General features: G+C 66.8%; 120 protein-coding genes and 4 pseudogenes (2 of these 124 cut by a window edge). 78 read left to right on the top strand and 46 right to left on the bottom strand.

From position 1 onward, the window contains the following. Both ppk2 and B133_RS0120555 read left to right on the top strand, forming a co-directional pair. Positions 1-538 carry the 3' portion of a polyphosphate kinase 2 gene (ppk2, locus tag B133_RS0120550; RefSeq protein ID WP_018603716.1) on the top strand. Its footprint begins 332 nt before the window's first position, so only the last 538 of its 870 coding nucleotides appear in the window; its start codon lies beyond the left edge, outside the window; it ends in the stop codon at positions 536-538. Between the two features lie 46 nt (positions 539-584). Then, positions 585-1,439: a hypothetical protein gene (locus B133_RS0120555; RefSeq protein WP_018603718.1), complete on the top strand. Its 855-nt coding sequence runs from the start codon at positions 585-587 to the stop codon at positions 1,437-1,439. A gap of 10 nt (positions 1,440-1,449) precedes the next feature. Here B133_RS0120555 and B133_RS0120560 read toward each other — a convergent pair whose 3' ends face one another. The 5 genes and pseudogenes from B133_RS0120560 to B133_RS0120575 form a co-directional block, all read right to left on the bottom strand. Continuing rightward, positions 1,450-1,857 (bottom strand): DUF1622 domain-containing protein, encoded by a 408-nt coding sequence (locus B133_RS0120560; protein ID WP_018603720.1) that lies wholly within the window; start codon positions 1,855-1,857, stop codon positions 1,450-1,452. Between the two features lie 200 nt (positions 1,858-2,057). Next, positions 2,058-2,223 (bottom strand): annotated as a pseudogene (locus B133_RS24525) (enoyl-CoA hydratase); the annotation flags it as partial. Next, positions 2,221-2,313 (bottom strand): annotated as a pseudogene (locus B133_RS25405) (enoyl-CoA hydratase); the annotation flags it as partial. The pseudogenes B133_RS24525 and B133_RS25405, both read right to left, overlap by 3 nt. Before the next feature lie 4 nt (positions 2,314-2,317). Continuing rightward, positions 2,318-2,518 carry a hypothetical protein gene (locus tag B133_RS0120570; protein WP_026256688.1) on the bottom strand — a complete coding sequence of 67 codons (201 nt, stop codon included), beginning with the start codon at positions 2,516-2,518 and terminating at the stop codon, positions 2,318-2,320. Positions 2,519-2,527: 9 nt separating this feature from the next. Beyond that, a complete protein-coding gene (locus B133_RS0120575) occupies positions 2,528-4,522 on the bottom strand; it encodes a prolyl oligopeptidase family protein (RefSeq protein WP_018603724.1) in 1,995 nt (664 codons plus the stop codon). Positions 4,523-4,584: 62 nt separating this feature from the next. On the opposite strand from B133_RS0120575, the gene adh reads away from it, so the two are divergent. From adh to B133_RS0120595, 4 genes are read left to right on the top strand one after another with little or no spacing between them, the layout of a single operon-like run. After that, positions 4,585-6,108, top strand: a complete 1,524-nt coding sequence (gene adh / locus B133_RS0120580; protein ID WP_018603725.1) for an aldehyde dehydrogenase — start codon at positions 4,585-4,587, stop codon at positions 6,106-6,108. 2 nt (positions 6,109-6,110) lie between these two features. Beyond that, entirely contained in the window at positions 6,111-6,584 is a 474-nt protein-coding gene (locus B133_RS0120585) for a DUF779 domain-containing protein (protein WP_026256689.1), read from the top strand. A gap of 54 nt (positions 6,585-6,638) precedes the next feature. Next, positions 6,639-8,039: a dihydrolipoyl dehydrogenase gene (gene lpdA / locus B133_RS0120590; protein ID WP_026256690.1), complete on the top strand. Its 1,401-nt coding sequence runs from the start codon at positions 6,639-6,641 to the stop codon at positions 8,037-8,039. After that, on the top strand, positions 8,036-8,305 hold the full coding sequence (locus B133_RS0120595; protein ID WP_018603728.1) for a hypothetical protein: 270 nt from the start codon (positions 8,036-8,038) through the stop codon (positions 8,303-8,305). The genes lpdA and B133_RS0120595 overlap by 4 nt, the downstream gene beginning before the upstream one ends. 7 nt (positions 8,306-8,312) lie before the next feature. Here the strand turns inward: B133_RS0120595 and B133_RS0120600 are convergent, their stop codons facing one another. Together B133_RS0120600 and ramB are read right to left on the bottom strand one after the other, a co-directional pair. Then, a complete protein-coding gene (locus B133_RS0120600) occupies positions 8,313-8,864 on the bottom strand; it encodes a carboxymuconolactone decarboxylase family protein (protein WP_018603729.1) in 552 nt (183 codons plus the stop codon). A gap of 63 nt (positions 8,865-8,927) precedes the next feature. Then, a complete protein-coding gene (gene ramB / locus B133_RS0120605) occupies positions 8,928-10,343 on the bottom strand; it encodes an acetate metabolism transcriptional regulator RamB (protein WP_018603731.1) in 1,416 nt (471 codons plus the stop codon). A 117-nt stretch (positions 10,344-10,460) separates the two neighbouring features. Here ramB and B133_RS0120610 point away from each other — a divergent pair, with 117 nt between their 5' ends. The 4 genes from B133_RS0120610 (at position 10,461) to B133_RS0120625 (ending at position 14,812) form a co-directional block, all read left to right on the top strand. Continuing rightward, the gene (locus tag B133_RS0120610) at positions 10,461-11,282 is read left to right on the top strand and encodes an acyl-[acyl-carrier-protein] thioesterase (protein ID WP_018603732.1); all 822 of its coding nucleotides are present in this window, start codon (positions 10,461-10,463) and stop codon (positions 11,280-11,282) included. A 257-nt stretch (positions 11,283-11,539) separates the two neighbouring features. Beyond that, entirely contained in the window at positions 11,540-12,826 is a 1,287-nt protein-coding gene (gene aceA / locus B133_RS0120615) for an isocitrate lyase (protein WP_018603736.1), read from the top strand. 105 nt (positions 12,827-12,931) lie between these two features. Further along, a complete protein-coding gene (locus tag B133_RS0120620; RefSeq protein WP_026256691.1) occupies positions 12,932-13,792 on the top strand; it encodes a 3-hydroxybutyryl-CoA dehydrogenase in 861 nt (286 codons plus the stop codon). Positions 13,793-13,936: 144 nt separating this feature from the next. Next, a complete protein-coding gene (locus tag B133_RS0120625; protein ID WP_018603740.1) occupies positions 13,937-14,812 on the top strand; it encodes a cyclopropane mycolic acid synthase family methyltransferase in 876 nt (291 codons plus the stop codon). A gap of 162 nt (positions 14,813-14,974) precedes the next feature. On the opposite strand, the gene B133_RS0120630 is transcribed toward B133_RS0120625, so the two are convergent. Beyond that, a complete protein-coding gene (locus B133_RS0120630) occupies positions 14,975-15,853 on the bottom strand; it encodes a polyphosphate kinase 2 family protein (protein WP_018603741.1) in 879 nt (292 codons plus the stop codon). A gap of 17 nt (positions 15,854-15,870) precedes the next feature. Further along, positions 15,871-16,563 (bottom strand): TetR/AcrR family transcriptional regulator, encoded by a 693-nt coding sequence (locus tag B133_RS0120635; protein ID WP_026256692.1) that lies wholly within the window; start codon positions 16,561-16,563, stop codon positions 15,871-15,873. Positions 16,564-16,654: 91 nt separating this feature from the next. On the opposite strand from B133_RS0120635, the gene B133_RS0120640 reads away from it, so the two are divergent. From B133_RS0120640 to deoC, 6 genes are all read left to right on the top strand, one after another. Next, entirely contained in the window at positions 16,655-18,004 is a 1,350-nt protein-coding gene (locus tag B133_RS0120640; protein WP_198291018.1) for a DUF445 domain-containing protein, read from the top strand. Between the two features lie 88 nt (positions 18,005-18,092). Further along, a complete protein-coding gene (locus B133_RS0120645) occupies positions 18,093-18,557 on the top strand; it encodes a helix-turn-helix domain-containing protein (protein WP_018603744.1) in 465 nt (154 codons plus the stop codon). Positions 18,558-18,570: 13 nt separating this feature from the next. Then, complete coding sequence (locus tag B133_RS0120650; RefSeq protein WP_018603746.1) at positions 18,571-19,206, top strand: hypothetical protein; 636 nt, start codon at positions 18,571-18,573, stop codon at positions 19,204-19,206. 63 nt (positions 19,207-19,269) lie between these two features. Further along, on the top strand, positions 19,270-19,554 hold the full coding sequence (locus B133_RS0120655) for a DUF2516 family protein (RefSeq protein WP_018603748.1): 285 nt from the start codon (positions 19,270-19,272) through the stop codon (positions 19,552-19,554). Between the two features lie 4 nt (positions 19,555-19,558). Then, entirely contained in the window at positions 19,559-19,987 is a 429-nt protein-coding gene (locus B133_RS0120660; protein WP_026256694.1) for a DUF2599 domain-containing protein, read from the top strand. Beyond that, entirely contained in the window at positions 19,987-20,664 is a 678-nt protein-coding gene (gene deoC / locus B133_RS23080; protein ID WP_018603752.1) for a deoxyribose-phosphate aldolase, read from the top strand. The genes B133_RS0120660 and deoC overlap by 1 nt, the downstream gene beginning before the upstream one ends. A 9-nt stretch (positions 20,665-20,673) precedes the next feature. Here the strand turns inward: deoC and B133_RS0120675 are convergent, their stop codons facing one another. The 4 genes from B133_RS0120675 to B133_RS0120690 are packed head-to-tail and all read right to left on the bottom strand — an operon-like array spanning position 20,674 to position 23,709. Next, entirely contained in the window at positions 20,674-21,561 is an 888-nt protein-coding gene (locus B133_RS0120675; protein ID WP_018603754.1) for a DUF2993 domain-containing protein, read from the bottom strand. Beyond that, positions 21,558-22,373 (bottom strand): carbon-nitrogen hydrolase family protein, encoded by an 816-nt coding sequence (locus tag B133_RS0120680; protein WP_018603756.1) that lies wholly within the window; start codon positions 22,371-22,373, stop codon positions 21,558-21,560. The genes B133_RS0120675 and B133_RS0120680 overlap by 4 nt, the downstream gene beginning before the upstream one ends. A 5-nt stretch (positions 22,374-22,378) precedes the next feature. Then, the gene (locus B133_RS0120685) at positions 22,379-23,179 is read right to left on the bottom strand and encodes a class I SAM-dependent methyltransferase (RefSeq protein WP_018603758.1); all 801 of its coding nucleotides are present in this window, start codon (positions 23,177-23,179) and stop codon (positions 22,379-22,381) included. A gap of 23 nt (positions 23,180-23,202) precedes the next feature. After that, on the bottom strand, positions 23,203-23,709 hold the full coding sequence (locus B133_RS0120690) for a DUF2505 domain-containing protein (RefSeq protein WP_018603761.1): 507 nt from the start codon (positions 23,707-23,709) through the stop codon (positions 23,203-23,205). A gap of 26 nt (positions 23,710-23,735) precedes the next feature. Between B133_RS0120690 and B133_RS0120695 the strand changes: the two genes are divergently transcribed. Both B133_RS0120695 and B133_RS0120700 read left to right on the top strand, forming a co-directional pair. Then, positions 23,736-24,800: a UDP-N-acetylmuramate dehydrogenase gene (locus B133_RS0120695; RefSeq protein ID WP_018603763.1), complete on the top strand. Its 1,065-nt coding sequence runs from the start codon at positions 23,736-23,738 to the stop codon at positions 24,798-24,800. A gap of 45 nt (positions 24,801-24,845) precedes the next feature. Continuing rightward, positions 24,846-26,132, top strand: a complete 1,287-nt coding sequence (locus B133_RS0120700; RefSeq protein ID WP_198291098.1) for an Ig-like domain-containing protein — start codon at positions 24,846-24,848, stop codon at positions 26,130-26,132. Here B133_RS0120700 and B133_RS0120705 read toward each other — a convergent pair whose 3' ends face one another. Next, entirely contained in the window at positions 26,133-26,882 is a 750-nt protein-coding gene (locus B133_RS0120705; protein WP_018603767.1) for an SDR family NAD(P)-dependent oxidoreductase, read from the bottom strand. It abuts the gene before it with no gap. Positions 26,883-27,154: 272 nt separating this feature from the next. Between B133_RS0120705 and B133_RS0120710 the strand changes: the two genes are divergently transcribed. From B133_RS0120710 to regX, 6 genes are all read left to right on the top strand, one after another. Further along, a complete protein-coding gene (locus B133_RS0120710; protein WP_198291099.1) occupies positions 27,155-28,405 on the top strand; it encodes an ROK family protein in 1,251 nt (416 codons plus the stop codon). An 18-nt stretch (positions 28,406-28,423) separates the two neighbouring features. Beyond that, positions 28,424-29,761: a D-inositol-3-phosphate glycosyltransferase gene (mshA, locus tag B133_RS0120715; RefSeq protein WP_051088072.1), complete on the top strand. Its 1,338-nt coding sequence runs from the start codon at positions 28,424-28,426 to the stop codon at positions 29,759-29,761. Then, the gene (locus B133_RS0120720; RefSeq protein ID WP_018603773.1) at positions 29,758-30,267 is read left to right on the top strand and encodes a YbjN domain-containing protein; all 510 of its coding nucleotides are present in this window, start codon (positions 29,758-29,760) and stop codon (positions 30,265-30,267) included. Before mshA ends, B133_RS0120720 begins: the two co-directional genes overlap by 4 nt. Before the next feature lie 4 nt (positions 30,268-30,271). Next, positions 30,272-31,024 carry a phosphoglyceromutase gene (locus B133_RS0120725; RefSeq protein ID WP_018603775.1) on the top strand — a complete coding sequence of 251 codons (753 nt, stop codon included), beginning with the start codon at positions 30,272-30,274 and terminating at the stop codon, positions 31,022-31,024. Positions 31,025-31,156: 132 nt separating this feature from the next. Further along, positions 31,157-32,344 (top strand): cell wall metabolism sensor histidine kinase WalK, encoded by a 1,188-nt coding sequence (locus B133_RS0120730; RefSeq protein WP_026256697.1) that lies wholly within the window; start codon positions 31,157-31,159, stop codon positions 32,342-32,344. A gap of 17 nt (positions 32,345-32,361) precedes the next feature. Beyond that, a complete protein-coding gene (gene regX / locus B133_RS0120735; RefSeq protein WP_018603779.1) occupies positions 32,362-33,048 on the top strand; it encodes a two-component sensory transduction protein RegX in 687 nt (228 codons plus the stop codon). A 9-nt stretch (positions 33,049-33,057) separates the two neighbouring features. Here regX and B133_RS0120740 read toward each other — a convergent pair whose 3' ends face one another. Further along, positions 33,058-33,834 carry a hypothetical protein gene (locus B133_RS0120740; RefSeq protein WP_018603781.1) on the bottom strand — a complete coding sequence of 259 codons (777 nt, stop codon included), beginning with the start codon at positions 33,832-33,834 and terminating at the stop codon, positions 33,058-33,060. 103 nt (positions 33,835-33,937) lie between these two features. On the opposite strand from B133_RS0120740, the gene B133_RS0120745 reads away from it, so the two are divergent. The 8 genes from B133_RS0120745 to B133_RS0120775 all read left to right on the top strand — a co-directional run bounded on the left by B133_RS0120745 (position 33,938) and on the right by B133_RS0120775 (position 40,522). Continuing rightward, positions 33,938-34,918, top strand: coding sequence for a Ppx/GppA phosphatase family protein (locus B133_RS0120745; protein ID WP_026256698.1), 981 nt, complete (start codon positions 33,938-33,940; stop codon positions 34,916-34,918). 21 nt (positions 34,919-34,939) lie between these two features. Beyond that, a complete protein-coding gene (locus B133_RS0120750; RefSeq protein ID WP_018603785.1) occupies positions 34,940-35,944 on the top strand; it encodes an FUSC family protein in 1,005 nt (334 codons plus the stop codon). A gap of 22 nt (positions 35,945-35,966) precedes the next feature. Continuing rightward, complete coding sequence (locus B133_RS0120755) at positions 35,967-36,812, top strand: sugar phosphate isomerase/epimerase (RefSeq protein WP_018603787.1); 846 nt, start codon at positions 35,967-35,969, stop codon at positions 36,810-36,812. 43 nt (positions 36,813-36,855) lie between these two features. Next, on the top strand, positions 36,856-37,713 hold the full coding sequence (gene proC / locus B133_RS0120760) for a pyrroline-5-carboxylate reductase (protein ID WP_085974313.1): 858 nt from the start codon (positions 36,856-36,858) through the stop codon (positions 37,711-37,713). A gap of 138 nt (positions 37,714-37,851) precedes the next feature. Beyond that, positions 37,852-38,082, top strand: coding sequence for a cell division/environmental response transcriptional regulator (locus tag B133_RS0120765; RefSeq protein ID WP_026256699.1), 231 nt, complete (start codon positions 37,852-37,854; stop codon positions 38,080-38,082). 89 nt (positions 38,083-38,171) lie between these two features. Continuing rightward, complete coding sequence (locus tag B133_RS23930) at positions 38,172-38,273, top strand: 30S ribosomal protein bS22 (protein WP_003402602.1); 102 nt, start codon at positions 38,172-38,174, stop codon at positions 38,271-38,273. 29 nt (positions 38,274-38,302) lie between these two features. Beyond that, positions 38,303-39,418, top strand: a complete 1,116-nt coding sequence (locus B133_RS0120770; protein WP_026256700.1) for an SDR family oxidoreductase — start codon at positions 38,303-38,305, stop codon at positions 39,416-39,418. 30 nt (positions 39,419-39,448) lie between these two features. Further along, on the top strand, positions 39,449-40,522 hold the full coding sequence (locus B133_RS0120775; RefSeq protein ID WP_369751502.1) for a lysophospholipid acyltransferase family protein: 1,074 nt from the start codon (positions 39,449-39,451) through the stop codon (positions 40,520-40,522). Between the two features lie 88 nt (positions 40,523-40,610). On the opposite strand, the gene B133_RS0120780 is transcribed toward B133_RS0120775, so the two are convergent. Continuing rightward, positions 40,611-41,141 (bottom strand): MaoC family dehydratase N-terminal domain-containing protein, encoded by a 531-nt coding sequence (locus tag B133_RS0120780; protein WP_018603795.1) that lies wholly within the window; start codon positions 41,139-41,141, stop codon positions 40,611-40,613. A gap of 72 nt (positions 41,142-41,213) precedes the next feature. Then, a complete protein-coding gene (locus tag B133_RS0120785; RefSeq protein WP_018603796.1) occupies positions 41,214-42,116 on the bottom strand; it encodes an HAD family phosphatase in 903 nt (300 codons plus the stop codon). Between the two features lie 38 nt (positions 42,117-42,154). Between B133_RS0120785 and B133_RS0120790 the strand changes: the two genes are divergently transcribed. The 8 genes from B133_RS0120790 to B133_RS0120825 all read left to right on the top strand — a co-directional run bounded on the left by B133_RS0120790 (position 42,155) and on the right by B133_RS0120825 (position 48,645). Further along, a complete protein-coding gene (locus B133_RS0120790; RefSeq protein WP_018603797.1) occupies positions 42,155-42,439 on the top strand; it encodes a glutaredoxin family protein in 285 nt (94 codons plus the stop codon). Positions 42,440-42,541: 102 nt separating this feature from the next. Next, positions 42,542-43,897 carry a glutamyl-tRNA reductase gene (locus tag B133_RS0120795; protein ID WP_018603798.1) on the top strand — a complete coding sequence of 452 codons (1,356 nt, stop codon included), beginning with the start codon at positions 42,542-42,544 and terminating at the stop codon, positions 43,895-43,897. A gap of 24 nt (positions 43,898-43,921) precedes the next feature. Continuing rightward, complete coding sequence (gene hemC / locus B133_RS0120800; RefSeq protein WP_198291100.1) at positions 43,922-44,854, top strand: hydroxymethylbilane synthase; 933 nt, start codon at positions 43,922-43,924, stop codon at positions 44,852-44,854. Next, the gene (locus tag B133_RS0120805) at positions 44,851-46,530 is read left to right on the top strand and encodes a bifunctional uroporphyrinogen-III C-methyltransferase/uroporphyrinogen-III synthase (RefSeq protein WP_018603800.1); all 1,680 of its coding nucleotides are present in this window, start codon (positions 44,851-44,853) and stop codon (positions 46,528-46,530) included. Before hemC ends, B133_RS0120805 begins: the two co-directional genes overlap by 4 nt. Before the next feature lie 14 nt (positions 46,531-46,544). Continuing rightward, entirely contained in the window at positions 46,545-47,525 is a 981-nt protein-coding gene (gene hemB / locus B133_RS0120810) for a porphobilinogen synthase (protein ID WP_026256703.1), read from the top strand. A 16-nt stretch (positions 47,526-47,541) separates the two neighbouring features. Further along, positions 47,542-47,952, top strand: coding sequence for a hypothetical protein (locus tag B133_RS0120815; RefSeq protein WP_018603802.1), 411 nt, complete (start codon positions 47,542-47,544; stop codon positions 47,950-47,952). Continuing rightward, positions 47,921-48,418, top strand: a complete 498-nt coding sequence (locus B133_RS0120820; RefSeq protein WP_026256704.1) for a hypothetical protein — start codon at positions 47,921-47,923, stop codon at positions 48,416-48,418. The genes B133_RS0120815 and B133_RS0120820 overlap by 32 nt, the downstream gene beginning before the upstream one ends. Next, positions 48,415-48,645, top strand: coding sequence for a hypothetical protein (locus B133_RS0120825; protein WP_018603804.1), 231 nt, complete (start codon positions 48,415-48,417; stop codon positions 48,643-48,645). Before B133_RS0120820 ends, B133_RS0120825 begins: the two co-directional genes overlap by 4 nt. Here B133_RS0120825 and B133_RS0120830 read toward each other — a convergent pair. From B133_RS0120830 to B133_RS0120865, 8 genes are all read right to left on the bottom strand, one after another. Next, positions 48,642-51,473: an FAD-dependent oxidoreductase gene (locus tag B133_RS0120830; RefSeq protein WP_018603805.1), complete on the bottom strand. Its 2,832-nt coding sequence runs from the start codon at positions 51,471-51,473 to the stop codon at positions 48,642-48,644. The two genes, B133_RS0120825 and B133_RS0120830, sit on opposite strands and share 4 nt — an antisense overlap. After that, a complete protein-coding gene (locus tag B133_RS0120835) occupies positions 51,470-51,874 on the bottom strand; it encodes a hypothetical protein (RefSeq protein ID WP_018603806.1) in 405 nt (134 codons plus the stop codon). The genes B133_RS0120830 and B133_RS0120835 overlap by 4 nt, the downstream gene beginning before the upstream one ends. Next, positions 51,867-52,877, bottom strand: a complete 1,011-nt coding sequence (locus B133_RS0120840; protein WP_018603807.1) for a hypothetical protein — start codon at positions 52,875-52,877, stop codon at positions 51,867-51,869. The genes B133_RS0120835 and B133_RS0120840 overlap by 8 nt, the downstream gene beginning before the upstream one ends. Continuing rightward, positions 52,874-53,158 carry a hypothetical protein gene (locus B133_RS0120845; protein ID WP_018603808.1) on the bottom strand — a complete coding sequence of 95 codons (285 nt, stop codon included), beginning with the start codon at positions 53,156-53,158 and terminating at the stop codon, positions 52,874-52,876. Before B133_RS0120845 ends, B133_RS0120840 begins: the two co-directional genes overlap by 4 nt. Beyond that, positions 53,155-53,616 carry a hypothetical protein gene (locus B133_RS0120850; protein WP_018603809.1) on the bottom strand — a complete coding sequence of 154 codons (462 nt, stop codon included), beginning with the start codon at positions 53,614-53,616 and terminating at the stop codon, positions 53,155-53,157. The genes B133_RS0120845 and B133_RS0120850 overlap by 4 nt, the downstream gene beginning before the upstream one ends. After that, positions 53,613-54,785, bottom strand: coding sequence for a polyprenyl synthetase family protein (locus B133_RS0120855; RefSeq protein ID WP_018603810.1), 1,173 nt, complete (start codon positions 54,783-54,785; stop codon positions 53,613-53,615). Before B133_RS0120855 ends, B133_RS0120850 begins: the two co-directional genes overlap by 4 nt. Positions 54,786-54,792: 7 nt before the next feature. After that, on the bottom strand, positions 54,793-55,536 hold the full coding sequence (locus tag B133_RS0120860) for a hypothetical protein (protein ID WP_018603811.1): 744 nt from the start codon (positions 55,534-55,536) through the stop codon (positions 54,793-54,795). 75 nt (positions 55,537-55,611) lie between these two features. Further along, a complete protein-coding gene (locus B133_RS0120865; RefSeq protein ID WP_018603813.1) occupies positions 55,612-59,988 on the bottom strand; it encodes an AAA family ATPase in 4,377 nt (1,458 codons plus the stop codon). Between the two features lie 151 nt (positions 59,989-60,139). Between B133_RS0120865 and B133_RS0120870 the strand changes: the two genes are divergently transcribed. Beyond that, positions 60,140-60,628, top strand: coding sequence for a hypothetical protein (locus tag B133_RS0120870; RefSeq protein WP_026256707.1), 489 nt, complete (start codon positions 60,140-60,142; stop codon positions 60,626-60,628). A gap of 64 nt (positions 60,629-60,692) precedes the next feature. On the opposite strand, the gene B133_RS0120875 is transcribed toward B133_RS0120870, so the two are convergent. Continuing rightward, entirely contained in the window at positions 60,693-61,658 is a 966-nt protein-coding gene (locus B133_RS0120875) for an acyl-ACP desaturase (RefSeq protein WP_018603817.1), read from the bottom strand. Between the two features lie 246 nt (positions 61,659-61,904). Beyond that, positions 61,905-62,108 (bottom strand): cold-shock protein, encoded by a 204-nt coding sequence (locus B133_RS0120880; protein ID WP_018603819.1) that lies wholly within the window; start codon positions 62,106-62,108, stop codon positions 61,905-61,907. Between the two features lie 438 nt (positions 62,109-62,546). On the opposite strand from B133_RS0120880, the gene B133_RS24530 reads away from it, so the two are divergent. From B133_RS24530 to B133_RS0120925, 9 genes are all read left to right on the top strand, one after another. Beyond that, the gene (locus tag B133_RS24530) at positions 62,547-62,687 is read left to right on the top strand and encodes a hypothetical protein (protein WP_018603820.1); all 141 of its coding nucleotides are present in this window, start codon (positions 62,547-62,549) and stop codon (positions 62,685-62,687) included. A 44-nt stretch (positions 62,688-62,731) separates the two neighbouring features. Then, positions 62,732-63,181, top strand: a complete 450-nt coding sequence (locus B133_RS0120890; RefSeq protein ID WP_255349247.1) for a DUF5994 family protein — start codon at positions 62,732-62,734, stop codon at positions 63,179-63,181. A gap of 77 nt (positions 63,182-63,258) precedes the next feature. Next, positions 63,259-64,557, top strand: a complete 1,299-nt coding sequence (hemL, locus tag B133_RS0120895) for a glutamate-1-semialdehyde 2,1-aminomutase (protein ID WP_051088150.1) — start codon at positions 63,259-63,261, stop codon at positions 64,555-64,557. Between the two features lie 23 nt (positions 64,558-64,580). Next, positions 64,581-65,168, top strand: a complete 588-nt coding sequence (locus tag B133_RS0120900) for a histidine phosphatase family protein (RefSeq protein WP_018603826.1) — start codon at positions 64,581-64,583, stop codon at positions 65,166-65,168. Further along, entirely contained in the window at positions 65,168-65,761 is a 594-nt protein-coding gene (locus B133_RS0120905) for a TlpA disulfide reductase family protein (RefSeq protein ID WP_018603828.1), read from the top strand. The genes B133_RS0120900 and B133_RS0120905 overlap by 1 nt, the downstream gene beginning before the upstream one ends. Beyond that, positions 65,758-66,537: a cytochrome c biogenesis CcdA family protein gene (locus B133_RS0120910; RefSeq protein WP_018603831.1), complete on the top strand. Its 780-nt coding sequence runs from the start codon at positions 65,758-65,760 to the stop codon at positions 66,535-66,537. The genes B133_RS0120905 and B133_RS0120910 overlap by 4 nt, the downstream gene beginning before the upstream one ends. A 107-nt stretch (positions 66,538-66,644) precedes the next feature. After that, positions 66,645-68,165 (top strand): cytochrome c biogenesis protein ResB, encoded by a 1,521-nt coding sequence (locus tag B133_RS0120915; protein ID WP_198291101.1) that lies wholly within the window; start codon positions 66,645-66,647, stop codon positions 68,163-68,165. Positions 68,166-68,172: 7 nt separating this feature from the next. Continuing rightward, positions 68,173-69,171 (top strand): c-type cytochrome biogenesis protein CcsB, encoded by a 999-nt coding sequence (gene ccsB, locus B133_RS0120920; protein WP_018603834.1) that lies wholly within the window; start codon positions 68,173-68,175, stop codon positions 69,169-69,171. A 50-nt stretch (positions 69,172-69,221) separates the two neighbouring features. After that, a complete protein-coding gene (locus B133_RS0120925) occupies positions 69,222-70,460 on the top strand; it encodes a MinD/ParA family protein (RefSeq protein ID WP_026256709.1) in 1,239 nt (412 codons plus the stop codon). A gap of 8 nt (positions 70,461-70,468) precedes the next feature. Here the strand turns inward: B133_RS0120925 and B133_RS24155 are convergent, their stop codons facing one another. After that, positions 70,469-70,630, bottom strand: a complete 162-nt coding sequence (locus B133_RS24155) for a hypothetical protein (RefSeq protein ID WP_018603839.1) — start codon at positions 70,628-70,630, stop codon at positions 70,469-70,471. A gap of 50 nt (positions 70,631-70,680) precedes the next feature. Between B133_RS24155 and B133_RS0120935 the strand changes: the two genes are divergently transcribed. Both B133_RS0120935 and B133_RS0120940 read left to right on the top strand, forming a co-directional pair. Further along, positions 70,681-70,986: a DUF4229 domain-containing protein gene (locus B133_RS0120935; RefSeq protein WP_026256710.1), complete on the top strand. Its 306-nt coding sequence runs from the start codon at positions 70,681-70,683 to the stop codon at positions 70,984-70,986. Beyond that, positions 70,983-72,017, top strand: coding sequence for an aminotransferase class V-fold PLP-dependent enzyme (locus B133_RS0120940; RefSeq protein WP_018603843.1), 1,035 nt, complete (start codon positions 70,983-70,985; stop codon positions 72,015-72,017). Before B133_RS0120935 ends, B133_RS0120940 begins: the two co-directional genes overlap by 4 nt. Here the strand turns inward: B133_RS0120940 and B133_RS0120945 are convergent. From B133_RS0120945 to B133_RS0120955, 3 genes are all read right to left on the bottom strand, one after another. Further along, positions 72,014-73,369 carry an MFS transporter gene (locus tag B133_RS0120945; RefSeq protein ID WP_018603844.1) on the bottom strand — a complete coding sequence of 452 codons (1,356 nt, stop codon included), beginning with the start codon at positions 73,367-73,369 and terminating at the stop codon, positions 72,014-72,016. The two genes, B133_RS0120940 and B133_RS0120945, sit on opposite strands and share 4 nt — an antisense overlap. A gap of 153 nt (positions 73,370-73,522) precedes the next feature. After that, positions 73,523-74,419, bottom strand: coding sequence for a type IV toxin-antitoxin system AbiEi family antitoxin domain-containing protein (locus tag B133_RS0120950; protein WP_018603846.1), 897 nt, complete (start codon positions 74,417-74,419; stop codon positions 73,523-73,525). 138 nt (positions 74,420-74,557) lie between these two features. Beyond that, the gene (locus B133_RS0120955; protein WP_026256712.1) at positions 74,558-75,424 is read right to left on the bottom strand and encodes a 1,4-dihydroxy-2-naphthoate polyprenyltransferase; all 867 of its coding nucleotides are present in this window, start codon (positions 75,422-75,424) and stop codon (positions 74,558-74,560) included. Positions 75,425-75,471: 47 nt separating this feature from the next. Between B133_RS0120955 and B133_RS0120960 the strand changes: the two genes are divergently transcribed. The 3 genes from B133_RS0120960 to B133_RS0120970 are packed head-to-tail and all read left to right on the top strand — an operon-like array spanning position 75,472 to position 77,560. After that, positions 75,472-75,756, top strand: coding sequence for a hypothetical protein (locus B133_RS0120960; protein WP_018603850.1), 285 nt, complete (start codon positions 75,472-75,474; stop codon positions 75,754-75,756). Then, the gene (locus B133_RS0120965; protein WP_018603852.1) at positions 75,756-76,532 is read left to right on the top strand and encodes an S-methyl-5'-thioadenosine phosphorylase; all 777 of its coding nucleotides are present in this window, start codon (positions 75,756-75,758) and stop codon (positions 76,530-76,532) included. Before B133_RS0120960 ends, B133_RS0120965 begins: the two co-directional genes overlap by 1 nt. Next, positions 76,529-77,560, top strand: coding sequence for an NAD(P)-dependent oxidoreductase (locus tag B133_RS0120970; RefSeq protein WP_018603855.1), 1,032 nt, complete (start codon positions 76,529-76,531; stop codon positions 77,558-77,560). Before B133_RS0120965 ends, B133_RS0120970 begins: the two co-directional genes overlap by 4 nt. A gap of 1 nt (position 77,561) precedes the next feature. Here B133_RS0120970 and B133_RS0120975 read toward each other — a convergent pair whose 3' ends face one another. From B133_RS0120975 to B133_RS0120985, 3 genes are all read right to left on the bottom strand, one after another. Then, entirely contained in the window at positions 77,562-78,263 is a 702-nt protein-coding gene (locus B133_RS0120975) for a DUF5666 domain-containing protein (protein WP_018603857.1), read from the bottom strand. 67 nt (positions 78,264-78,330) lie between these two features. Beyond that, positions 78,331-79,359 carry a cell wall metabolism sensor histidine kinase WalK gene (locus B133_RS0120980; protein WP_018603859.1) on the bottom strand — a complete coding sequence of 343 codons (1,029 nt, stop codon included), beginning with the start codon at positions 79,357-79,359 and terminating at the stop codon, positions 78,331-78,333. Further along, the gene (locus tag B133_RS0120985; protein ID WP_018603860.1) at positions 79,359-80,060 is read right to left on the bottom strand and encodes a response regulator transcription factor; all 702 of its coding nucleotides are present in this window, start codon (positions 80,058-80,060) and stop codon (positions 79,359-79,361) included. Before B133_RS0120985 ends, B133_RS0120980 begins: the two co-directional genes overlap by 1 nt. 103 nt (positions 80,061-80,163) lie before the next feature. Here B133_RS0120985 and B133_RS0120990 point away from each other — a divergent pair, with 103 nt between their 5' ends. From B133_RS0120990 to B133_RS0121010, 5 genes are read left to right on the top strand one after another with little or no spacing between them, the layout of a single operon-like run. Further along, entirely contained in the window at positions 80,164-80,826 is a 663-nt protein-coding gene (locus tag B133_RS0120990; RefSeq protein WP_018603862.1) for a glycosyltransferase family 2 protein, read from the top strand. Further along, positions 80,823-81,479: a DUF2064 domain-containing protein gene (locus tag B133_RS0120995; protein ID WP_018603865.1), complete on the top strand. Its 657-nt coding sequence runs from the start codon at positions 80,823-80,825 to the stop codon at positions 81,477-81,479. The genes B133_RS0120990 and B133_RS0120995 overlap by 4 nt, the downstream gene beginning before the upstream one ends. A gap of 1 nt (position 81,480) precedes the next feature. Next, positions 81,481-82,122 carry a class I SAM-dependent methyltransferase gene (locus B133_RS0121000; protein WP_018603867.1) on the top strand — a complete coding sequence of 214 codons (642 nt, stop codon included), beginning with the start codon at positions 81,481-81,483 and terminating at the stop codon, positions 82,120-82,122. Beyond that, positions 82,119-83,216 carry a molybdopterin-dependent oxidoreductase gene (locus tag B133_RS0121005; protein ID WP_018603869.1) on the top strand — a complete coding sequence of 366 codons (1,098 nt, stop codon included), beginning with the start codon at positions 82,119-82,121 and terminating at the stop codon, positions 83,214-83,216. The genes B133_RS0121000 and B133_RS0121005 overlap by 4 nt, the downstream gene beginning before the upstream one ends. Further along, positions 83,213-83,680, top strand: coding sequence for a hypothetical protein (locus B133_RS0121010; RefSeq protein WP_018603871.1), 468 nt, complete (start codon positions 83,213-83,215; stop codon positions 83,678-83,680). The genes B133_RS0121005 and B133_RS0121010 overlap by 4 nt, the downstream gene beginning before the upstream one ends. On the opposite strand, the gene B133_RS0121015 is transcribed toward B133_RS0121010, so the two are convergent. After that, positions 83,606-84,946, bottom strand: coding sequence for a hypothetical protein (locus B133_RS0121015; protein WP_018603873.1), 1,341 nt, complete (start codon positions 84,944-84,946; stop codon positions 83,606-83,608). The two genes, B133_RS0121010 and B133_RS0121015, sit on opposite strands and share 75 nt — an antisense overlap. Positions 84,947-85,053: 107 nt before the next feature. Here B133_RS0121015 and B133_RS0121020 point away from each other — a divergent pair, with 107 nt between their 5' ends. Continuing rightward, a complete protein-coding gene (locus B133_RS0121020; RefSeq protein ID WP_026256713.1) occupies positions 85,054-85,881 on the top strand; it encodes a GNAT family N-acetyltransferase in 828 nt (275 codons plus the stop codon). Positions 85,882-85,930: 49 nt separating this feature from the next. Here B133_RS0121020 and menE read toward each other — a convergent pair whose 3' ends face one another. Together menE and B133_RS0121030 are read right to left on the bottom strand one after the other, a co-directional pair. Continuing rightward, positions 85,931-87,076: an o-succinylbenzoate--CoA ligase gene (menE, locus tag B133_RS0121025; protein ID WP_369751503.1), complete on the bottom strand. Its 1,146-nt coding sequence runs from the start codon at positions 87,074-87,076 to the stop codon at positions 85,931-85,933. Positions 87,077-87,081: 5 nt separating this feature from the next. Then, positions 87,082-87,414, bottom strand: coding sequence for a DUF3349 domain-containing protein (locus B133_RS0121030; protein WP_018603878.1), 333 nt, complete (start codon positions 87,412-87,414; stop codon positions 87,082-87,084). Positions 87,415-87,679: 265 nt separating this feature from the next. On the opposite strand from B133_RS0121030, the gene B133_RS0121040 reads away from it, so the two are divergent. The 3 genes from B133_RS0121040 to B133_RS0121050 are packed head-to-tail and all read left to right on the top strand — an operon-like array spanning position 87,680 to position 89,558. Continuing rightward, positions 87,680-88,924 carry an inorganic phosphate transporter gene (locus tag B133_RS0121040; RefSeq protein ID WP_018603881.1) on the top strand — a complete coding sequence of 415 codons (1,245 nt, stop codon included), beginning with the start codon at positions 87,680-87,682 and terminating at the stop codon, positions 88,922-88,924. A gap of 33 nt (positions 88,925-88,957) precedes the next feature. Then, positions 88,958-89,236, top strand: coding sequence for a hypothetical protein (locus tag B133_RS0121045; RefSeq protein WP_018603882.1), 279 nt, complete (start codon positions 88,958-88,960; stop codon positions 89,234-89,236). Between the two features lie 13 nt (positions 89,237-89,249). After that, a complete protein-coding gene (locus B133_RS0121050; RefSeq protein WP_018603883.1) occupies positions 89,250-89,558 on the top strand; it encodes a DUF3349 domain-containing protein in 309 nt (102 codons plus the stop codon). Between the two features lie 54 nt (positions 89,559-89,612). On the opposite strand, the gene B133_RS0121055 is transcribed toward B133_RS0121050, so the two are convergent. The 4 genes from B133_RS0121055 to B133_RS0121070 are packed head-to-tail and all read right to left on the bottom strand — an operon-like array spanning position 89,613 to position 94,268. Beyond that, positions 89,613-89,996, bottom strand: coding sequence for a VOC family protein (locus B133_RS0121055; protein WP_018603884.1), 384 nt, complete (start codon positions 89,994-89,996; stop codon positions 89,613-89,615). Positions 89,997-90,041: 45 nt separating this feature from the next. Further along, on the bottom strand, positions 90,042-90,911 hold the full coding sequence (locus tag B133_RS0121060) for an SDR family oxidoreductase (RefSeq protein WP_018603885.1): 870 nt from the start codon (positions 90,909-90,911) through the stop codon (positions 90,042-90,044). Between the two features lie 40 nt (positions 90,912-90,951). Beyond that, entirely contained in the window at positions 90,952-93,849 is a 2,898-nt protein-coding gene (locus B133_RS0121065; protein WP_018603886.1) for an RND family transporter, read from the bottom strand. Then, positions 93,846-94,268 carry an MmpS family transport accessory protein gene (locus B133_RS0121070; RefSeq protein ID WP_026256714.1) on the bottom strand — a complete coding sequence of 141 codons (423 nt, stop codon included), beginning with the start codon at positions 94,266-94,268 and terminating at the stop codon, positions 93,846-93,848. Before B133_RS0121070 ends, B133_RS0121065 begins: the two co-directional genes overlap by 4 nt. 142 nt (positions 94,269-94,410) lie before the next feature. On the opposite strand from B133_RS0121070, the gene B133_RS0121075 reads away from it, so the two are divergent. Then, positions 94,411-95,067, top strand: a complete 657-nt coding sequence (locus B133_RS0121075; RefSeq protein ID WP_026256715.1) for a TetR/AcrR family transcriptional regulator — start codon at positions 94,411-94,413, stop codon at positions 95,065-95,067. A 28-nt stretch (positions 95,068-95,095) separates the two neighbouring features. On the opposite strand, the gene B133_RS0121080 is transcribed toward B133_RS0121075, so the two are convergent. Further along, positions 95,096-96,025, bottom strand: coding sequence for a 1,4-dihydroxy-2-naphthoyl-CoA synthase (locus B133_RS0121080; RefSeq protein WP_018603889.1), 930 nt, complete (start codon positions 96,023-96,025; stop codon positions 95,096-95,098). Between the two features lie 92 nt (positions 96,026-96,117). Here B133_RS0121080 and B133_RS0121085 point away from each other — a divergent pair, with 92 nt between their 5' ends. Continuing rightward, the gene (locus tag B133_RS0121085; protein WP_026256716.1) at positions 96,118-96,396 is read left to right on the top strand and encodes a hypothetical protein; all 279 of its coding nucleotides are present in this window, start codon (positions 96,118-96,120) and stop codon (positions 96,394-96,396) included. 8 nt (positions 96,397-96,404) lie between these two features. Here the strand turns inward: B133_RS0121085 and B133_RS0121090 are convergent, their stop codons facing one another. Together B133_RS0121090 and B133_RS0121095 are read right to left on the bottom strand one after the other, a co-directional pair. Continuing rightward, a complete protein-coding gene (locus B133_RS0121090; protein ID WP_018603891.1) occupies positions 96,405-96,854 on the bottom strand; it encodes a nitroreductase family deazaflavin-dependent oxidoreductase in 450 nt (149 codons plus the stop codon). A gap of 10 nt (positions 96,855-96,864) precedes the next feature. Then, positions 96,865-97,554, bottom strand: coding sequence for an HAD family hydrolase (locus B133_RS0121095; protein ID WP_018603892.1), 690 nt, complete (start codon positions 97,552-97,554; stop codon positions 96,865-96,867). 249 nt (positions 97,555-97,803) lie between these two features. Here B133_RS0121095 and B133_RS0121105 point away from each other — a divergent pair, with 249 nt between their 5' ends. From B133_RS0121105 to B133_RS0121135, 7 genes and pseudogenes are all read left to right on the top strand, one after another. After that, positions 97,804-99,420 carry an amidohydrolase gene (locus B133_RS0121105; RefSeq protein ID WP_018603894.1) on the top strand — a complete coding sequence of 539 codons (1,617 nt, stop codon included), beginning with the start codon at positions 97,804-97,806 and terminating at the stop codon, positions 99,418-99,420. Between the two features lie 29 nt (positions 99,421-99,449). Further along, positions 99,450-101,009 carry an AMP-binding protein gene (locus B133_RS0121110; RefSeq protein ID WP_018603895.1) on the top strand — a complete coding sequence of 520 codons (1,560 nt, stop codon included), beginning with the start codon at positions 99,450-99,452 and terminating at the stop codon, positions 101,007-101,009. A gap of 66 nt (positions 101,010-101,075) precedes the next feature. Continuing rightward, positions 101,076-101,982, top strand: a pseudogene (locus B133_RS23085) (o-succinylbenzoate synthase). 39 nt (positions 101,983-102,021) lie between these two features. After that, entirely contained in the window at positions 102,022-103,164 is a 1,143-nt protein-coding gene (locus tag B133_RS0121120) for an LLM class flavin-dependent oxidoreductase (protein WP_018603897.1), read from the top strand. A gap of 132 nt (positions 103,165-103,296) precedes the next feature. After that, on the top strand, positions 103,297-104,085 hold the full coding sequence (locus tag B133_RS0121125; RefSeq protein ID WP_018603898.1) for an alpha/beta fold hydrolase: 789 nt from the start codon (positions 103,297-103,299) through the stop codon (positions 104,083-104,085). 9 nt (positions 104,086-104,094) lie between these two features. After that, complete coding sequence (gene menD, locus B133_RS0121130) at positions 104,095-105,741, top strand: 2-succinyl-5-enolpyruvyl-6-hydroxy-3-cyclohexene-1-carboxylic-acid synthase (protein ID WP_018603899.1); 1,647 nt, start codon at positions 104,095-104,097, stop codon at positions 105,739-105,741. Between the two features lie 29 nt (positions 105,742-105,770). Next, positions 105,771-106,298 carry a DUF3592 domain-containing protein gene (locus B133_RS0121135; RefSeq protein ID WP_036419475.1) on the top strand — a complete coding sequence of 176 codons (528 nt, stop codon included), beginning with the start codon at positions 105,771-105,773 and terminating at the stop codon, positions 106,296-106,298. Here the strand turns inward: B133_RS0121135 and B133_RS0121140 are convergent. Continuing rightward, a complete protein-coding gene (locus tag B133_RS0121140) occupies positions 106,256-106,927 on the bottom strand; it encodes a thioredoxin domain-containing protein (RefSeq protein WP_018603902.1) in 672 nt (223 codons plus the stop codon). The two genes, B133_RS0121135 and B133_RS0121140, sit on opposite strands and share 43 nt — an antisense overlap. Before the next feature lie 106 nt (positions 106,928-107,033). On the opposite strand from B133_RS0121140, the gene B133_RS0121145 reads away from it, so the two are divergent. Beyond that, positions 107,034-108,176, top strand: coding sequence for a glycosyltransferase family 1 protein (locus tag B133_RS0121145; RefSeq protein WP_026256717.1), 1,143 nt, complete (start codon positions 107,034-107,036; stop codon positions 108,174-108,176). Between the two features lie 24 nt (positions 108,177-108,200). Here the strand turns inward: B133_RS0121145 and B133_RS0121150 are convergent, their stop codons facing one another. Next, the gene (locus B133_RS0121150) at positions 108,201-108,554 is read right to left on the bottom strand and encodes a helix-turn-helix transcriptional regulator (RefSeq protein WP_018603907.1); all 354 of its coding nucleotides are present in this window, start codon (positions 108,552-108,554) and stop codon (positions 108,201-108,203) included. Positions 108,555-108,687: 133 nt separating this feature from the next. Here B133_RS0121150 and B133_RS0121155 point away from each other — a divergent pair, with 133 nt between their 5' ends. From B133_RS0121155 to B133_RS23090, 4 genes and pseudogenes are all read left to right on the top strand, one after another. Continuing rightward, entirely contained in the window at positions 108,688-109,377 is a 690-nt protein-coding gene (locus B133_RS0121155; RefSeq protein WP_018603909.1) for a demethylmenaquinone methyltransferase, read from the top strand. Next, the gene (locus tag B133_RS0121160) at positions 109,355-110,380 is read left to right on the top strand and encodes a GTP-binding protein (protein ID WP_051088073.1); all 1,026 of its coding nucleotides are present in this window, start codon (positions 109,355-109,357) and stop codon (positions 110,378-110,380) included. The genes B133_RS0121155 and B133_RS0121160 overlap by 23 nt, the downstream gene beginning before the upstream one ends. Positions 110,381-110,402: 22 nt before the next feature. Further along, positions 110,403-110,885, top strand: a complete 483-nt coding sequence (locus B133_RS0121165; RefSeq protein WP_018603913.1) for a TspO/MBR family protein — start codon at positions 110,403-110,405, stop codon at positions 110,883-110,885. Between the two features lie 127 nt (positions 110,886-111,012). Continuing rightward, a pseudogene (locus tag B133_RS23090) lies at positions 111,013-111,778 on the top strand (ISL3 family transposase); it runs 529 nt beyond the window's last position.

Here is a 111,778-nt window from a genome sequence, read left to right on the forward strand (position 1 = left end):
GCCGACCGAGAAGGAACGCACGCAGTGGTACTTCCAGCGCTACGTCAACCACTTGCCGGCCGCCGGTGAGATCGTGCTGTTCGACCGGTCCTGGTACAACAGGGCCGGCGTCGAGCGGGTGATGGACTACTGCACGCCCAAACAGCACGCCGAATTCATCCGGCAGGCACCGCTGTTCGAGCAGATGCTCGTCAACGACGGCATCAGCCTGACCAAACTGTGGTTCTCGGTGACCCAGTCCGAGCAGCGCACCCGGTTCACGATCCGTCAGGTGGATCCGGTGCGGCAGTGGAAGCTCTCACCTACCGACCTTGCATCGCTGGACAAGTGGGAGGACTACACCGCGGCCAAAGAGGACATGTTCGCCTGGACGGACACCGAGATCGCGCCGTGGACCGTGGTGAAGAGCAACGACAAGAAGCGCGCCCGCATCAACGCGATGCGCTACGTGCTGGGTAAGTTCAACTACGACAACAAGGACCATGAGGTGGTCGGCCAGGCCGATCCGCTGATCGTGGGGCGTGCGCTCTCGGATTGATTTTGGACCCGACCCAGGCCGTCCCCAACCAGAAGAGGAGGACGGCGTGCGCTTCGTGATGGCGCTGTTCCTGTGGGTGCTGACGACGGTGTTTCTCGCCGTTGCGGTACCCACGGCGTGGGCCCAGAAGAACATCGTCGACCAGGAGGGCTACTCGGCCTTCGCGGCGGGTGCGGCGAAGGATCCGCAGCTGCAGCAGGCGGTGGCCGGTGAGCTCACCACCCAGGTGCGCACGTTGGCGTCCGGGAGCGGATCAGAAGTGAACGCCGCACTGGTGCGTGGCGTGGCCAACGCTTACACCGCGAGCGCAGAGTTTCCCGGTCAGTTCGCCAAGGCCAACGGGATCGCCCACACCTGGATGTTCACCAACCGGCTGTCCCGCGACGAGAACGGCTCCTGGGTCGTCGACCTGGCCCCCATGCTGTCGGATTCGTCCTTCCAGCAGACTCTTTCGCAGTTCAACGTCACGGTGCCGCAGACGCTCACCGTGCCGATCGCAACGTCGGCTCCCGACGCGTTGCAGCCCGGCAAGCTGCGGCCTCTGGCGGTGTGGGGTCCCTGGGTCAGCGTGGGCGCGGCGGTACTGGCCGGGGTGTTCGCCCTGCTGACCCTGGCCGCTGCCCGCTCCCGGGGTAAAGCGCTTGCCGCGCTGGGTGTGTCGGCGTTGCTTGTCGGCGCGGCCGGGTGGGCGGGGCTTGAGGTGGCGCGACGCTACCTCAACGACGTCCTCAACCACACCAGCGGTGACATCCGGCAGGCCGCCGACGCGATGGTCAACCATGCCATTGCCGGCCTGCATCAGTGGCTCAACCTGACCCTGGCTGTCGGCGGCGGGCTGGTGGTGTTCGGGGTGATCGTGGCGATGCTGGGCGGATTGCGTCGTCGCCCGGCTGACCGGTAGCCCGCCAGACTCAGACGGTGGGATCGACCCGCCCGGATGCGCGGGCTGTGCGGGCCAACACCTGCGGTCCGGTGGTCAACGCCTTGCGCCATGGTGCGACTCCGTCGACTTCGATCTCGATCGAGATGCTCAGCACCGTGCGGATGAGCACGATCATGCCGAGTACGGCGGCATCGGTGAGTGACGGCGTGGCGGTGACGGTCTTGACGATGTCCGCCGCAACGAGCAGCTCCAGTCCGAGCAGAATCGCCCCGCCCAGTGAATCTCGCAGCGTCTTGAATGCCCGGCCGCCATCGCCGCTTCTCCGCCAGGTGCGTAGGGCCAGGACGAAGGCGAACAGGAACCCCAGCACCATCGACAAGACGCCCAGTACTTCGAATGCTGTCGTTGTCTGTTCGAAGAACTCCGTCACGCGCATCTCAGCGGGCCCCTCCGAACCAGGAGGCCGCAGCCCCGTCGCGGATAGACCATCGCGCAGATCGGATCTCGGGCAGCAAGCTCACACTGGCGCGTCGCCAACCCGACCCGGCCCAGCAACTCCAGAGCAGGCATGGATGACGATGGCATGCATGGAGTGTGCCCTGTCAGTACTCCGAGCACGGGCGTCGACACGCAGAGTCAAGGCTCGATGACGTGCGACGGGTCAGGTCGGTGCTCGGTGCTCGGGTGGCGCCTGGCTGTAATCGCCCCATGGTCCGTCGCCCATGTTCTCGTAGGCCTGGTTGACGATGAGTTTCTGGGCTTGTAACTGCGACAAGGGAATCCGTGCCAACTTGGCGGCCACCCCGATCTCCGGGTCGCGTTCGGCCAGGCCGATCGCCTTCTCGATCTCGTCAGGCATGGGCGGGACGATGGTGTTGAGCTGCTCGGGCCGGAAGTCAAGAGTCTCTGGTGCTCGACTCGGTGATGGCCAACGCGATGAGCACATCGGCCGTCGTGACGAACAGGCCTGCCCAGTACATCCACTTCAGCGTCGGCTCCGGCTGAGAGGCGAAGAAGATGACGAGAAAGATCGGGCCCACGATGCCGAAGACGAACGTCATCCCTTGGATGACGAGGTAGCGCCGGAACGTAGCCATTCCAGCCACTCAGCCGCCGAGCTTTCGCCACAGGAACTCATAGGTCAGCGCGGCCTTGAACGCAGCCTGCTTGTTGTCCGCGGCGCCGCCGTGCCCGCCCTCGATGTTCTCGTAATAGGTCACGTCGTGCCCCGCGGCCTCCAGTGCCGCCGTCATCTTGCGGGCATGCCCCGGGTGCACCCGATCGTCCCGCGTCGAGGTGGTGATAAGGATCGGGGGATAATGGCGATCAGTCGAAACATTCTGGTACGGCGAGTATTTCGAGATGAACTCCCAGTCGTCCGGATTGTCGGGGTCGCCATATTCGGCCACCCAGGACGCCCCGGCCAGCAGCAGGTGATAGCGCTTCATGTCGAGCAACGGCACGCTGCACACCAGGGCCCCGAACAACTCCGGATACTGCGTCAGCATGACGCCCATGAGCAGGCCACCGTTGCTGCCGCCCGCCGCACCGAGCTGCTCGACGGTGGTGATGCCGCGCCGCACCAAATCGGCTGCCACGGCGGCGAAATCCTCGTACACCAGGTGGCGGTTCTCCCGCATCGCCCCGGTGTGCCAGCGCGGCCCGTACTCGCCACCACCGCGAATGTTGGCCGCCACGTAGGTGCCGCCGCGAGCCAGCCAGGTCCGGCCGATACCGCCCGAATAGCCCGGTGTCAACGAATTCTGGAATCCGCCGTAGCCATAGAGATACGTAGGGCTCGGCGTGGACCGCTGTCCGACCACGAAATAGGGGATCGCGGTGCCGTCGGCCGAGGTGGCGAAATACTGTGCGACGTCGATACCGTCGGCGTCGAAGAATGCCGGCGCGGATTTGAGCTTTTGCAGCGCACCGCCTGCGGTCCCGTGCAGCAGGCGCGACGGCCTGGTGAAACCACTTGAGTCGTAGAAGACCTCGTCGCCCAGCGGGTCCGTCTCGACCACGACGGTCTCGTCGCCCACCGGGATGCCGGGCGCATCCACGCGATCCCAGGTGCCGGGTGTGACGATCTCGATGTGGCTGGCGACATCGCGCCGAGTGACCAGCACCAGCTTGTCCCTGGTCCAGCTGGCCTCGGACAGGCAGCTGTGCTCATCCGGCTCGTATATCGGGACGAGTTCGCCTGTGCCGGAAAGAAATTCGTCGAAGTTGGTGGCCAGCAAGCTGCCCGCCGGGTACGTCACATCGCCGACCTGCCAGTCGTTGCGCAGTGAGATCAGCATCCACTCGCGGTGAGTCGAGGTCGTGGCGTCCGTCGGAACGTCGATGAGGATCAGCTCGCCGTCGCGCACCTCGTAGCGGAGCCGGTTGTAGAAATTGGTGTAGCGGCCGACGCGGGTGTGCTCGAAACCGGGCGTCCGGTCCACGCTGGCGATGACCCGGACATCCGTCGGCTCTGCGGCGAACACCGTCTCGGCGTTCTCCAGCGGCTCGCCGCGGCGCCACCGCTTGGCGATCCGTGGATAACCCGATTCGGTCATCGACCCCTCGCCGAAGTCGGTGCACACCAGCAGGGTGTTCTCGTCTTCCCATGACACCGACGACTTCACCTCCGGCAGCTCGAAGCCGTCAGGGACGAATTGCTTTGTGCGCATATCGAATTCACGAACCACCGTGGCATCGGCTCCGCCGCGGGACAGGCTGATCAATGCCAGCGTGTGTTCGGGCTCGATGACTTCAGGGCCGGCCCACACCCAGTTCTCGTCCTCGGAGCGGGCGAGCTCGTCGAGATCGATGATGACGTCCCAGTCGGGCTCATCGGTGCGGTAACTGTCCAGCGTGGTGCGGCGCCAGAGACCACGCGGATTGGCCTCGTCACGCCAGAAGTTGTAGAGGTACTCGCCCCGGCGGCTCACGTACGGAATGCGGGCGTCGGTGTCGAGCACCTCGAGCACCTGGTCGCGCAACTCGTCGAACCGGTCACCGCTCAGGGCCGCAACCGTCGCATCGTTGTGCTTGCGAACCCAGTCCAGGGCGTCTTCGCCGGTGATGTCCTCGAGCCACAGGTACGGATCGTCTGTCACCTCAACATTGTGCCCGCACGCGTAATGTGATCTGTGTTACACCGCCTCACGAGGAGTCGATCATGACCGTGTTTTCACGCCCGGGGGCTGCCGACGCCCTGATGTCTTTTGAGTCGCGTTACGGCAATTTTGTTGGTGGTGAGTGGGTGGCCCCCGTTGAGGGTCGGTATTTCGAGAATGCGTCGCCGGTGACGGGGCAGGTGTTTTGTGAGGTGCCGCGGTCGACCGAGGCCGACGTGGAGAAGGCGTTGGATGCGGCGCATGCGGCGGCACCGGCGTGGGGTAAGACCTCGCCGGCGCAGCGGGCGGTGGTGTTGAACAGGATTGCTGATCGGATTGAGGAGAATCTCGGGTCGATTGCGCTGGCGGAGTCGTGGGATAACGGGAAGCCGATCCGGGAGACGCTCAACGCTGATATTCCGTTGGCGGTGGATCATTTCCGGTATTTCGCGGGGGCGATCCGGGCGCAAGAAGGGTCGTTGTCGCAGATCGATGAGGATACGGTCGCCTACCACTTCCACGAGCCGTTGGGGGTGGTCGGGCAGATCATTCCGTGGAATTTCCCGATTTTGATGGCGACGTGGAAGTTGGCGCCGGCGTTGGCGGCGGGTAATGCGGTGGTGCTCAAGCCTGCTGAGCAGACCCCGGCCTCGATCCTGTATCTGTTTTCGTTGATCGCTGATTTGTTGCCGGCGGGGGTGGTGAACATTGTCAACGGGTTCGGCGTGGAGGCGGGTAAACCGTTGGCCTCGTCGAATCGAATCGCCAAGATTGCATTTACCGGGGAGACCACGACGGGCCGGTTAATCATGCAGTACGCCAGTCAAAATTTGATTCCGGTCACCCTGGAACTCGGCGGCAAGAGCCCCAATATTTTCTTCAGTGATGTGATGGCCGCCAATGACGACTTTCAGGATAAGGCGTTGGAGGGGTTCACGATGTTCGCCCTGAATCAGGGTGAGGTGTGTACGTGTCCGTCGCGCAGCCTGATTCAGGCTGACATTTTCGATGAGTTTGTGGAGTTGGCGGCGATTCGCACCAAGGCGGTGCGGCAGGGCGATCCGTTGGATACCGAGACGATGATCGGCGCGCAGGCCTCCAACGACCAGTTCGAGAAGATCTTGTCCTATATCGAGATTGGGAAGTCTGAAGGCGCCACGGTGGTCACTGGTGGGGAGCGGGCGGATCTGGGGGGTGAGCTGGCTGGTGGGTTTTATATTCAGCCGACGATTTTCTCGGGGGACAATAGGATGCGGATTTTCCAGGAGGAGATTTTCGGCCCGGTGGTGTCGGTGACCTCGTTCGGTGATTATGACGATGCGATCAGCATCGCTAATGACACGCTGTACGGCCTGGGCGCGGGTGTGTGGAGTCGTGACGGTAATACCGCTTACCGGGCTGGGCGGGATATCAAGGCGGGTCGGGTGTGGACCAACTGCTACCACCAGTACCCTGCCCACGCGGCGTTTGGTGGGTACAAGCAGTCCGGGATCGGCCGCGAGAACCACAAGATGATGCTGGATCACTACCAGCAGACCAAGAACCTGCTGGTGTCCTACAGCAACAAAGCCCAAGGATTCTTCTAGACATGACCGGCAGAGTCCTCATCACCCAATCCGCCGCGGACCTGCTAGTGACATTGCAGGAGCGGCACGGGGCGTTGATGTTTCACCAGTCCGGCGGGTGCTGTGATGGGTCGTCGCCCATGTGTTATCCCGAGGGTGATTTCATCGTCGGGGACCGCGACATCCTGCTGGGTGTCCTCGACGTGGGTAACGCCGGTGTGCCGGTGTGGATCTCCGGGCCGCAGTTCGACGCGTGGAAACACACCCAGTTGGTCATCGATGTGGTGCCGGGCCGGGGCGGCGGGTTCAGCCTGGAGGCGCCTGAAGGCATGCGCTTCTTGTCGCGCGGCCGGGCGTTCACCGCCGCCGAGATCGACGAACTCGCCGCGTGCCCGCCGCCGACCGGCGCCGAGTACGCGGCCGGCAAGCGCCCGGCGGATACGGGTAGCCACATCGTGGCCGAGGCCTCCGACGCCTGCCCGGTGCCTCAGAGGTAGTGATTCACCCGGATCACTCGGTGGGGACATTGCCTCGCCCACTAGGGTGGGGGCGTGACCCACTTTGACGTTGTTGTTCTCGGAGCTGGTCCTGGTGGATACGTTGCGGCTATTCGTGCCGCTCAACTGGGGCTGAACACTGCCATCATCGAACCCAGGTATTGGGGTGGGGTGTGCCTCAACGTCGGGTGTATCCCGTCGAAGGCGTTGCTGCGCAATGCCGAGCTCGCCCACATCTTCGCCAAGGAAGCCAAGACCTTCGGCATCAGCGGCGAGGCCAGCTTCGATTACGGTGCGGCGTTCGACCGCAGCCGCAAGGTCGCCGAGGGCCGGGTCGCCGGTGTGCACTTCCTGATGAAGAAGAACAAGATCACCGAGATCCACGGCTACGGCACCTTCACCGGGCCGAATGCGATCTCGGTCAAGCTCAACGACGGTGGCACTGAAGAGGTCACGTTCTCCCATGCCATCATCGCCACCGGGTCCTCGACGCGGCTGGTGCCCGGAACCACGCTGTCGGACAACGTGGTCACCTACGAGACGCAGATCCTTTCCCGCGAGTTGCCTTCGTCGATCATCATCGCCGGGGCAGGGGCCATCGGCATGGAGTTCGCCTATGTGCTCAAGAACTACGGCGTCGATGTCACCATCGTGGAGTTTCTGCCGCGCGCACTGCCCAACGAGGACGTCGAGGTGTCCAAGGAGATCGAAAAGCAGTACAAGAAGTTGGGCGTGAAGATCCTCACCGGCACCAAGGTCGAAGGCATCGCCGACGAGGGCGGTGAGGGGCCCGTAACCGTCACCGTGAGCAAGGACGGCAAGACCGAGGAGCTTAAAGCCGACAAGGTGCTGCAGGCCATCGGGTTTGCGCCCAATGTCGAGGGCATGGGGCTGGAGGCGGCGGGGGTGGCGTTGACCGACCGCAAGGCCATCGGCATCGATGACTACATGCGCACCAACGTGCCCAACATTTATGCGATCGGTGATGTCACCGGCAAGCTGCAGCTCGCGCACGTGGCCGAGGCCCAAGGTGTGGTGGCCGCCGAGACCATCGGTGGTGCCGAGACGTTGCCACTCGGGGACTACCGGATGATGCCGCGGGCCACGTTCTGCCAGCCGCAGGTCGCCAGTTTCGGATTGACCGAGGAGCAGGCCCGCGCCGAGGGGTACGACGTCGTCGTCGCAAAGTTCCCGTTCACTGCCAACGGCAAGGCGCACGGCCTGGCCGATCCGACCGGGTTCGTCAAACTGATCGCCGACAAGAAGCACTTGGAGTTGCTCGGCGGTCACCTGATCGGACCCGACGTCTCCGAGTTGCTGCCGGAGCTGACCCTGGCGCAGAAGTGGGACCTGACCGCCAACGAGCTGGCCCGCAACGTGCACACCCATCCGACCCTGTCGGAAGCGCTGCAGGAATGCTTCCACGGCCTCACCGGCCACATGATCAACTTTTGAGAAACGAGATCGTCGCCGGTATCGGCGGATTGGTCGTCGGCCACATCCTGTGGCTGATGGCGATTTCGTTGGCCACCGACAGCGGCTACGTCAACCAGTGGGTGCTGGTGGTGGCTGCGGTGTCCTTTCTCGTCGGTGTGGCGGGGGGCGTGCTGGGCTGGCGCAAGTATCAGCAGGAGGCCAACGCATGGGCGGCGTTCCTGTGGCTGCTACCGGTCTCGCCGGTGCTGTTGTCGATCGCGGTGCTCGGGGTGACGTACCTCTAAGCGCGCTTCAGTCGGGGAAGTCCAGCGGGATCCGCAGCGTCGTCATCGTTGCCGCCAGCGCATCGTATTGCCCTGCCAGCATGCAGAATTCGATGAGCTGGGTGCGGCTGAGGATCGCCGAGAGCGCGGCCCAGGTCTCCGATGACATCGAGCGGGTGACAACGAACTCGTCGGTCGCGGTGATGAGGACCCGCTGCTGATCGGTCAGACCCTCGGCGTCGGGACCCTCGAAGATGCGGGCCTGGGTTTCACTGTCCACCCCACGGGTGCGCGCCAGCCGGCGGTGCTGTTGCAGTTCGTACTCGCAGTCACGCAGGTGTGCGACGCGCAGGATCACCAGTTCGGCGTCTTTGCGAGGCAGCTTGCCGAGCGGTCCGAGCAGTAGACCTGCTGACGGTAACCAGGCCAGGAACAGCAGCTTGTGCTGACCGAGCACGTTGAACAGGGTGAACCGCGGTGCCCGGATGGCCCGCGCGCCCGCCTTGGCGATGACCCAGTTGATCGGCCCCAGCTCCCGGAATCCGCCCGGTGCGATGCGGGCAGGCTCAAGTGTGCTCACCTAGCCGAGTCTGGCATAGGGGTGTGTCCGGCTGGGGGTACGAACCCCGAGTCGCGGCAAAATTCAGGACTTCTTGACCAGATACGGCAACACCGTCGAGCGGTGTTCGTCGAGGTCCAGCGCCCTCCCGAGGGCGGGGAAGGCCCGCTGAGGGCAGTTGTCGCGTTCGCATACCCGGCAACCGGATCCGATCGGCGTGCTGACCTCACCCGAGAGGTCGAGGCCATCGGAGTAGACCAGCCGATGGGCATGACGCAATTCGCATCCGAGACCGATCGCGAAAGTCTTGCCGGGCTGGCCATATCGCGAAGCGCGGCGCTCGACGGTGCGGGCCACCCACATGTAATTGCGTCCGTCGGGCATCTGCGCGATCTGCACCAGGATCTTGCCCGGGTTGCCGAATGTCTCGTAGACGTTCCACAACGGGCAGGTGCCGCCCGAGGAAGAGAAGTGGAAACCGGTGGCGGACTGGCGCTTTGACATGTTCCCGGCCCGGTCGACGCGGACGAACGACAACGGCACGCCACGCATCGACGGGCGTTGCAGCGTCGAAAGTCGATGGGAGACAGTCTCATAGCTCACGGAGTAGAAGGCGGACAGACGCTCGACGTCGTAGCGGAAGTTCTCGGCGACCTCGTGGAACTGCCGGTAGGGCAACATCGTCGCGGCCGCGAAGTAATTGGCCAGCCCCAGCCGCGCGAGCTTACGTGATTCGTCACTGGTGAAGTTTCCTTCGGCGACCTGCGCATCGATCAGGTCGCCGAATTCCAGATAAGCCAGCTCGGCAGCGAGCTTGAACACGTACTGCCCCGAGGAAAGGTGGCCGCCGATCTCCAGCGTCTTGGTCTGCGGGTCGTAGCGGTGCATCACCGTGTCGCCGGGGTCGATACGTTTGACGATGCGCACACCGTGCACCATGGTGAGTCGCTCGGAGAGCTCGCGCGAAAGCTCGGCCCGGTGCATCCTCATGCGGATGGTGAAATCTTCTGCCGCGGTGTCGAGTTCGTGTAGATAGTTCTGCCGTTGATAGAAGAAGTCGCGAACTTCCTCGTGCGGCATGGTGATCGAGCCGCTGCCGCTGCTGTCGGAATATCGGCCTTCGGTGACTGCGGCGAGTTGTGTTGTGGTGAGCCGATAGCGTTGATGCAGATTGACCATCGCCTGCGCCAGCGTCGGGTGGGTGTTGACGATGTCGGCGACCTCGGCGACGTCGACATCGATGCCGAGGTCGCGGTCCATCGTTACCTCGCGCAGTTCGGCGACCAAACGGGTGTCGTCGTGTGATGCGAAGAAGGTGGCGTCCACGCCGAATACCTCGGTGATGCGCAGCAACACCGACACCGTCAGGGGCCGGACGTCATGCTCGATCTGGTTGAGGTAGCTGGGGGAGATGTCGAGCATCTGCGCCAGTGCGGCCTGGCTGAAACCGCGTTCGCTGCGCAGTTGCCGCACCCGCGAGCCGACGAAGGTTTTTGCCACGTCAACCAGCCTAACTACGGCGTGAAGGGTGGCTTTGCATGCTTGGCAGAGCGATCGTTGGGGCGGTATCGCGGTGCCTGGCATGATCGCCCTAGGCGACCGATTGGGGAGATCGAGATGACGGATTCCGCAGACAAGCCGACGGCCGGACTGGGCAAAGTCATGATGCCGGTACTGGATCCGCATCCCGACGTCTTCGACCGCGAATGGCCGCTGCGGGTCGGCGACATCGATCGGGTGGGCCGGCTGCGGTTCGATGCGGCGTGCCGCCACATCCAGGACATCGGATCCGATCAGCTGCGTGAGATGGGCTTCGAGGAGACTCACCCGTTGTGGATCGTCCGGCGGACCATGATCGACCTGATCCGTCCCGTCGAGTTCCAGGACATGCTGCGGATGCGGCGCTGGTGTTCGGGGACGTCGAACCGGTGGTGCGAGATGCGGGTGCGCATAGACGGCCGCAAGGGCGGCCTGATGGAATCCGAGGCGTTCTGGATCAACATCAACCGCGAGACCCAGGGGCCGGCCCGCATCTCCGACGACTTCCTCGAAGGTCTGCGACGAACGACGGACGAGTCCCGGCTGCGCTGGAAGCCCTACTTGAAACCGGGCAGCCGCGAGGACGCTGTCGAGATCAGGGAGTATCCGGTCCGGGTTTCGGACATCGACCTGTTCGACCACATGAACAACTCGGTCTACTGGACAGTCATCGAGGACTACCTGCACTCCCGCCCGGAGTTGCTCGCCGGACCACTGCGGGTGGCCATCGAGCACGACGCGGCGGTGGCTCTCGGCGAGAAGCTTGAGATCCTCTCGCACGTGTACCCGGCGGGGTCGACGGACAAGTTCGGGCCGGAGCTGGCCGATCGAACTGTTATAACGCTCACATATGTGGTCGGCGACGAGGCCAAAGCGATCGCCGCGCTGTTCTCCCTCTGATCGCTTCCGATTTAGCAGTACGAGCGTACTGACCTGCGTAAATCGGTTACCGGCGAGTAGCTTCTGAACCGGTAAAGCCAACATGCTTCTTTGCAAACTTCGCAAGTTAACGTGGCCATTTGGCGAAAATTGGCAACTGAAACATGTGGACCTGCGGTTATGTGCTGTGCCATCGTCGAATTAGCACATCAGTGAAGTTGTTGTGGTGTTAACAGATCGATGACGTCGCAGCATCTCGCAACCGAAGGAGCAGTCCTATGTCGATCGTGGGCACCCCGAAGTCACCGGAACAGATTCAGCACGACTGGGATCACAACCCCCGCTGGAGGGGCGTCACCCGCACCTACACCCCGGCAGACGTCGTCGCCCTGCAGGGGCATGTCGTCGAGGAGGCCACCCTGGCCCGCCGGGGCGCCGAGGTGCTGTGGGATCAGCTCCACAACATGGACTTCGTCAATGCGCTCGGCGCGCTGACCGGCAACATGGCCGTGCAGCAGGTCCGCGCCGGTCTCAAGGCCATCTACCTGTCGGGTTGGCAGGTCGCCGGCGACGCCAACCTGTCCGGCCACACCTACCCCGACCAGAGCCTGTACCCGGCCAACTCGGTGCCGCAGGTCGTCCGCCGCATCAACAACGCGCTGCTGCGCGCCGACGAGATCGCCAAGGTCGAGGGGGACACCTCGGTAGAGAATTGGCTGGCCCCGATCGTCGCCGACGGCGAGGCCGGCTTCGGCGGCGCGCTCAACGTCTACGAGCTGCAGAAGGCCATGATCGCCGCGGGTGTGGCCGGTTCGCACTGGGAGGACCAGCTGGCGTCGGAGAAGAAGTGTGGTCACCTCGGCGGCAAGGTGCTGATCCCGACCCAGCAGCACATCCGCACTTTGACATCTGCCAGGCTCGCGGCTGACGTGGCCGACGTGCCGACCGTCGTCATCGCCCGTACCGACGCCGAGGCCGCCACCCTGATCACCAGCGACGTCGACGAGCGCGACCGCCCGTTCATCACCGGCGAGCGCACCGCCGAGGGCTTCTACCGAGTCCGCAACGGCCTGGAACCGTGCATCGCCCGGGCCAGGGCCTACGCGCCGTACTCCGACCTGATCTGGATGGAGACCGGCACGCCGGATCTGGAGCTGGCGGCTAAGTTCGCCGAGGGTGTCAAGAGCGAGTTCCCCGACCAGATGTTGGCCTACAACTGCTCACCGTCGTTCAACTGGCGCAAGCACCTGGACGACGCGACCATCGCGAAGTTCCAGAAGGAGCTCGGCGCGATGGGCTTCAAGTTCCAGTTCATCACGCTGGCCGGCTTCCACGCCCTGAACTACTCGATGTTCGATCTGGCCCACGGTTACGCCCGCAACCAGATGGCCGCTTACGTCGAGCTGCAGGAACGCGAGTTCGCCGCCGAGGCGCGCGGCTACACCGCCACCAAGCACCAGCGCGAGGTCGGCGCCGGTTACTTCGACCGGATCGCCACCACCGTGGATCCGACCAGCTCGACCACCGCGCTTGCGGGCTCGACCGAAGAGGGGCAGTTCCACTGAGCTTGACAGCGCAGGCCCCGCTCAGAAATCTTGGGCGGGGCCTGTCGCGTGTTCGAGTATTGAGACGAAAGTGAATGTCCCGGACGCGAGGAGGACTAAACGAGTATGAGCAATCAAATTGAACGAGTGGGTGTTATCGGCGCCGGGCAGATGGGCGCCGGCATTGCCGAGGTGTCGGCCCGGGCCGGCGCCGACGTCTTGGTCTTCGAGACCACCGATGAGCTGATCGCCGCCGGACGCAACCGCATCACCAAATCCCTGGAGCGCGGTGTGAAAGCGGGCAAAGTCGCCGAGCGCGAAAAAGACGACGCACTGGCAAAGCTCAAATTCACCACCAGCATGGCCGATCTCGCCGACCGGCAACTCGTCATCGAAGCGGTGATCGAGGACGAGAACGTCAAGGCCAAGATCTTCGCCGAGCTCGACCGGGTGGTCACCGACCCGGACGCCGTGCTGGCGTCGAACACCTCGAGCATCCCGATCATGAAACTCGCAGCGGTTACCCAGGATCCTGCCAGGGTGCTGGGCCTGCACTTCTTCAACCCGGTGCCGGTGCTGCCCTTGGTCGAGCTGGTCAGCACGCTCGTGACCAGCGACGATGCGGCCGCGCGGGCCGAGGAGTTCGCGAGCGCGGTGCTCGGAAAGCAGGTCGTGCGCTGCGCTGACCGGTCCGGTTTCGTGGTCAATGCGTTGCTAGTTCCGTACCTGCTTGCGGCAGTCCGGATGGTCGAGGGCGGATTCGCCACGATCGAGGATGTCGACAAGGCGGTCGTCGCCGGACTCTCGCATCCGATGGGCCCGCTGCGACTCTCTGACCTGGTCGGCCTCGATACATTAAAGCTGATCGCGGACAAGATGTTTGAAGAGTTCAAGGAGCCGCTGTATGCCGCTCCACCGCTGTTGCTGCGCATGGTCGAGGCGGGGCAGCTCGGGAAGAAGTCGGGGAAAGGCTTCTACACCTACTGAACGGATCCGCGCTGGCACTCAGGGCCGCGCTTAGCTACGCTACCTTCGGTAGGGCCTGCTGGCTCGGTCTTGAGTCTGCGCGGCGCCACGCGCCGGCCGGGCCCGGTTACTTGTCAGCAGAGAAACGCAAAGGGTTACTGTCGTATGTCACAAGCCGATTCCGATCTTGCTCCGTACTACGAGGAGTCGCAGTCGATCTACGACATCTCGAACGAGTTCTTTGCCCTGTGGCTCGGGCCGACCATGGGCTACACGTGCGGCTACTACGAGCGCGAGGACATGACGCTCGACGAGTCGCAGAACGCCAAGTTCGATCTGGCCCTGGGCAAGCTCGACCTGAAGCCCGGGATGACGCTGCTTGACATCGGCTGTGGCTGGGGCGGTGCCCTGGAGCGCGCTGTCACCAAATTTGACGTCAACGTCATCGGCATCACGCTGAGCAAAGCCCAGTCGGAGTGGGCCCGGAAACGGCTGGCCAAGATCGACACCAATCGCTCCGTCGACATCCGGCTGCAGGGCTGGGAGGAATTCGACGAGCCCGTCGACCGGATCGTCTCGATCGGCGCGTTCGAGGCCTTCAAGGCCGAGCGTTACCCGATCTTCTTCGAGCGCGCCTACAGCATCCTGCCTGAGAACGGCGGCCGGATGCTGCTGCACACGATCTTGGCGCACACCCAGCAGTTCTTCCGTGAGAACGGCATCAAGCTCACCATCAGCGACCTGAAGTTCATGAAGTTCATCGGCGAGGAGATCTTCCCCGGTGGGCAGCTGCCCGCGGTCGAGGACATCGAGAAGCTCGCGGCGGACTCGGGCTTCACCCTGGAGCGCACGCACCTGCTGCGCCCGCACTACGCGCGCACGCTGGACATGTGGGCTGCCAACCTGGAAGCGGCGAAGGACGAGGCCATCGCCATGCAGGGCCAGGAGGTCTACGACCGGTACATGAAGTACCTGACCGGTTGCGCCGACTTCTTCCGTCGCGGCATCACCAACATCGGACAGTTCACGCTCGTCAAGTAGTTCCTCGGTGCACTTAGCGGGGATATCCCGCCCGGTCGAGCGCATTCCAGGCGCGGGCGACGATCTCGGGTCCTCGGTATCGCAGTTGCCGGACGCGTCATCGGGTAGCCACTTGCTGCCGAGGACTCCGACGCCTGCCCGGTTCCCGCCTCGGCGGACCAATCACGCCGAGGCGAGCCTCCGCTTCTCTGCTTCGACATCGAAATCGGCTGCCGGCCAGGCCAAGTCGAATTGCTTCAGCGCCTCGATGAGCAACTCCAGGATGGCTAGCCGGCTGTACCACTTGCGGTTGCACGGCACGATGTGCCAGGGCGCATACTCGGTCGAGGTACGGTCCAGCACAGCCTGATAGGCCTCCTGGTACTGCGGCCAGAGCATGCGTTCGTCGATATCGGCCGGGTTGTACTTCCAGAATTTGTCGGTGCGGTCCAGTCTTTGGGAGAGCCGGCGCTTCTGCTCGTCGAGCGACACGAACATCGCGACCTTGACGATCTTGGTGCCGGAGTCGACGAGTTCCTTCTCGAAAGCGTTGATCTCGTCGTAGCGGGCTTCCCAGACGTCCGGCGGAACCAGACTGTGCACCCGGACGATGAGCACGTCCTCGTAGTGCGACCGGTCGAACACGCCGATATGGCCGGCCGGCGGCAGTGCCTTGCGGATCCGCCACAGGTAGTGGTGCGCCAACTCTTCCTCGGTCGGCTTGCCGAAGCTCGCATACCGGATACCTTGTGGATTACCCGCTCCCACAACGTGTTTGACGATGCCGCCCTTGCCGGCGGTGTCCATGCCCTGCAGCACCAACAGCAGTGAGCGTGAATCCCCTGCGCGGCTGGCCGCATACAGCATCTCCTGCAGCCCGGCGAACCGGGCGTTGCGCTCAGCCTGTAGTTCGGGTGCGTCGCGCTTGGAACCTTTGAACCCCGGGGTCGCATCAGGATCGATGTCGACGACTTTGTCGCCTGCCCGAAACTCCAGATGGTGATGCGGCTCGTGGCTCCACTGCGCCGGCAGTTCGTTGTCGGCTTTGTCGCTAGTCGTCACGCGGCCTAGTCAAGCAGCTACGGCGGCAATACCGGGGAAGGATGCGGCTGCGAGTTGAATTTCTCCAGCGAACCGCCGACCTCGACGATGCCGCACAGCGCGTTCCACGACAGCATGGTCAGGTAGTCGATGAGCTCCTCTGCGGTGATCCGCGGGTTCGACATCCACGAATGCGTGGCCAGCTGTACGCCGCCGACGGTGTGGAACGCCCACGCCTCCACTCCGCCGGTGTCCATCCCCACGTCGGCCATTCGGCGCCGCAGCATCACCGCGAGCATGCGCGCGATGATCTGCTCGGAATCCGCGACCGCCTTGCTCTTGCTCGCCGAGTTGCTCGTCATCACGAACTGGTACGGCTCGGGTTCGGCGGCCACCGTCTCGACATACACCTTGATGATTTCGCGGGTGAGGTCGAAGCCGTCCAGATTGGATGACAGCGCCGCGGCCATGTTGGGGATCAGCGTGGTCTGGGCGAAACGCATCATGACCGCGGTGGTGAGATCGCTCTTGTCGACGAAGTAGCGGTACAGCACGGTCTTGGAGACGCCGATTTCCGCCGCGATCTCGTCCATGCTGACGTTGCTGCCGAGCCGACGGATGGCCTCGAGGGTGCCGTCTACCAACTCGTTACGTCGCTCCACCTTGTGTTGGTGCCAGCGCCGTTTACGTCCATCGGTCTTCACCGTCGCCGGCGGAGTCTGCTGTGCCACTGTCGCAGTAGTCCCATTCCCTAGTTCCACTCGATAGTACGGCGGAGCACCTGCTGTCGGGCCGTCGGATCGAGCCCTCGGCCGCGCCGTTGTGGATGATGGAGACGTGGCACATAGATCCGAAGCAGGTTTGCGTGCTCTTCCTGCTCAGCGGGCGAGTTTTGCCGAGACGCTGGCTGGTGCCGATCCGGCAGCGGACGCCGAGCGTCGGCGCGGTTTGCGGCGGATGAAAGCCGTCGCCCTCGGCTTCCTGCTGGGCGCTACGGTGATCTTCCTGGTGTGCACCTGGGCGCAGTCCCGCGACGCCGCAGCGCCGCCGTGGATCGGGTATGTGCGGGCCGCAGCGGAGGCCGGCATGGTGGGTGCTCTGGCGGACTGGTTCGCCGTGACGGCGCTGTTCCGTCATCCGTTGGGCATTCCCATCCCGCACACCGCGATCATCAAGCGCAAGAAGGACCAGCTCGGTGAGGGGCTCGGCACCTTTGTGCGGGAGAACTTCATGTCGCCGCAGGTGGTCGAGACCAAGGTGCGCGACGCGCAGGTGGCTGGCCGGCTCGGCAAATGGCTCACCGACCGCTCTCACGCCGAGCGGGTGGCCTCGGAGGGTGCCACTATGCTGCGGGTCGGGGTGGAGCTGTTGCGCGACGAAGACGTCCAGCACGTGCTGGACCGGATGATCGTCAAGCGCATCGCCGAACCGAAGTGGGGGCCGCCGATCGGCCGGGTGTTGGCCACCCTGCTGGCCGAGGGTCGCCAGGAGGCGCTGATCCAGCTGCTGTGCGACCGCGCGTTCCAGTGGTCGCTCAATGCTGGTGAGGTCATCGAGCGGGTCATCGAACGTGATTCCCCGACCTGGTCGCCGCGGTGGGTCGATCATCTGGTCGGCGAGCGGATCCACCGCGAGCTGATGGACTTCACCGACAAGGTGCGTCGCAATCCCGACCACGAGCTGCGCCGGTCGGCCACCCGGTTCATGTTCGAGTTCGCCGACGATCTGCAGAACGACGACGCGACCATTCAGCGCGCGGAAAACGTCAAAGAGCAGATCATGGCCCGTGACGAAGTGGCCCGGGCCGCCGAAACCGCCTGGAACGCGGCCAAACGCATCATCACCGAGTCGGTGGACGATCCGTCGTCGGCTCTGCGGATCCGGATCGCCGACTCGGTGATGCGCATCGGAGAGTCCCTGTGTGACGACGCCGAGCTGCGCGACAAGGTGGACAACTGGATCGTGCGAGCCGCAAAACACCTGGTCGGCGAGTATGGGACGGAGATCACAGCGATCATCACCGAGACGATCGAACGCTGGGACGCCGACGAGGCGAGTCGTCGTATCGAACTCCACGTGGGCCGTGACCTGCAATTCATCCGGATCAATGGCACCGTGGTAGGTGCGCTGGCGGGTCTGATCATCTACACGATCGGTCAACTACTGTTCTGACCTGCGCTAGCAGGTGCTTGCAATTGTTAGCACTAGGTCGTACCGTGGGTCTCGTCAGCGGAAAACCCAAATAGAAACGAGGCTCAACATGTCGCAGGACGAGAATCTTGCCGCTGTGGTGAGCAGTGCGGCATCGGACATAGGCAGTTTCATCCGCAGCCAGCGTGAAGCGGCACAGGTGTCCGTGCGCCAACTTGCCGAGAAGGCCGGCGTCAGCAATCCCTACCTCAGCCAGATCGAGCGGGGACTGCGCAAGCCGTCGGCCGACGTGCTCAAGGAGATTGCCAAGGCACTGCGGGTCTCTGCCGAGGTGCTCTACCTGCGGGCCGGAATCCTTGAACCCACCGAGGGCAACCAGGTCCGCGATGCGATCGTCGGTGACACCGCGATCACCGAGCGGCAGAAGCAGGTGCTGCTCGACATCTACACGTCTTTCTGTCAGCAGAACGAGGGCAGCGAAGACCCGGCAGAGGGGGTTCCGGCACCGCAGGAGACAGTGCCGGAAACGCCTGCCGAAACGCAATCACCCCCGTCATCAACTGCAAGCATCTGAAAGGAAATTCGATATGACCGAGAAGGCCCAGCCCACCGTCGAGGACCTCAAGGCTCCGTTGTTCGCCGCCGTCGGCGCCGCCGATCTGGCCCTGGCCACCGTGAACGAGATCATCGCGAGCTTGCGTGAGCGCGCCGAAGGGGCCCGCACCGACGCCAACAGCCGTGTTGGGGAGAGCCGCGCCCGCCTGACCAAGCTGCAGGAAGACCTGCCGGCCCAGTTCGAGGAGTTCCGCGAGAAGTTCACCTCCGAGGAACTGCGCAAGGCCGCCGAGGGCTACGCCGATCAGGCCACCGCGACCTACAACAAGCTCGTCGAGCGTGGCGAGGCTGCCCTGGAGCGCCTGCGCACCCAGCCGGCGATCGAAGAGGCCGCCAGCCGTGTCGAGGAGTACACCGACCAGGTCACCGAACTGACCCAGGACGCGCTGGGCACCGTGGCGTCGCAGACCCGCGCCGTCGGCGAGCGTGCCGCCAAGCTGGTCGGTGTCGAGCTGCCGAAGAAGGCCGAGGAGGCGGCTCCCGCCAAGAAGGCCACCCCGGCCAAGAAGGCCACCCCTGCCACCCCGGTCGCCCCTGCCGCCAAGAAGGCCACTCCGGCCACTGCCGCCAAGAAGGTCGCCCCCGCCAAGAAGGTGACCCAGAAGTAATTCGGTCCCGACCGGGATGCCCGGTCGTTCGCGCTGACGATGACGCCCGCATAGGGTGGTGAGGTGTCACTTGCCAACCTTGCGGGCGTCATTGTTGCCGTCATCGTGATCGCGGTCTTCGTCGTCGGTCTGTACGCCTTCGTACACGCGGCGATGCAGCGGCCTGACGCCTACACCGCGACGGGCAAACTCACCAAGCCCGTGTGGCTGGCCATCATCGGCGTGGCGCTGCTCCTGGAACTGCTGATGCGTGATGCCTTCGGAGCCGCCATCGCCGCCTGCGCCAGCGGTGTCTACCTCGTGGATGTGCGCCCCAAACTGCTTGAGATCCAAGGAAAGTCACGGTAAGGCGATGCGCTCACCGATGGCCGCACTCGGTGCAGCCGGCTTCGCCCTGTCCGGGCTGCTGACCCTGGCGCCGGTGGCACTGGCCGATCCCGATCCGGTCGCTGCGCACCCGTACGTCGACCACGTCGAATGGGCCAAGTGGGGTGGTGACCTCTCGAGCCTGCGTGTCTATCCCAGCGCACTGGCCCGTCGACTGGCTGCTCAGCCCGGCACCACCGCGCAGGCCGACGAGGCGTGGGCCGAGGTGCTGGCTCTGTCGCCGGACGCCGACGTACCCGGCATGCGTGCGCAGTTCCTGTGCCACTGGACCTTCGCGGAGATCATCGAGCCCGGTAAGGCCAGCTGGAACCTGGAGCCGTGGCGGCCGCAGGTGTCGCCCGAGCAGATGGTGGCGGCCAGGTGCAATCCCGGCGGCGCCGAGGAGCCGTTCTGATGAGCGGCTACACCCGCGCCCACGTGGCGGGGCTCGTCGACCACACGTTGCTCAAACCCGAGGCAACCGCCGCTGACATCGTCGCGCTGGTGGGCGAAGCGGCCGAACTCGCAGTGTTCTCGGTGTGTGTATCACCGCCGTTCGTGCCGCTCGCCCGGGCCGCGTGCCCGGAAGGTCTGGCCGTCGCCGCGGTGGCCGGATTCCCGTCGGGCAAGCACCTCTCGGAGATCAAGGCCGGGGAAGCCGATCTGGCCGCCGCGGCCGGTGCCGCCGAGATCGACATGGTCATCGACGTCGGGGCGGCCCTGGCCGGTGACTTCGAGGCGGTGGCTGCAGACGTGGCCGCCGTCCGGTCCGCAGTGCCCGCGGCGACGCTGAAGGTGATCGTGGAGTCCGCGGCGCTGCTGGAGTTCTCCGGTGAGCGATTGCTACTCGACGTGTGTCGCCTCAGCGAGGAGGCCGGTGCGGATTTCGTCAAGACCTCCACGGGGTTTCACCCCAGCGGCGGCGCTTCGGTGCGGGCGGTCGAGCTGATGGCCGGTGCGGTGGGCGGGCGGCTCGGCGTCAAGGCCAGCGGCGGCATCCGCACCGCGCAGCAGGCCGTCGCGATGCTCGAGGCCGGCGCCACTCGCCTGGGCCTGTCCGGGACCCGTGCGGTGCTCGACGGCCTCGGTTAGCAGGGCGGCTCACAACTTCGCGAAGCAGGGATCCTCGGAGCCCTTGGGCATCGACGCGTTCTGCGTCGAATACCGCGCGTTCACACCGTTGTCGGTGACCTGCACGCTGTCGGCGTGGATACCCATCGGGTAGTTATCGGTCAGCTGGCTGGTGAAGCTGTCCAGGATCGGCTGGATGGTTTCACGCGGCCACGACAGCCCGACCGCCTTCAGCTCGATGATCTGCAACGCGATGCCCTTGTCCGCTACCACCGGCCTGGCCGTGATGGTGCCGAGCATGCTCTTGAGCTGGATGGTGCCCGCGGCGGCATTCGTCGACACGTCGGAGATCGCCGAGCCGAGGAACGGCAGCTGGACCATGTTGGCCGCTGTCTGGCGAAGCCCGTCGAGAGACCATGTGATGTCGGCGGTCAACGATCCGACCGTGCCGCTGGAATCGGCCGTCTCCTGGATCCGCACATCCTTGATGCCCAGCACCACCTTCATGCCCTTGGCTTCACGGATCTGGTTGCCCGCGGTCACGATGTTGATGTTGGTGTAGCGCCCGGTGGCGTGCTGCCACAGGAACGGCGGCAGCGGGTCGAACGACGCCTTGGCGTCGTCCTGCACGACACACGCGACGACGCCTGCGACAACGCTGTCGGCGCGCTTGCGCGCGTACAGCTCGCCGCCCAGCAGTCCCGCGGCGACCAGTGCCAGCACGATCACCACGACCAGCACGATCGACAGCGGATCGGACAGCAGTTTCTTGATCTTCGATGCCGCCGACGGATCCGGTTTGGGTGCGGCGCCGGGTGGCGGGGCCTGGTATCCAGGTGGCGGGGCCTGTGGTGGCTCTGCGCCCCCGGACGGCACGGGTGGGGACTGGTCGGTGGGGCGAGCCCAGGGATCGGTCACCCCGCCGATTGTGCCCTACCGATCTGAGCGAGCTCTGAGCGGTTCTGGAGCACCGCGATGCTGTCGCGGGCGCGCTGCGCGGCGTCGAGGTCGACATCGACGACCAGTAACTCGGCGTCGGCGCCGGCGGCCGCCACCACCTCACCGGTGGGCGAGGCGACGATGCTGCCACCCACCCCGGTCGGACCGTACTTGGCGATCTCGTCGCCCGGATAGGGCTGGTCCACCGCGGCGACGAACCCGGTGGTGTCCAGCGCCCGGGCACGCGCCAGCAACGTCCACTGATCCAGTTTGCCCGGTCCCGACGCCCACGAAGCGTGCACGGTGATCAGCTGTGCGCCGCGGCGGGCCAGTTCGACGAACAGTTCGGGGAAGCGAATGTCGTAGCACGTGGTCAACCCGACCGTCACCCCGTCGACGGTGATGGTCGCCAGCTCGAAACCCGGTGCGACAGTTTTGGACTCGGCAAAACCGAACGCGTCGTAGAGGTGGATCTTGTGATAGTGCGCCGCCACCGACGGCCCCGTCGCCAGCAGGGTGTTGGTCACCCGGCCGCCGTCAGCGGGTGCGAACATGCCGGCCACCACCACGATCCCGGCGGCGGCGGCGATATCGCGAACGCTATTGGCCCACGGACCGTCCAGCGGTTGCGCGATCGGAGCCAACGGCACCCCGAAGCGGCACATGGTGGCCTCCGGAAAGAGCACCAGTCGGGCCCCGTCGGCCGCGGCGCGGCGCGTATAGGACTCGACGAGCTCGAGATTGGCCGACGGATCGGTGCCAGCGGCGACCTGCGCCAAGGCGATTCGCATGGATATCAGGGTAGTGGTGCGACGGTCATCCATGGCACCGTCAGCACCCCGTCGCGCATCCGGCGCCGTGGCGGTTCGACCGGAAAGCCCCCGAAGTCCTCGTCGCGCAGCAATTCCAGCATCGCCCGCCAGCGCATCCGCGGCCCGAAAACCCCGTGCCCGGCCACGCTGGCCCAGGCCAGATCCGCGGCGCCGAGCAGCGCGTGGATGGGCTGGCCCGGCACGTTGTGGTGGATGAGCACCTTCGGCAGGCGCTCGGCCAGATCCGACGGCCGCTCGATGCTGAAGGGATCGCAGGCCAGGGTGAGGCTCACGGGCCGTTCGGCGTCGAGCAGCACCCAGCAGCACAACCTGCCCAGCTCGTCGCACGTGCCATCGACGATCAGCCCGCCTGGGGCAAGCCGGCGCTGCATCGAGGTCCATGCGTCGGGCACCGCGTCGACCGGATACTGCCGCAACACGTTGAACGCCCGGACCAGCACCGGGCGCAGGCCGGCCAGCTCGAAGCCGCCGAGCGTGAATTCCACGGACGGATCTGATCCACGGAACGCCCGGGCGCTCGCCACCCGCTCGGGGTGGATCTCCAGGCCGACGACGCGGACGTTCGCACGCAAGGCCCGCAACCGCGTCGCCAGCTCGAGGGTGGTGACCGGCAACGCGCCGTAGCCCAGGTCCACCACCAGCGGGTCGACCGCGGCCCCGAGCGCCGTGCGTACCCGGGCCGAATGCACTAGCCACCGATCACTGCGGCGCAACCGGTTGTACCCCGTGGTGCCCCGCGTGATCGCCCCGACGGGCCGGCTCATGGCTGCTGACGCTACCGCCGCGCTCAGTTGTTCTCGGTGATCCACACCGTGGTGAAGCGCTGTTCGGCGGTCAGCAGATCCACCAGCTGGCCACCGATGAAGCTCTCGATCTTGCCGCCCACCAGTGGCACGTTCACTTCGATGCTGAGGGCCACCGAAAGTTGGGAGCCGCTGCCGGCCCGGGAGAGCACTCCCGACCCGTCCAGGTTCACCGGAGCCCCGATGATCACGCCGCCCACGGTGCCGGTGGATTGACCGTCGCGGACCGGTTGCCAGTGCTCCTCGCGGCGGATCCGCAGATCACCGGGGTGAAACTGAGACACCAGCGCAGGCAGCCCTTCGGCACGCAGCACGTGGCTGGTGATGACGTCGACGTGACCGTCGTCGGTGACGGTCAGCTCGTCGAGCGTGGCGTCGTCGGCCCCGAAATTGTTCAGCCGGGCCCGCCAGTACCGCTCCGTGCAGAAAGCCTTGTGCACCTGTTCGACGCCGGCGGGATATTCGGTGGCCATGTCGAATGATCGCGGCATAGCCGGTCACGTTACCGTTACCGGCCGTGGCCAGTTCGTATGTCGCAGGGGTGGCGGTCGCCGAGTCGGTCCCGCTGGCGCCGTTGACCACGCTGCGGGTCGGGCCGGTGGCGCGCCGGGTGCTGACGTGCACCAGCACCGAACAACTTGTCGGTGTGCTGCGCACGGTCGACGATCCGATCCTGGTGCTGGCCGGCGGCTCGAACGTGGTGCTCGCCGATGATCTGACCGACACCGCACCCGAGCTGATCGTGGTGCGGGTCGCCAACACCGAGGTAACTGTCGAGGACAACATCGTGCGGGCCGAGGCCGGCGCGGTGTTCGACGACGTGGTGGTGACGGCGCTGGCGCACGGTCTGGGTGGGCTGGAATGCCTGTCCGGGATACCTGGATCGGCCGGGGCCACGCCTGTGCAGAACGTCGGCGCTTACGGAACCGAGGTTGCCGACAGCATCCGGAGAGTGCGCCTACTCGACCGGCGCAGCGGTGAAGACCGTTGGGCCGCACCGGAAGAACTGCGGTTCGCGTACCGGACCAGTGTGCTCAAGCACTCCGACGCGGTCATCGTGCTCGAGGTGGAATTCGAACTGGACCCCGAGGGGCGCAGCGCCCCGCTGCGCTACCGGGAACTCGCCAACGCCCTCGGTGTCGAAACCGGTGAGCGGGCAGACCCGCTGCTGGTGCGGGAAATCGTGCTCAAGTTGCGGGCCGGCAAAGGCATGGTGCTCGACGCGCACGACCATGACACGTGGAGCGTCGGATCGTTCTTCACCAACCCGGTGGTGTCTGCGGCCGACTTCGACGCGTTGCGGAAATCGGCCGACGTGCCGCATTACCCGGCCCCCGACGGGGTGAAACTCGCTGCCGGCTGGCTTGTCGAGCACGCGGGCTTCGGCAAGGGGTTCCCCGGCGACGGCGCCCCGGCCCGGTTGTCCACCAAGCATGCGCTGGCTCTTACCAACCGGGGCGAAGCGACAAGCGCCGACGTGATTGCGCTGGCCAGAAGGGTGCAGGCGGGGGTTCGCGAGGCGTTCGGGATAGATCTCACACCCGAACCGATTCTGATTGGCTGCTCCCTGTCGGTACCCTAGGTCGACGTGAGCTCCGCCGGTTTTTTCCAGGTCCCGGCGCCGGTGATGAACCGGCGGCGGGCTCTGTCCACGCTTGCTTTCGGAGTGGGTGCAAGTGTGCTGGCAGCGTGCTCGGGAAACTCGACGCCTGAGTCCGCGCCGGCGGCCGCCCCGGCGACCCCGACGGTGACGTATCAGCCCGGTGCTGACGCGAAAAATGTGATCCCGACCGCCGCGGTGGGAGTCCAGGTCGCAGACGGCTGGTTCCAGACCGTCACCCTGACCAACCCGGACGGCAAAATCGTGGCCGGAGCGCTCAACCGCGACCGCACCGCCTACGCGGTCACCGAACCACTTGGCTACGGCATGACCTACAAGTGGTCCGGGTCTGTGGTGGGGCACGACGGCAAGGCCGAGCAACTGCAGGCCAAGTTCAAGACCATCGACCCGCAGAAGCAGGTCAACGGGCAGTTCCAGCTCTCCGACGGTCAGGTGGTCGGGGTGGCCGCTCCGATCATCCTGCAGTTCGACGCGGCGATCAGTGACGCGGACAAGGTCACCGTCGAGAAAGCACTCAAGGTGACCACCGATCCCCCGGTGGAGGGGAGCTGGGCCTGGCTGCCCGATGAGTCCGCGGGCTCACGGGTGCACTGGCGCACCCGTGAGTACTACCCGTCCGGAACCAAAGTCAGCGTCAACGCCCCGCTCTACGGCGTCAAGTTCGGCGACGGTGCCTACGGGGCCGCCGACTCCACGCTGAACATCGAGATCGGCCGTCGTCAGGTGGTCAAGGCCGACGCGACCAGCCACCGCATCCAAGTGATCAACGACGGGGGCGTGCTGTTCGACTTCCCGTGCAGCTACGGCGAGGCCGACCTGCCCCGTAACGTCACTCGCAGCGGCACCCACGTCGTCACCGAGAAGTACGCCGACTTCTACATGTCCAACCCGGCCGCGGGCTACAGCAACGTCCACGAGCGCTGGGCCGTACGGATCTCCAACAACGGGGAGTTCATCCACGCCAACCCCGCCAGCTCGGGTGCACAGGGCAACACCAACGTCACCAACGGTTGTATCAACCTGTCGACCGACGACGCCGAGCAGTACTTCCACACCGCGATGTACGGCGACCCGGTGGAGGTCACCGGTACGTCGATCAAGCTGTCCTACGCCGACGGCGACATCTGGGACTGGGCGATCGACTGGGACGAGTGGGTGTCCATGTCGGCAATCAACAACAAAAAGCCGCCGGAGATCCCGGTGAGCGCCCCGGCGACGCCCACCGATGCCCCGACCCTGTCGGGCACCCCGACGACCACGACGCCGCCGCCGGCCCGGGGGCCGGGCGGCTAGTCACCTCCGCCGGTTGAACCGGGTGGCCGAGGCTTGATCTCGCGGCCGGATCACGATCTGGTCCAGGTCGACGTGGCTCGGGCGGGACGCGACGAAACCGATCACCTCCGCGATGTCTTCGGCGACCAGCGGTGTGACCCCGGCATAGACGGCGTCGGCCCGTGCCGCATCGCCGCCGAAGCGCATCAGAGAGAAGTCGGTGTGCACCATGCCCGGTGCAATCTCGGTGAGCCGCACCGGTTTTCCCAGCAGCTCACCGCGCAGGGTGCGGTGCAGGGCGCTCTGCGCATGCTTGGCGGAGGTGTAGCCGCCACCGCCGTCGTAGATCTCGAGCGCCGCGATCGAGGTGACCGTCACGATCAGCCCGTCGCCAGAGGCTTCCAGAGCGGGCAGCAGCGCGCGGGTGACCCGTAGCGTCCCCAGCACGTTGGTCTCCCACATCCAGCGCCAATGGTCCAGATCCGCCGCGGCCACGGGCTCCAGGCCCCTGGCCCCGCCTGCGTTGTTGACCAGCATGTCGACTCGGTCCAGTCCGGCCGCCAGCGCGTCGACCGCGTCGTCGTCGGTGACGTCCGCCACGATCGCCGTACCCCCGATCTCGGCTGCGACGGCCTCGATCCGGTCGGCGCGGCGGGCCACGCAGACTACGTGAAATCCAAGGGCGGCAAGGGTTTTGGCGGTCGCGGCGCCGATGCCCGCGCTGGCACCGGTCACCACCGCCACCCGGCGGTCGTTGTGCGGAGTGGTCATCTGCCCAACCTTAATTGGCGTGCTAAGTTCTCCGTATGTCTCGGAGTTCTCAGGCTGCCATCGCGCGGCGTGCGTGTTGTTGTCGCGCACCCCGCCGCGCCTGATTCGAACCCGGACGTCGTTTTCCCGTCCTACTGAGTCGCCAGGTGTGGCCCCTGCCCACCCGCCGACCTCCCGTAAGGACATTTCACGTGACCACCGCAACTGCCGCTGCCCGCACCGCCGCTCCGCTGCGTCGTCCCACCCGCGGTGGCAGCGCGCACGCCAAGCGCGTGCTGACTCCCGCAAGTGCCCGCTACCCGCAATCGCGGCTGCTGCACATCGTCGCGCCGTCCCTCAAGGTCGCCGATGCGGCCGCGGCTTCGGTGTTCAGTGCCGCGCGGATGCGCGGCCCGGTCGCCCGTGACGTCATCGCCCAGCACACCCAGCTGAGCATCGCCACGGTGAATCGCCAGGTGACCGCCCTGTTGGAGGCCGGTGTCCTGCGCGAACGCGCCGACCTCGCCGTTTCTGGTGCCATCGGGCGCCCGCGGGTGCCGGTCGAGGTCAACCACGAACCGTTCCTCGCCCTGGGCATCCACATCGGTGCTCGCACCACCTCGATCGTGGCCACCGATCTGTTCGGCCGCACCCTCGACGTGGTCGAGACCCCGACGCCGTCCGGGACCCAAGCCGCGGCGCTGGCCACCCTGGCCTCCAGTGCGCGCCGCTATCTGAGCCGCTGGCACCGCCGTCGCCCGCTGTGGGTCGGCATCGCTTCCGGCGGCGTCGTCGACAGCACCACCGGCTATCTGGACCATCCTCGGCTCGGTTGGCACGACGCCCCCGTGGGGCCGGTGCTGGCCGAGGCGCTGGGCCTGCCCGTGTCGTTGGCCTCCCACGTCGATGCGATGGCGGGCGCCGAGCTACTGCTGGCCGTCCGCCGACCGGCCGCCGAGACCGGCCAGGCCAGGACCAGTCTGTACGTGTACGCCCGCGAAACCGTGGGCTACGCGCTGTCCATCGACGGCCGCGTGCATTCCCCCGCCAGCGGGCCGGGAACCATCGCCGGCCTGCCCGCGCAGTCCCAATTACTAGGCGGCACAGGGCAATTGGAATCGACGGTGAGCGACGAGGCCGTGCTCACCGCAGCCCGCAAGCTACGCATCGTGCCTGCCGACGGGCCGGCGTCGACCCTGCCGGCAGTGCTGCGCGCGGCCCGCGCCGGCAACACACAGGCCGTCGAGCTGTTGACCGATCGGGCCCGCGTGCTCGGTGAAGCCGTCGCCCTGCTGCGCGACATGCTCAACCCCGACGATCTGGTCGTCGGCGGCCAGGCCTTCACCGAATACCCCGAAGGCATGGCCGCAGTGGAGTCGGCATTCGCCGACCGGTCGGTGCTGGCGTCGCGCGATATCCGCGTGACGGCGTTCGGTAACCGGGTACAGGAAGCCGGCGCGGGCATCGTGTCACTGGCCGGGCTGTACACCGACCCGATCGGTGCCATGCGGCGCGCTCAGACCCGCCGATCTGCAGCGGGGTAGGGGTGTAGACATAACGGTGTGCGCCTAACTCCAGACGGTTCCGACGTTTCCCAACAACGGCCGCGCTCCGACGGGCCGCGTCGGGTCGCGGTGCTCTCCGTGCACACCTCGCCGCTGGCTCAGCCCGGCACAGGTGATGCCGGCGGAATGAACGTCTACGTGCTGCAGACGGCCCTGCAACTGGCCCGCCGCGGCGTCGAAGTGGAGATCTTCACCAGGGCCACGTCCTCGGCCGATGCCTCGACCGTCGTGGTGGCCCCCGGAGTGCTGGTGCGCAACGTGGTGGCCGGCCCGTTCGAGGGTCTCGACAAGTACGACCTGCCTACCCAGCTGTGCGCGCTCACCGCCGGGGTGTTGCGTGCCGAGGCCACCCACGAACCCGGCTATTACGACGTCGTGCATTCGCACTACTGGCTGTCCGGACAGGTGGGCTGGCTGGCCAGGGACCGCTGGGCGGTGCCGCTGGTGCACACCGCGCACACCCTGGCCGCCGTCAAGAACGCCGCCCTGGCCGAGGGGGACTCGCCTGAGCCGCCGCTGCGGGCAGTGGGCGAACAGCAGGTGGTCGACGAGGCCGACCGGCTCATCGTCAACACCGAAAACGAAGCGCAGCAACTTGTTTCGCTGCATCAGGCCGATCCGACGCGCATCGATGTGGTGTATCCGGGCGTCGACCTCGACGTATTCACCCCGGGGGACCGGCACGCCGCCCGAGCGGCTCTGGGGCTGGCTGCGGGTGAGCAGGTGGTGGCCTTCGTAGGCCGGATCCAGCCGCTCAAGGCGCCCGACATCCTGCTGCGGGCGGCGGCCAAGTTGCCCGGTCTGCGCGTGCTCGTCGCCGGCGGGCCGTCCGGGTCCGGTCTGGCCGAGCCCGACACCCTCGTTCGGCTCGCCGACGAATTGGGTATAACCGATCGGGTGACGTTCCTGCCACCACAGTCGCGGGCCGAGTTGGTCAATGTGTACCGCGCTGCCGATCTTGTTGCCGTGCCGAGCTATTCGGAGTCGTTCGGCCTGGTCGCCATCGAGGCGCAGGCCTGCGGGACACCCGTGGTGGCCGCCGCGGTCGGCGGACTGCCCGTCGCCGTGCGCGACGGTGTCTCCGGCGCCCTGGTCGACGGGCACGACATCGACGACTGGGCCGCGGCGATCGACAACGTGTTACAGCGTGATCCGGTCGTGTTGAGCCGGGCCGCCGAGGCGCATGCCGACGGATTCTCCTGGGCGCACACGGCCGACGCACTGCTGGCCAGCTACACCCGGGCGATGAGCGATTACCGGTCCCGGGAGGCCCGGCCCGCCGCGGCGCGCCGGTCCGGCCGCAGGTTCTCGATGCGGCGGGGTATCCGGGCATGACGGTGCAGCAACTGATCGAGGACACCCTCGACGAGCACGGCCTGGAATACAGCCGCCACCGCGGAGCGCACGGCGGACCGCCCGGTCTGGTGGTGGCGCTGCCGGGGGAGCGCAAGCTCAAGACCAACACCATTCTGAGCATCGGCGAGCACTCGGTACGGATCGAGGCGTTCGTCTGCCGCAAGCCCGACGAGAACTTCGAGGGCGTCTACCGGTTCCTGCTCAAGCGCAACCGCCGGCTCTACGGCGTTGCCTACACCCTCGACAACGTCGGAGACATCTATCTGGTGGGCCGGATGCCGTTGGAGGCCGTCACTGCCGACGAGATCGACCGCGTGCTCGGACAGGTGCTCGAAGCCGTCGATTCAGACTTCAACACCCTGCTGGAGCTCGGTTTTCGGACGTCGATCCAGAGGGAGTGGGACTGGCGGGTGTCGCGCGGTGAGTCGCTGCGCAACCTCAAGGCATTCGAGCATCTGATCGACGGCGACCACAAACCGCTGTGAAAGGATGACCGTCATGCCGACGCTGATCTTGCTCCGCCATGGTGAGTCCGACTGGAACCAGAAGAACCTGTTCACCGGATGGGTGGACGTCGACCTCACCGAAAAGGGCCGCGCAGAGGCGATCCGCGGTGGCGAACTGTTGGCCGAGCAGGGTGTGCTGCCCGACGTGGTGTTCACGTCGCTGCTGCGTCGCGCCATCAACACGGCGAACCTCGCGTTGGACAAGGCTGACCGGCATTGGATCCCGGTGCAGCGGGACTGGCGGCTCAACGAACGCCACTACGGTGCGCTGCAGGGACTCGACAAAGCGGCCACCAAAGAGAAGTACGGCGAAGAGCAGTTCATGGCGTGGCGGCGCAGCTACGACACGCCGCCACCACCGATCGAGAAGGGCAGCGAGTTCAGCCAGGACGCCGATCCGCGGTACGCCGATATCGACGGCGGGCCGCTGACCGAATGCCTCAAGGACGTGGTGGCCCGATTCGTGCCGTATTACGAGTCCACGATCGTGCCCGAGTTGCAAGCCGGCAAGACCGTACTGATCGTCGCCCACGGAAACTCGCTGCGCGCGCTGGTCAAGTACCTCGACGGGATGTCGGACGACGAGATCGTCGAGCTGAACATCCCGACCGGTATCCCGCTGCGCTACGACCTGGACGAGAGCCTCAAGCCGCTGGTGGCAGGCGGGGAGTACCTGGATCCCGAGGCCGCTGCCGCGGGTGCGGCCGCCGTCGCAGCCCAGGGCGCCAAAAAGTAAGTCCGGACATTCGGCAAACAGCCGGTGAACACCGGTAAACATAGACCGAACTGTTGTGTTTGGCTGTGTGACTTGTCCCGATTTGGCTGCACGCTGCTGGGATGACTTTCACCGGATGCGTACGATTTTTGCGTGGGTGTTGTGTCGGCGCTATTGCTGACTGTGATCGTCGCAGCGCTTGCGTTGGCTCTGGGGCTGGGTATCGGAGCCGGGCTGATACCTCGGATCAGGGCCAGGAGAGATCTGCGGGCCGCCGACGAGGCCGGTCTGACCGTCTCGCAGATGCTGCAGCACATCGTGTCGCTCTCACCGGTCGGCATCGCGGTGGTCGACACGTTCAACGACGTGGTCTACACCAACGACCGGGCCGATGAGCTGGGCGTGGTGCGAGACCGCTTGCTCGACGAACGGGCCTGGCGCGCTGCCGAACAGGTGTTCGCCACCGGTCAGGACATCGAGGTCGACCTCTCACCCCGCAAGGTGGCCAACCCGGGCCGGTCGGGCATCTCGGTGCGGGGCACCGTCAAACTGCTCACCGATCACGACCGGCGGTTCGCCGTTGTCTACGCCGACGACCAGTCCGAGCACGCGAGAATGGAAGCGACTCGGCGTGATTTCGTGGCCAACGTCAGCCACGAGCTGAAGACCCCGGTGGGCGCGCTGGGCGTGCTGGCCGAAGCCCTGTTGGCCTCGGCCGACGACCCTGACACCGTGCGGCACTTCGCCAACAAGATGGTCGCCGAATCACACCGGCTCGCCGACATGGTGGGCGAGCTCATCGAGCTGTCCAGGCTGCAAGGCGGGGAACGGCTGCCCGACCTGGACGCCGTCGACGTCGACACCGTGGTGGCCGAGGCGCTGTCCCGGCACAAGGTGGCCGCCGACAACGCCGACATCTCCATCACCACCGACGCCCCGACCGGTTACCGGGTCCTGGGCGACGAAGCCCTGCTGGTGACCGCCATGGCCAACCTGATCTCCAACGCGATTGCCTACTCGCCCAACGGTTCCAGCGTGTCCATCAGCCGCCGCCGGCGCGGCGGAAGCGTCGAGATCGCGGTGACCGACCGCGGGATCGGCATCGCCAAGGCCGACCAGGAGCGGGTGTTCGAGCGGTTCTTCCGGGTGGACAAGGCGCGATCGCGGGCCACCGGCGGCACCGGACTCGGGTTGGCCATCGTCAAACATGTGGCGGCCAACCACAACGGAACGATCCGGCTGTGGAGTCAGCCGGGAACCGGGTCGACGTTCACGTTGTCGATCCCGGCCTACCCCCATCACGACCAAGACCACGATGAATCCGACGATGTAGCCCAATGAGAGGACCAAATACTTCGATGACCAGCGTGTTGATCGTTGAGGACGAGGAGTCGCTGGCCGATCCCCTGGCGTTCCTGCTCCGCAAGGAGGGTTTCGAGACCACCGTCGTGGCCGACGGTCCTTCCGCCCTGGCCGAATTCGAGCGTTCCGGCGCCGATATCGTGCTACTGGACCTGATGCTGCCGGGAATGAGCGGCACCGACGTCTGCAAGCAGCTGCGGTCCCGCTCGAGCGTGCCGGTGATCATGGTGACCGCCCGTGACAGTGAGATCGACAAGGTCGTGGGGCTCGAACTGGGCGCCGACGACTATGTCACCAAGCCGTATTCGGCGCGTGAGCTGATCGCGCGGATTCGGGCCGTGCTGCGCCGCGGATCGGACTCCGACGACACCGCATCCGGCGACGGCGTGCTGGAAGCCGGCCCGGTCCGCATGGATGTCGAACGCCACGTGGTCAGCGTCAACGGTGAGCAGATCACCTTGCCGCTGAAGGAATTCGACCTGCTCGAGTACCTGATGCGCAACAGCGGCCGAGTACTCACCCGCGGTCAGCTCATCGACCGCGTGTGGGGTGCCGACTATGTCGGCGACACCAAAACCCTTGATGTACATGTCAAGCGGCTGCGATCCAAGATCGAGGCCGATCCGGCCAACCCGGTACATCTGGTCACCGTGCGCGGGCTTGGTTACAAGCTGGAGGGCTGAGGCCGGCGCCTATTCGGCAGCGCGGGTGGCCGGGTGGACCGCAATGAGCCCTAAGCTGCTGCGCCGCTTGCACATTGCGGCCAGCTCCGCGTAGGCCTTCTCTCCCAAGAGTGCCGTCAGTTCGGGTGCATAGGACTCCCACACCTGTTTGGTGCCGACGTGCGCGGCCGGATCGCCGGTGCAGTACCAGTGCAGATCTGCGCCGCCCTCGCCCCATCCGCGCCGGTCGTACTCGGTGATGACGGTCCGCAGCACCTGTGTGCCGTCGGGCCGGGTCAGCCAGTCCTGGCTGCGCCGGATCGGCAACTGCCAGCACACATCCGGCTTCATCGTCAGCGGTTCGACGCCGATCTTGAGCGCCTTGCTGTGCAGCGCGCAGCCGATCCCCCCCGGGAAACCGGGCCGATTCAGGAAGATGCAGGCGCCCTTGTACTTTCGGGTCCGCAGATTGGGTTGGCCGTCGTACTCGTCGTCTTCCAGGTAGCCCTTGCGCCCCAGACCCTTGTCGCGGAACTGCCAATCGGAATCGGTGAGCTGTTTGACCGCGTCGTCGAGCCGGGCCCGATCGTCGTCGTCGGACAGGAACGCACCGTGCGAGCAACACCCGTCATCAGGGCGGCCTGCCACTGTGCCCTGGCAGGCCGGCGTACCGAACACGCACGTCCAGCGGGACAACAACCAGGTCATGTCGGCCGCGATGAGATGCTCCGCGTCGTCGGGGTCGTAGAACTCCACCCATTCGCGCGCAAAGTCCAGTTCGACTTCCCCGGGATGCACGTCCGTCACGGTCGGAAACGCTACTCGTATCCGGCTGAACCCGACTTATTTCACGATCGCGTCCGGCGGTGCCGGGCACGGAAGCCGACAGGTCACCGGATAGGTTTGGGGCGTGCGGTTAGGCGTGCTCGATGTGGGCAGTAACACGGTCCATCTACTCGTGGTGGATGCTCATCGCGGTGGCCATCCGACCCCGATGAGTTCGACCAAGGCGGCATTGCGATTGGCCGAGGCCATCGACTCGTCCGGCAAGCTCACCCGGCGCGGTGCGGACAAGCTGGTCGAGACCGTGGACGAGTTCGCCAAAATCGCCACCAGCTCCGGATGCGCCGAGCTGATGGCGTTTGCCACGTCGGCCGTGCGCGATGCCACCAATTCCGAGGACGTGCTGGCCAGGGTGCGGTCGGAAACCGGGGTAGGCCTACGCGTGCTCAGCGGCGTCGACGAATCCCGGCTGACGTTCCTGGCGGTGCGCCGCTGGTACGGCTGGAGCGCGGGCCGGATCATCAACATCGACATCGGCGGCGGTTCGCTGGAACTTTCCAGCGGTGTCGACGAGGAACCGGAGGTGGCGCTCTCGCTGCCGCTGGGCGCGGGCCGGCTGACCCGGGAGTGGTTGCCCGACGATCCACCTGGCCGACGGCGCGTCGCGATGCTGCGGGATTGGCTCGCGACCGAGCTGTCCGAGGCCGGCACGACCATGGGCGCCGCCGGCCGCCCTGATCTGGCTGTGGCCACCTCGAAGACCTTCCGGTCACTGGCCAGATTGACGGGTTCGGCACCCTCGGGGGCGGGCCCGCGGGTCAAGCGGACACTCACCGCTGCCGGATTAAGACAGCTCATAGCTTTCATCTCTAGGATGACGGCGGCAGACCGTGCCGAACTGGAAGGGGTGAGTGCCGAGCGGGCGCCACAGATCGTGGCTGGAGCTTTGGTAGCTGAGGCCAGCATGCGGGCCCTCGAAGTCGAATCAGTAGATATTTGCCCGTGGGCGTTGCGGGAGGGGCTGATTCTGCGGAAACTCGACAGCGAGGCCGACGGCACCGCCCTGGTGCAGACATCGACGCGGGATGCTGGACGTCGGAATAGCTAGCCCCAAAGGCAATAACAGGACATGACTGGACCAGAAGACAGCCTCGCCACCCGGCCGATCTCGGTTGCGGAACTGCTGGCAAAGAACGGCACCATCGGCGCGCCGCCCGTCGGCGGGCGCCGGAGGCGACGCCGGGGCAACAGCGACGCCGTGACGGTTGCCGAACTCACCGGTGAGATCCCGATCGTCGTGGAGCGGGCCGACGAGCCGGAGGAATCTCCCGCGGAGCAGCCCGCCGAGACGAAGCAGCCGACCGGGCCGAATGACGCCGACGTGGTCAGTGTCGTCCCGGCCGAGACTGATGAGACCGATGAGACTGACGAGACCGACGACGCGGAAGCGCAGTCCGAGGTCCCGTCCGATGCGGTGACCGACGCGGAAAGCGACTATCAGGCCCACCTGGAGGCGCGCGACGCCGATCCGGAGCCGGTCGAGTTCAAGCCGAGCACGCGCCGGCCGCAGTACCAGAGTGCGCTGCGTGACTACCGGCCCTCGGGCACCGGGGCCGAGCGTATGAGTCCGGATTTCCTCGACGAAACAGAAGATGACGACGACGATTCCACCGAAGACGGCGACCGGCCCACGTATCTGGGCTCGCTGTTCGGCGGCCAGCCAGTCGCCGATGACGTGGACCGCCGGCGCGGCCCCGGGCCAGAGGACATCGATCTCGACGACCGTGACGAGCACGACGACGCCGCCGAGCCCGACGAAACCCACGATCTCGACGAGCACGATGAAGCCGAGTCCGGGACCCCATCGAGCGGCTCGACCCTGGTACGCGGCGTGTGGGTGGTGGGGCAGTGCATCATCGCGGTGGCCTTCGGAGCCGGCCTGTTCATCGCGTTCGATCAGCTGTGGAAGTGGAACACCATCGTCGCGCTGATGCTCGGCGTCCTGGTCATTCTCGGCCTGGCCGGGGGAGTGCGGGTGGTCCGCAAGACCGAGGACATCGGCAGCACCCTGACCGCGGTGGCCGTCGGTGCGCTGGTCACGTTCGGGCCTCTGGCGCTACTGCAGGCGAGCTGATAAGCCGGTAGACAGTTACCTCGTGCGTCCTGCCATCAAGGTCGGTCTGTCCACTGCCTCGGTCTATCCACTGAGGACTGAGGCCGCCTTCGAACACGCGGCCCGGCTCGGGTACGACGGCGTCGAACTGATGGTGTGGGCGGAATCCGTCAGCCAGGACATGGAAGCCATTGCGGCCATGTCCACTCGCTACGACATGCCGGTGCTGTCGGTGCATGCGCCGTGCCTGCTGATCTCCCAGCGCGTGTGGGGTGCCAACCCGATACCCAAGCTTGAACGCACCGTGCGCGCCGCCGAACGGCTGGGTGCCCAGACCGTCGTGGTGCATCCACCATTCCGCTGGCAGCGCCGCTACGCCGACGGATTCAGCGAGCAGGTGGCGGCGCTTGAGGCCGCCAGCGACGTGATGATCGCGGTGGAGAACATGTTCCCGTTTCGCTCCGACCGCTTCTTCGGCGCGGGCTCGACGTCCATCGAGAGGATGCGAAAGCGCGGCGGTAGGCCAGGACCCGGCATCTCCGCGTTCGCTCCGTCCTACGACCCGCTGGACGGCAATCACGCCCATTACACGCTCGACCTCAGCCACAGTGCGACCGCGGGCACCGACGCATTGGAGATGGCCCGCCGGATGGGAGACGGGTTGGTGCATCTGCATCTGTGTGACGGCAACGGCGCATCGACCGACGAACACCTGGTCCCCGGCCGCGGTACCCAGCCCACCGCCGAGGTGTGCCAGATGCTGGCGGGCGGGGATTTCTCGGGACACGTGATCCTGGAGGTCACCACGTCCAGCGCACGCATGGCCACCGAGCGGGACGCGCTGTTGACTGAATCACTGCAGTTTGCCCGGGCCCATCTGATGCGCTGAGGCGTCGGTTGGGTCGGTGACCGGTCATGCAATGCTGTGGCCCATGTCGAGAATCGCGATCATCGGTGGCGGAAGCATGGGCGAAGCCCTGCTGTCCGGCTTGTTACGGGCTGGGCGGCAGGTCAAGGATCTGGTGGTCGCCGAAAAGCATCCCGACCGGGCCAAGTATCTGGCGGAGAAGTACTCGGTGCTGGTCACCTCGGTGGTCGACGCCGCGGAGAACGCCGCCTACGTCGTCGTCGCGGTCAAGCCCAGCGATGTGGAATCCGTGGTCGACGAGATCGCCGCCGTCGCAGCGCAGGCCGAGAGCGAGACCGAGCAGGTGTTCGTCACGATCGCCGCAGGCGTGAGCACCCCCTTCTACGAGGCCAAACTGCCCGCCGGGGCGCCCGTGATCCGCGTCATGCCCAACACGCCCATCCTGGTCGGCGGCGGCATCAGCGCGATGGCCCCTGGGCGATTCGCCACCCCCGAACAGCTCAAAGAGGTCGCGGCGATCTTCGACGCCGTCGGCGGGGTCATCACCGTCGCCGAGGCACAACTGGACGCCGTCACGGCGGTCTCGGGTTCTGGGCCGGCGTACTTCTTCCTGATGGTCGAGGCGCTCGTGGATGCCGGTGTGGCGTCCGGTTTGTCGCGTGCGGTGGCGACGGATCTGGTGGTCCAGACGATGGCCGGATCGGCCGCAATGCTGCTGGAACGCCTCGACGAGGTGAATGCCGCTGGAGGCGCCGCGCTGGACACGACGGCTGCGTCGCTGCGCGCCATGGTGACCTCCCCGGCCGGCACCACTGCCGCTGGGCTGCGTGAACTCGAGCGTGGCGGGTTCCGGGCGGCTCTGGCCAACGCCGTCGAGGCCGCGAAAACACGTTCTGAGCAGCTAGGAATTACAGCAGAGTAATTAGGTAATTTCCGACGGATTAGCCCACACCCGTCGCAGTAACCCCATCCGCCACGCTATTCTCCCTTTGTATGCGTGGATTGGTGCCAGCGGTGGGGAAGCCGCTGGAACTGTCCGTGCCTGATTGATTGGGTTGCGATGACGTCTATGAACGGGCCATCGGCGCGGGATTCGGCTGGCGACGGCCAGCCTCGAGCTCAATTTCTCACAGTCGCCGAGGTGGCGAACCTGATGAGGGTGTCGAAGATGACGGTGTACCGGTTGGTGCACAACGGCGAGCTGCCTGCGGTACGGGTGGGGCGCTCGTTCCGCGTGCATGCCAAGGCGGTCCACGATCTGCTGGAGACCTCCTACTTCGACGCGGGCTAAGCGGCAGCCGTTTTCTGTTTCCCTGGTTGACCCGGGTAAAGTGACCGGGTCAACCAATAGCTGTCTAAGTAGCGGAGTCACCGGGATTTATGGGTTCAGTCATCAAGAAGCGTCGTAAGCGCATGTCGAAGAAGAAGCACCGCAAGCTGCTTCGACGCACTCGGGTGCAGCGCAGAAAGCTCGGCAAGTAGCTTTCAGGCCCGGCCGTTAGGCTAAGTCGATGGATTCTGATGGTCGAGGGCGCTCGCCAGGCAACACCGGTGGTTCAGGTGGCACAGAATCCACCGACGGGGCGCCCCATCCCAAGGTGGTTCTGGTCACGGGGGCCTGCCGGTTCCTCGGCGGTTATCTGACCGCGAGGCTGGCGCAGAATCCGCTGATCAACCATGTGATCGCGGTAGACGCGATCACGCCGAGCAAGGATCTGCTCCGTCGGATGGGCCGGGCCGAGTTCGTTCGGGCCGATATTCGGAACCCGTTCATCGCCAAGGTGATCCGGAACGGGGACGTCGACACCGTCGTGCATGCCGCGGCGGCGTCGTACGCGCCCCGATCCGGCGGGCGAGCCACGTTGAAGGAACTCAACGTGATGGGTGCGATCCAGCTGTTCGCGGCCTGTCAGAAGACGCCGTCGGTACGCCGGGTGGTGCTGAAGTCGACCTCCGAGGTGTACGGCTCGAGTTCTCGTGACCCGGTGATGTTCACCGAGGACACCAGCGCCCGTCGGCCGCCCGGCGAGGGGTTCGCCCGCGACAGCATCGACATCGAGGGGTACGCCCGCGGGCTGGCCCGGCGGCGTCCCGATATCGCGGTGACCATCCTGCGGCTTGCCAACATGATCGGGCCCGCGATGGACACCGCGCTGTCGCGGTACCTGGCCGGCCCGGTCGTGCCCACGGTGATCGGGCACGATGCCCGGCTGCAGCTGTTGCACGAGCAGGACGCCCTGGGGGCATTGGAGCGGGCCACTGTCGCAGGCAAGCCCGGCACGTTCAACATCGGTGGCTCGGGCATCATCATGATGAGCCAGGCCATCCGCCGATCGGGCCGGCTGCCACTACCGGTCCCACGTTCGGCACTGGTCGCTGCGGATTCGCTGAGCCGGGCCACCCGCAGCACCGAACTCGACCGGGAACAGCTGAACTACCTCAGCTACGGCCGGGTCATGGACACCGCGCGCATGCACAGGGATCTGGGCTACAGTCCAAAGTGGACGACGGCCGAGGCATTCGACGATTACGTCCGGGGTCGTGGTTTGATATCGATCCTCGACCCGCGATGGGTACGCTCGATGGAGAGTAGCGCCGTGGCGATGGCGCAGCGTTGGGGACGATGAGTATCAGCTTTACCGGGGTGGGGAGAAGGTATCGACGTGGCGGGCGAACCTAAGGCCAAAGTCATTCCGCTACATGGGAATTCGAATCGCGCGACAGCGGCGCGCCGGATGGCTCAACGGTCCGAGAGCGCTCGCCGGCATCCGTCTGTGCTGGCTGATCCCGATATGCACGCATCCGCGGAACAGTTCGCGGCCGTGGTGCGTGAAATCGACGGACGACGGGGCTTCGCGTCGGGTTCGCCGATGGTCGACGACACCCCGACCGAGCTTGCCAGGCAGATCGCCGCGGTGGGCGAATTCGTCCGCAAACGGATGGCTGGCGACTATGTCGTCGACGAGTTCGGCTTCGATGAACACCTCACCAACGCTATTTTCCTGCCTTTGCTGAGGATACTTTTCCGGTCATGGTTCCGGGTCGAGGTCTCCGGCATCGAGAATCTGCCCGAGACTGGCGCCGCGCTGGTCGTCGCCAACCACGCCGGGGTGTTGCCGTTCGACGGGCTGATGACTTCGGTGGCGGTACACGACCACCACCCGGTGCACCGCGATCTGCGACTGCTGGCCGCCGACCTGGTTTTCGACCTGCCGACGCTGGGCCAGCTCGCCCGCAAGGCGGGCCACACCGTGGCCTGCACCACCGACGCACACCGGCTGCTGGCCAACGGCGAACTCACCGCGGTGTTCCCGGAAGGCTTCAAGGGCCTGGGCAAGAACTTCAAAGACCGCTATAAGCTGCAGCGTTTCGGCCGCGGCGGCTTCGTTTCCGCGGCGCTGCGGGCCAAGGCGCCCATCGTGCCGTGCTCGATCGTGGGCTCGGAGGAGATCTACCCCATGGTCGCCGACGTGAAGTTGCTGGCGCGGCTGCTGGGTCTGCCGTACTTCCCGGTCACGCCGTTGTTCCCGCTGGCCGGTCCGGCCGGGCTGGTCCCGTTGCCGTCCAAGTGGCACATCCAGTTCGGGGAGCCGATCGAGACCGCGGGCTACGACGAGAGTGCGGCCGACGATCCGATGGTCACGTTCGAGCTGACCGACCAGGTCCGCGAGACCATTCAGCAGACGCTCTACCAGCTGCTGGCCGGCCGCCGGAACATGTTCTTCGGCTGACTTTTCTCCGCCGAGCAGACACTGAGGTACCTGAAAACCGGCGTGTCGGGGACCTACACGTCTGCTCGCGGGGGATGGCGAGGCACTCTCAGGAGTTTTGCCCAGCAATCATCTTGGCGATCGCGGCATCGCGCGCCGCGGCGATCTGCGAGCTGATCTCACCCGCCTCGTCGGGGTGGGCGGCTTCGCCCAGCATGGTGACGATGCTGGTGGCCACCGGTTTGCCGTCGTCGTCGGTCACCTCGGCGCGAACCTCACAGATCACGGTCCCGTGCGACTCGATGACGGAGTCCAGGTAGGAGTCGAACCACAGCCGGTCACCGACCATGATCGGACGATGGAAGATCAGCTTCTGGTCCCGGTGTAGCACCCGCTCCAGGTTGATCGGCACGTCGAACTTGTCGAACAGCTCCAGCTGGACCCGGCGCCCGGCCACCGCCAGAAAAGTCACCGACGCCACAACTGCGTCGTGGCCGTACTCCTTGGCCGCCTCCGCGGTGAAGTGGGCGGGGTGGTCGTCCTTGACGGCGTTGGCGAATTCCCGGACCTTCTCCCGGCCGACCTCGAAATAGTCGGGGTACCGGAAGTGGGTCCCGATGATGTCGCTGGCGATACTCATGTGCTCGCGCTCTCCCCGCTCAAACGTGCCTGGCGGGCCGAAGCCTATCAGCGCGCCCCGCGCCCAGGTCGCTCAGCGAAAGTCGTGACGCCGCGAGGCCACCGCGGCCAGCGCACCACCGAGGGCGCCGAGGGCCAATGCCGAGGGCACCCCGATCCGGGCGGCCTTCCGCGCGGTGCGGAAATCGCGGATCTCCCAGCCGCGTTCGCGAGCCACGTCCCGCAGCGCGGCATCCGGATTGATCGCCACCGCCGTGCCCACCAGCGACAGCATCGGCACGTCGTTGAAACTGTCCGAATACGCCGTGCACCGGCGCAGGTTCAGGCCTTCGCGGATGGCCAGCGACCGCACCGCGTGGGCCTTGCCCGTGCCGTGCAGGATGTCGCCCACCAGCCGGCCGGTGAACACCCCGTCGACCGACTCGGCGACCGTGCCCAGCGCGCCGGTGAGTCCGAGGCGTTTGGCGATGGTCGCTGCCAGCTCGTACGGAGTCGCGGTGACCAGCCACACCTGCTGGCCCGCGTCGAGGTGCATCTGCGCCAGCGCGCGGGTGCCCGGCCAGATCTTGTCGGCGATGATCTCGTCGTAGATCTCCTCGCCGAGCTCGGTGAGCTCGGCGGTGGACCGACCTTCGATGAACGCGAGGGCCTTCTGCTTGCCCTCGGCGACGTCGTCGCTGTTCTCCTTGCCGGTGAGCTGGAACTTGGCCTGCGCGTAGACGATCCCGAGGATGTCGCTGTAGGTGAAATACTTACGCGCGGCCAGTCCCCGGGCGAAGTGCACCAGGGACGAGCCGTGCACCAATGTGTTGTCGACGTCGAAGAACGCCGCTGCGGTCAGGTCCGGCGGGGGCAGCGCCGAGGCGGCGGCTGCGCCGGATTCGGTCGCTTCGGTCTCCAGCTCGGTGACCGCCACCTCGGCGCTGGCCTCAGCGGCAAGCTCCTGGGGCGCATCGGCATTACCGGTCTCGGACACGGATTCACCCTAGGTCACCGAGCCCGGATACTGGCGGTGTGGAGCATCCGCACCCCGGCGCACCCGGCCGGCACACCGTGACGTTGCTGATCCGCGCGGGCTGCAGCCTGTGCGGTCGAGCCGTCGAGCAGCTGACCGCGTTGCGCGACGAGCTCGGTTTCACGCTCGCGACCACCGACGTCGACGTCGAAGCCGCCGCGGGCGACACCTCGTTGCGGGCCCAGTACGGCGACCTGCTGCCGGTGATCTTGCTCGACGGCGTCGAGCACGGGTACTGGGAGGTCGACGAGGCGCAGCTGCGAGCCGATCTCGGCGCCCCCTGAACTGCGCGGGGAGTCGGCTGCCGAGCAGATGGCACCCTGACTAGGTAAAATTTGGTGGCCGGGAGGTAAAACGTTTACCTTAGGTGCTGTGGTGATGAAGCCGTGAGCGTGCTGCTGTTCGGAGTTTCGCACCGCAGCGCGCCGGTGTCCGTTCTGGAGCAGTTGAGCACGGACGAGGCCGACCAGACCAAGATCATCGACCAGGTTCTTCAGTCATCGCTCGTCACCGAGGCCATGGTCTTGTCCACCTGTAACCGCGTTGAGGTTTACGCCGTGGTGGAGGCCTTCCACGGTGGCCTGTCGGTGATCGGGCAGGTGCTCTCCGAACATTCCGGGATGGGTCTTGGCGACCTGACCAAATACGCCTATGTGCGCTACGCCGAGGCCGCCGTCGAGCATCTGTTCGCCGTGACCAGCGGCCTGGATTCGGCGGTCATCGGGGAGCAGCAGGTGCTGGGCCAGGTGCGCCGCGCGTATGCCGCCGCCGAGGCCAATCACACCGTCGGCCGCACGCTGCACGAGCTCGCGCAACGGGCGCTCAGCGTCGGCAAGCGGGTGCATTCCGAAACCGGGATCGACGCCGCGGGCGCGTCCGTGGTTTCGGTCGCACTCGGCATGGCCGAGACCAAACTCTCCGGCGGGCTGGCCGGCCGCACCGCGGCCGTCGTCGGTGCCGGGTCGATGGGTGCGCTGGCCGGCGCGCATCTGGTGCGTGCCGGCATCCAACGCATCCACGTGGTCAACCGGTCGCTGCCGCGCGCCAAGCGCCTCGCCGCGACACTCACCGAACAAGGCGTCGAGGCGCACGCGCTGGGCCTCGACCACGTCGCGGTGGCTCTGGCCGACGCGGACATCGTGGTGAGCAGCACCGGCGCCGTGCGTCCGGTGGTCTCACTGGCCGATGTGCACCACGCGCTGGCACAGCGCAACGCCGCTGGTCCCGAACATCAAATGGTGATCTGCGACCTCGGGATGCCGCGCGATATCGACCCCGCCGTCGCTGGCCTGCCCGGCTTGTGGGTGGTCGATATGGACCGGATCCAGCGCGAGCCCACCGCTCGGGCCGCGGCCACCGACGCCGAGGCCGCCCGCACCATCGTCGCCACCGAGGTTGCCAACTATCTGGCGGGTCAGCGGATGGCAGAGGTCACCCCGACTGTCACCGCGCTGCGGCAACGGGCCGCCGATGTGGTGGAGGCCGAGTTGCTGCGGCTCGATCACCGGCTGCCCGAGCTGGAAGCGGCCCACCGCGACGAGGTCGCCAAGACCGTGCGCCGAGTCGTCGACAAGCTGCTGCACGCCCCCACGGTGCGGGTCAAGCAATTGGCCAGCGCACCTGGCGGGGATAGCTATGCCGAAGCGCTGCGAGAGCTGTTCGAGCTCGACCCACAGGCCGTCGACGCGGTTGCGGCTAGCGAATTGCCCTTCATGACAACAGAACTCGATAAGTCTGAGTAAAGCTTGGTCAACTTTCCTGAAGCCATCCGGATCGGCACCCGGGGTAGCCTGCTGGCGACCACACAGGCCGGACACGTCAGAGACGCCTTGCTGGCGGCAGGTCATCCCTGCGAGCTGGTGATCATCTCCACCGACGGCGATCGTTCCAGCGCGCCGATAGCCGAGATCGGTGTCGGTGTGTTCACCGCGGCCCTGCGCGAAGCCGTCGACGACGGCCGTGTGGATATGGCTGTGCACTCCTACAAAGATTTGCCGACGGCAGCCGACGAGCGATTCGTCATCGCCGCGATCCCGCCCCGGGAAGACCCCCGCGACGCACTGGTGGCCCGTGACGGTCTGGTGCTCGGAGAGTTGCCGGTCGGCTCGGTGATCGGCACCTCGAGCCCGCGGCGGGCGGCACAGCTTAGAGCACTGGGTCTCGGTTTGGAAATCCGCCCCCTACGAGGCAACCTAGATACCAGGTTGAACAGGGTTACGAGCGGTGATCTCGACGGCATCGTGGTCGCCCGAGCGGGTCTCTCCCGGATCGGACGGCTAGGCGTTGTCACCGAGACGCTCGAGCCGGTGCAGATGTTGCCAGCGCCGGCTCAAGGTGCGCTTGCGGTGGAATGCCGCGCCGGCGACACCGAGCTGATCGCAGTGCTCGCGCAGTTGGATGATGCCGACACGCGTGCCGCGATCACCGCCGAACGGGTCCTGCTCGCCGAACTGGAGGCGGGCTGTTCGGCACCGGTGGGCGCGATCGCTGAAGTGGTCGAGTCGATCGATGAGGACGGCAATGTCTTCGAGGAGCTGTCGTTGCGCGGCTGCGTGGCGACGCTGGACGGATCCGACGTGATCCGTGCGTCCGGCATCGGAACTCCGGAACGGGCCGCTGACCTTGGCGTCTCGGTGGCTGCGGAGCTTTTCGAACTGGGGGCACGCGAGCTGTTGGTAGAGCGCGGGAGTGAGACATGACCATGCGAGGCCGCAAGGCGAAGCCCGGCCGCATTACCTTCGTGGGTTCGGGGCCAGGGGATCCAGGCTTGCTGACGGCACGTGCGCAAGCCGTGTTGGCGCACGCCGAATTGGTCTTCACCGACCCCGATGTGCCCGAAGCCGTGCTGGCGATGGTCGGCGCCGAACTGCCCCCGGCATCCGGACCGGCGCCCGCCGAACCCGCGAGGTCCTCCGACGGCGTGGACGGTGCTGAGTCCACCGACGCCGCGGCGGCCGTCATCCCAGGGGGTCCGGAGATCCGGCCCGCGTTGGGTGACCCGGCCGAGGTGGCCAAGACACTGGCCGCCGAGGCTCGGCACGGCTTCGACGTGGTGCGGCTGGTGGCGGGCGATCCGCTGTCGATCGACGCCGTGATCACCGAGATCGGTGCGCTGACCAAGACCCACCTGAACTTCGAGATCGTCCCGGGCCTGCCCGACACCACCGCGGTGCCTACCTACGCGGGTCTGCCGCTGGGTTCGTCGCACACCGTCGCCGACGTGCGCGGCGAGGTCGACTGGGCCGCGCTGGCAGCCGCCCCCGGGCCGCTGATTCTGCACGCGACCGCGTCGCATCTGCCGGATGCCGCCCGCACGCTGATCGAATACGGGCTGGCCGACACCACCCCCGCGGTGGTGACCGCCAACGGCACCACCTGCCTGCAGCGCTCGGTCGAGACCACGCTGGGCGGGCTGGTCGACAAGGGTGTACTGGAGAAGCAGGTCGCTTTGGACCCCGGAGCTCCCGCGGTCGCCGTGTCCGCACCGCTGGTCGTCACCATCGGCAAGACCGTCGCCAACCGGGCCAAGCTGAACTGGTGGGAGAGCCGTGCGCTGTACGGCTGGACCGTGCTGGTGCCACGCACCAAGGATCAGGCCGGCGAGATGAGCGATCGGCTCGTGGGCCACGGCGCGTCACCGATCGAGGTGCCGACCATCGCGGTCGAGCCGCCGCGCAGCCCCGCGCAGATGGAGCGTGCGGTCAAGGGTCTCGTCGACGGCCGATTCCAGTGGGTCGTGTTCACCTCGACCAACGCGGTGCGTGCGGTGTGGGAGAAGTTCAACGAGTTCGGCCTCGACGCCCGCGCGTTCTCCGGAGTCAAGATCGCCTGCGTCGGGCAGGCCACCGCCGACAAGGTGCGTGCGTTCGGGATCAACCCCGAGCTGGTGCCCTCGGGTGAGCAGTCCTCACTGGGCCTACTCGACGAATTCCCGCCCTACGACGAGATTTTCGATCCGGTCAACCGCGTGCTGCTGCCGCGGGCCGACATCGCCACCGAGACGCTGGCCGAGGGGCTGCGCGGACGTGGCTGGGAGATCGAGGATGTCACCGCCTACCGCACGGTGCGGGCCGCGCCGCCGCCGGCGCACATCCGCGAGATGATCAAGACCGGTGGATTCGACGCGGTCTGCTTCACGTCGAGTTCCACGGTGCGCAACCTTGTCGGCATCGCGGGCAAGCCGCACGTGCGTACCATCGTCGCCTGCATCGGGCCGAAAACCGCTGAAACCGCTGTGGAATTCGGACTGCGCGTCGATGTGCAGCCGGAGACCGCCGCGGTGGGACCGCTCATCGAGGCGCTCGCCGAGCATGCTGCCCGGCTGCGCGCCGAGGGGGCGCTGCCTCCGCCGCGCAAGAAGAGCCGTAGGCGTTAATCGGAGGCATTGCCGTGGCGTATCCAAGGCACCGGCCTCGCCGGCTGAGAAGTACCCCGGCCATGCGCCGACTGGTTGCGCAAACCTCGCTGGAGCCAAGGCATCTGGTGCTGCCGATGTTCGTCGTCGAAGGCATCTCCGAACCGCGGCCGATCTCCTCGATGCCGGGCGTGGTGCAGCACACCCGGGATTCGCTGCGCCGCGCCGCCGCTGACGCGGTCACCGCAGGCGTGGGCGGACTGATGTTGTTCGGGGTGCCGCGCGACGAATCCAAGGATGCGGCCGGCTCGGCCGGCACGGATCCGGACGGCATCCTCAACGTGGCATTGCGTGATCTCGCCAAGGATCTCGGTGATGCCACGGTGCTGATGGCCGACACCTGCCTTGATGAGTTCACCGATCACGGCCACTGTGGCGTTTTGGACGGCTCGGGCAGAGTCGACAATGACGCCACCAACGCTCGGTACGTAGAACTCGCTGTGGCACAGGCGAATTCGGGTGCCCACGTGGTGGGTCCGAGCGGCATGATGGACGGTCAGGTGGCCGCCATCCGGGACGGACTCGACGAGGCCGGGCATACCGGCGTCGCGATCCTGGCCTACGCCGCGAAGTTCGCCTCGGCGTTCTACGGTCCGTTCCGGGAAGCGGTGTCGTCCAGCCTGGACGGCGATCGGCGTACCTACCAACAGGATTCGGGAAACATCCGCGAAGCCGTCCACGAGATCGAGCTGGATATCGACGAGGGCGCCGACATGGTGATGGTCAAGCCCGCGATGAGCTACCTCGACGTGGTACGCGCGGCCGCCGACATCTCACCGGTACCGGTTGCGGCTTACCAGATCTCCGGTGAGTACGCGATGATCAGCGCCGCTGCGGCCAACGGCTGGATCGATCTGCAGGCTGCCGCGCTGGAGTCGTTGATCGGGATCCGGCGGGCCGGGGCCGACATCGTGCTGACCTATTGGGCGGCCGATGTGGCCGGATGGCTGGCCTGAACGGGCCGTCCCGGTAATGCCTTCACCGCCATCGCCATCGCCATCCCGACCGCAGCCGTCGCCGCGGCCGCTGCGCGCCACCATCGCGTTCAGTTGCTGGCTTGCCGCGTCGGTGTTGTTGATCGTCGGTGGTCTGATCGCCGCGACCGTGTCCTGGCCGGGCACCGTGAACACGCTCTATCGCGGGTCGGGCGTACTCACCGTGATCATCGGGGCCGCGATGGCGCTCCTGGCCGGCCGCAGCCGAGGCGGTGATCCGCGGTTTCGCCGGGCCGCGATGGCGCTGGCGCTGACAGCCGCCGCGCTGATCGCGATCGCGGCGGCGTTCAGCCTTGTTCCTGTGCACCTGCTGACCCTGGCCGGGGTGATTCTGTTGATCGTCGGTACCGCGCTGAATGTCCAGACCTCCAGGGGTGCCGGTGGCTGACGAATCCACACCGCATCGGCTGTTCTACGAACCGGGCGGCAGCTGGCTGTGGTTGCTGCTCGGACCGTTCGCGGCGATCGGCATCGGGCTGCTGCAGATGACCGGCGGCTACGGGCGTGACCCGTGGATTCCGCTGTTGTTCCTGGTCCTGGTGTCCGGATTCGTCGCCATCCAGATCAAGGCGGCCCGGATTCACACCTCGGTGGAGCTGACCAGGGACACCCTGCGGCAGGGAACCGAGAAGCTCGACCTGGGCGATGTCGTCAAGATCTATCCCGAGGCCACCGGCGCCGAGGCGCCGAGGTGGCAGTCCGCCCGGGCGCTCGGCGAGCTGACGGGCGTGCCCAGGGGCCGGCGGGGCATCGGGCTCAAACTGGCCGGAGACCGGACCGTGCAGGCGTGGGCACGCAGGCATCGACAGCTGCGCGGACAATTGGCCCTGCTGATCGAGGAGCACACGCCATGAAGATCCGAGCCGTGGTCGAATTGCTGGTGGCGGTCGCTGCCGCCGCAGGATGCGTGGTGAGCTGGCTGGCGGCCGGCACCACCGTGGACGTCGCCCCGATTCTGCCCGACGAACCGTCGACCACCTCGGTCGTCTATTCCGCCCCGCTGCTGGTGCTGGCGTTGCTGTTGGCGATCGTCGCCGGTGTGCTCGCTGTCCTCGGCATCGCGCGGCTGCGCCGCGGCTAGCGATCCGGGTCCAGCCACCCGGGTTCGGTGATCCCCGGGTACGACGACTGCGGTGTGTTTGCCTCGGATGCGCTGGAGTAGAGCGACCGGGGTGCGGGCTGGGCGGGCGAGTTCTCGGCGTCGGCGAACCGGCGATATGCCGACCCGACGGGGTGTTGCGGCGGTGGTGCCAGTGGTGTCTGCGGTGCGGGGTCTTGGCGGGGCTGTGCCGGTTGGGGTGTGCGCCGTGGCCGACCTGTCGCAGTCGTCTGGATTCCGTAGTCGTCGGCGGGTGCGACAACCTCCTCACCGGGATATGACAATGGGCCAGCGGGCGGGCCGTCGCCCTCGGTCGGTCGTCCTGCGGCTTCGCCCACCGTCTGTTCCAGATAGTGCCGCCAAGCCTGTAGATAAGTCAGCAGCTGCTGGGTGTAGTCGGTCGGCGAGGCCGGAAGGGGCAGGCCGGCAGGGGAAAGCAGCGAACCACCCGGCCCCCCGAGCCCAGTTTGCTGCAGGTACTGCCGCCAGGACTGCAGATAGCTGAGCAACTGTAGGCCGGGATCTGGCGGCATCGTCGGCTGAGTCATCGGTTGGCCTCCCGGAATCGGCGGGACGGGGGTGAGCAGCGGCGGTGTGACGGTGTCCAGCGGATGCGGCAGCGACTCCTGGCAGTACTGCCCGTCGAGGGTGCGCAGCGGGCGAGCATCTGCGGGCTCGCGGTTCTCGATGTCGAACACATAGCAGTAGTCGCCGGCCGGGGACGGCATCCGGACCGGGCTCGAGTAGCCCTGATCGAGGAAGTCGTAGGGAAACCGCCAGTCGAGCGTGGTGTTCTCCCGGTGATCGGCGCCGCCGGATGCGGCCCAGATGTAGTGGTCGAGGATGGCATTGACGGCGTGGCGCCCCGATTCGCATGCCGCCTCCATCGACGTCATCCGCGTGAAGGTCTTGGTCCAGGTGCCCGCGAACACGACCGAGTTGTGATGTACCTGGTAGCCACCGTGGCGGGCCTGCCAGACGTTGCGCTCCCGCAGATCCGCCAGCCAGCGCTCCTCGGTCGGCCGGGAACCCCACGACCCGCCGTGCGGGTTCCACGGATCCGCGCCGGGCCGGTTCTCCCAGTCCCCGACGATCGGGACGAGGTACGGCGTCTCGTTGCGCACCGCCTTGCCGTGCCCCTGGCCGGGGCCGTTGCCCATGACCAGGCCCCGGTCGAGCGCATACCACGTGGGCCACGGCATCAGCGCCTCGGCGACATTGTCGACGTCGCTGGTCAGCGCGTACACGATCTGCCGCCACACCTCGGTGGCGATCTCGTCGGCCGTGCAGTCGCGGGCCGCCTTGCCGCGCCCGGACTCGTCGAGGAGGTGCCGCGACGGGGTGTTGAAATCGCCGATGTCGACCGAGAGCACCGAGACGTGGCCGTCGCGCGCCAGGGTCGGCCGGCGTTCCCACAGGCCGTGCTGGTTGATCGACGACAGCGCCCACTCGGTGCCCGAGTAGTACATGTGCCCGCGCAGCAGCTGGAATTCGGTGTCGAAGTAGTACTGGATGCCGCCGAGCGTCTGGAACCGGTCCCACGGCACCCGGCCCATCTCGTCCATGGCGTACGGGTCGCGCCGGGTCTGCGGGCGAGTCTCCCCGGGCTCCAGGGGGCCGCCGCTCGGCGGGGCCGATGTGGTGAACCCGTCGAGCCCGGCCACGGTGCCGCCTGTGCCGGCCGCGCGCAACGCCGCGGTGATCTGTTCGGCGGCGGGGGCGTCCACCGCTACGACGGTGTAGTCCGGCGCCAACCGGGTGCTGTCGGACAGCGTCACCTGTACGCGCGGGCGCCGGTGCGGTGGCTGGGCCGGGTCGGATGCGGGTGGTTCCAGCCGGTCGACGCCGGCCCGGACGAAGCGGACACCGAGCTCGACGAGGTGGCGGTGCCAATGGTCGAACCACGCCTCGGTGGTGGGGCCGTTGAGCACCCCGTCGGCCTTGTTGTCGCGGCGGTCCATTTGCAGCTGGAGCTGCAGATACGTGGTCAGGTTGGTGCGGGCGTCGCCCCAACGGGTGTCGAATGCCGCCAGCACGCGCGGCATCTCCAGCAGCAGGGAGTCGAAGCGCGGCGAGTAGGAGAATCGGGGCTGCTCTGCCGTGTCGTCACGGCCGACGAAGAAGTCGTATGCCGACAGGTTCTGCAGTTCGGCGGCCCGGCGCAGCGGACTTGTGACGAGGTAGCGCACGAGCCTGGTGATGAACCGGTCGATGTCCGACGCGGTGAAGCCCAATTCGGTGAGTTGTCCGATGATCGTGAGGAACTCGGCCGGGGTGCGCGGCGCCTCGCGCGGGAACACCAGCGACGGCTTGCCGTCCACGGTGGTGCCCTGGGTGACGACGCGCCGGACGTTGTCCATGATGGTTCGCGACGTGGGGACCCAGTCGACCGTGCCGCCGGGCGCGTCGATGCGCTGGTACACCGGGATGCGTTGGAAAAGATCCCACGTGTGCAGGTAGTAGGCCGGGAAGAAGCGGAAGCCGTGTTCACCGGCGACGGCCCGCGCGGGTGGGCGAGGTTCGCCCCGGCGGCCCGGGAAGGGCCGTAGTTCGGCGGCGCTGCCGTCGTGCGTGCCCACTGTCGAGTATTGCGACGCGGCCAAACCACCTAGCTTGACGGGTGGATACGTGTCGGCCGGCGCGGTGCCGAGCCCCGTGCGTTCGTCGACACGCGGCTCGTACACCGTGACGTCGAAACCGCGCTGCGCCAACTCGTGCGCGGCGGTAAGCCCCGCGATGCCGGCGCCAAGGACCGCGACGGTCGGGCGCTGAGGGCACGACGCGGGTGTGGTGATGACCTCGCTCGTCACGACACTCCCTCCCGCAGCGCGGACAGCAGTCCGGGCACCGACGGGGCCCGGACCGCGGCGTGCACATAGGCCAGCAGGGTGTCGTGCACCCGCAGGATGTCATCGAGCGAGCCTGCGACGGTCACCGCGCCCGTCTGCACGGCGTCGTGCAGCCCCATCCTGGCGTCGAGCACATCGAGGATCGCGGCGCGCGACGTGGTGATGCGCGGCCCGTCGAAACCCTCGGATTCGTCGCGCACTTCGAGGCGGTGCCCGCCGCGCAGCGCGAAGCGTTCGCCGTCGACGTCGAGGGCGACGACCAGCGGCCCGAGCCGGTCGAGCACCAGTCGGTAGCTCGCGGGCACCTCGTCCGCGAGATGACCGACCGACCGGCGCAGCAGCGCCGCCACCGGCTCACCCATGGAGAAACTCGAACACACCGGTGCCGGTGAAGTCGACCGATTCGCCGTTGATTGTTCCGCGTATCCGGGCCGTGCCGTCCGCCTCGCACAACACGGTCGAGCGCTGGAGGTCGACCTCGCTGGGCTGCGCCAGCCGCGCGTACGACCGTGGCCGGAACTCGGCATGCACCGCGTCGCCCGCCCGGGTCGCGCTGATCTCCACCCGGTCCGGGACGCCCGGCACGTCACCGTCGACCAGCAGCCGCATGGGCGGCGGCAGGGTGCAGTCGGGCGCCCGGCTGAGCCGGCCTGATGCGCGCATCCGCAGCTGCGCGTGCCGGAAGATCACGGCGGGCTCGTCGTGGTGCCACACGTACAGCGCCTGCGACTGGAAATGCAGCCGGTGCCGGTCGGTCATCTGCAGGAACACCAGCGACCACGGATCGCTGGGCTCGGCAGGCAGGATCGTGCCCCACATCCAGCCGAAGTCGTCGCCCCACCGGAACCGGCCCCAGTTGTGGTCGTGGTAGGCCAGATCGGACTCCATCCGGTGCTCGCGGTCCGCTATGCGCAGCCACCCGTCGGCCCGCAGCCGCGGCACGAACAGCCACGACATCCGGCCTTGTCCCACCGGCTGGTTGTTGACGGCGAACGGTCGGCTGACCGGGGTGAGCCGCAGTTCCCCCCGGATACCGGGCAGGTCGATGAGCAACTCGTATCCGTCGGGCCCCACGGTCATCCGGTTGCTGCCTATGGTCAGCACACCCAGATCGGCCGAGACGTCCATGGCGTTCTCGCCGAAGCGCTCGATGGCGCCGGTCCACTGCTGGTCGTGGGCGATGACGATGACGCGGGGTGCCATGCGGGACCGGGTGCCCGGGGTGTCCTCGCACGTCAGACTGAAGTTGATGAGGAACCGCTTGGCGCGGCCGTGGACCACGAAATGGTGCCATTCCTTGAACCCTTCGGGCTGCGCGGCGGCCAGCACCGGCGCACGCAGGAAATCGCTGCCCGCCAGGGTCATCGCAGCCAGCTCGCAGACGAGTCGGGTGCCGCACCAGGAGGCCCCACCGGGACCGGCGGGGCCAGATGTTCCACGCGGGCGCCGAGGGCCGCGAGTCCCAGCAGGACGTGCACGAAGTCGTCGGGCTCGCCCGGTGCGCCGCCGCCGGCCTCACCAGCATTACCGGCTCCGCCGGCGGTTAGCGTGCGCACGAGTCGGCCGAGTCCGGCCAGGCCCACCAGGTAGTCGATGAGGCTGGCGTGTTCAGCCAGTGCGGCCCGCGGATCGGTCAGCTCCGTCATGCGAACCCCTCGGGACGCAACCGGGCAAGCACCGGGTCGTCGGTGCGCGCCGCGCCGATGATCGCGTCGGCCAGCAGCTCCGCCCACGCGGTCGGGGCGGCGGCCGGCGGGGCGGGGCCGTCGAGCACGTTGAGGCTCACGGTCTCCCACACCCGGCGGAGGTTCTCGACCGTCTCGGAGGCCGTCAGTGCGTCCCGCAGCCGCGCCCCTCCAGGGGTCTGGGCGTAGCGGCGGCCCTCGGCCACCAGCATGTCGTGTACGCCGCGCGCGGCGGCGGGGTTGCCGAGCACCGCACGCCGTGCTCCGAGTAGCAGCTCGAACACCGCGCGCTCAGTTCCGGCGGCATCCTCCGGGGGTTCGGGCAGCAGCTGGGGTGCGCTGCGCTCGATGAGATCGAGCGTCAGCGCCCGGATCCGCTCCAACTCGGCCAGCATGCCGACCAGGGTTTCGGGCGTCATCGCGTGCGTCCGTGCACATAGTCGACCAGGCCGGTGAGCATGTCCCGGTGCTGGCTCGGCGGCAACCAGTCGAGGCCGCTCAGCGCATTCGCTGCGGCCTGCGCGTGGCGGGCTGCGACCGCGCGGGCGTAGTCGAGTGATCCGGTCTGGTGGATCAACCGATACAGCCAGCGGATGTCGTCGAGCGTCTTGGATTCCCCTTGATGAGGTCCCAGCGTCTGCGCTGTGATCGCGTCGCGCCCGACCGGGGAGAGTTCGCCGCGGGCGGTGAGCCGATCCAGCAGGTCGGCGAGCCCCAGTTCACCGGCCGCGCTCGGGCGTCGTTTGGCCAGGATCCGCACGGCGCGCTCACGGTCGTCGGGGTCGGCGCGGCGTAACGCGTGCATCAGCATCAGCGTCCGCTTGCCCTCCCACAGATCGCCACCGATCTCCTTGCCGTAGTCCTGCGGGTCGGCACGCAGGTTCAGCAGATCGTCGGTGATCTGGAAGGCCGCCCCGAGATGTCGGCCGAGGATCTCAAGGGGGCCCAGCCGGTCCGGCCCGCCTCCGGCGGCGATCACCCCGGCCTGCAGCGGTGTGATGAACGAGTACCAACTCGTCTTGAGCTCCACCATGCGCAGGTAGTCGGTGTCGGCCAGCTGCCAGACGTTGGACCGCACCCACTGCAGCTCGATCGCCTGCCCCTCGACGGTCTGCCGGGTCATGTGCGCGACGGCCCGCAGGATGCGCAGCGCGGGCCCCAAGCCGATGCGTTCGACGTTGTCGAGCAGCGGCTGCAGCGACAGTGACAGCATGGCGTCGCCGACGTTGACCGCGATGGGGATGCCGTGGTCGATGTGCAGTGTGGGCCGGCCGCGCCGCTGCCACGAATCGTCCTCGATGTCGTCGTGGATGAGGAACGCGTTGTGGTACAGCTCCAGCGTCGCGGCGGTCGGCAGGATCGCCTCGAGATGTCCGCCCAACCCCAGGCACGTCGCGATGCTCAAGGCCGGTCGCAGCGCCTTCCCGCCGCGCAGTGGGTAGTCGAGGATGAGCTCACGCAGTCCGCTGGTGCCGTGTTCACCGCTGCCGTAGAGACGTTCGATCTCACCGTCGCAGGCGTCCTTGCACCGGGCGAGGTAGTCGTCGAGCCCGGACGTTCGTGGAGGCGGTTCAGCGACGGCCGGCACTGGCGCGTCAGAAAGAGATACCGACGACACCGCCCGGGTCCTTGATCCGCAGCGCGTACCGGATCCGCACCGCGAGTTCGATGTCGCCGTCCGGGTTTTCACCGATGACCTCAAGGCTGGGCGCCACGGCGACGGCGACGTCCACCGGTTCCTCGCCGGGCGACGCCGTCGCGGCGGCGCCCTGCGCAATCCGCTGCCGACGGCCCAGCAGAAGCATGTCGATTCCCTCGACGCGGTACAGAGTGTTGACACCGGCGGCCTTGAGCACGGCCTCGGCGATGTCTTCTCCGCTCTCCAGGCGATTGAGCTTCTTGAGTCCGTCGGTGTTGGTCAACAGACATGACGGCGCACGGTAACCGGCGTTCTCCACGCGTGCGCGAGCGTCGATCAGCGTGTCCAGCAGGGCCGCAGTGGTATCGCTCGCCAGGCTCAGGGGATTGGTGTCCACGACGTTGAGCTTTGCCAGGATTGCGGTGTCGACGTTCGCGGCGAGTTCGACGGTCTTCGCCGTCAGCACGGCCAGCAACGGATCCGGCGTCGGCGCACCCGCCTGGGCAAGCGTCACGGCGAATTTCTCGTTGGCGGTGACAAGCTCCAGGAAGTCCGGTGGGACGGTGTCGCTGCGGACCCAGGTCTGGCCGGGATCGCCGGTGTCCCAGTGGGGGATTGCCTGCCAGGCCACGCTCGTCTGTTCGAACGTTTCGCGTACGGCCCGGTCGGCCACGGCCAACCGCTCGGCGCTCAGATACATGGGCTGCGACCCCCTCGACGAATGTGGTCCAAATCATGGCAGAGGAACCGAGCCGTCGAGGTGCGATTGGCGCAGCTACTTCTGCGCGAGCTCGACCTCCTGACCAGGCGACATGTCGCCGCGGTCCACGGCATCGCAGTGCGCGAGGTGCAGTGTCGCCACAGTGTCGTCGGGCAGCAGCAGGCGGCACTTCTCGAATACGGCCCGAGCCTGGGCGGCCTCGCCGGCATCGAACAACCCGAACGCGTCGTCGAACATCGGCTGCGCGGTGCGTTTCGCCTCCCGCAGTGGTGACGGATCCTCGTCGTACACCTCGTAGATCGTCACGGGCCTGCGCCGGTTGACCACCATCACCCGCTCCATCCGGCGGATGTCGAACTGCTCGCGCGCCGAGAGCCGGGTGTAGGTCGCATCGGAGATGAGCAGCGCGGTGCCGTAGCGCTTGTTGGTGCTCTCGATGCGCGCAGCGACGTTCACGGCGTCCCCGATGATCGTCAGGACCATGCGGTTGACCCCGCCGACGAGGCCGACCCCGACCGGGCCGGTGTTGATGCCGATTCCGACCTGCAGTTCTTCCGAACCTTGCGCGAGCCGGTCGGAGTTGTGCTCGCGCAGCGAGCGCAGCATGGCCAGGCCGCCGCGCACCGCGTCGTCCTCCGACTCGAAGACCGCAACGATCTCGTCCCCGCGGACATCCTGGATCATGCCGTTGCAGCTGATGATCGGCAGTTCGACGGCCCGCAGGAAGCCCATCGCCAGGTTGCTGGCGTCGGAGACGTTCATGTCTTCCAAAAGTGTTGTGTAGCCCCGGATATCGGAGATCAGGACGGTCATCTGGCGCTCGACGCGATGGCCGTTGTGTACGCGGCGCAGATCATCGATGTCGAGGATGCGCAACAGCTCGTTGGGCACGAACTTCGACTGCGCGTCCATCAGCGAGCGGCGGTACTCGTCGGCCGCCTGCAATTGCGCCTCCAGCTTGAAGTTCCACATGGGAGCGGCGGCCTGATCGCATACGAAGGACACCGCCTCCTCGTGATGCGCACCGAAATACCGTGCAGGGTCGCCATGTTCGGCGTAGATCATGCCGATGATGTTGTCCTGCACCCGGATTGGCGCGACCAGGATCGCCGGCACTGGGCGGCGCTGCCCGTTGGGCCCAGGCCGCCGCGTGGAATCGGCGGCGACGATCAGCGGAGTGCCGCAGCCGACGACGCGGCGCACCAGGCTGCGGTCGTAGGGCACCTCGGTCCACGGTCCGTCGACGGTTGTGATCCGGCCTTCGTCGAGGACAGCCCGCACCATGAGATGTTCGGGCTCACCGGTGAGCAGCAGGACCCGGTTGGCGCCCGTGGTGTCGGCAACCGTGCGCAACACGATGTTGGCCAGGCTGTCGGCGTCGCGAGCCGCGGACAGGGCACGCACCAGATGGTGGGCCCCGGCCGGGTCGATTCCCACCGAGTCCGGTGCGACGAGGTCGCGGCTGAGCAACCACGGGTAGGTGCGCGCCAGCCGCTCGGTGCGCAACGTCAGCCCCAGGGTGCAGAAGCGCTGATAGGCCATGCGCAGCATGTGCTCGCTGAGCCGGTTGCGGCCGGTCTCGGCGTAGAGAGCGGCGGCCTCCTCGTAAGCCGCGGCGGCGATCAAGGGCAGCTGATGCTCGTCGGCCAGTTCCATCGCCCGGTGCAGGGCCAGCTCGGCGGTGCGGTGCCGGCCACGCGCCCGCGCCCAGGTGCCCTCGATCAGCGCGTAGGGCGCCGCATAGTTGGCGGGGGATTCCGCCGCCCATCTGCGGTGCAGTGCCAGCGTGCGGTGCGCGCACCGGCGGGTCGAGCGCGCGTCCGGTGCGACGTGGATGCGGCTCAGCGCGTTCACCATGTGGACCAGCTGAACGATGGCGGTGCCTTGCATGCCGCCGATGTGCTCGATCGCGGCGTCGGCGACCGCGACCGCCCCGGCGTAGTCACCGGCCCAGAAGTGCAGGCCCAGCCGCATGGTCGCGGCCGTGCCGAGGGCAACCTCGTCGCCCTCGCGCCGGGCCGCGGGCAGCGCCACCCGCTCGTCGTAGCCGCTCTCACCGGCCAGTAGGTACGGATCCTCGCTGCGCCCCATCAGGTTGAGACAGATCTGCTGGACGGCCTGGCACAGGCGGCGCGGTACCGGCTGCGACCAGATTTCCGGGATCACGGTCTGGGCCAGTTCGTCGATCTCGGCCAGCGGGCGGCCGATCCAGAAGTACTGCGACAGCAGGACGGCGCCGAGGAATCCGGCGTACTCCTGGTCACCGTGGTCGAGTGCCTCGGTCACCGCGTCGCGCAGCTGGCCGAAGCCGTCGCGCAGGTGGTGGCGCCAATGCCGGATGAAGTTCAGGTGCATGAACAGCGTTTCCGGCCGGGCGTCGCGGAACTCGGGCCGATCGGTGAGCAGCAGGGCCGTCTCGCCGAACCGTTGCGCGCCCGCCGGGTCGCCGGTCATCACCAGCAACACGCCGTAGCTGACCAGCACCAGCGGCAGTGACGGGGTGTGGCCGTGCGCCAGCGTCAGCTCGAGCTGCTTGTGCACGATGAGCGGAAACAGGTTGGGTCGCGCGATGTAGGACAGGCTGCGCAGTTCGGCGAGGGTGCGTTGGATCTCCACCACACGCCGGTCCTCACAAGGGGACAACTGCAGAAACTGTTCGGTGGACCAGTGCCGCACCATGAATCGTGTCCGCACCAACGCGTTGGCCATCCGAGGTTTGCCGGCGTCGTGGGGCAGTGACTCGCCGAGCTCGTCGAGAACGCCCAGCCCGACGTCGAGCGCCTCCTGCAGCCGGTTCTGCGCCATCCGTCCCTTGAGTCGCAGGTAGGCGAGCCGGCTACGGTCGGCCGGTTCGCGCAACGCGGTCTCGGCCTCGTCGAGCAGCGCGTGCAGCGCCGTCACGTCTCCCACCAGCAGCGCGGCGTCGGCCGCCTCGAGCTGCAGCTCTCGGGTCAGCTCGAAATGCCGGACCCAGCGGGTCTCGCCGAGGAGGTCGAGTCCGTTGCGGCAGTACGTCAGCGCCAGCGGGAACGACGCCTGTGCCCTCGCCTTGCGGGCCGCGTGCCGCAGCACGTCGACGAACCGGATCCGCTCGTCGTCGTCAGCCAGTCCGAGTCCGCCGATGCCGACGTGACGCGCGGCCTCGAACAGTCGCTCGTCGCCTTGTTCGACGAGACGCCGGCCGATCCGCAGATGCGTCTCCCGCGCTGCGTCGTCGGAGAGATCTTCGCGCGCCGCCTCGGCCACGCGGTCGTGGCTGAACCGGTACCGGGCATCGTGACTGATTGTGTTGGCGATCCGCTGGCCGCGGCCGTCGACGGCTTCGAGCAGACGAAGCTCCAGGGCCGACCACAACGCCTGGGCCACGACATCGGTGGGTTGCGCGGCCGCCGCCGTCGCGTCGGCGAGGTCGAACTCACCGCCGATGCAGGTCAGTGCGCTGAGCACGGCGCGATCCGCCGGGCGCAGCTGGTCGAGGTAACGGTTGAGGAACTCGGCGGCAGAGTCGGTGACCTCGATCGAGCTCAGCACCCGCAGGTCCCAGCTGGGCCGCCCGCTCATGCCGATCGGGGTGAGCGCGCCTTCCCGTTGCGCGCGGTACAGCAGCTGGCGGACCTGCAGTGGATTGCCGCCGGTGCGATGGTGGAACTCGGCGGCCACATCGGCGAGTTCGACGGCGGGGCCACACACACCTGCCAGCAGTTCTTCGACGGTTTCGCGGGACAGCGGTGCCAGCTGGATGGTGGACAACCCCGCCGGGGGCAGGCCCGCCACGTTGGGGTCGAATTCGCCGGCCCGGTGCGCGCCGAGGACCAGCACGTTGCGCACCGATACCGCGAGCAGCTCTGAGAGCATCAGCAGGGAGTCGTGATCGCCCCACTGCAGATCATCGATCGCCAGCACCACCGGGCGGTACGAGGCGGTTTCGGAGATCAACCGGATGGCTGCGCGGTGCAGCCGGCGGCGGGGATCGGCAGCCTCGCGGTCGGTGGACGCCGGCGGCTGGCCGAGCACCTGGGTCAGGTCCGGCACGAGTTCGGTCAGCACGCCCGTCAGCGCCGACATCCCGTTGGCGAGATCGGCACGCCAGCTGTCCCGTTCTGCCGGACCGGTGGCCTCCATGGTGTGGACGATCGCGCTGAACGCTTCGCCCAATGCCGCATACGGTGCCGGCGCACCGTCACGGCACCGTCCGTAGGCGAAGACGCAGTCGCGTTGGGCGACCTCGGCGCCGAACGCTTGCACGAGGGTCGACTTGCCCACCCCGGAGGCGCCGCTGACCAGGACGCATCGGCCGCCGTTGCGTTCGGCATCGGCGATGGCCGCGCGGAGTTCAGCCGACTCCGCGGCCCGTCCGACGACGCGGCCGTCGAGGTCGAGTATCGGAGCGGTCACGGCCACCGTTCCTTCCGCCCCACCCAGAATGTGCATTCATCGTAGTAAGCCGTGCCCGGCGGAGTGCGGCGATGGGAAACTCCGTCGCTTCGTACGGTCTCGGGTACGGCTGTCAACGACTGGACCGGCGACGAGGGCAATCCCATTTACGGCCGGGCGGATGAGGACGGGTAATAACCTCGCTGGTGTGACCCCATTGGAGCGGATTGCCCCTGCCTTCGTCGAGATGGCCCATTCGATCGTGTGGGCTTCGGCGGCCACTGTCGACGCCGACGGACGTCCACGCAGCCGCATCCTGCACCCCATTTGGGAATGGGATGGCACCGACCTGTTCGGTTGGGTTGCAACTGTTCCCAGCCCGATCAAGCGGGCACACCTGGCGGTGCACCCGTACCTATCGGTGAACTACTGGACCACGAATCACGACACGTGCTCTGCCGATTGTCTGGTGGAGTGGTACCTCGATGACGAGACCTGCACTCAGGTGTGGGATCGCTTCGCCACCGCCCCGGCGCCAGTCGGTTATGACCCGGCGATCATTCCGGGATGGGACGGGCCCACCTCGCCGGGGTTCGCGGCGCTGCGGCTGACCCCCTACCGGCTGAGGGTCATGCCGGGCACGGTCCTCACAGCGGGTACCGGGGATGTGTTGAACTGGCGGTCGGTGGAGTACTGATCGCCCAGCGCCACAACGAGATCGCGCTCTTCGAGCTGTATGGCCATTCGCCAGTGGGTGAATATTACGCCGAGCGTTCGGCTTTGGCGGCCTCGCGTGCGAGCATGCGGTCGCGTTGCTCCTCGAACCTGAGCACCTGCTTCTGCAGGTCCTCCAGATAGGCAGCCAACTGCTCGCGGCGCTTCTCGCCGACCGCCGTCACGTCGTTGCGCTCGAAGATGCGCCACTTCTTGACGTTGGGCATCACGACTTCTTCGAGGTGCTGGCGCAGATCGTAGATGCCGTGCTTGGCCATGACCACGCTGTTGCGGCGCCAGTTGGGCATCCCTCGGCCAGGCATCCGGAATCCCTCGATGATGGCGCACACCGCTTCCATCGCCTGGTCGGGGGACAGGTCGAAGCCGGCCGAGAACATGTTGCGGTAGAAGACCATGTGCAGGTTCTCGTCGGTCGCGACGCGTTGCAGCATCGACTCGGCGATCGGGTCGTCGCAGATCTTGCCGGTGTTGCGGTGGCTGACGCGGGTCGCGAGCTCCTGCAGGGTGGCGTACGCCGAGATCATCAGCGGCCCGGGCTCGTGTATTTCGCGTTCTTCCGCGTCGGGGTCGTAGCCGTTACGCATGTGCTCCATTCGCATGCGTTCCAGCGCAACGGGATCCACTCCGCGGGTCACGACGAGGTAGTCACGGATGACGATGCCGTGGCGGTTCTCCTCGGCGGTCCACTGGTTGACCCAGTGGCCCCAGGCGCCTTCGAGTGAGAAGTGATTGGCCGCGCCGCGATGGTACGACGGCAGATTGTCCTCGGTGAGCAGGTTGGTGACCATGGCAACCTTGGCGACTTCGGACAGACCCGACTGCTCGGGTGCCCAGTCCTCGCCGCCGAGGGCCGCGAAGTTACGGCCCAGGTCCCACGGAACGTAGTCGTGCGGATGCCACTCCTTGGCGACCCTCAGATGATGGTTCAGGCCCTCTTCGGCGACCGGCTCGAGTTCCTTGAGGATCTCGGCGTCGGTCAAATGTCTCTGCATCGGCTCCCCGTGTCCCTGTATCAGTTCCCCCGAACTCGGTGCGAGGACCGTGACACCTTAGCTGGCGAACGTAGGCCAACGGCTGGCAATTACCTTGGAATACGGCTCGCCGTTCCTGTCGAGCTGCCGAACCGCCGGGTGCAACCGGTCTTGACGGGTCACCACCCAGTCGGCAGCGGCGCGTCGTGCGCGAAAACCCCGGAACGGCGTGCTGTGACGCTGTGCCGATCCGGGGTCGCGGGTGGATCAGAGGGCAGTGACGCCCACTGCTTGCGGGCCTTTGGCGCCCTGAGTGATCTCGAACTTCACTCGCTGATTTTCCTCCAGCGAGCGGAAGCCGCTGCCCTGGATCTCGGTGTGGTGAACGAACACGTCTGGCGCACCGCCATCGGGGGCGATGAAGCCAAAGCCCTTTTCGTTGTTAAACCACTTCACGGTTCCCTCGGTCATGCTGTTACTACTTTCTCTTTTTCACGATGAATGCTTGTCGATGCATTCAAATCTGTTGGGGGCCAACGGCCGAAGTCTTGGGTGAGCAGTCGGCCTGCTGCGCCGACGTCGGAATGTCCACCGATCAGGTTGATTCGAATCGGCGACGGCGTGACTTTGACCAGCCACGCGACGAAGTACCGCCGGTTTCGTCAAGTATACCCGGTGGTGCGAACCGGCCCGGCCGGTGGGTGGTTTCGCTCTACGCCTTGCATGGCAGTGGGTGTAGGTTGGTGCAGGTAGGCGTCACATCTCTCAGCGGGTTAGAACGGCGGATTTGAACCGCCGGGCCTTCTCATTGTCGACGCGATCAGCCTGCGGATCATGCACCGATCAGTGGTAGCTCCGCATGATCATTGGCGTGTGGGCGCAGCTCACACCAACTGAGGAGCAGGCCTTATGGAGCCTTCTGTCGCTTTTTCCGATCCGTATCGGCCTGTCGACATCCGCGACTACGTCGACTTCGTGTCGCCGGTGCAGGTACCGGTTTTCTCCGATAGTCCCGATGACCCGTCGATGACCGCCGCGGCGGCGTCGTGAACGGCTTGGCGGGTCCCCGCCGCTCGGCACGACCGGTGAGAGTCGTGCTGGCAAAGGAGATGGACGCCGGCATCGGTGGGGCCTGGTGGCCCTATTCCGGCTCGTTGGCCGCTGAACTGCCGAATCTGGTTGCCGCACTCCATCAACCGTTGGGCGAGATCACCGAGATCTGCCTGAATTGGTCCGAGACGGACGGGCAGCTCGACCTGGACGCAATGGTCAACGGTCGCCGGTGGGCAACGGCAGAACGACCGAAGCGCCCGCGCCTCATCCGGGTGACCGGGCGCACCACGGAGGTCACCCTGCTGGTGGTGCCGCCGCGAACGTCCTTGGCGTTGGGAGCCCTGGTCATGCGCTGCGCGGCGCTGATGCCGATCGACAACTCCGACCGTCAAACATCCCTGTTCGAGACCGCTGACTCTGTGGTGGACGCCGCACTGGCTGAATCCGTCAGGTGGGCACACCCCGTCGGCCACGCGGTCGCTGAAGGTTGATCCCACGCTGCGAGCGCGTGGCCGGAGCACTACACCCTGTAGTTGACGAGGTTGCGGCGGCTGGGACACTGGTGGCCATGCCTGTCACCCAGCGGTCGGCTCAACTCTTCGCCGATGCCTCCGCCGTTATCCCCGGCGGAGTCAACTCCCCGGTTCGGGCTTTCAACTCGGTGGGCGGAACACCCCGGTTCATCACGTCCGCGAACGGCTACTGGCTCACCGATGCCGACGACAACCGGTACGTCGATCTGGTGTGCTCGTGGGGTCCGGCGCTGCTCGGCCACGCCCATCCGGCCGTCGTGAAGGCCGTCCAGACGACTGCCGAGCGCGGGCTGAGCTTCGGTGCTCCGACGCCGTCGGAGACGGAACTGGCTGCCGAGATCATCGGTCGGGTCGCCCCGGTCGAGTTGCTGCGGCTGGTCAACTCGGGCACCGAGGCCACCATGAGCGCGATCCGGCTGGCTCGTGGCTACACCGGGCGCGCCAAGATCATCAAGTTCTCGGGTTGCTATCATGGCCACAGCGACGCGCTGCTGGCCGACGCCGGCTCCGGTGTCGCGACCCTGGGCCTGCCGTCGTCGCCCGGTGTCACCGGCGCCGCGGCCGCCGACACCATCGTGCTGCCGTACAACAACGTCGAGGCGCTGGAAGACGTGTTCGCCCGGTTCGGCGACGAAATCGCATGCGTCATCAGTGAGGCCAGTCCCGGCAACATGGGCACGGTGCCGCCGCTGCCGGGCTTCAACGCCGCATTGCGCCGCATCACCGCCGCGCACGGCGCGCTACTGATCCTCGACGAGGTGATGACGGGGTTCCGGGTCAGCAACGCCGGCTGGTACGGGCTTGACCCCGTCGACGCCGATCTGTTCACGTTCGGCAAGGTGATGAGCGGTGGGCTGCCCGCCGCGGCATTCGGCGGTAGCGCCGAGGTGATGGGGCGGCTGGCGCCGCTCGGACCCGTCTACCAGGCCGGCACCCTTTCGGGGAACCCGGTCGCGATGGCTGCCGGGCTGGCGACGCTGCGCAACGCCGACGACGCGGCCTACAACCGGCTCGACGCCAACGCCGACCAGTTGGCCGGGCTGCTGAGTACCGCGCTGGCCGAGGCGAGCGTGGCGCACCGCGTGCAGCGGGCCGGCAACATGCTCAGCGTGTTCTTCACCGATGAGCCGGTGCACGATTTCACCGCTGCGAAGGCCACCGAAACTTGGCGTTTCCCACCGTTCTTCCACGCGCTGCTGGCGGCCGGCGTCTACCCGCCGTGCAGTGCGTTCGAAACCTGGTTCGTGTCAAGCGTTTTGGATGATGCGGCATTCGAGCGCATCGCCGACGCCCTGCCGGGTGCGGCCCGTGCCGCTGCGGAGGCTCGACCGTGACCGTGAGAACGACCGTGCACGTCATGCGGCACGGTGAGGTGTTCAATCCGGAGAAGGTGCTCTACGGTCGGCTGCCGGGCTACCACCTGTCGGACCGGGGCCGGCTGCAGGCGCAGGCCGCGGCGGACTGGCTGGCAAACCACGACATCATCTACGTGGTGGCCTCGCCGCTGGAGCGCGCACAGGAAACCGCCAAACCGATCGCAGAGAGCCACGGTCTGTCCATCGACGTCGACGACAGCCTCATCGAGTCGTGGAATTCGTTCGAGGGTGAACGCGTGTCACCCGGCGACGGCGCCCTGCGCGACCCGAAAAACTGGCCGCGGCTGCGTAATCCGATGAAGCCGTCGTGGGGCGAGCCGTATACCGAGATCGCTCCGCGGATGATGGCTGCGCTGAACCGGGCCCGCGAGAAGGCCGCCGGCCACGAGGCGGTGTGTGTCAGCCATCAGCTCCCGGTCGAGACGCTGCGCCGTGCGATGACGGGTCGCAAGCTCGCGCACCTGCCGCTGCCGCACAGCCGGTTGTGCAACCTGGGGTCTCTGACGTCGTTCACCTTCGACGGCAACCGTCTGGTTCGCTGGGGATACACGGAGCCCTGGGGAGTCTAGTGAAGTGGTTGGTCGCGCTGCTTGCAGCGACACTGTTGGTCTCCGGGTGCTCTACCGGTGACGACGCCGTCGCGCAGGGCGGCACGTTCGAGTTCGTCGCGCCGGGCGGTAAGACCGACATCTTCTACGACCCACCCGAAAAACGCGGTACGCCAGGCAAGATCATGGGGCCGGAACTCACCGACCCGGCCAAGACCATCTCGCTCGACGACTTCGCGGGCAAGGTCGTGGTGATCAACGTGTGGGGCCAGTGGTGTGGCCCGTGCCGCGCCGAGATCAGCCAGTTGCAGCAGGTCTACGAGTCCACCCGCGACAAGGGTGTGGCGTTTCTCGGCATCGATGTCCGGGACAACAACCGCGACGCCGCAGTCGATTTCGTCACCGATCGCAAGGTCACCTTCCCGTCCATCTATGACCCCGCGATGCGCACCATGATCGCGTTCGGCGGCAAGTACCCGACGACGGTGATCCCGTCGACCGTGGTGCTGGACCGCGAGCATCGCGTTGCCGCGGTGTTCCTGCGGGAGCTGCTGGCCGCGGATCTGCAGCCGGTCGTCGAGAAATTGGCGGCCGAGGCAGGCCCGAAGACGTGACCGGATTCGCCGAGATCGCCGCCGCGGGGCCGGTACTGCTGGCCCTGGGGGTCAGTGTGCTGGCCGGTCTGGTGTCGTTCGCGTCGCCGTGCGTCGTGCCGCTGGTACCCGGTTACCTGTCGTACCTGGCCGCGGTCGTCGGGGTCGACGAGTCGGACGCCGCGTCCGGTGCGGTCGGGGTGAAGACCGCACGCCTGCGGGTGGCCGGTGCTGCAGCGCTGTTCGTCGCGGGGTTCACCGTGGTGTTCCTGCTCGGCGCCGTCGCCGTCCTCGGCATGACCACCACGCTGATCGTCAACCAACTTCTGCTGCAGCGCATCGGCGGTGTCGTCACGATCGTGATGGGGCTGGTGTTCGTCGGGTTCGTGCCGATTCTGCAGCGCTCGGCGCGGTTGACGCCGCGGCAGTGGTCGACGCTGGCTGGCGCTCCGCTGCTCGGCGCGGTGTTCGCGCTGGGCTGGACACCGTGCCTCGGACCCACATTGACGGGCGTGATCGCGGTGGCGTCGGCGACCGACGGCGCGAGCGTCGCCCGCGGCGTGACCCTGGTGCTGGCGTACTGCCTCGGGCTGGGCATCCCGTTCGTGTTGCTGGCCCTCGGGTCCGCGCGGGCCGTGCAAGGGCTGGGCTGGTTGCGCCGACACACCCGCGCCATCCAGATCTTCGGCGGCATCCTGCTGATCCTGGTGGGCACCGCGCTGGTCACCGGCTTGTGGAACGACTTCGTGTCCTGGGTGCGTGACGCCTTTGTCAGCGACGTGAGGTTGCCGATATGACCCAGGCCCCACCGCGAGCAGACGCGAAAGCACCCGAGACACGGCGTGTCGGGGTACCTCGGCGTCTGCTCGCGGTGGTTCGCAACACCTGGCGGACCCTCACGTCGATGGGCACGGCGCTGGTGCTGCTGTTCCTGCTGGCGCTCGGAGCCATCCCCGGCGCGCTGTTGCCGCAGCGCAGCCTCAACTCGTCGAAGGTTGACGAATATCTCGCCCAGCACTCGACGATCGGCCCGTGGCTGGACCGGGTGCAGGCCTTCGACGTGTTCTCCAGCTTCTGGTTCACCGCTATCTATGTGCTGCTGTTCATCTCACTGGTCGGCTGCGTGACGCCGCGGCTGATCGAGCATGTCCGCAGCCTGCGGGCCGTGCCGGTGGCCGCGCCCCGCAACCTGACCCGGTTGCCGAAGTACCACGCCGAGCAGGTCAGCGGCGATCCGCAGCAGCTGGCCGAGCAGGTGACCCATCGGCTCAAGGGTTGGCGCACCGTCACCCGCACCGAAAACGGCAGCACCGAAATTTCCGCAGAGAAGGGCTATCTGCGGGAGTTCGGCAACATCGTGTTCCACTTCTCGCTGCTCGGGCTGCTGGTCGCCGTGGCTGCCGGCAAGCTGTTCGGCTACGAGGGCAACGTCATCGTCATAGCCGACGGTGGTCCCGGGTTCTGCTCGGCATCTCCGGCCGCGTTCGACTCGTTCCGGGCCGGCAACACCGTCGACGGCACTTCGCTGGATCCCATCTGCCTGCGGGTCAACGACTTCGACGCCCACTATCTGCCGACCGGCCAGGCCCTGTCATTCGCGGCCAACATCGACTACCAGGCCGGCGACGATCTGGCGGCCGACACCTGGCGGCCCTACCGGCTCGAGGTGAACCATCCGCTGCGCATCGGCGGGAACCGGATCTACCTGCAGGGGCACGGCTACGCACCGTCGTTCACCGTCACGTTCCCGGACGGGAAGTCCCGCAGCCAGACCGTGCAGTGGAAGCCCGAGGAGCCACTCACCCTGCTGTCCTCAGGCGTGGTGCGGATCGATCCGCCGGGCGGCAGCTACCCCGACGCCGACGAGCGCCGCAAGCATCAGATCGCCATCCAGGGGCTCTTCGCCCCCACCAAGCAACTCGAGGGCACGCTGTTGTCGTCCAGCTTCCCGGCGCTCAACGATCCGGCGGTCGCCGTCGATATCTACCGCGGCGACACCGGCCTGGACACAGGTCGTCCGCAGTCGCTGTTCTCCCTGGACCCGCGCCTGATCGACCAGAAGCGGCTCACCAAGGTGGCGCGGGTCAACCTGGTGAAGGGTCAGGTCACCCGCCTCGACGACGGCACCACGGTCCGGTTCGACGGGGCGGTGCCGTTCATCAACCTGCAGGTGTCCCACGACCCCGCGCAGATCTGGGTGCTGATCTTCGCCATGTCGATGATGGGCGGGTTGCTGGTGTCGTTGGTGGTGCGCAGGCGCCGGATCTGGGTTCGGTTGGGAGCCGCTCCGGCGGCGACATCCGGCGAAGGGCCGCTTCCTCCAGGAGGTACCGTGAGCGTCGAGTTGGGCGGATTGGCCCGTTCCGACAACTCCGGGTGGGGCGACGAGTTCGAGCGATTGACGCAACGGCTGCTGGGAGAGTGACGCACGCATGAATACAGAGCACATCGATATCGGGTTGGCCCGGTACTCGGACTGGGCTTTCACGTCGTCGGTGGTGGTGCTGGTAGGAGCGATGCTGCTGCTGGCCGTCGAACTGGCGTACTCCCGCGGCCGCAAGGTCGATGAGCGCTCGCGCGAAGAGCAACTGGTCGGGGAACGCGTCCTCATCGGCGCCATGGTCGGGGCTGACAGTGCCACCCCGGGTGTGGTCGCGGATATCCCCAGGCGCTCCACCGATGAGCGGATCGGCCGCGCCGGCCTGTCCCTGGTCTATGTCGGTATCGGGCTGTTGTTCGTCTGCATCGTGCTGCGCGGCCTGGCCACGTCGCGGGTGCCGTGGGGCAACATGTACGAGTTCATCAACCTGACGTGCTTCGCGGGTTTGGTGGCGTCTGCGATCGTGCTGCGCCGGCCGCAGTACCGCGCGCTGTGGGTGTTCGTGCTGCTACCGGTGCTGATCCTGCTGGCGGTATCGGGTCATTGGCTCTACACCAACGCCGCGCCGGTGATGCCTGCGCTGCAGTCGTACTGGCTGCCGATCCATGTCTCGGTGGTGAGCCTGGGCTCCGGGGTATTCCTGGTGGCCGGCGTTGCGAGCATCCTGTTTCTGGTCAAGATGTCGCCGCTGGCCAATCGTGACAATGCGTTCGGCCGGATCATCCAGCGTCTGCCCGACGCCCAGACGCTCGACCGGATCGCCTACCGGACAACGATCTTCGCGTTCCCGATCTTCGGTTTCGGGGTGATCTTCGGCGCCATCTGGGCCGAGGAGGCGTGGGGCCGCTATTGGGGCTGGGATCCCAAGGAGACGGTGTCGTTCATCGCCTGGGTGGTCTATGCCGCCTATCTGCACGCCCGCTCGACCGCCGGTTGGCGGGACCGCAAGGCCGCGTGGATCAACGTCGTGGGTTTCGTCGCGATGGTGTTCAACCTGTTTTTCATCAATCTGGTTACCGTCGGGCTGCATTCGTACGCCGGCGTTGGTTAGGTGATGTGGCGCGCGGGTAGCGCGCGGCGCCCGTATGGAGGGGAGATTCCATGTCCGAGTCCGAATCAACTGAACACCCAGCGTCGGACACGGTGGATGTGTCTGCAAACACCCCGGACGAGCCGACGCTCAGCCACGCCGCACCCCCTCCGGCACACGTAGTCGACCAGCCGACACCGGCGGCATCCGGTTTCCGCGGGCAGCAGCGGTTCAGCGATCCGAGTACCAGCGCGGGACCGCCGCCGGAGTGGACGGCTCCGACGCCGCCGCACGGTGTCCCTGTCGTTGCGACACCGGTGGACGGTGTACCGCAGCCGATGCCTGCGCAGCCGGACTTCTCTTCGCCGTACCGGGACCTGTCGACCACCGCACTGCTGGGCCAGCGCAAGGACCCGCCGTCGTCGGGGTGGCGCAAGTGGCTGTACGTGTCGACGTTCAAGCTGGTCAATGTGGGGGAGAGTCCCAAGGTCAACCACCACAACGACCTGCTGGCCCAGGTGCGCCAGCCGTTGCACGGCTGCTACCGGATCGCGCTGCTGTCACTCAAGGGCGGGGTGGGCAAGACCACCATCACCGCGACGCTGGGCGCCACGTTCGCCTCGATCCGCGGCGACCGGGTGGTGGCTGTCGACGCCAACCCGGACCGGGGCACGCTGAGCCAGAAGGTTCCGTTGGAAACCGCCGCGACGGTGCGTCATCTGCTGCGCGACGCTGAGGGCATCGAGCGCTACAGCGACGTGCGGGCCTACACCTCACAGGGGCCGAGCCGGCTGGAGGTGCTCGCTTCGGAAAGCGATCCCGCGGTGTCGGAGGCGTTCAGTTCCGACGACTACACGCGCACCCTGGAGGTGCTGGAGCGGTTCTACAGTGTGGTGCTGACGGATTGCGGTACCGGACTGATGCATTCGGCGATGGCGGCCGTGTTGTCCAAGGCCGACGTGCTGATCGTGATCAGCTCCGGTTCGGTCGATGGGGCACGCAGTGCGTCGGCGACGCTGGACTGGCTCGACGCGCACGGCCATCAGGATTTGGTGCGCAATTCGGTCGCGGTGGTCAACGCGGTGCGCCCACGGTCAGGCAAGGTGGATTTGTCGAAGGTGGTGGATCACTTCTCACGGCGCTGCCGGGCGGTGCGGTTGGTGCCGTTCGATCCGCATCTGGAGGAGGGAGCCGAGATCAGCCTGGAGCGGCTCAAGCCGAAGACCCGGGAGGCGCTCATCGAGTTGGCTGCAGTGGTGGCCAGCGACTTTGCCAAGTCGCGGCGGCATCGCAGCGAACTGCGCGGCTGACCTGACGGCTACGGCCGCGGGTTGTCACCGTGTCCGAGTCGGCGCAGGAAATCAGGATCGTCGTCGGGGCCGATGACACGGGTCTTGGATCTGTTCGCTGTCACCCGCGTCAGTCGCCAGCCGACGTAGACCAGGCAACTCAACACGAGTAACAGGAGTAGGTAAGCCACTCGAGAAACCTCCTTTACCTGAATATACGCGTGGTCGGTAGGCTCGGGTTGTGTCAGCAAGTCGTCCGGCGGCCCGCTTGGTTGTCGATGTGTTGGTCTATGTCGGGGCCCGGCTCGCGCTTGTCGCGGTGTTGACGGCAGTGATCTTCGGTGGTGGGCACCTGCTCGGGGTCCGCGAATTCCCGATCGTGGTGGCGTTGTTGTTCGCCCTGGTGATCGCGCTGCCGTTGGGTATCTGGCTGTTTCGCCCGCTGCGGGAGCGTGCCACTGCGTCCATAGCGGCTCTCGACGAACGCCGGCGTCAGGATCGCGAACAACTGCAGGCGCGGCTGCGCGGCGAAGACCCAAAGTCGTGAGGGAGGCTTTCGGCGCCGAATTCGCCGGGGCCGAAGGGTTTCTCAACACACCGACGTTCGGGCTGCCGCCCCAGTTCCAGCTGGAAGCCCTGCAGCGGTGTCTCACCGGCTGGCAGTCCGGGACGATGGACGCCGCGTCGTTCGATGAACCCGTACGGGCCGGGCGCACGGGCTACGCGCGGCTAGCCGGGGTTCCGGTCGAGTCGGTGGCCATGGCAGGCAATGTGTCGGCCGCACTGGGACTGGTGGCAGCCGCTATTCCCGATGGCAGCCGGGTCGCCGTGCTCGCGGGCGAATTCACCAGCACCACCTTCCCGTTCGCCGCGCAGGGCCGCGGTGTGACGGTCACCGAACTCGCTCCCGACGATCTGCTGCACAGCGCCGCCGACTTCGACGTGGTATCGGTCAGCCTTGTGCAGTCGGCCGACGGTGCGGTGCTCGATCTGGCGGCCCTGCGCACGGCTGTGCAGGGCACCGACACCCTCACCGTGGTCGACCTCACACAGGCCCTTGGCTGGGCATGTCCCGATGTGGGTTGGGCAGATGTCACAGTGGCCGCGGTGTACAAGTGGCTGCTGTCACCACGGGGCACCACCTGGATGTCGTTGAGCGAGCGCGTGGCTGCGACCATGACGCCGCACGCGGCGAACTGGTATGCGGGCGAGCAGCCCTGGCAGTCGATCTACGGGCTGCCGCTGCGGCTGGCTGCCGACGCTCGCCGGTTCGACACCTCGCCGGCCTGGTTCAGTGTGCTCGGAGCCGGGCTGGCGCTGCCGTGGCTGGCGTCGCTGGATCAGGTCGCGGTCAAACACCACGTCGTCGGACTGGCCAATCGGTTGCGCGCCGAAATCGGGCTGCCCCAGCAGGATTCGGCGATCGTATCGATTCCGATCGCCGATGCGGCAGACCGGTTGCAGCGGGCCGGGATTCGTGCGTCGATCCGGGCCGGCGCCGTGCGCGTGGGCTTTCACCTCTACAACAACGACAATGATCTGGATCGGCTGCTCGATGCGTTGGGGGTTCACGGCTAACTATCTGCCGTGACGAATGCCGAGCCCTTCTCGCGGTCCAGGTAGGTGGTGGCTTTGTTCTTCAGGAAGAACAGGTACACCACCAGAGAGATCGCGATGCACAACGTGACGTAGGCGATGAACAGAGGTACCTGGTCCTTTTCCTTGAGGGCCTGGTAGATCACCGGCGCGGTGCCGCCGAATATCGAATTGGCCAGTGCGTAGCCGACTCCCACGCCGAGTGCCCGCACATGGGCGGGGAACAGTTCGGATTTCACCAGCGCGTTGATCGACGTGTAGCCGGTCAGCAGCACGTAGCTGACCGCGACGAGCAGGAACGACATGACGGGCGAACGGGTTTGGGGTAGGTAGGTGAAGAGGACGTAGGTGTAGACGACGCCGCCGAACCCGAAGAACAGCAACAGCGGTTTGCGTCCCACCTTGTCACTGATGATTCCGCCGACCGGTTGGATCGCCATCAGAAAGATCAACCCGATGAGGTTGATCCAGGTGGCGGTCATGGCCTGGTCCTTGTAGGTGGCCTTGACGATCGCCGGGGCGTTGACGCTGTAGGCGTAGAACGCGATGGTGCCGCCCATGGTGATCAGGAAGCACAGCAGCAGCGGTTTCCAATAGCGGGTGAGCAGCTCGCTCATCGACCCGGAGCTGTTGTCCTGCCCGGCTTTAATCGCCTCGAGTTGCTCCTGCGACAGCGACTCGTCCATCGTGCGGCGCAGCCAGAACACCACGACTGCGGCGACGCCGCCGACGGCAAAGGCGATGCGCCAACCGAATTGGCTCACCTGTGCGGTGCTGAACGCGGTCAGGATGATCAGCAGCGTGAACTGGGCGAGCACATGGCCGCCGACCAGCGTGACGTATTGGAAAGACGAGAAGAAGCCGCGGCGTTCCCGCGTCGCGGCTTCGGACATGTAGGTGGCCGACGTGCCGTACTCGCCACCGGTGGCGAACCCCTGCACCAGCCGGCACAGTATGAGGACGATCGGGGCGGCCGCACCGATGCTGTCACGGGCCGGTACCAAGGCGATGACCAGGGAGCACAGTGCCATCAGCGACACACTGAAGGTCAGCGCGGCGCGTCGGCCACGGCGGTCGGCGAACCGGCCGAAGAACCACGAGCCGATCGGCCGCGTGACGAACGTGACGGCGAAGATCGCGTAGATGTAGACCGTCGAGTTCTGGTCGGCCGGATCGAAGAACTGCTTCTCGAAGTACGTGGCGAACACGGTGTAGACGTAGACGTCATACCACTCGACGAGGTTGCCCGACGATCCCCTGATCGTGTTCCAGATGGCCCGACGGGTCGCCGCCCGGCCTGATGGCGGTGGCGGCTGTGCGGTCGAAACGGTCATGCTCGTCTCCAGACGGTCGGCCGGTCGAGGAGCAACGTTAGTGGAATGCAGTGCCGCCGTGGGCCAACTTTCTCCCCGCGAGCAGACACTGCGGTCCCCGACACGCCGGCTTTCCAGTACTGCCATGTCTGCTCGCGGGTACAACCCGGCCAATCACCCGGCCAATGCGGCGCCGTCGAGGTGCCACAGGACCCGACGCACCAACTCTTCGGGACGCCGGCGGATATCGTCGGTCACCGCGGAGACAGTGCTCCAGCCACACTCCCGCAACCGCGCGGTCTTCAGCCGGTCGTGTTTGAAGCCCTCAGGAGTGGCGTGCCATTCCACGCTGTCGTATTCGGCGGCCACTTTCGCGTCGGGCCAGGCAAAATCCACCCGCCACCGGTCACCGTGGCGATCGATGATCTCGTATTGCAGCTCAGGGCGTGGCACGCACCAGTCGATGAACACCAGTCGCATCTCGCTTTCCATCGGCGACTCGGCTCTGGCGTCGGCGTGCGCCAACAGGTCTCGCACGGCGACGATGCCCCTACGTCCTTTCTGCTCACGCACCGCGGAGTCCAATTCCGCGGTGCCGCAGGCGCCCACGTGCAGGGCGGCGTCGAGGATCGCGAGCGCACGCGGCCGGCGCAGGGTGCGGGCGAGCTCGACGGCCGTCCACGCGGGGGTTGTCGCCAGCCGGCCGGAGACGCGTTTCAACGGTGCGCCAACGCGTTGGTGCACCATCAAACCGTCGTCGGGGCGGATCCGAAGTCCGGGATCGAGGATGTGAACGCGGTCGTCGTGCTCGGTGTCGAATCCGTAGAGTTCTGCAGCGGTGTTCATGCAGGCCACGATCGGCATCGAGGTGAGGATGTCCAGGGCCGCAAGTCGATCGAATGTGCCGGGCACGTGGTCGGAGTAGACGCCACGACACACCCGCAGAATTTGCCCTGAGCGTACAAGTGCCGCAAGCGTCTTGCGTGACATGACCGATCTCAACTGCGCTGTGCTGGCTACTCCGCCGTTGATGGCGAACAGGTTCTCGAGATCGATCGCGGCTCTGGGCATCCTTCGATGCTGGCTGTCCTACTGCCTGCGACTGAAGTGGCCGAGAGCAATCTGTGGATAACCTGCCGAACTTCTTCGGCGAGCAGACGTGGCGGCACCGCAACTACGGCGTGTCAAGTACCCGAGTGTCTGCTCGCGCTAGAAAGTCAGCGCCAACGACACCGTGACGGCCCATACCAGCATGGTCAGCCCGGTGTCGCGCAGCACGGGGATCAGCCCCGCGCCGCCGCTGCCACCCCGCACGGGCCGAGCCGCGCGAACCGCGAGCGGCGCAGCCAGCAGCCCAACCAGACACCACGGCGTGGCGGCGGTCAGCGTCAGCGTCCCGATCAGGGCCACGACCAGCAGCACCTGGTACAGCACCCGCGTGCGGGCATCGCCGAGCCGCACGGCCAGCGTGATCTTGCCCGACTCCGCGTCGGTCGGGATGTCGCGCAGATTGTTGGCCACCAGCACCGCCGACGACAGCGAACCCATCACCACGGCCATCACCACGCCCACCCAGTCGATCCGCAGTGCCTGGGTGTACTGCGTGCCCAGCACTGCGACCAGCCCGAAGAAGACGAAGACCGCGACCTCGCCCAACCCGAGGTAGCCGTAGGGCTTCTTGCCGCCGGTGTACAGCCACGCCCCGGCGATACATACCGCGCCGACGGCGATCAGCCACGGCGCGCTGACGGCGGCCAGCACCAAGCCCGCGACGGCACCCACCGCCAAACTCAGAAGCGCCGCGGTCAGCACCGCGCGGGGTGACGCCACCCGGGAACCCACCAGCCGCAGCGGACCGGACCGCACGTCGTCGGTGCCGCGGATGCCATCGCTGTAGTCGTTGGCGTAGTTGACGCCGACGATCAGGGCCAGGGCAACCACCAGGGCCAGCAGCGCTTTCCACCACACCGCCGCGCCGAGCCACGCCGCCGCGCCGGTACCGGCGATCACAGGTGAGACGGCGTTGGGCAAGGTGCGGGGCCGGGCGCCCTCGATCCATTGCGCGAAACTGGCCACGGCCGCCATCGTATGAGTACTCCGGCGAGCCGACCTACACTGGCGGCATGAATGACCGGCTCAGCAAGACCGAGATCAGCAAGGACGTGCTGCAGGAATCCGTCGAGGCGGTGGCGTCGACGGTGGGCGAGGTGACCCACATCATCACCACCGCAGTCAAGGATGTGGCCTCGGCCATCGGCGGCTTGGCCACCGACGCGTTCGAGATCCGCGACAACGCCCGGAAAGCCCGGGCCCAGCTCGACGACGACCTCGACAGGGACCTTGACGACGACCTCCCGGCGGACGTCGAAGAGAGCCGCCCCGAGGGCCCCGACAACAAGACCGACTAGTGCTCGGAGTCGTCGGCGGCAGCGGCTTCTATACGTTCTTCGGCTCTGATGCGCGCAGCGTCAGCTTGGACACCCCCTACGGTGAGCCGAGCGCGCCCATCACGGTCGGCACCGTCGGTCGGCACGAGGTGGCGTTCCTCCCGAGACACGGCGTCAACCATGAGTATTCGCCGCACACGGTGCCGTACCGGGCGAACATGTGGGCACTGCGGGCGTTGGGAGTGCGACGCATTTTCGGGCCGTGTGCGGTCGGCAGCCTGACCCCCGACCTCGGACCGGGTTCGATGGCGGTACCCGATCAGCTGGTCGACCGCACCAGCGGGCGTCCCGACACCTACTTCGATTCCGGCGGAATCCACGTCAGCTTCGCCGACCCGTACTGTCCGACGCTGCGCGCCGCGGCAGCCGGGCTGCCCGGTGTGGTCGACGGCGGAACCATGGTGGTGATCCAGGGGCCGCGGTTCTCCACCCGCGCCGAGAGCCGATGGTTCGCAAACCAGGGTTTCCGCCTGGTCAACATGACCGGATACCCCGAGGCAGTGCTGGCACGTGAACTCGAGATGTGTTACGCGGCCATCGCTTTGGTGACCGATCTGGACGCGGGCATCGAGGCCGGGGGAGGGGTGCGCACGGTCGACGTGTTCGCCGAATTCGAACGCAACATCGTGCCGTTCAAAAAGCTCGTGCACGAGGCGCTCGAGGCCGTCGACGTCGAGCGCACCTGCACGCACTGCCTGGCCCACGACGGGGTGAAGCTGCCCTTCGAGTTGCCGTGAGGGTTCTGCTTACGGGCGCAGCAGGTTTCATCGGGTCCCGTACCTGGGCGGCCTTGCGGGCAGCAGGCCACGAGGTCATTGCCGTCGACACCATGCTGGCCGCCGCACATGGTCCCGGTGCCGAAGCCCCGCCGCAATGCCACGTGGTCGACATTCGCGACGGGTCCGCGCTCAAACCTCTGCTCGACGGCGTCGACGTGGTGTGTCACCAGGCAGCCGTGGTCGGCGCCGGGGTCGACGCGGCCGACGCCCCGTCCTATGCCGGCCACAACGACTACGGGACGGCCGTGCTGCTCGCCGAGATGTACGCCGCGGGTTGCACCAGTCTGGTACTGGCCTCGTCGATGGTGGTGTACGGGCAAGGCGGCTACGACTGTCCCGAGCACGGCCCGGTCGACCCGACACCACGCACCAAAGCCGATTTGGACGGCGGGGTGTTCGAGCACCGCTGCCCGATCGGCGGAGAACCGTTGCGGTGGCGCCTGGTCGGCGAGGACGCGCCGCTGCGTCCCCGCAGTCTCTACGCCGCCAGCAAGACCGCGCAGGAGCATTTCGCGCTGGCCTGGGCCGAGGCGGGCGCCGGGTCGGTGGTCGCGCTGCGCTATCACAACGTCTACGGGCCCAACATGCCGCGCGACACCCCGTACTCCGGGGTCGCGGCCATCTTCCGGTCACAGCTCGAAGCCGGCCAGCGGCCAAGGGTTTTCGAGGACGGCGGGCAGATGCGCGACTTCGTCCACGTCGACGACGTCGCCGCCGCCAATGTCGCGGCGGTGGGCGCCGGGTTGGACGGGTTCAACGCGTTCAACGTGTGCTCGGGCCGGCCGATCTCGATTTTGGAGGTGGCGACGCGGCTGTGCGAGACCCGCGGCGTGGACAAGCCCATCGTCACCGGCCAGTACCGCAGCGGCGACGTCCGGCACATCGTGGCCTCACCGGAGCAGGCGACCCGAAAACTGGGCTTCGCGGCCGCGATCGATCCACACGAGGGGCTGGCTGAGTTCGCGTTCGCGCCGCTGCGGACGTGATTCACCCTCGCGGCACGCCTGGGCAGCTGCCGTTCGTGGCCGGCCGCACAGTCGCGCCGGTGGCTTGCAGGACGCCGTCGCTGCCCTTGGTGCCGCGGGCTGCCAGGCATACGCCGGTGGTGACTGCCGAAGCGTCTGCGTCGGACCGCTTTTCGTACCGAGTGTTGGCTGTGACGGTCACTGTGGCGGTGCTGTTGTCGGCCGCGGTGACCACGATCGAGTTGCCGTTCACCGAGGTGACGGTTCCGGTGACGCCGTGGTGCTGATTGCCGCCTTTGTGCCCGCATTGGTTCCCGGCGGGTTGACCGACGAGGACTGCGCCTGCCGTGACCGTGGGCTCGGTGCTGTCCTTGGTGGGGTGGACCCAGATGCACTCGCCCGGCGTGATGTCGCTCAGCTGTGCGGCACTGAGTTGGGCGATGCGTGTCGATCCGGTGATGTTCACGGTGGCCGGACCCTGCCGTCCCGTCACGTTCACTGTGCCACCTGACACGGCGCTGACCAGCCCGGCCACCCGGTCCTTGCCGTTGTGGCCGCCGCCTGGCGGCGTGGGGCTGGCAGCGGCGGACGTCGACGTAGAGCCGCTGGCCGCCGAACTCGGAGCAGACGACGTGCTCGACGATCCGCATGCGGCCAACGAGAACGCGGCGAATCCGGCAAGAGCGACAACGGCGTAGCGCGATGTGCGAGGTGTGATGACCATGTGGCCACGGTCCGTGTCGGAGCTGTCGATGAGCTCGGCCGTGGATATGAATCCGATGAGGATCGCGCTACTCGGCGGTGTCGAACGCCAAGGGCAAGCGCACCTCGAAACGTGCCCCGGTGTCCAGATTGCGTGCGGACAGTGTGCCGCCGTGCGCCTGTACCAGGCCCGCCGCGATGGTCAGCCCGAGGCCCGAACCGCTGGGCAGCGACGAATCCGCGCGTGGCACACGCCCGTTGGAGCCGCGGTAGGCGACGTCGAAAACCCGTGGCAGGTCGGCCTCGTCGATCCCCACGCCGGTGTCGTCGACGTGTGCCCATGCGCCGTCGGCGTCCGAGCCGAGGGCCAGCGTCACGCTGCCGCCCTCGGGTGTGTGCGCGATGGCGTTGGCCACCAGGTTCGACAGCACCCGCACCAGGGCACGGTCACTGCCCAGTACCTGCACGGGCTGCGGCGGGAGTTCGGCGGTCAACCGCACGCCCGCGTGTAGGGCCGCTATCCGGTGGGTCGAGATCACGTCGGCCACCACCTCGTCCAGGGCCACCTGCTCGCGCAACGGTTGCACCGAACCCGCGTTGATCTTCGACATCTCGAACAGGTCGTCGACCATCTCGGAGAGCCGGATCGATTCCTGCTCAATGTGTTTGGCCTGCGTTCTGACTTCATCGTCGGTGACCACGCCGTCGGCGATGGCTTCGGAGACCGCGCGGATACCGGCCAGCGGGGTACGCAGGTCGTGGCTGACGAAAGCGACCAACTGGCGGCGCGAATGTTCGGCCGCGCGTTCCGAATCGCGGATCTCCTGTTCCCACACTGTGCGGCGGGCCTGGTAGCGGGCCAACATGACGGCCGCGGGGATGGTCACCACCGACACGATCACCAGCACCACGGCGGTCTGCTCGAAGGTCTCGGTGATCATGAATCCGCTGGCGCCGAGCACCCCGGTGAACGTGGCCAGCGTCGGGATCAGCACCAGCACCACCATGCTCACCGCGAGCGACCACGACCGCGCGAACCGGATGATGATCGCCCCGGCCAGCACCACAGGCAGCGAGCAGGCCAGGGCCCACCCTATGATCTCAGCGAGGTTCTGCACTACGTCCTCTGATCTTCGCGCAAGCGCTCATCACCACTCCACAGGTAGCCTCGTCCCCACACCGTCTGGATCCGGTGTTGATCGCCGAGCTTGGACCGTAACCGCTTGATATGCACCGTGACCGTGGACAGGTCGCCGAAGTCCCAGCGCCACACCCGTTTGAGCAGATCCTCGCGGGAGAACACGGTGTCGCTGTTGGTCAACAGGAACACCAGCAGGTCGAATTCGCGGTTGGTCAGGCTGACCGGCCGTCCCGCCAACGTGACCGACCGTGCTGCGGTCGATACGTGCAGATCGTCGACGGCGAGTTCCACGGGCACCGCCCCGACCGGCCCGGAGCTGCGCCGCAGCAGCGAGCGCACCCGCAACGCCAGTTCGCGGGGGCTGAACGGCTTGGTCAGATAGTCGTCGGCGCCGGCCTCCAGCCCGGCGATGCGGTCGTCCTCCTCGCCGAGCGCGGTCAGCAGGATCACCGGCATGCTGTAGTCGCCGTCGCGGCGCAGATCACGGCACAGCGACAGGCCGTCGGAACCCGGCATCATCACGTCGAGTACCGCGATGTCGATCTGCATGGTGTTCAGCAGCCGCAGGGCTTCGGTACCGTCGTGCGCGACCGAGACGTCGAGCCCATCGCGTTCCAGATAGCGCCGCACCATGTCGCGCACCACGGTGTCATCGTCGGCGATGAGTACCCGGGTCATCGTTCGAGGTTACTGCTGCAGTGCCGGGACCTGCGGCTATGTCACGGTTTCGTCATGGTTGGCCGCTGGCCACCGCGGCGGGGACGGCCTACCGTCAGAAAACATGGCCCCCGAATCGGCCCTCGTCACCGTGGTGCTGCCCTGCCTGGACGAGGAGCAGTCGCTGCCTGGTGTGCTGGCCGCGCTGCCGGACGGGTACCGCCCATTGGTCGTCGACAACAACAGCACGGACCGTACGGCAGAGGTGGCCCGCTCGCTCGGCGCGCCGGTGGTGGCTGAGCCACGACCAGGGTATGGCTCTGCGGTGCACGCGGGGGTGGTCGCGGCCGCGACACCGATCGTCGCGGTGCTCGACGCCGACGGCTCGCTGGATCCGCGGGAACTTCCGGCGCTCGTCGCCGAACTGGATAACGGCGCCGACCTGGTGATCGGCCGGCGCCGGCCGGCCGCCGGGTTGCGCTGGCCCTGGCATGCCCGCCTCGGCACGGCGGCGGTGTGCTGGCGGTTGCGGCGGCGGTACCGGCTGCCGGTGCACGACATCGCGCCGATGCGAGTGGCCCGCCGTGACGCCCTGATCGGTCTCGGGGTGACGGATCGCCGGTCGGGCTACCCGCTGGAGCTGTTGGTCCGCGCGGCGCAGGCCGGTTGGCGCGTGGTCGAGCGTGACGTGACCTACGGGCCGCGCACCGGAGGCCAGTCCAAGGTGAGTGGATCGGTGCGGGGCAGTGTCATTGCCGCAGTGGATTTCTGGCGGGCGATCACGTGAAACCCGTTGTGGTGCTAGTGGTTGCCAAGGCGCCGGTTCCGGGGTTGGCGAAGACCCGGCTGGCCGCGGGTATCGGTGCCGAGGCCGCCGCCGAAATCGCTGCCGCGGCGCTGCTGGACACCCTCGACGCGGCGGCCGCTGCCGCTGTCCAGACCCGCGTGGTGGCCCTGACCGGTGACCTCGAGCGGGCCCGCTGCGGCCGTGAGATACGTGACCGGTTGGCCGATTTCATCGTCGTACCGCAGCGCGGCGAGAATTTTGCCGAACGGCTGGCCAACGCTCACGCCGACGCCGCCGCGGCGACCGGGCTGCCGGTGCTGCAGATCGGGATGGACACGCCGCAGGTGACCGCGGCGTTACTGGACAAGTGCGGGCAAGCGTTGGAGGACGCCGACGCGGTGCTCGGAATGGCCCGCGACGGCGGTTGGTGGGTACTCGGTGTGCAGGACAGCCGCACGGCGGCGTGCCTGGCCGACGTCGAGATGTCGACGTCGCAAACCGGCGCGGAAACCCTTGCCGCACTTCACCACATCGGTGCGACAGTGGTCCTGGCCGCCGAGCTGGCCGACTTCGACACGGTCGACGACATCGGCGAGGTGCGCCGGGCCTGCCGTCCCGAAAGTCGATTCGTCCGAGCGACCCGGGGGTTATGACATGCACGGACAGCTCTACGACCGGGCGCTTGACGGGGAACAGTGCTGGATCCGGCGCGCCGACGGCGGCACGCGGTATCTGCCGGTGTGCAGCTGGCTGGGCGGGCCCAGGGCAAACGGCCGCTTCGACAGCAGGTTTGACGAAACCATCGTGAACCTGTGCTCCGGGCCGACGCTCGATCTCGGCTGCGGACCGGGACGGTTGGTCGCGGGCCTGGTGCGGCGGGGGCTGCCCGCCCTCGGCGTGGACTTGTCCCGCACCGCCGTCGAATTGGCCCGCGGCAGTGGCGCACCGGTGCTGTGCCGAGATCTGTTCGCGCCGCTGCCCGGGACCGGCCGCTGGCAGACGGTGCTGCTGGCCGACGGTAACGTCGGGCTCGGCGGCGACCCGTGGCGGGTGCTGCAGCGAGCCGGTGAGCTGCTCGGCCGAAGCGGCCGATGTCTGGTCGAGTTCGATACCGCGGCAACGGGAGTCGATGCGGCATGGGTCCGGTTGGAGTCGGCGCGCAGCATCGGCCCCTGGTTCCGTTGGGCGACCGTAGGTTTGGACTGTGCGGCTCGGCTCGCCCGCGATGTCGGCCTGACGGTGACGGCCATCCATCCTGTGGGTGATCGGGTGATCGCGGCCTTGGAGGCGCCATGAGAGGCGTCGTCACAGTGCGTGGAACCGCCGTGACCGTCCGCGTCGGGGCGGCGCTCGGCGTCGCGGTGGTGGTCTGCTTCGTGACGGGACTGATCAGCCATTTCATCCAGCATCCGCAGCCCTGGTTTTTCTGGCCCACCCGGCCGGTGTGGCTGTACCGGTTGACCCAGGGCCTGCACGTGATCTCGGGTATCGCCGCCATTCCGCTGCTGGTGGTCAAACTCTGGTCGGTGTGGCCGAAGCTGTTCGAGCGCCCGCTGATCGGCGGCCTGGGGCGCCAGGTGGAGCGGCTGTCGATCCTGGTTCTGGTCGGTGCCATGCTGTTTCAGCTGTCCACCGGGCTGATGAACATCGCGCAGTGGTACGCCTTCAAGTTCTTCTTCACCACCGCTCACTACGCCATGGCCTACGTCGCCACAGGTGCTGTGCTTGTTCATCTGGCGGTCAAACTGCCGGTGATCCGCGTGGCTCTGGATGAACCGCTCGAGCGGGCGGCCATCGGGCTCACCCGGCGCACCGTGCTGCGTGGCACCTGGCTTGCGGTGGCGCTGGCGACGGCCGTCACCGCGGGGCAGACGGTGCCGTTGCTGCGCCGCGTGTCGGTGCTGGCACCGCGATCCGGGCAAGGACCGCAGGGAGTTCCGGTGAACCGCTCGGCGGTCGCGGCCGGTGTGCTGCACAGCGCGACCTCGCCCGACTACCGGCTGACGGTGACGAAAGGCGCCGTGGTGCGGGCCTTCACCATCGCCGAGCTGGCCGCGTTGCCGCAGACCACCAGACGGCTGCCGATCGCGTGCGTCGAGGGCTGGAGCGTCGATGCGGACTGGACCGGCGTGGTCCTGGCCGATCTGATCGCCACGGTCGGCGGCGTCGCGGACTCCGATGTGCGGATGATCTCGCTCGAACCGCCGGGCCCCTATTCCCGCACGGTGCTGCCGGCTCGGCACGCCCGCGACAGCGCCACGCTGATCGCGTTGCGGCTCAACGGTCAACCCCTGGATCTCGACCACGGTTACCCGTGTCGGCTCATCGCCCCGAGCAGACCCGGTGTGCTGCAGACGAAATGGTTGTCACGGATCGAGGTGGTGGGATGACGGCGATGCGGCTGCTGTTGGCGGCGGCCGGACTCTCACTGGGTGGCTATGGCGCGCTGCTGGTGTGGGAGAACCCGCCGGTGATCAGCGTCCGGATCCTCGTGTGGGCGCTCGTCGCGGTGGTGGTACACGATTTCGTCTTCGCCCCGCTGTGCGCGGCAGCTGGATGGGCGGGACACCGACTGGTTCCGGCCGGTTCCCGGTCACCGATCGCCGTGGCGGTGCTGTGCAGTGTGGTGCTGGTGCTTCTGGCGGTACCGGTGTACGGCAGGCCCGGCATGCGGCCGGACAACGCGACGGTGCTTGATCGCGATTACCCACTGGGATTGGCGGTTTCACTCGGTGCGGTATGGCTGAGCGTGCTGGTTTACGAGCTGGTGAAGCGGCTGCTACCAGTTGGTCAGGATGACATGGTTGAGCACGAGCGCGCCGAGCACGTTGACCGCCAACCAGAACCGCGCTGACCGCGGTGGCAGAAATGCGCCCGCGGCGGTGAGCCACACCGTGAACGGCAGCCAGATGCGTTCGGTCTCGGCCTTGCTCAGCATGCTGAGATCGGCGAACAGGATCGCCGCGAGCGCGGCGATCAGTACCAGCCGCAGCCCCGGTTGCCGACGGATCGCCGCCACGTCGAACAGCCGGCCGATCCCGGCCACGCTGCCGAGACCGATGGCGCAGACCACCGAGGCCAGGTTGGCCCACGACCAGTACTGGAACGGCCGGTTGACGGCAATGCCGTCCCAATAGCGTTGCTGAACCAGGGTATAACCGTCGAACCACCAGAACCCTGCCGCGAGGAACACCGCTACCACCGCCAGCGCGGCCGCCACGGCGGGTGTCAGCACGCGCAGCGCGGCCCGCCAATCGGACGCCGTGAGCAACACGGCCAACGCAGGTAGCGCCATCAGCACCAGCCCGTAGTTCAGGAAGATGCCCCAGCCGAGCAGTAGTCCGGCCGCACCCGCCCATAGTGTCGTTTCTACCGCCAAGGCCAGCAGGGCGATTCCCCACGCGGCGACGCCCGCGTAGTACCCGTCGGCAGAGACCGCGATCCAGATGGCGGTCGGGGCCACCGCCACGAACGGCGCGACGCGTCGTGCGGTGGCTTCGTCGGTGAGGGCTCGGGCCGCGACGACGATCGCCGCGGCGGCGCTGGATCCGGCCAGCAGGCACAGTAACCCCGCCCACGCGCCGCCGCCGAGCCCGATGCGGTCCAGCCACACAAAGGTCAGCAGCGGACCCGGCGGGTGACCCGAGACATGGGTGATCCACGAATCCGCTTGATGATCAGGGATTCTCGACGAGAACGTCCGCAACGCCTCGGGGATGTCGGTGATCGTCGGCACCTGCCGCAGGTATTCATGCGGCGCCGTGAGGCGGCCGGCGAAGCCGCGCTGCCAGCCGTCGATCATGGCCAGCGAGAACGCCCACACGCACGACACGGCCCAGGCCGTCACCGGCAGGGCCCGCCAGGGAAGCCGCTGCGCAAGCGTCGGGCCCCACCACACGGCGGCCACCGCAATGGCGATCGCCGGGACGGTGCCCCAGCCGACGTGCGCATTCCACCAACCGAAAATCGGTGCGGTGTCGGCGAAGCTGTAGATCTGGCCGGCCGTGCTGTTGATCAGTGGCGTGACGCTGCCGAGATGTAGATGCGGCACGACGAAGGCCGCCACCACGAGGGCCAGACCGATGATCACCGCGACAGCTTCCCGGCGTCCGACCTGCATGCGCCCAAGCCTAGGCGGGCGTCGCCCGGGCGTGTCTGACCATTTGGTGACGGCGTTCACGCAATTTTGGTGGCGACGGTCCCAAGTCAGATGAGATCGTGGGCGACGTGCACACCGACGTACTCTTCTGCGACACCGACCTGGCGGCCCGTATCGAGCGAGCCGAGACACAGCTGATCGTCGCGGCCACGCACGCGGCGGGTCATCGCGGCGCGAACGTACTCGCGGTGCCGGTGGCCGGCGGGTACGCGTGTTGTGCCGAACCGTATTCGCCGCTGAACAAGGTGGTGGGGTTGGGTTTCGATGGTGTGCCCGACACCGCACTGCTCGGTGAGGTCGAACACATGATGGCCGCCCGCGGCGCTGCCACCCAGGTGGAGCTGTCGACGCTGGCGGATCCGGCGATTGCGCCGTTGTTGACCGGCCGCGGTTACCGGCTGGCCGGATTCGAGAATGTTCTGGGCCGAGTGGTGGACGGCGTTGAGGAGTCGGTGGCCGGTGTCGAGGTCCGGCGCGCCGACGACCTCGACGCGTGGGTGGACGTGGTGGTGCACGGGTTCGCCCACCCAGACGGGGTCGGGGTGCCCAGTCATGAGGAATTCCCACGCGATGTCATCGAGCGGGTCGAACGTGACATGGAAAAGGCCGGCGCCGCAGCGTATATCGCGCTGTGCGACGGCGTGGTGGCCGGGGGTGGCAGCGCCCGGTTCGCCGACGGGATCGCCCAGCTCACCGGCGCTGCCACCGCACCGGCCTACCGGCGCCGCGGCGTGCAGGCCGCGCTGCTCGCTGCCCGGCTCGCCGACGCCGAGGCCGCCGGCTGCGAGATCGCTGTCGTCACCACGGCTCCCGGCTCGCAATCTCAGCAGAATGTGCAGCGGCGCGGCTTCCAGTTGCTCTATACCCGGGCGATTCTGCTGAAACCACCTGCCTAGTAAAGGGTTTACGCCCTAGCAGTTGTCGATTTCGCGCTGGCTCAGGTGCTCAGCCGAACCGGGTCGCCAGCGCTCGGCGGTCGAGCTTGCCGATACCGCGCCGGGGCAGTTCGTCCACGACGTGGATTTCGCGCGGCGCCGCCGTCGGGTCCAGCGTCTGCGCGATGTGGGCGCGCAGTTCGGTCAGCGTCGGAGTGGTGGCCGAGGCCAGCACCACCGCTGCGACCACCCGCTGGCCGAGGCGTTCGTCGGCGACACCGAACACCGCGCATTCGGCGATGGCCGGGTGGGTGGCCAACGCCGACTCCACCAGCTGCGGCAGCACGGTCAGCCCGCCTGTGCTGATCGCGTCGTCGACCCGGCCCAGGACCCGCAGCACCCCCGCGTCGTCCACGACCCCGAGGTCGTCGGTGCGGAACCAGCCTGGTTCGGCGAACGGGTTGGGGCTTGAGCCCATTGCTCCTCGCGTCCGTACCGGGTTGCGGTACCCCTTGGCCAGCGTTGCCCCGCCGAGCAGAATCCGGCCGTCATCGATGCGCACCGACACCCCGTCCAGCGGCACCCCGTCGTAGACGCAGCCGCCCGCGGTCTCGCTCATGCCGTAGGTGCGCACCACCGTGACACCGGCCGCGGCAGCGCGTTCGGCGACCCCGGCGGGCATGGGGCCGCCGCCGATCAGCACGGCGTCCAGGGCGGCCAGTGCCGCTGCCGCCTCGGCATCCCGCAGGGCTTTGTCCAGCTGCACCGCCACCAGCGACGCGTACCGCTGCCCGGAGCCCATCGCTGCGACCGCACGGGGTAGATCACCGACATCGAACGACGGGGTGATGGCTATCGGTGTGGTGCCTGCGACGATGCTGCGAACCAGGACCTGCAGCCCCGCGATGTGATAGCCCGGCAGTGCCGACAACCAGTGCCCAGGCCCACCCAGACGTCGGTGGGTCGCGTCGGCGCTCGCCCGCAGTGCCGACGCGGTCAGCAGGGCTCCCTTGGGAATACCGGTGGTGCCTGATGTCGACACCACCACCGCGACATCGTCGTCGATCGGCGAACCGGCGCGTAAAGCCGTTGTCAGCAGCGCTGTTTGGCGTTCGTCGTCGGCGGGCACCGGAAGGATCGCCGAATCCCCGCCGGCCAGAACGGCCTCCAGGACCGGCAGCAGCGGAGCGGTGGTGCCGACACCGATCGGGCGCAGGATGGCTATGCCGACCCCTCTTGTCCGTCGGCGGAGTCCTCACCGGTCTCATGGTCGCGCGCATCGTCGAGCGGCCAGCCCCTGGCGGCCAGGCGCTCACGCACCCGTTCGATGTCCTCGGCCCGCGGCAGCTCGTCGGTGATCTGCGTGATCAGCACCCCGATGTCGACGTGATCGAACTCGCCGCGGTCGACGAGGTCACGGGCGACGGCCTTCACCTCCTCGTTGGTCAGACGCCGGGACAGCAGAGCCAGTAGCGGCACCCGGTCGGCATCGGGCACTCCTTCGGGATAACCGGACTTGAGCCAAGCCGCGATCTTGGCGAGAAAGGTATTCACTGCAGCAACTCCTGATGGGGAACCGGGTGAAGATCCGGGGCATACGACGGAGACTGCTTTAGATCGTAGTGCCGTTGAGGCTTGTGGGTCACAGCGACGATATCGCAGTGATCCGCTCGCCGTTGCTGCTGGCAAACGCCTTGAAGCCCCGAGATGAACAGTCGGTGAACTCATCGCTGAGTCAGTGAAATTGCCTGTTGGGAGGGTCAAATGAGGCAGTGCACCGACTGGTCAAAATTGGCAGTAGTCCCCCAGAATTAGCGCCATGAGCGCAGAGCTGATCATCCTGGTGTTGTTGATAGCAACAGCACTGGCCTTCGACTTCACCAACGGCTTTCACGACACCGGTAACGCCATGGCGACTTCGATCGCTACGGGTGCACTCAAGCCCAAGACGGCTGTCATCCTCGCCGGTGTCCTCAACCTGGTCGGCGCGTTCCTGTCAGTCGAGGTCGCTGTCACTGTCACCACCTCGGTGATCAAGGTGCAGGACAGCAAGACCGGTCACCTGCTGCCGTCGATCTCCTCGTCGACCGGTCTCACCATCATCTTCGCCGGCCTCATCGGTGGCATCCTGTGGAACCTGCTCACCTGGCTCTTCGGTATCCCGTCCAGCTCGTCGCATGCGCTCTTCGGCGGTCTGATCGGTGCCGGCCTGGCTGCGCTGGGCAGTGCGGGCGTCAACTGGAGCGGCGTCATCTCCAAGGTGCTCATCCCGGCTGTTGCCTCGCCCGTCATCGCAGGAATCATCGCCGCGGTCGGAACCTGGCTGGTGTATCGCATCACCCGAAACGTGGTGAAGAAGCGTCGTGAACAGGGCTTCCGCTGGGGGCAGATCGCCACCGCCTCACTGGTCGCGTTGGCTCACGGCACCAATGACGCGCAGAAGACCATGGGTGTCATCGCGCTGGCTCTCATCACCACCGGCCACTTGACGGGCGATGTGAAGAAGGACGGCCTGCCGTTCTGGATCATCCTGTCGTGTGCGCTCGCCATCGGCCTGGGCACCTACATCGGTGGCTGGCGCGTCATCCGCACCCTCGGCAAGGGGCTGGTCGAGATCGAGTCCCCGCAGGGCTTCGCGGCTGAGGCCTCCTCGGCAGTGGTCATCCTGAGTTCGTCGGCCGCCGGCATGGCCCTGTCGACCACCCACGTTGCGACCGGTTCGATCCTCGGTAGCGGTGTGGGCAAGCCCGGAGCCGAGGTGCGGTGGGCGGTCGCCGGGCGCATGGCTCTGGCCTGGCTGGTCACACTGCCTGCCGCGGCCATCGTCGGGGCGCTGTCCTTCTGGCTGTCCGAGGGTGTCGAGTCGCTGACCGGTTCGGCCCTGGCCGGTGACGGCCTCATCTTCGTCATCCTGGTGGCGCTGTCCGGCTACATGTGGTGGCGTGCCCAGCAGCAGAAGGTCGATCACAAGAACGTGAACGCCGATTGGGACGATACGACCAACTCCGTGGTGCCCGCCGAGGTCCGTGGTGCCGCCAAAAGCGGCGACAAAGCCGCCGTCTGACCGGACTTCGAGACCAACGAATAGGGATTGATGATGACCTACGTAGAAGCGATCTTCAAAGTGCTGTTGGTCGGCCTGATCCTGGGTGCCGGCCTGCCCGCAGTGTTCGCGGCCGGCCTGGTTTCCTACTCCAGCGGCTCCGGTGGCACACAGGACGACGGCACCGTCTCGGCGCCGAACCCCGCGCTCAAGGCGCTCGGTCTGCTGCTGTTCGCCACGGTCGCGGCGGTGATCGCGGTCGCGATCCTGTACATCACCAAGACGACCATCATCCACCACTTCGGGTTCAACCCCGTTCCCTTCCTTCCGTGAGTGAGCTGACCACATGACTGAAACCACCGGTGTCGTCGACAACGTCCTGGGCTGGCTGCACCAGGGTTACCCGGACGGCGTGCCGCCGAAGGACTACTTTCCGCTGCTGGCGCTGCTGAAGCGCACGTTGACAGAGGACGAGATCATCAAGGCCGCACAGACGATCCTGCGGTCCAGTGATGGTGATATCCCGGTGACGGAGGACGAGATTCACCGCGCCATCCAGCAGGTCACCGAGAAGGAGCCGAATCCCGAGGAGATCAATCAGGTGGCGTCGAGGCTGGCCTCGGTCGGCTGGCCGCTGGCCGCGCCGAGAAGCTGAGTTCGGAACACGAAAACCCCCGCCACGGCGGGGGTTTTCGTCGTTTAGCGGCGGTCAGTCGCGGACATCGTGGCGCAGCGGATGCGTCTCAGGGACTTCGACGAAGATCAGCGTGATGCCGTCTGGATCGGTCACATGCATCTCGTGCAGGCCCCATGGCTCCTCCTGTGCGGCCCGGGTGATCGGCACGCCGCGGCTTTCCAGCTCGGCCTGAGCGGCGTAGACGTCACGCACCTGCAACCACAGCGCACCGGGGAAGACACCGGATTCGGTCGGGGTGTGGTGGCCGGCCAATTCGATCAGTGACTGACCGGCGTAGAACACCGTGCCACCCGGGTACTCCCGGGCGATCGCCAGGCCGATCCCGTCGCGGTAGAACTCCAGCGATTTGGGGTAGTCGACCGGCCGGATCAGCATCCGAGTGACCAGGATCTCCATAGCGCTCTGTCTACCATCGGGTCCGGGCTTCCGCGGCGCGACACATCAAACTGGCTGGACCCGCTGCCGTTTCATCATCGCGTCCACCAACGCGGGGGACACGGTGTTGAGGGCCTTGGCCGCGACCGCCATCCGCGGCGCGATCTGGAGAGGGCGGGTGCGGGCCGCGGTCACCATCCAGTCCGCGGCTTCGCTTGCCGAGAGCCCGGGCAGTCTGTCGTAGGCCCGGGTCGGGGCGATCATGGGCGTCTTCACCAGCGGGTAGTACAGCGTTGTGGAGTGCACGCCCGCCGCGGACCATTCTGTTTCGATCACCCTGCTGACCGCGCTGAGCGCCGCCTTCGACGCGTTGTACACCGCGAACAGTGGTGCGGATTCGTTCATCACGCCCCAGGTGGCGACGTTGATGATGTGCCCGTCGCGGCGTTCCCGCATGCCCGGAGCCAGCCCGCGGATGAGCCGCAGCGGCGCATAGTAGTTGAGCGTCATGGTCCGTTCGACGTCGTGCCAGCGCTCCAGCGACTCGGCCAGCGGGCGCCGGATCGACCGCCCGGCATTGTTGATCAGGATGTCCACCCCGCCGAGGTCCCGTTCCACCCTGGCGACCAGTGCGTCGATAGCGTCCAGATCCGAGAGGTCCACCGCGTGGGCGCGGGCGGCGCCACCGCGGGCGGTGATCCGCCCGACGAGGTCGTCCAGTAGGTCTTGGCGACGGGCCACGGCCACCACGATGGCGCCGCGCGCCGCCAGCTTTTCGGCAGCGGCCTCGCCGATACCCGAGGATGCACCGGTCAGCAGGACGCGCTTCCCGCCGAGGTCGATGTCGCCCCGGCTGTGCAGCCGCTCGGTCAACGGTGGGCGCATGCTGGTCAGCAACAGCTGTTCGGACAGCCGGCGCAGCGGACTCTTGCTCATCCGATGAGTCTAAGAACGGAGCTGTACCGGGTGAACTTCGTCAGGCCGGCGTTTGCGCGGGATCGCGATGGATCGATGTCGGCCACGGTTGCGGCACCGGGCGCGCGCGCACGTGTTGCGGCCACCAGAACCAGCGTCCGAGCAACGCTGCCAGCGACGGCGTCATGAGCGATCGCACCACCAGGGTGTCGAACAGCAGCCCCAGGCCGATGGTGGTACCCACCTGTCCGATCACGATCAGAGAGCTGACCGACATCGACATCATCGTGAACGCGAACACCAGACCTGCGGCGGTGACGACGGATCCGGTGCCGGCCATCGCGCGGATGATGCCGGTGCGCACCCCGGCGTGGATCTCTTCTCTCATCCGGGAAACCAGCAGCAGGTTGTAGTCCGCACCGACGGCCAGCAGAACGATCACGGACATCGGCAGCACCATCCAGTGCAGCGGTATCCCGACGACGTGCTGCCAGAGCAGGACCGAAAGACCGAACGACGCGCCGAGGCTCAGGACCACGGTCCCGACGATCACGGCCGCGGCCGCCACCGCACGAGTCAGCACCACCATGATCAGGAAGATCAGGATCAACGAAGCGACCGCTGCGATGAGCAAGTCGTAATCGGCGCCCTGCTGCATGTCCTTGTACATGGCTGCGCTGCCACCGATGTAGACCGTCGAGCCCTCCAGTGGGGTGCCCTTGATGGCGTCTGCTGCCGCGGTGCGCAGCGGATCGATATGCGAGGTGCCTTCCTCGGTCAGCGGATCACCCTGATGAAAGACGGTGAACCGCACCGCATGTCCGTCGGGCGACAGGAACAGCTTGATGCCCCGCTTGAAGTCTTCCGTCTGGAAGGCCTCCGGCGGCAGGTAGAAGTTGTCATCGTTACGGGATGCGTCGAACGCCTGTCCCATCGCCGTCTGATTGTTCTGCTGGGCGATGTTTTGATCCTGCTGCGCCTTCTGCGCCTGATACTGGTTGAGCAGGTACTGCTTCTGGTTCTTCATCACCTGGATCATCGGGGGCATGGAGGCCGCCATCTGCGGTGTCAGTTCGGCCATCCGGTTGAGGTCCGGGACGATGTCCTGGAAGTCATCGGACATGGTGCCGATGCCGTCGAGGCTTTCGAAGATCGACCGCAGCGACCAGCACACCGGGATGTCGAAGCAGTGCGGCTCCCAGTAGAGGTAGTTGCGCATCGGGCGGAAGAAGTCGTCGAAGTCGGCCAGATGGTCGCGCACCTGGTTGATATCCATCGAAGTCTTGGCCATCTTGTCGGCCATCCTGCGAGTGACCTCGGCCAGCTGCAGCGTGGTCTGGTACAGCCTCTCCTGCGAGTCGATGGTCGTCTGCATGTCGTTGGCCTGTTTCAACGTGTTGTCCAGCACCGTCTGCTGGTAGTCGTTGTTCATGAGCGTGCCCGTACCGCTCTGGCTCATGGCGTAGGGCACCGAGGCATGCTCGATCGGCTTGCCGTCGGGCCGGGTGATGGTCTGCACCTGGGCGATGCCGTGCACCCGCACCATCGCCTTGGCGATCTTGTCGATGACCAGGAAGTCGGCCGGGTTGCGCAGATCGTGGTCGGCTTCCACCATCACCAGTTCCGGGTTCATCTTGGCTTCGGAGAAGTGCCGGTTGGCTGCGGCGTACCCGACATTCGCCGGCACATCGGCGGGCAGGAAGATGCGGTCGTTGTAGGTGGTGTGGTAGCCGGGCAGTGTCAGCAGGCCCACCAGTGCCGCGATGACCGCCGTCACCAGAACCGCGCCGGGCCAACGGACAGTGGCGGTGCCGATGCGGCGCCATCCGCGCGCCCGGTCCATGCGTTTGGGATCGAGCACCTTGCCGAACCGGGTGACCAGGGAGATGAGCGCGGGCCCGAGGGTGAGTGCCGCGGCGACGACGATCGTCATCCCGACCGACAGCGGGATGCCCATGGTCTGGAAGTACGGCAGCCTGGTGAAGTGCAGGCACAGTGTCGCCCCGGCAATCGTCATACCCGATGCCAGCACCACGTGCGCCGTGCCGTGGAACATGTCGTAGTAGGCCGACTCCTTGTCCTCGCCATTTCTGCGCGCCTCCTGGTATCGGCCGATCAGGAAGATGGCGTAGTCGGTGGCCGCGGCGATGGCCAGCGTCACCACCATGTTGGTGGCGAACGTGGTGAGCCCGAACACGTTGTGATAGCCCAGGAATGCGACGACGCCGCGGGCCGAAGACAATCCGATTACCACCATGAATAGCGTGATGAGCACTGTGACGACGGATCGGTAGACCATGAGCAACATCACGGTGATGACCGCGAAGGTGAGCATTTCGATCGTCTTCATGCTCGCGTCGCCGACGGCATTCTGATCCGTCGTGGTTGCGGCAGGCCCCGTCACGTACGCCTTGACCCCGGGTGGCGCCTGGGTCTCTTTGACGATGGTGCGGACGGCATCCACCGACTCGTTGGCAAGCGCTTCGCCCTGGTCACCGGCGATGTAGACCTGGACGTAAGAGGCTTTGCCGTCAATGCTTTGGGCGCCGGCCGCAGTCAGCGTATCGCCCCAGAAGTCCTGGACATGTTGAATGTGTTTGGGATCGGCGCGCAGTTTGCGGACCATCTCGTCGTAGAACGCGTGTGCGTCCGCGCCCAGCTTGTCCTGGCCCTCGAGCACGATCATCACCGAGCTGCTGGTGTCGTACTCCTGGAACACTTTGCCGACGTGTTTCGTCGCGATCAACGCCGGCGCATCGTTGGGACTCATCGATACCGCGCGCATTTTGCCGACGATTTCCAGTTGCGGCACAACGGTATTGAGCAGCGCGACGATAACGAGCCAGCCCAGCACGATCGGGATCGAGAAGGTACGGAGGAACCATGGCAGCCGGGGGCGTCTGACGTGCGGGGCCGGTGGAACGGCGTCGGTGGGGGTCTCGTCGGTGTGCAGTGTCATGCGGCCTTCACCAAGCAGTACGTCGCGGCATTCACACCCTGGGCCGTCCTTTCGTCCTTTACGACGTCATCGACGGTGACCCGGCAGCCGATCGATTGACCGTCGCCCTGTACCAGCAGGTTCGGCTGCACGGACGGGATGGTTGTTTCGAGTCGCAAGGACCAGGGCACGCTGGTTTCGGTCCGCTGCGGCAATCCGTTGAGGTCGGTGTAGTTGACGGTTGCGGTGGTTCCCGTGCCGAAGACCTCGTAGACGACAACCTTCGGGTTGAACTTGGCCGCGGTGTCCGACCCGACCGGTGTCACCACCGCTCCGTCGGAACCGAACACCGATCGCAACTGCGAGACGGTGAGGACACCGACGGCAATCGCCACCACCATGAGGGCAGGCAGCCAGCCGCGTTTGAGTACCGAGATCACCGGGCACGCCGAACTGCAGTCATGGTGGAAGCCCTTCCCCGAAATGCTGTCGCGCACCAATGGCGACAACGAGCCTGGCTAGAGAATCTAAGCGAATAACTGGATATGGTCAATCCGGTTGCGGTGTCACTAGAATCACCCGATGATCGCAGTACAGCCCCGTCGAGCACTACGCAAAGACGCTGAGCGAAACCGGCAACGCGTGCTTGCGGCGGCGCGGGAGCTGTTTGCCGAAAAGGGCCTCGAGGCGACGCTCAATGACGTCGCGCATCACGCCAATGTCGGAGTGGGCACGGTGTACCGGCGATTCGCCACGAAGGAAGAACTGCTCGATGCGGTGTTCGAGGACGGTATCGACAGGGTCGTTGCCCTCGCGGAATCCGCTCTGCAGAACGAGGATTCGTGGGAGGGGTTCGTGTGGTTCGTGGGGCAACTCTGCGAACTGACCGCGACCGATCGAGGACTCCGCGAAATGGTCTACAGCACGGCGTACGGCGGGGGTGGTGTCGAAAGCTCGCGCTTGCGGCTCATTCCGGTGATCTCGAAACTCGTCGAGCGGGCCCGCTGTGACGGCTACTTGCGGCCCGATATCGAACACACCGACATGCCGATTCTGGGCCTGCTGGCCGGCACGGTCAGCGAATGGGCGGGCCGGGTCGAGCCCGAACTATGGCGCCGTTACGTCGCCCTGCTGCTCGATGGCATGCGTCATCAGGACGGGCAGAAGCGACTCACCGTCGACCCACTCGACGAAAGTCAGATGGAGATCGCGATGAATGGCTGGCACCCCGCGGGGTGACCGAACAGCGGGCGGTGGGCGACCGGCGTCAGAAGTAGCGCGGGAAACCGCTCCAGTCCGGGGCGCGCTTCTCCAGGAAGGCGTCGCGACCCTCGACGGCCTCGTCGGTCATGTAGGCCAAACGTGTTGCCTCCCCGGCGAATACCTGCTGGCCGACCAACCCGTCGTCGATCAGGTTGAAGCCGAACTTGAGCATCCTGATGGCCTGCGGTGACTTGCCGTTGATCTCGGCGGCCCATTGCAGCCCGACGCGTTCCAGGTCGGCGTGGTCGACAACCTCATTCACCGCGCCCATCTGGTACATGGTCTCGGCGTCGTAGCTGCGGCCCAAAAAGAAGATCTCGCGGGCGAACTTCTGCCCGGTCTGCCGCGCCAGATAGGCACTGCCGAACCCGCCGTCGAAGCTGCCCACATCGGCGTCGGTCTGCTTGAACCGGGCATGCTCGCGGCTGGCCAGGGTCAGGTCGCAGGTGACGTGCAGGCTGTGCCCACCGCCGGCGGCCCAGCCGTTGACCAGACAGATCACCACCTTCGGCATGAACCGGATCAGGCGCTGCACCTCCAGGATGTGCAGCCGTCCGGCGCGGGCCGGATCCACCGTCTCGGAAGTTTCTCCCGACGCGTACTGGTAACCGGTGCGACCCCGGATACGCTGGTCACCGCCCGAACAGAACGCCCAGCCACCGTCTTTGGGCGACGGACCGTTGCCGGTCAGCAGGATCACGCCGACATCCGAGGACATTCGGGCGTGGTCGAGCACGCGGTAGAGCTCGTCGACGGTGTGCGGGCGGAATGCGTTGCGTACCTCGGGCCGGTCGAATGCGACGCGGACCGTCGGCTGCTTGGCGCCGTCGGCCACGTGGCGGTGGTAGGTGATGTCGGTCAGATCGCCGAAACCGGCGACCGATTCCCACGCCGCGGGATCGAACGGGCTGGCTGCGTTGGGCTCTGAGCTCACCCGCTCGACTGTAGAGCGGTGTTTCACCGAGCCTGTCCAGGGGTATGGAAGTCGCTGTGTGCGTGTCTTGCGCGCCGACAGAAAGGGCGACGATGAAACGTTCGGCAGGCATGTTGGTCTCGGGTCTGATCGCCGGTGCTGCGATGTTGGCCGGGTGCTCACCGGCGGTGACCGGCGGTGACACGAGCTGCAAGGACTTCCTCAGCCACGACGAGAAGACCCAGGACGATGCCGTGGCGAAGATGCTCAAGGACGAGAAGGGCACCGACGCAGCCCAGCTGGAGATCACCGGGACCCGGGTGTCGGTGCAGACGTTCTGTCAGACGGCCGGCAAGCAGGACAGCAAGATCAAGGAGGCGCCGCACCTCTGACGCACGTTCTAGAGCGGGTCGAGCCGAAATACCGCGCAGCGACCGGCTAGTGCTTCGAATTCGTCCGGATTCGGTCCGGTGACGAGTCCGGCGTTCTTCATGAAGCCGACGCCGGTGGGCACGAGGACCGGAAACTCGCGTAGTAATGGCCGCGCCTCGTCGGCCGGGATTTCGATCATCCGGACGCGCTGGGCGCGACGGCCCTGGTGCACGGTCGCCTCACCGGCGGCCCGCGCATTGGCGGCCCAATCGCCGCCGGGCAGGCCGGCGACGACGTAACGCCGACCGTCGACCGTCATCGGGGTTACCGGCGTTGTGCGCGGCTTACCGGTCTTGCGTCCTACCACGGTCAGGACCACCGGGCCGTGGTCGCTGCCGACGCCGAGCTTGTTCAAGCCGATCATCACTTTGTTGACGTACTTGAGCCACCACGGTGGCCGGATTCGCTCGACAGGCATGGTTTCGAGGTTAGACCGAGATGCCGTGCGCTTTCAGTGCCGACCGCAGCCCATCGGGTCGGTCGGCGGTCGGCAACGGGTCCACCAGCGCGAACCCACAACCCAGGGTCCGCGCGCCACCGTCGGCCTCCTCGCTGTCGCCGACCATCAGAGCGTCGGATGCCGCCACTCCCAGCCTTTCGAGGGCAGTGGCGAAGATCACCGCATTCGGCTTGACCGCGCCCACTTCGAAGGACAGCACGTATTCGTCGACATAGGCGTCCGCGTCGACGGCCGCGAACGCCGGGCGCACGTCGAACGGGATGTTGGACACGACCGCTGTCCGAATACCTTGTGACTTAAGGCCTTTCAGTACCGCTACGGTATCGGGGTAGGCTCTCCAGCTGGCTGTGTCGATCATCCGGTTGTAGAGCGACTCGGCGTGATGGTCGGCCAGCCCCGATTCGCGCAGCACATGCAGATAGGCCTCGCGGTGCAGATGTGGGGCAAGGTCGCGATTCATCCAGGCCTGGTACTGCTCGTCGGACATCTCCACGGAGCGTCCGGTGGGCGCAGTGAGGCGACGCATCAATTCGGCCTGCACGTGGCCGTCGACCTCCTGCTCGTCGACGGCCATGCCTGCGAACCAGCTTTCGTCCTCCTCGAGCCGAAACAGCGTTCCGGAGTAGTCGAACATCACCGCATGCACCATGGGAACCATCGTGCCATCCGGTGGCTAGAAGTCGTCGGGAACGCTCGGAGCTGTCGGCCAGCCGAATCCCACCGCGGCCTCGGCCTCGGGGGTGGACCGCATGATCGGCATGTAGCGCGACATTGTGGTGTCTCCTTCTGGAGTAGGGCAGGAGCCCGTTTGTCGTGCCCTCGCACATCCGTCGAACGGCAACCCGCGGAATCGACACGGTCGGAGAAAAGCTCTCGAAAGTTTTTCCGACCGCTTAGCATCCAGGCCATGGCCAGCCCGACACAGTCCGCCGACCTTGTCATCTTCGGGAACATCCTGACCGTCGACACCACCCGACCGACCGCCGAAGCTCTTGCGGTCAGCGATGGGCGGATCGTTGCGGTCGGTACCCGTGCCGACGTGCAACCCTGGGTCGGCGCCGACACCGATGTCCATGAGGTCGACGGCTGTGTGTTGCCCGGATTCGTTGAGGCACATGGTCATCCGCTGATGGAAGCGGTGGCGCTGTCGGACCGGATGGTCGACATCCGTCCGGTCACCCTGCGCAACGCCGACGATGTGGTGGCTGCCATCCACGCCGAGGTCGCCAGGAGAGGCGCCGACGGCGCCTACCTCAACGGTTGGGATGCGCTGCTGCAGAAAGGCTTACCCGAACCGAACCTGGCCTGGCTCGATGATGTGGCCGACACCCCGCTGGTCATCATGCACAACTCCGGACACAAGGCGTATTTCAACACCGCGGCGGCGAGAACCGCCGGCCTGACTCGGGACACCCCAGATCCCAAAGGGGCGAAGTACGGTCGCGACGCCGCAGGCGATTTGGACGGCACCGCTGAGGAATCCGCCGCGGTGTTCCCGCTGCTGACCGGCGCCATCCACCCGCAGGACTATCCGGCGATGCTGCTGGCAGAATGCGCCCGGCTCAACCGGGCCGGACTGACGACCTGCTCGGAGATGGCGTTCGACCCGATGTTCCGGCCGCTGCTGGCCGACATGCACGATCGGCTGACCGTCCGGCTGCGCACCTACGAGATGTCGACCGCCGAATTGCACACGGACGCAAGCCCGTTCGACGGGGACGACCTGGTGCGTCAGATCGGGATCAAGATCTGGGTGGATGGTTCACCGTGGATCGGCAACATCGACCTCACCTTCCCGTATCTGGACACCGACGCCACTCGGATCATCGGCGTGGTGCCCGGATCCTGCGGGCATGCCAACTACACCAAAGATCAGCTCGCCGAGATCGTCGGCACCTTCTATCCGCGGGGCTGGCAGATGTCCTGCCATGTGCACGGAGACAAGGGCGTGGACACCATCCTCGATGTGTACGAAGACGCCCTGCGGGCACACCCGCGCGACGACCACCGGCTGCGGCTCGAACATGTCGGCGCCATCACCCCCGCACAGCTGCAGCGCGCCCACGATCTGGGCGTGACCGCCAGCCTCTTTGTCGACCAGCTGCACTACTGGGGTGACGTGATCGTCGACGGACTGTTCGGACCGGAGCACGGCGACACGTGGATGCCGTGCGGTTCGGCCGTTGCCACCGGCATGCGGATCTCGCTGCACAACGATCCGCCGGTGACGCCGGAGGAGCCACTGCGCAACATCAGCGTCGCGGCCACCCGGACCGCTCCCAGTGGCCGGGTGCTCGGCCCCGAGGAGAGGCTGACCGTCGAGCAGGGGATCCGGGCGCAGACCATCGATGCGGCGTGGCAATTGTTCGCCGACAACGTGATCGGCTCGTTGGAGGTCGGCAAGTATGCCGATCTGGTGGTGGTGTCGGCCAACCCGCTGACCGTACCGGCCGAAGCCATCGCCGACCTGGAGGTACGGGCCACCTACCTGGCCGGTCGCCGGGTTTACCCGAAAGCCGGTTGACGGTCGGCGGGCCATGGCACGCTCAGCTCATGTCTGATTTGCCGACACCGAAGTTTCTCGATGAGCGGGTGGCGCACTGGGCGGCGGCCAAACCCGACGAGGAGGCCATCACCTATCTCAGTCGGACGTGGACATGGTCGCAGTGGTATGGCCGCATCTGCCGGGCCACCGGTGCTCTGAGCGCACGGGGCATCAAACGTGGTGATGTCGTCGCGTTCCTGGACAAGAACCACCCGGCCTGTGCGGAGGTGGTGCTGGCCGCCGCGGCGCTGGGCGCGGCCACCGCCATCATCAACTTCCGGCTCTCCGCCGACGAAATAAACTATGTGCTCAACGATTCCGGGGCCAAGCTGTTGTTCGTCGGGGCCGAGCTGCGGCCCGGTGTCGAGGCCATCCGCGACGCACTGCCGGGCGTTGCAGAGCTCATCGAGGTCAAACCGGACGGTGACGACGAGTACGAGGCGATGCTCGCCGCAGCGACGCCGCAGGGCCGTGCGCCGGATGTTCAGAGCGACGATGTCTGCATCATCATGTACTCCTCGGGCACCACGGGTCGGCCCAAAGGTGTTGCGCTCACCCAGGCCAACGTCATCGCCCACACCGTCAACGCGTTCGACAGCTGGGTTGCCGAGCCGAATGACAAGAACCTCGTGGCGATGCCGCTGTTCCACGTCGGTGGGACGTCGTACCTGCAGTACGGCCTGCACCACGGCGTCCCGAGCTATATGACGCGCGATGTCGACGCTGTCGCCTTGGCCGGTGGCATCCTCGCCGGTGCCAACCGGACCTTCCTGGTGCCCGCGGTGTTGGCCAAGGTGCTCGAATCCGGACCGGACGCGGTGAAACTGTTCGGCGGCTTGAAAACCTATGCCTACGGCGCGTCGCCGATGCCGCTGCCGTTGCTGCGTCAGGCGCTGCAGGCCTGGCCCGAGACCGATTTCATCCAGGTGTACGGGTTGACCGAGGTGTGTGGAGCGATCACCCGGCTGATGCCCGAGGACCACCGCTCGGGCGATGAGGAGCGCATGGTCAGCGCGGGCACCCTCGTTCCCGAAGGTGAGCTGAGGGTCGTCGACCCCAACACGCTCGAAGACGTCCCATCTGGCCTCCAGGGCGAATTATGGTTCCGCACACCGCAGTTGATGAAGGGCTATCACAACAAGCCGGAGGCCACCGCCGAGGCGATCACTCCCGACGGCTGGTTCCGTACCGGCGACATCGGCCGTGTCGATCCCGACGGCTTCGTGTTCGTCGAGGACCGGCTCAAGGACATGATCATCTCCGGCGGGGAGAACATCTACTCGATCGAGGTCGAGCGGGTGCTGGCCGAGCATCCCGCGGTCATCGAGGTCGCGGTGTTCGGCGTGCCCGACGAAAAGTGGGGGGAGGCGGTGAAAGCCGTGGTCGCCGTCGAGGGTGAAGCCTCCGAAGCCGATCTGATCGCGTGGGCGCGCGAGCGGCTGGCCGCTTACAAGTGTCCCAAGACCGTCGATTTCATGGAGGCACTGCCGCGCAACCCCACCGGCAAGATCATGAAGAAGGATCTGCGCAAGCCGCACTGGGAGGGGCGCGACCGCACCACCGTGTGAGGCAGCATGTGAGGCGTGCCATCACTTGATGATCTGCTCGAGCGCCTGCATGTGGTCGCCCTGCCCATGCGGGTCCGGTTTCGTGGCATCACCGTTCGGGAGCTCGCGCTGATCGACGGGCCTGCCGGCTGGGGTGAGTTCGGCGCGTTCGTCGAATACCAGCCGCCCGAGGCCGTGGCCTGGCTGGCCTCGGGCATCGAGGCCGCCTACCGGCCGGCCCCCGCCGATGCTGCGGGACCGGGTGCCGATCAACGCGACCGTTCCGGCGGTCGACGCGGCCCGGGTACCCGAGTTGCTCGACCGGTTTCCCGGTGCGCGGACCGCGAAGGTCAAGGTGGCCGAGGCCGGGCAGTCCCTGGCCGACGACGTCGCGCGGGTCAACGCCGTGCGGGAACGCGTGCCGACCGTGCGGGTCGACGCCAACGCGGGTTGGACCGTGCCCGAGGCGGTCGACGCCGCGGCCGCGCTAACCGCCGACGGTAGCCTCGAGTACCTCGAACAGCCTTGTGCCACAGTCGAAGAGCTGGCGTCGCTCCGCAGGATGATCGACGTGCCGATCGCTGCCGACGAGTCGATCCGCAAGGCGGAGGATCCGCTGCGCGTGGTGCGGGCCGGGGCCGCCGACGTGGCCGTGCTGAAGGTGGCACCGCTGGGTGGGGTGTCGCGGATGCTCGACATCGCTGCGCAGATCGACATCCCGATCGTGGTGTCCAGTGCGCTGGATTCCGCGGTCGGTATCGGCCGGGGGCTCTTGGCGGCCGCAGCGCTGCCCAAGTTGCACCATGCCTGCGGGCTGGGCACCGGTGGGCTGTTCGTCGAGGACGTCGTTGCGCCTACGGTTCCGGTCGACGGATTCCTGCCTGTCGGGCCGGTGGTGCCGGATCCGGATCGGCTCGCCGCGCTCGCTACATCCCCGGACCGTCGGCAATGGTGGATCGACCGGGTGCGGGCTTGTTATCCGTTGTTGGGGTAGGCGCTTACTCTAGGGAACCTGCTCCGGTCGTTTGACACTATGGCGATGCGAATCGGCATCATGGACCCGGTGATTGCGTCCCGCCCGACGGTGGATTCGTTCACCCGGGCGAGTTACCTGAGCGCCGTCGCCTGTGGCGCCGACTCCTTCTGGGCACCTGATCACCTCAACGCGTTGTTTCCCAGAACGTTGTGGCAGCCGAAGTTTTCTGCGGGCGCAGCGGTCTTGCCTTCGGCGGATGCCTATCTGGAGCCGTGGACCATGCTCGGCAACATCGCGGCCCGCAACCGGGTGGCCCGGCTGACGCTGGGTGTCTCGGTGACCGACACCGGTCGCCGCAACCCAGCGGTCACCGCGCAGGCCGCGGCGACGATGAACTTGCTCACGAGGGGCCGGTTCATCCTGGGCATCGGTACCGGTGAACGTGAGGGCAACGAGCCCTACGGCGTGGAGTGGTCGAAGCCGGTGGCGCGCTTCGAGGAGGCCATGGCCACCATTCGGGCCTTATGGGATTCCAAAGGTGAACTGGTGAACCGGGATTCGCCATACTTTCCATTGCGCAACGCGCTCTTCGCCCTGCCGGCGTATCGCGGAAAGTGGCCGCCGATCTGGATCGCCGCCCACGGCCCGCGCATGCTGCGGGCGGTCGGACGGTACGCCGACGGATACTTCCCGGCGTTCCCGCACACCCCGAAGGAATATGCGGAGCGCCTTGAAGTGATCCGAACCGCGGCATCCGATGCCGGGCGCGACCCGATGTCGATCACCCCGGCGCTGTGGGTCATGGTCGTGGCAGGGCGCAACCGAGCCGACGTCGATGAGGCGCTCGATTCGGAGGTCACTAAAGCCGGTGCGCTGCTCGCCTCGGATCATTTCTTCGCGCGGCATGGAGCGCAGCATCCGTTGGGCGTCGGGTTCACCGGTGCGCAGGACATCCTGCCGCAGGACTGGGACGAGGAGACTGCCCAGTCCTACATCAAGTCCGTACCGCTGTCACTGTTGCGTGAGATGTACCTGTGCGGCACCCCGGATGAAATCGTCGACCGCGCAGCGGAGTGGCGCGACTCGGGCGTTCGTCACCTCGTGGTGGTCAACGTCGGCCCGCTGCAGCGCAGCCTACGCAAGGGGATGCTGTCGACGGTTCTCTTCGGTCGAGCGGTTCGCAAGCTCAAGAAGCTGTAGTCCCACCTGTTGGCCCAGGTGTCTCGGGTTCGGTGCTGCTGGCCGCCGCGGGCATTCTGCGCGGGCGCCGAGCCACGTCGCACTGGACGCCGTACGCGCCTGGCGCTGAATCGGGGCAGTAAGGTCGGCCGGGTGAACCTGGCTTACGACGAACGAGGCAAGGGTGAGCCGGTGCTCTTCATCGCCGGCCGCGGAGGCGCCGGGCGCACCTGGCATCTGCATCAGGTGCCGGAGTTCCAGCGTGCGGGCTATCGCTGCATCACCTTCGACAACCGGGGCGTGGGTGCAACCGAGAACGCCGAGGGATTCGACACCGCCCAGATGGTGGCCGACACCGCCGAGCTCATCGAGAAGCTCGACGTGGCACCGGCCCGTGTCGTCGGCGTCTCGATGGGATCGTTCATCGCCCAGGAACTGATGCTGGCCCGGCCCGATCTGGTGCACTCGGCAGTACTGCTGGCCACCCGCGGTCGTCATGACCGTGCGCGCGAGTTCTTTCGAGACGCCGAACGTGAACTGGAGCGTTCGGGGGTTCAGCTGCCACGGCTATTCGATGCGAAAGTACGTATGTTGGAAAGCTTTTCACCCAAGACCCTCAACAACGACGTGGCGGCGCGGGACTGGAGTGAGATGTTCACCATGTGGCCGACCAAGCAAACCCCCGGCCTGCGTACCCAACTCGACGTCGGTCCGGACGGCAACCGGTTGCCTGCTTACGGAGCCATCCATACGCCGGTGCTCGTCGTCGGGTTCGCCGACGACGTGGTGTTGCCGCCACATCTGGGGCAGGAAGTGGCAGAGGCCATCCCGAACGCCCGCTACCTGGAGATACCCGATACCGGCCACCTGGGATTCATCGAGAAACCGCAGGAAGTCAACGCCGCGATCCTCAATTTCTTCGCTGAATCGCGAGCCCAATAGGCTGTGGGGGTGAACCCATCGACGGCACAAGCCCGTGTCGTCGTCGACGAACTCATTCGCGGCGGCGTCCGCGACGTTGTGCTGTGCCCCGGATCACGCAACGCTCCGTTCGCGTTCGCGTTGGCCGATGCTGACCGGGCCGGGCGGATCCGTCTGCACGTGCGTATCGACGAACGGACCGCCGGCTACCTGGCCATCGGGCTTGCGGTCGCCGAACATGCCCCTGTTTGCGTAGCCATGACCTCCGGCACGGCGGTCGCCAACCTCGGGCCCGCGGTGGTCGAAGCCAATTACGCGCGGGTTCCGCTGATCGTGCTGAGCGCCAACCGACCGTATGAGCTGCTCGGCACCGGCGCCAACCAGACCTTCGAACAGCTCGGCTATTTCGGTACCCAGGTGCGGGCCAACGTCAGTCTCGGACTGGCCCCTGATCTCACCGGTGGCGCGCATGGCGAGATGGATGCGCTCAATGCCCAGTGGCGGTCGGCGACCTGCCGGGTGCTCGCGGCCGCCACCGGTTCCCGCACCGCGAACGCCGGCCCGGTGCAATTCGACATCCCGCTGCGGGAACCGCTGGTTCCGGACGACACCGCCGGCGCGTCCGGCTTGTTTCCCGCCGGCCGGCCCGGCGGTAAGCCGTGGACCTACACCCCGCCGGTCACGTTCGACCAACCGCTCGACATCGACCTGACGCCGGACACCGTCGTGATCGCCGGCCACGGCGCCGGGGTGCACCCGAATCTGGCCGGACTTCCGACGGTCCCCGAGCCGACCGCACCTCCGGCCGCCAACCCGCTGCACCCGCTCGCACTGCGCCTGGTGCATCCGCAGCAGGTCATCATGCTGGGCCGGCCCACTCTGCACCGTCCGGTGTCGGCGCTGCTGGCCGACCCGTCGGTGCCCGTCTACGCGTTGACCACAGGTCCGCGCTGGCCCGATGTCTCCGGCAATTCGCAGGCCACCGGTACCCGCGCGATCACCTCCGGAACCCCGAACGCGGCCTGGCTGCGGCGGTGCGCCGAGATGAATCGGCATGCGGTGGCCGCGGTTCGTAGCCAGCTTGCGGCGCATCCGCTGACCACCGGACTGCATGTCGCGGCGGCGGTAGCCGCGGCACTGCGCCCCGGGGACCAGCTCGTGCTCGGTGCGTCGAACCCGGTCCGTGACGCCGCGTTGGTGGCGCTGGACGCCACCGGCGTGAAGGTGCAGTCGAACCGCGGGGTGGCCGGCATCGACGGCACGGTGTCGACGGCCGTCGGCGCGGCTCTGGCCCACGAGCCCGTCGGCCGGACGATCGCGCTCATGGGCGACCTGACCTTCGTGCACGACAGCTCGGGGCTGCTGATCGGCCCGACCGAGCCGACGCCGCGCGCGCTGACCATCGTGGTCTCGAACGACAACGGTGGCGGCATCTTCGAACTGCTCGAGCAGGGGGATCCGCGGTTCTCCGACGTGTCGTCCCGGGTCTTCGGCACCCCGCATGACGTTGACGTCGGTGCACTGTGCCGGGCCTACCACATCGAATACCGCCAGATCGAGGTCGACGAACTCTGCGACGCGCTGGCCGAAGCCACCGGCGCGATGCGGGTGCTTGAGGTGAAGGCCGACCGGTCTTCACTGCGGGCGCTGCATGCGTCGATCAAGGCCGCGTTGTGAGCAGCCCGCGTGCGGGCATAACCGCGGTCGTGCTCCGGCTGCGTGCGGCGGTACAGGCACTGCTTCCGCGGCTCTCGGGCGAAGCGTGTGAGACGAGATCCCAGCGCGTCATCCGCCGGGTGCGGATCGGGATCGTGATCGTCGCGTGTCTGGTGACCCTGCAGTCGGTGCTGCTGGTGCTGGGTGCCTGGCGCAACGACCGGCAGATCGAACGTCACATGGGCGTGGCCGCTGCCGAGGTGCTCAGCGCGGGCCCGCGGCGTTCGACGATCGAGTTCGTCACCCCCGACCGGGTGACGTACCGGCCCGAGCTCGGGGTGCTGTACCCCTCGGAGCTCGACACCGGCATGCGGATCTACGTCGAATACGACAAGAACGACCCCGACCTGGTGCGCGTGCGCAACCGCAACGCGTCGTTGGCGATCATTCCTGCCGGGTCCATCGCAGTGGTGGGCTGGCTGGTAGCCGGTGCGGCACTGACCGGGCTGTTCTTTCTGCAGAAGCGGCTGGACCGTCAGATCGACGACAAGAGCTTGGACAGCCAGTTGTTGTCGTAGATGTCGATCACATCGTCGTTCTGCAGGTCATAGACCGTGGGGGTGGCGATGGTGTCCTGGATCTCGCTGAGGAATTCGACGTTCTGGTCGGCCATCTCGTCGGTGTCGACACCGGATCGGCCGGCGGCGATCTTGGCGACCTGCTCCGATCCGACGCCGCTTTCGCGGGCCATATCTGCCAACTGCTGGTTGCTGGGGGCCTGGCCACCTGGCTGCTGATGGCTCCACAGATCCTCGACGTAGTCCTGGAATGCGACGCCGCCGGTGCCCGGTCCCGCCGCCAGGAACAACGCATTGCTCACGCGGGCCGAATAGTCGTTGCCGTCGGCATCGAGAAACGTCATCGGGCGGTAGGTGACGCCGAGCTCACCGAGGTTGATGTAACTGGCGATGTCCTTGCCGAAGTCATGCTGCAGCTGGGCGCAGTGCGGGCACTGCGGTTCGGTGAAGATCTCGATCTGCAGGGGCGCGTCGGTGAACCCCACGTGAATGCCCGAACCGTCCCTGGTGATCTCGGTCGGCGGTCCGTCGGGGTCGGGGGCGGCGGAGCCGGAGACCACCTGGGTACAGCCCGCGGTGGTCAGTACCAGGCTCATCGCCAGGGCGCCGAGCAACCGCGTGAACTGCATGGCATCTGAGCGTAGTCGCAGGATGTGCCGAGCCGACAGGTCAGGTTTTGCGTGTCGTATCCCTTTCGGCAACCTTTGCGACAGTTACCGCTGGGACGATCGTGACGTGCGCGTGGCGATCGTTGCAGAGTCCTTTCTCCCGAATGTCAATGGCGTCACCAACTCTGTGCTTCGGGTCATCGAGCATCTGCGCCGTACCGGTCACGAGGTTATGGTCATCGCGCCGGACACCCCGCGTAGGCAGCCGCCGGCCGATCGACTCCACGACGGCATCCGGGTGCATCGGGTGCCGTCGCACATCTTCCCGAAAGTGACGTCACTGCCGCTGGCGGTGCCGCGACCCCGGATGGTGAGTGTGCTTCGTGGGTTCGCGCCCGACGTCGTGCATCTCGCATCACCCGCGCTACTCGGTTGGGGCGGTGTGCATGCCGCGCGCTACCTGGGCGTACCGACAGTGGCGGTGTTCCAGACCGACGTTGCCGGTTTCGCCGAGAGTTACGGCGTCGGCGTGCTCTCATGTGTGTCCTGGGCGTGGACGCGACGGCTGCACAGCAAGGCCGACCGCACCCTGGCTCCGTCCACGTCAGCGATGGAAAACCTTGAGAAACACGGGATTCCGCGTGTCTACAAATGGGCTCGGGGCGTGGACGTCACCGGCTTCGCGCCGTCGGCACGCGATGAGCAGTTGCGGTCCGCCTGGTCCCCGGACGGGCGGCCGGTGGTCGGCTTCGTCGGCCGGCTGGCCCCGGAAAAGCATGTGGAGCGCCTCGCCGCCCTGGCCACGCGCGATGATCTGCAACTGGTCATCGTCGGCGACGGGGTCGACCGCGCCAAGCTCCAATCAATCCTTTCCTCAGCGGTTTTCACCGGTGAGCTGCGCGGTGAGGCGCTGGCCGCCGCGTACGCCAGCATGGACGTGTTCGTTCACCCCGGCGAGCATGAGACGTTCTGCCAGGCCGTCCAGGAGGCGATGGCGTCCGGGGTTCCGGTGATCGCGCCAGACGCCGGCGGCCCGCGAGATCTGGTGGCGCCGTACCGCACCGGGCTGCTGCTCGCGGTCGACGAGTTCGAGACGGCACTGCCCGCGGCGGTCGATCACCTCATCGCCGATCGGTCGCGATACTCGGTGGCGGCGCGGCGCAGTGTGCTGGGCCGCACCTGGCCCGCGATCTGCGACGAACTGATCGGGCACTACGAGGCCGTGCAACCGCCGCGCGCCGATGTGACGCTGCGCCGACATGCCGGCTGACGCCTGGGCAGGCTCGTCGAGCTGTCAGGCGTGGAGGACGGTGTCGGCGGCCCCGGTCTGTGGCTGATGAGCGCCCAGTGCCACCCGAATCACGGCGAGGGCGGTGTCGTCGGTGGCGATGTACACCTGCCGCTTGCCGTGGCGCCGGGCGCGCACCAGGCCGGCGAGTTTGAGTTTGCTCAGGTGGTGGCTGACCGTGGCGATGCTTTGACCGGTCTTTTCCGCGAGCGTCCCGACGTCCTGCTCGCCGCTGTCGAGCAGCCAGAGGATGTGCAGCCGAACCGTGGCCGACAACAGGCCGAACAACGAAGCGGTGTCCTGAAGCTCCCGGGGCGACACGGTGCCGACCGGCCCGGGCGCGGCGGCGGAGGCGGGCACGGAACTCCTCTCGACGTCCCTGACCTAGACTGTCTCATTCACAACGCTTGCTCAAGTGTTTGAGTTTACTGGTAGTCACTGCGCAGCTGCACCGGGACTGGCCGTAACCAGCCGGCCGGGTAGCGTCAGCACGGTGAGTCGAGCGAGCCTGGAGAAGAACCCGCACGAGGTCGCGTCGATGTTCGACGCGGTGGCGCGACGCTACGACCTCACCAACACCGTGATGTCGTTGGGCCAGGACCGGTTCTGGCGGCGGCAGACTCGCGCGGCGCTGGATATCGGGCCGGGGGACAAGGTGCTGGACCTCGCGGCCGGGACGGCGGTGTCGACGGTCGAGTTGGCCACCTCGGGTGCGTGGTGTGTGGCCGCGGACTTCTCGGTCGGCATGTTGGCGGCCGGGGCCGTGCGCCCAGTGCCCAAGGTGGGGGCCGATGCCACCCGGCTGCCGTTCGCCGACGGCGTGTTCGACGCAGTGACCATCAGCTTCGGGCTGCGCAACGTCGTCGACCACGTGGAGGGGCTGCGAGAGATGGCCCGGGTGACGCGGCCGGGCGGTCGACTCGTCGTGTGCGAGTTCTCCACCCCGACCAACCGCGCCTTCGCCACGGTCTACAAGGAGTACCTGATGCGGGCACTGCCTGCGATGGCATCGGCCGTCTCAAGCAATCCCGAGGCCTACGTCTACCTCGCCGAGTCGATCCGGGCCTGGCCCGATCAAGCCGAGCTCGCCCGTCGGATCGGTGCGGCCGGGTGGTCGAATGTGCGCTGGCGCAACCTCACTGGCGGAATCGTCGCACTGCATGCCGCGACGAAGCCGCTGTAGGCGGGCGGCGTTGTCTGGGTCGGTGCCTGTGCTGGCCATCGCAGGCCATCTCGGCTCCGGGAAGACCACACTGCTCAATCACCTGCTGCGCAACAGTCGCGGGGTACGAATCGGTGCCCTCGTCAATGACTTCGGCGCGGTCAACATCGACGCCATGCTGATCGCGGGCCAGGTGGATGCGATGGCTTCGCTGTCCAACGGTTGCATCTGCTGCGCTGTGGACGCCGACGAGGCGGCCGACATGCTCGGCAAGCTGGCAGCGGTCAAACCCCGGCTGGACCTCATCGTGGTGGAGGCCAGCGGACTGGCCGAGCCGTCCGCGCTGGCGCGCACGCTGGCCACCGCCGACGACAACCGGTATCACTATGCGGGCCTGGTGTTGATGGTCGACGCGATGGAGTCCGCGCGTGCCGACCTCGGGCACAGTGTGCGGGTGGCAGATCTGGTCGTGCTCAACAAAGCGGACCAAGTGAGCGCCGACGATCTCGCTGCGGTCGCCGACACGGTACGTGAACTCAATCCGCGGGTTCCGTTGTTGCCCACCGAGTTCGGTCGCGTGGACCCGGCGCTGCTGATCGACGCACCGGCGCGCACGTCCCGGGCCGGACAGCTCAGCCTCGATGAATTGCTCTGGGAGACCGATGCTCACGATGAGCATGAGCATGCCGCCTACCAGAGTGTGGAGTTCACGACGGACCGGGCTCTCGATCCTCGTCGGCTGATGGGCTTTCTGCGCGACCGGCCGGCGGGACTGTACCGGGCAAAGGGCTTCATCGACTTCGGTGCCGCCGGCTCCGGACGCAAGTTTCTCCTGCAATTGGTGGGTAGCTCGTTGCGGTTCTCCCGGCGACGCTGGGACGCCGCCGAGCACCGGGGCACGACTCTGGTGCTGATCGGTACGGATATGTGCGCCGAAGAGGTGCGCTCGGCACTGCAAGACTGCGTCAGCGTGGAGCCGCCGGACGATCAGGCGATCCTCGGAGTGCTGCGCTACGCCGATTGACGAAACCTGGTACCAACGAATCATGCGACCAGACACGTTGATCAAGACCGCATCCGCTACGTTCGCCGCAGCTGTGGCGGGCGGCCTGGCAAGCCGGCCCGCGCAGTCGTCGTGGTATGCCGCGTTGCGCAAACCGTCGTTTCAGCCGCCTCGCCAGGCGTTTCCGGTCGTATGGCCGGTTCTCTACGCCGACATTGCGACCGTGTCGGCGTCTGCGTTGGACGCGCTGAACGCCGAAAACCGGGATGCCCAGGCGCGCTCGTTCACCGCGGCACTGGCGGCCAACCTCGTCATGAATGCCGGCTGGTCGTGGATTTTCTTCTCGCAGAAGCGGCTCGGTGCCGCGGCCATCGCCGCAGCGGCACTCACAGCCAGCAGCGCCGATCTCACGCGACGCGCCGTCGCTGCCCAGGGCCCGCGCGGTGCGGTGCTCGCCCCGTATCCGATGTGGTGCGCGTTCGCGACGGTGCTTTCCACACGGATCTGGATGCTCAACAGGTCCTAGACCGTCAAAATTTTTGGCTCTTGTGACGTATCTGTGGGTGGTTGATTGCGCCTGAATGGCCGGACGCCGTTCTCGGTCTAGGTTTTTGGCTTGTCGAAGGTCAAAAACTCATAGAACGGAGAACGGCGTGCGGAATGCCAGCTTATGGCGTGCGGTGTTGTGCGTCCAGAACACGGTGATCGACGACGTCGAGTTCGATGAGGCAGCGCAGGTGGTTGTGGCCCATGTGCGGCCCCGTCGAGCAGCCCGGGGGCGGTGCGGAACCTGCGGTGCGCGGGCCCGCTGGTACGACCGCGGTCAGGGCCGGCGGCGCTGGCGCGCCCTGGACATGGGCACCATCGAGGTGTTCCTGGAAGCCGATATTCCGCGAGTCGACTGTGCTACCCACGGGCCGACGGTGTGTCAGGTCCCGTGGGCTCGGCACGGCGCCGGGCACACCCGCGCATTCGATCAGCAGGTGGCCTGGTTGGCTACCCACTGCTCCAAACGAGCGATCACCGAGCTGATGCGGATCGCTTGGCGCACCGTCGGATCGATCATCGCGCGGGTGTGGGCCGATACCGCCGCCGGGATCGACGCATTCGCCGACCTGACCCGGATCGGGATCGATGAGATCTCCTACAAACGCCACCACAAGTACCTGACCATCGTGGTCGACCATGACAGCGGCCGGCTGGTGTGGGCCAACACCGGCCGCGATCGGGCGACCGTGCGCGCCTTCTTCGATTCCCTGGAAGCCTCCGGTGCAGGTCGGTGCGCTCGGATCACCCATGTCAGCGCCGACGGGGCCGAATGGATCGCCGACGTGGTCGCCGATCGCTGCCCCGGCGCGATCCGCTGCGCTGACCCGTTTCATGTTGTCGGCTGGGCCAACGAGGCACTCGATGAGGTGC

The organism is Mycobacterium sp. 155 (assembly GCF_000373905.1).
Taxonomy (GTDB): Bacteria; Actinomycetota; Actinomycetes; order Mycobacteriales; family Mycobacteriaceae; genus Mycobacterium.

Excerpts from the sequence above, each read along its gene's own strand:
- B133_RS0120680 (WP_018603756.1), bottom strand. The coding sequence starts at position 22,373 with ATGCGAATCGCCTTGGCGCAGGTCGCCGCTGGCACCGATCCGTCGGCC.
- B133_RS0121140 (WP_018603902.1), bottom strand. The coding sequence starts at position 106,927 with ATGCAGTTCACGCGGTTGCTCGGCGCCCTGGCGATGAGCCTGGTACTG.
- B133_RS0120840 (WP_018603807.1), bottom strand. The coding sequence starts at position 52,877 with ATGACCCTGGCGGGCAGCGATTTCCTGCGTGCGCCGGTGCTGGCCGCC.
- B133_RS0120770 (WP_026256700.1), top strand. The coding sequence starts at position 38,303 with ATGGATTCTGATGGTCGAGGGCGCTCGCCAGGCAACACCGGTGGTTCA.
- B133_RS24530 (WP_018603820.1), top strand. The coding sequence starts at position 62,547 with ATGGAGCCTTCTGTCGCTTTTTCCGATCCGTATCGGCCTGTCGACATC.
- B133_RS0120700 (WP_198291098.1), top strand. The coding sequence starts at position 24,846 with ATGAACCGGCGGCGGGCTCTGTCCACGCTTGCTTTCGGAGTGGGTGCA.
- B133_RS0120845 (WP_018603808.1), bottom strand. The coding sequence starts at position 53,158 with ATGACGGAGCTGACCGATCCGCGGGCCGCACTGGCTGAACACGCCAGC.
- B133_RS0121045 (WP_018603882.1), top strand. The coding sequence starts at position 88,958 with ATGACCTACGTAGAAGCGATCTTCAAAGTGCTGTTGGTCGGCCTGATC.
- B133_RS0120815 (WP_018603802.1), top strand. The coding sequence starts at position 47,542 with ATGCCTTCACCGCCATCGCCATCGCCATCCCGACCGCAGCCGTCGCCG.
- aceA (WP_018603736.1), top strand. The coding sequence starts at position 11,540 with ATGTCGATCGTGGGCACCCCGAAGTCACCGGAACAGATTCAGCACGAC.
- B133_RS0120975 (WP_018603857.1), bottom strand. The coding sequence starts at position 78,263 with ATGGTCATCACACCTCGCACATCGCGCTACGCCGTTGTCGCTCTTGCC.
- B133_RS0120720 (WP_018603773.1), top strand. The coding sequence starts at position 29,758 with ATGACGGTGCAGCAACTGATCGAGGACACCCTCGACGAGCACGGCCTG.
- B133_RS0121075 (WP_026256715.1), top strand. The coding sequence starts at position 94,411 with ATGATCGCAGTACAGCCCCGTCGAGCACTACGCAAAGACGCTGAGCGA.
- B133_RS23930 (WP_003402602.1), top strand. The coding sequence starts at position 38,172 with ATGGGTTCAGTCATCAAGAAGCGTCGTAAGCGCATGTCGAAGAAGAAG.
- B133_RS0120780 (WP_018603795.1), bottom strand. The coding sequence starts at position 41,141 with ATGAGTATCGCCAGCGACATCATCGGGACCCACTTCCGGTACCCCGAC.
- B133_RS0120985 (WP_018603860.1), bottom strand. The coding sequence starts at position 80,060 with ATGACCCGGGTACTCATCGCCGACGATGACACCGTGGTGCGCGACATG.
- B133_RS0120945 (WP_018603844.1), bottom strand. The coding sequence starts at position 73,369 with ATGACCGTTTCGACCGCACAGCCGCCACCGCCATCAGGCCGGGCGGCG.
- B133_RS0121055 (WP_018603884.1), bottom strand. The coding sequence starts at position 89,996 with ATGGAGATCCTGGTCACTCGGATGCTGATCCGGCCGGTCGACTACCCC.
- B133_RS0121120 (WP_018603897.1), top strand. The coding sequence starts at position 102,022 with ATGGCGATGCGAATCGGCATCATGGACCCGGTGATTGCGTCCCGCCCG.
- B133_RS0120960 (WP_018603850.1), top strand. The coding sequence starts at position 75,472 with ATGAATGACCGGCTCAGCAAGACCGAGATCAGCAAGGACGTGCTGCAG.
- B133_RS0120570 (WP_026256688.1), bottom strand. The coding sequence starts at position 2,518 with ATGGCTACGTTCCGGCGCTACCTCGTCATCCAAGGGATGACGTTCGTC.
- B133_RS0120850 (WP_018603809.1), bottom strand. The coding sequence starts at position 53,616 with ATGACGCCCGAAACCCTGGTCGGCATGCTGGCCGAGTTGGAGCGGATC.
- B133_RS0121040 (WP_018603881.1), top strand. The coding sequence starts at position 87,680 with ATGAGCGCAGAGCTGATCATCCTGGTGTTGTTGATAGCAACAGCACTG.
- B133_RS0121105 (WP_018603894.1), top strand. The coding sequence starts at position 97,804 with ATGGCCAGCCCGACACAGTCCGCCGACCTTGTCATCTTCGGGAACATC.
- B133_RS0120915 (WP_198291101.1), top strand. The coding sequence starts at position 66,645 with ATGGGCACGGCGCTGGTGCTGCTGTTCCTGCTGGCGCTCGGAGCCATC.
- B133_RS0120625 (WP_018603740.1), top strand. The coding sequence starts at position 13,937 with ATGTCACAAGCCGATTCCGATCTTGCTCCGTACTACGAGGAGTCGCAG.
- B133_RS0120820 (WP_026256704.1), top strand. The coding sequence starts at position 47,921 with ATGTCCAGACCTCCAGGGGTGCCGGTGGCTGACGAATCCACACCGCAT.
- proC (WP_085974313.1), top strand. The coding sequence starts at position 36,856 with ATGTCGAGAATCGCGATCATCGGTGGCGGAAGCATGGGCGAAGCCCTG.
- B133_RS0121015 (WP_018603873.1), bottom strand. The coding sequence starts at position 84,946 with ATGCAGGTCGGACGCCGGGAAGCTGTCGCGGTGATCATCGGTCTGGCC.
- B133_RS0120650 (WP_018603746.1), top strand. The coding sequence starts at position 18,571 with ATGACCGAGAAGGCCCAGCCCACCGTCGAGGACCTCAAGGCTCCGTTG.
- B133_RS0120805 (WP_018603800.1), top strand. The coding sequence starts at position 44,851 with ATGACCATGCGAGGCCGCAAGGCGAAGCCCGGCCGCATTACCTTCGTG.
- B133_RS0120925 (WP_026256709.1), top strand. The coding sequence starts at position 69,222 with ATGTCCGAGTCCGAATCAACTGAACACCCAGCGTCGGACACGGTGGAT.
- B133_RS0121060 (WP_018603885.1), bottom strand. The coding sequence starts at position 90,911 with ATGAGCAAGAGTCCGCTGCGCCGGCTGTCCGAACAGCTGTTGCTGACC.
- B133_RS0121000 (WP_018603867.1), top strand. The coding sequence starts at position 81,481 with ATGCACGGACAGCTCTACGACCGGGCGCTTGACGGGGAACAGTGCTGG.
- B133_RS0121050 (WP_018603883.1), top strand. The coding sequence starts at position 89,250 with ATGACTGAAACCACCGGTGTCGTCGACAACGTCCTGGGCTGGCTGCAC.
- B133_RS0121110 (WP_018603895.1), top strand. The coding sequence starts at position 99,450 with ATGTCTGATTTGCCGACACCGAAGTTTCTCGATGAGCGGGTGGCGCAC.
- B133_RS0120705 (WP_018603767.1), bottom strand. The coding sequence starts at position 26,882 with ATGACCACTCCGCACAACGACCGCCGGGTGGCGGTGGTGACCGGTGCC.
- B133_RS0120560 (WP_018603720.1), bottom strand. The coding sequence starts at position 1,857 with ATGCGCGTGACGGAGTTCTTCGAACAGACAACGACAGCATTCGAAGTA.
- B133_RS0120610 (WP_018603732.1), top strand. The coding sequence starts at position 10,461 with ATGACGGATTCCGCAGACAAGCCGACGGCCGGACTGGGCAAAGTCATG.
- ccsB (WP_018603834.1), top strand. The coding sequence starts at position 68,173 with ATGAATACAGAGCACATCGATATCGGGTTGGCCCGGTACTCGGACTGG.
- B133_RS0120865 (WP_018603813.1), bottom strand. The coding sequence starts at position 59,988 with ATGCACATTCTGGGTGGGGCGGAAGGAACGGTGGCCGTGACCGCTCCG.
- B133_RS0121095 (WP_018603892.1), bottom strand. The coding sequence starts at position 97,554 with ATGGTTCCCATGGTGCATGCGGTGATGTTCGACTACTCCGGAACGCTG.
- B133_RS0120690 (WP_018603761.1), bottom strand. The coding sequence starts at position 23,709 with ATGCCGCGATCATTCGACATGGCCACCGAATATCCCGCCGGCGTCGAA.
- B133_RS0121065 (WP_018603886.1), bottom strand. The coding sequence starts at position 93,849 with ATGACACTGCACACCGACGAGACCCCCACCGACGCCGTTCCACCGGCC.
- B133_RS0121160 (WP_051088073.1), top strand. The coding sequence starts at position 109,355 with ATGCCGCGACGAAGCCGCTGTAGGCGGGCGGCGTTGTCTGGGTCGGTG.
- hemL (WP_051088150.1), top strand. The coding sequence starts at position 63,259 with ATGCCTGTCACCCAGCGGTCGGCTCAACTCTTCGCCGATGCCTCCGCC.
- regX (WP_018603779.1), top strand. The coding sequence starts at position 32,362 with ATGACCAGCGTGTTGATCGTTGAGGACGAGGAGTCGCTGGCCGATCCC.
- B133_RS0120860 (WP_018603811.1), bottom strand. The coding sequence starts at position 55,536 with ATGTATCTGAGCGCCGAGCGGTTGGCCGTGGCCGACCGGGCCGTACGC.
- B133_RS0121010 (WP_018603871.1), top strand. The coding sequence starts at position 83,213 with ATGACGGCGATGCGGCTGCTGTTGGCGGCGGCCGGACTCTCACTGGGT.
- B133_RS0120660 (WP_026256694.1), top strand. The coding sequence starts at position 19,559 with ATGCGCTCACCGATGGCCGCACTCGGTGCAGCCGGCTTCGCCCTGTCC.
- B133_RS0120645 (WP_018603744.1), top strand. The coding sequence starts at position 18,093 with ATGTCGCAGGACGAGAATCTTGCCGCTGTGGTGAGCAGTGCGGCATCG.
- adh (WP_018603725.1), top strand. The coding sequence starts at position 4,585 with ATGACCGTGTTTTCACGCCCGGGGGCTGCCGACGCCCTGATGTCTTTT.
- B133_RS0120585 (WP_026256689.1), top strand. The coding sequence starts at position 6,111 with ATGACCGGCAGAGTCCTCATCACCCAATCCGCCGCGGACCTGCTAGTG.
- B133_RS0120725 (WP_018603775.1), top strand. The coding sequence starts at position 30,272 with ATGACCGTCATGCCGACGCTGATCTTGCTCCGCCATGGTGAGTCCGAC.
- B133_RS0121085 (WP_026256716.1), top strand. The coding sequence starts at position 96,118 with ATGAAACGTTCGGCAGGCATGTTGGTCTCGGGTCTGATCGCCGGTGCT.
- B133_RS0121090 (WP_018603891.1), bottom strand. The coding sequence starts at position 96,854 with ATGCCTGTCGAGCGAATCCGGCCACCGTGGTGGCTCAAGTACGTCAAC.
- B133_RS0120750 (WP_018603785.1), top strand. The coding sequence starts at position 34,940 with ATGACTGGACCAGAAGACAGCCTCGCCACCCGGCCGATCTCGGTTGCG.
- B133_RS0120835 (WP_018603806.1), bottom strand. The coding sequence starts at position 51,874 with ATGGGTGAGCCGGTGGCGGCGCTGCTGCGCCGGTCGGTCGGTCATCTC.
- B133_RS0121005 (WP_018603869.1), top strand. The coding sequence starts at position 82,119 with ATGAGAGGCGTCGTCACAGTGCGTGGAACCGCCGTGACCGTCCGCGTC.
- B133_RS0120825 (WP_018603804.1), top strand. The coding sequence starts at position 48,415 with ATGAAGATCCGAGCCGTGGTCGAATTGCTGGTGGCGGTCGCTGCCGCC.
- B133_RS0120685 (WP_018603758.1), bottom strand. The coding sequence starts at position 23,179 with ATGAGCCGGCCCGTCGGGGCGATCACGCGGGGCACCACGGGGTACAAC.
- B133_RS0120765 (WP_026256699.1), top strand. The coding sequence starts at position 37,852 with ATGACGTCTATGAACGGGCCATCGGCGCGGGATTCGGCTGGCGACGGC.
- B133_RS0120620 (WP_026256691.1), top strand. The coding sequence starts at position 12,932 with ATGAGCAATCAAATTGAACGAGTGGGTGTTATCGGCGCCGGGCAGATG.
- B133_RS0120990 (WP_018603862.1), top strand. The coding sequence starts at position 80,164 with ATGGCCCCCGAATCGGCCCTCGTCACCGTGGTGCTGCCCTGCCTGGAC.
- B133_RS0120900 (WP_018603826.1), top strand. The coding sequence starts at position 64,581 with ATGCGGCACGGTGAGGTGTTCAATCCGGAGAAGGTGCTCTACGGTCGG.
- deoC (WP_018603752.1), top strand. The coding sequence starts at position 19,987 with ATGAGCGGCTACACCCGCGCCCACGTGGCGGGGCTCGTCGACCACACG.
- B133_RS0120880 (WP_018603819.1), bottom strand. The coding sequence starts at position 62,108 with ATGACCGAGGGAACCGTGAAGTGGTTTAACAACGAAAAGGGCTTTGGC.
- B133_RS0120950 (WP_018603846.1), bottom strand. The coding sequence starts at position 74,419 with ATGCCCAGAGCCGCGATCGATCTCGAGAACCTGTTCGCCATCAACGGC.
- B133_RS0120875 (WP_018603817.1), bottom strand. The coding sequence starts at position 61,658 with ATGCAGAGACATTTGACCGACGCCGAGATCCTCAAGGAACTCGAGCCG.
- B133_RS0121165 (WP_018603913.1), top strand. The coding sequence starts at position 110,403 with ATGCGACCAGACACGTTGATCAAGACCGCATCCGCTACGTTCGCCGCA.